The sequence below is a fragment of the Sulfurimonas sp. NW9 genome, from assembly GCF_051132275.1.
Lineage (GTDB): Bacteria > Campylobacterota > Campylobacteria > Campylobacterales > Sulfurimonadaceae > Sulfurimonas > Sulfurimonas hydrogeniphila.
Genome location: NZ_CP093236.1, coordinates 1,546,676 through 1,659,107, shown reverse-complemented (window position 1 = coordinate 1,659,107; position 112,432 = coordinate 1,546,676). Strand labels below are relative to the sequence as shown.

At 37.7% G+C, this 112,432-nt stretch carries 124 protein-coding genes, 2 tRNA genes and 5 pseudogenes (2 of these 131 cut by a window edge); 60 read left to right on the top strand and 71 right to left on the bottom strand.

What is annotated here, in order from left to right:
- Both thrC and MLC44_RS09395 read left to right on the top strand, forming a co-directional pair.
- Positions 1-351, top strand: a pseudogene (gene thrC / locus MLC44_RS09400) (threonine synthase); it begins 1,121 nt to the left of the window's first position.
- An 89-nt stretch (positions 352-440) separates the two neighbouring features.
- Complete coding sequence (locus MLC44_RS09395) at positions 441-851, top strand: hypothetical protein (protein WP_434657060.1); 411 nt, start codon at positions 441-443, stop codon at positions 849-851.
- Positions 852-863: 12 nt separating this feature from the next.
- On the opposite strand, the gene MLC44_RS09390 is transcribed toward MLC44_RS09395, so the two are convergent.
- Positions 864-1,622 carry a pyrroline-5-carboxylate reductase gene (locus MLC44_RS09390; RefSeq protein ID WP_434657058.1) on the bottom strand — a complete coding sequence of 253 codons (759 nt, stop codon included), beginning with the start codon at positions 1,620-1,622 and terminating at the stop codon, positions 864-866.
- 99 nt (positions 1,623-1,721) lie between these two features.
- Here MLC44_RS09390 and MLC44_RS09385 point away from each other — a divergent pair, with 99 nt between their 5' ends.
- The 5 genes from MLC44_RS09385 to MLC44_RS09365 all read left to right on the top strand — a co-directional run bounded on the left by MLC44_RS09385 (position 1,722) and on the right by MLC44_RS09365 (position 5,604).
- On the top strand, positions 1,722-2,954 hold the full coding sequence (locus MLC44_RS09385) for a glutamate-5-semialdehyde dehydrogenase (RefSeq protein WP_434657056.1): 1,233 nt from the start codon (positions 1,722-1,724) through the stop codon (positions 2,952-2,954).
- Complete coding sequence (locus MLC44_RS09380; protein WP_151899950.1) at positions 2,951-3,598, top strand: Crp/Fnr family transcriptional regulator; 648 nt, start codon at positions 2,951-2,953, stop codon at positions 3,596-3,598. Before MLC44_RS09385 ends, MLC44_RS09380 begins: the two co-directional genes overlap by 4 nt.
- 86 nt (positions 3,599-3,684) lie before the next feature.
- Positions 3,685-4,032 carry a hypothetical protein gene (locus MLC44_RS09375; protein WP_151899951.1) on the top strand — a complete coding sequence of 116 codons (348 nt, stop codon included), beginning with the start codon at positions 3,685-3,687 and terminating at the stop codon, positions 4,030-4,032.
- A gap of 8 nt (positions 4,033-4,040) precedes the next feature.
- Entirely contained in the window at positions 4,041-5,279 is a 1,239-nt protein-coding gene (locus MLC44_RS09370; protein WP_434636520.1) for a hypothetical protein, read from the top strand.
- A 22-nt stretch (positions 5,280-5,301) separates the two neighbouring features.
- Positions 5,302-5,604 carry a metal-sulfur cluster assembly factor gene (locus MLC44_RS09365; RefSeq protein WP_151899953.1) on the top strand — a complete coding sequence of 101 codons (303 nt, stop codon included), beginning with the start codon at positions 5,302-5,304 and terminating at the stop codon, positions 5,602-5,604.
- A gap of 10 nt (positions 5,605-5,614) precedes the next feature.
- Here MLC44_RS09365 and MLC44_RS09360 read toward each other — a convergent pair whose 3' ends face one another.
- The 4 genes from MLC44_RS09360 to ahbA are packed head-to-tail and all read right to left on the bottom strand — an operon-like array spanning position 5,615 to position 7,477.
- On the bottom strand, positions 5,615-5,908 hold the full coding sequence (locus tag MLC44_RS09360; RefSeq protein WP_151899954.1) for a hypothetical protein: 294 nt from the start codon (positions 5,906-5,908) through the stop codon (positions 5,615-5,617).
- Positions 5,905-6,039 (bottom strand): hypothetical protein, encoded by a 135-nt coding sequence (locus MLC44_RS09355; RefSeq protein ID WP_269138907.1) that lies wholly within the window; start codon positions 6,037-6,039, stop codon positions 5,905-5,907. Before MLC44_RS09355 ends, MLC44_RS09360 begins: the two co-directional genes overlap by 4 nt.
- A gap of 16 nt (positions 6,040-6,055) precedes the next feature.
- Complete coding sequence (locus tag MLC44_RS09350) at positions 6,056-6,460, bottom strand: hypothetical protein (protein WP_418640507.1); 405 nt, start codon at positions 6,458-6,460, stop codon at positions 6,056-6,058.
- A 12-nt stretch (positions 6,461-6,472) separates the two neighbouring features.
- Positions 6,473-7,477, bottom strand: coding sequence for a siroheme decarboxylase subunit alpha (gene ahbA, locus MLC44_RS09345; RefSeq protein WP_418640506.1), 1,005 nt, complete (start codon positions 7,475-7,477; stop codon positions 6,473-6,475).
- Positions 7,478-7,612: 135 nt separating this feature from the next.
- Here ahbA and MLC44_RS09340 point away from each other — a divergent pair, with 135 nt between their 5' ends.
- From MLC44_RS09340 to MLC44_RS09320, 5 genes are read left to right on the top strand one after another with little or no spacing between them, the layout of a single operon-like run.
- Positions 7,613-8,179 carry a precorrin-2 dehydrogenase/sirohydrochlorin ferrochelatase family protein gene (locus MLC44_RS09340; RefSeq protein ID WP_418640505.1) on the top strand — a complete coding sequence of 189 codons (567 nt, stop codon included), beginning with the start codon at positions 7,613-7,615 and terminating at the stop codon, positions 8,177-8,179.
- A complete protein-coding gene (locus tag MLC44_RS09335) occupies positions 8,179-8,556 on the top strand; it encodes a hypothetical protein (protein ID WP_151899957.1) in 378 nt (125 codons plus the stop codon). The genes MLC44_RS09340 and MLC44_RS09335 overlap by 1 nt, the downstream gene beginning before the upstream one ends.
- A 31-nt stretch (positions 8,557-8,587) precedes the next feature.
- Positions 8,588-9,790: a cytochrome-c peroxidase gene (locus tag MLC44_RS09330; RefSeq protein ID WP_434657054.1), complete on the top strand. Its 1,203-nt coding sequence runs from the start codon at positions 8,588-8,590 to the stop codon at positions 9,788-9,790.
- Positions 9,787-11,592, top strand: coding sequence for a multiheme c-type cytochrome (locus MLC44_RS09325; RefSeq protein WP_434636511.1), 1,806 nt, complete (start codon positions 9,787-9,789; stop codon positions 11,590-11,592). Before MLC44_RS09330 ends, MLC44_RS09325 begins: the two co-directional genes overlap by 4 nt.
- On the top strand, positions 11,585-11,968 hold the full coding sequence (locus MLC44_RS09320; RefSeq protein ID WP_151899960.1) for a thioredoxin family protein: 384 nt from the start codon (positions 11,585-11,587) through the stop codon (positions 11,966-11,968). The genes MLC44_RS09325 and MLC44_RS09320 overlap by 8 nt, the downstream gene beginning before the upstream one ends.
- Positions 11,969-11,988: 20 nt before the next feature.
- Here the strand turns inward: MLC44_RS09320 and MLC44_RS09315 are convergent, their stop codons facing one another.
- Both MLC44_RS09315 and MLC44_RS09310 read right to left on the bottom strand, forming a co-directional pair.
- Positions 11,989-12,882: a glycosyl transferase gene (locus tag MLC44_RS09315; protein ID WP_151899961.1), complete on the bottom strand. Its 894-nt coding sequence runs from the start codon at positions 12,880-12,882 to the stop codon at positions 11,989-11,991.
- Between the two features lie 55 nt (positions 12,883-12,937).
- Positions 12,938-13,285 carry a hypothetical protein gene (locus MLC44_RS09310; protein ID WP_434657051.1) on the bottom strand — a complete coding sequence of 116 codons (348 nt, stop codon included), beginning with the start codon at positions 13,283-13,285 and terminating at the stop codon, positions 12,938-12,940.
- A 65-nt stretch (positions 13,286-13,350) separates the two neighbouring features.
- Between MLC44_RS09310 and MLC44_RS09305 the strand changes: the two genes are divergently transcribed.
- Positions 13,351-13,545, top strand: coding sequence for a hypothetical protein (locus MLC44_RS09305; protein ID WP_151899963.1), 195 nt, complete (start codon positions 13,351-13,353; stop codon positions 13,543-13,545).
- Positions 13,546-13,558: 13 nt separating this feature from the next.
- Complete coding sequence (locus MLC44_RS09300; protein ID WP_151899964.1) at positions 13,559-14,038, top strand: tetratricopeptide repeat protein; 480 nt, start codon at positions 13,559-13,561, stop codon at positions 14,036-14,038.
- Here the strand turns inward: MLC44_RS09300 and cobA are convergent.
- The 12 genes from cobA to MLC44_RS09240 form a co-directional block, all read right to left on the bottom strand.
- A complete protein-coding gene (cobA, locus tag MLC44_RS09295; protein ID WP_151899965.1) occupies positions 14,035-14,769 on the bottom strand; it encodes a uroporphyrinogen-III C-methyltransferase in 735 nt (244 codons plus the stop codon). The two genes, MLC44_RS09300 and cobA, sit on opposite strands and share 4 nt — an antisense overlap.
- Positions 14,762-15,868 (bottom strand): cytochrome D1 domain-containing protein, encoded by a 1,107-nt coding sequence (locus tag MLC44_RS09290; protein ID WP_434657049.1) that lies wholly within the window; start codon positions 15,866-15,868, stop codon positions 14,762-14,764. Before MLC44_RS09290 ends, cobA begins: the two co-directional genes overlap by 8 nt.
- Positions 15,868-16,989 carry a radical SAM protein gene (locus MLC44_RS09285; RefSeq protein ID WP_418640500.1) on the bottom strand — a complete coding sequence of 374 codons (1,122 nt, stop codon included), beginning with the start codon at positions 16,987-16,989 and terminating at the stop codon, positions 15,868-15,870. The genes MLC44_RS09290 and MLC44_RS09285 overlap by 1 nt, the downstream gene beginning before the upstream one ends.
- The gene (locus MLC44_RS09280) at positions 16,989-17,297 is read right to left on the bottom strand and encodes a c-type cytochrome (protein WP_151899968.1); all 309 of its coding nucleotides are present in this window, start codon (positions 17,295-17,297) and stop codon (positions 16,989-16,991) included. Before MLC44_RS09280 ends, MLC44_RS09285 begins: the two co-directional genes overlap by 1 nt.
- Positions 17,298-17,504: 207 nt before the next feature.
- Positions 17,505-19,142, bottom strand: coding sequence for a cytochrome D1 domain-containing protein (locus tag MLC44_RS09275; RefSeq protein WP_346388979.1), 1,638 nt, complete (start codon positions 19,140-19,142; stop codon positions 17,505-17,507).
- 57 nt (positions 19,143-19,199) lie between these two features.
- Positions 19,200-19,352 carry a hypothetical protein gene (locus MLC44_RS09270; RefSeq protein WP_188110045.1) on the bottom strand — a complete coding sequence of 51 codons (153 nt, stop codon included), beginning with the start codon at positions 19,350-19,352 and terminating at the stop codon, positions 19,200-19,202.
- Positions 19,353-19,361: 9 nt separating this feature from the next.
- Entirely contained in the window at positions 19,362-20,810 is a 1,449-nt protein-coding gene (locus tag MLC44_RS09265; RefSeq protein ID WP_346388978.1) for a cbb3-type cytochrome c oxidase subunit I, read from the bottom strand.
- A complete protein-coding gene (locus tag MLC44_RS09260; protein WP_151899971.1) occupies positions 20,800-21,453 on the bottom strand; it encodes a c-type cytochrome in 654 nt (217 codons plus the stop codon). Before MLC44_RS09260 ends, MLC44_RS09265 begins: the two co-directional genes overlap by 11 nt.
- A 42-nt stretch (positions 21,454-21,495) precedes the next feature.
- On the bottom strand, positions 21,496-21,822 hold the full coding sequence (locus MLC44_RS09255; RefSeq protein ID WP_151899972.1) for a hypothetical protein: 327 nt from the start codon (positions 21,820-21,822) through the stop codon (positions 21,496-21,498).
- Between the two features lie 231 nt (positions 21,823-22,053).
- Complete coding sequence (locus tag MLC44_RS09250) at positions 22,054-22,350, bottom strand: hypothetical protein (RefSeq protein WP_434657046.1); 297 nt, start codon at positions 22,348-22,350, stop codon at positions 22,054-22,056.
- Positions 22,314-22,487 carry a hypothetical protein gene (locus MLC44_RS09245; protein WP_434657044.1) on the bottom strand — a complete coding sequence of 58 codons (174 nt, stop codon included), beginning with the start codon at positions 22,485-22,487 and terminating at the stop codon, positions 22,314-22,316. Before MLC44_RS09245 ends, MLC44_RS09250 begins: the two co-directional genes overlap by 37 nt.
- Before the next feature lie 47 nt (positions 22,488-22,534).
- Positions 22,535-23,032, bottom strand: a complete 498-nt coding sequence (locus MLC44_RS09240) for a response regulator (protein ID WP_434657042.1) — start codon at positions 23,030-23,032, stop codon at positions 22,535-22,537.
- A 108-nt stretch (positions 23,033-23,140) separates the two neighbouring features.
- On the opposite strand from MLC44_RS09240, the gene rsmH reads away from it, so the two are divergent.
- From rsmH to MLC44_RS09210, 6 genes are all read left to right on the top strand, one after another.
- Positions 23,141-24,067 (top strand): 16S rRNA (cytosine(1402)-N(4))-methyltransferase RsmH, encoded by a 927-nt coding sequence (rsmH, locus tag MLC44_RS09235; RefSeq protein WP_151899974.1) that lies wholly within the window; start codon positions 23,141-23,143, stop codon positions 24,065-24,067.
- Positions 24,064-24,342, top strand: coding sequence for a hypothetical protein (locus MLC44_RS09230; protein WP_151899975.1), 279 nt, complete (start codon positions 24,064-24,066; stop codon positions 24,340-24,342). The genes rsmH and MLC44_RS09230 overlap by 4 nt, the downstream gene beginning before the upstream one ends.
- 9 nt (positions 24,343-24,351) lie before the next feature.
- Positions 24,352-25,389: an efflux RND transporter permease subunit gene (locus MLC44_RS09225; RefSeq protein WP_434657039.1), complete on the top strand. Its 1,038-nt coding sequence runs from the start codon at positions 24,352-24,354 to the stop codon at positions 25,387-25,389.
- 82 nt (positions 25,390-25,471) lie between these two features.
- Positions 25,472-27,451 (top strand): efflux RND transporter permease subunit, encoded by a 1,980-nt coding sequence (locus tag MLC44_RS09220; RefSeq protein WP_434657036.1) that lies wholly within the window; start codon positions 25,472-25,474, stop codon positions 27,449-27,451.
- A gap of 2 nt (positions 27,452-27,453) precedes the next feature.
- Entirely contained in the window at positions 27,454-27,891 is a 438-nt protein-coding gene (locus MLC44_RS09215; protein ID WP_434657033.1) for a globin, read from the top strand.
- 64 nt (positions 27,892-27,955) lie between these two features.
- Positions 27,956-28,032, top strand: a tRNA-Ile gene (locus tag MLC44_RS09210).
- Between the two features lie 250 nt (positions 28,033-28,282).
- On the opposite strand, the gene MLC44_RS09205 is transcribed toward MLC44_RS09210, so the two are convergent.
- Genes MLC44_RS09205 through MLC44_RS09180 form a run of 6 tightly spaced genes read right to left on the bottom strand, consistent with a single transcriptional unit; the run spans position 28,283 to position 32,826 of the window.
- Positions 28,283-28,957: a HesA/MoeB/ThiF family protein gene (locus MLC44_RS09205; protein WP_151899978.1), complete on the bottom strand. Its 675-nt coding sequence runs from the start codon at positions 28,955-28,957 to the stop codon at positions 28,283-28,285.
- Positions 28,957-29,772: a carbon-nitrogen hydrolase family protein gene (locus tag MLC44_RS09200; protein WP_346388975.1), complete on the bottom strand. Its 816-nt coding sequence runs from the start codon at positions 29,770-29,772 to the stop codon at positions 28,957-28,959. Before MLC44_RS09200 ends, MLC44_RS09205 begins: the two co-directional genes overlap by 1 nt.
- The gene (gene xseB, locus MLC44_RS09195; RefSeq protein WP_151899980.1) at positions 29,769-29,957 is read right to left on the bottom strand and encodes an exodeoxyribonuclease VII small subunit; all 189 of its coding nucleotides are present in this window, start codon (positions 29,955-29,957) and stop codon (positions 29,769-29,771) included. The genes MLC44_RS09200 and xseB overlap by 4 nt, the downstream gene beginning before the upstream one ends.
- Positions 29,950-31,056, bottom strand: coding sequence for a homoserine O-acetyltransferase MetX (gene metX, locus MLC44_RS09190; protein ID WP_434657030.1), 1,107 nt, complete (start codon positions 31,054-31,056; stop codon positions 29,950-29,952). The genes xseB and metX overlap by 8 nt, the downstream gene beginning before the upstream one ends.
- 51 nt (positions 31,057-31,107) lie before the next feature.
- Positions 31,108-32,373: an O-acetylhomoserine aminocarboxypropyltransferase/cysteine synthase family protein gene (locus tag MLC44_RS09185; protein WP_434657028.1), complete on the bottom strand. Its 1,266-nt coding sequence runs from the start codon at positions 32,371-32,373 to the stop codon at positions 31,108-31,110.
- Between the two features lie 3 nt (positions 32,374-32,376).
- Positions 32,377-32,826, bottom strand: a complete 450-nt coding sequence (locus MLC44_RS09180) for a hypothetical protein (RefSeq protein WP_151899983.1) — start codon at positions 32,824-32,826, stop codon at positions 32,377-32,379.
- Between the two features lie 73 nt (positions 32,827-32,899).
- Here MLC44_RS09180 and MLC44_RS09175 point away from each other — a divergent pair, with 73 nt between their 5' ends.
- Entirely contained in the window at positions 32,900-33,610 is a 711-nt protein-coding gene (locus MLC44_RS09175; RefSeq protein WP_151899984.1) for a YebC/PmpR family DNA-binding transcriptional regulator, read from the top strand.
- Positions 33,611-33,622: 12 nt separating this feature from the next.
- Positions 33,623-34,201, top strand: coding sequence for a YigZ family protein (locus MLC44_RS09170; protein WP_418640495.1), 579 nt, complete (start codon positions 33,623-33,625; stop codon positions 34,199-34,201).
- Here the strand turns inward: MLC44_RS09170 and MLC44_RS09165 are convergent, their stop codons facing one another.
- The 19 genes and pseudogenes from MLC44_RS09165 to MLC44_RS09075 all read right to left on the bottom strand — a co-directional run bounded on the left by MLC44_RS09165 (position 34,202) and on the right by MLC44_RS09075 (position 51,723).
- A complete protein-coding gene (locus MLC44_RS09165; protein WP_151899986.1) occupies positions 34,202-35,449 on the bottom strand; it encodes a type II secretion system F family protein in 1,248 nt (415 codons plus the stop codon).
- On the bottom strand, positions 35,446-37,182 hold the full coding sequence (locus MLC44_RS09160; protein ID WP_346388972.1) for a GspE/PulE family protein: 1,737 nt from the start codon (positions 37,180-37,182) through the stop codon (positions 35,446-35,448). The genes MLC44_RS09165 and MLC44_RS09160 overlap by 4 nt, the downstream gene beginning before the upstream one ends.
- A gap of 8 nt (positions 37,183-37,190) precedes the next feature.
- Positions 37,191-37,736, bottom strand: a complete 546-nt coding sequence (locus tag MLC44_RS09155; RefSeq protein WP_151899988.1) for a hypothetical protein — start codon at positions 37,734-37,736, stop codon at positions 37,191-37,193.
- Entirely contained in the window at positions 37,733-38,557 is an 825-nt protein-coding gene (locus MLC44_RS09150) for a CDC27 family protein (RefSeq protein ID WP_434657024.1), read from the bottom strand. The genes MLC44_RS09155 and MLC44_RS09150 overlap by 4 nt, the downstream gene beginning before the upstream one ends.
- On the bottom strand, positions 38,550-39,356 hold the full coding sequence (locus MLC44_RS09145; protein WP_434657021.1) for an AAA family ATPase: 807 nt from the start codon (positions 39,354-39,356) through the stop codon (positions 38,550-38,552). Before MLC44_RS09145 ends, MLC44_RS09150 begins: the two co-directional genes overlap by 8 nt.
- Before the next feature lie 3 nt (positions 39,357-39,359).
- Complete coding sequence (gene mshL / locus MLC44_RS09140) at positions 39,360-41,000, bottom strand: pilus (MSHA type) biogenesis protein MshL (protein ID WP_346388969.1); 1,641 nt, start codon at positions 40,998-41,000, stop codon at positions 39,360-39,362.
- A gap of 9 nt (positions 41,001-41,009) precedes the next feature.
- Positions 41,010-41,456, bottom strand: a complete 447-nt coding sequence (locus MLC44_RS09135) for a hypothetical protein (protein WP_434657019.1) — start codon at positions 41,454-41,456, stop codon at positions 41,010-41,012.
- Positions 41,456-42,088: a hypothetical protein gene (locus tag MLC44_RS09130; RefSeq protein ID WP_151899993.1), complete on the bottom strand. Its 633-nt coding sequence runs from the start codon at positions 42,086-42,088 to the stop codon at positions 41,456-41,458. Before MLC44_RS09130 ends, MLC44_RS09135 begins: the two co-directional genes overlap by 1 nt.
- Positions 42,085-43,620: a hypothetical protein gene (locus MLC44_RS09125; protein WP_346388967.1), complete on the bottom strand. Its 1,536-nt coding sequence runs from the start codon at positions 43,618-43,620 to the stop codon at positions 42,085-42,087. The genes MLC44_RS09130 and MLC44_RS09125 overlap by 4 nt, the downstream gene beginning before the upstream one ends.
- An 11-nt stretch (positions 43,621-43,631) precedes the next feature.
- A complete protein-coding gene (locus MLC44_RS09120; RefSeq protein WP_434636489.1) occupies positions 43,632-44,924 on the bottom strand; it encodes a M99 family carboxypeptidase catalytic domain-containing protein in 1,293 nt (430 codons plus the stop codon).
- Entirely contained in the window at positions 44,925-45,917 is a 993-nt protein-coding gene (locus MLC44_RS09115) for a L,D-transpeptidase family protein (protein WP_151899996.1), read from the bottom strand.
- Positions 45,907-46,791, bottom strand: coding sequence for a GTPase Era (gene era, locus MLC44_RS09110; protein ID WP_434657017.1), 885 nt, complete (start codon positions 46,789-46,791; stop codon positions 45,907-45,909). The genes MLC44_RS09115 and era overlap by 11 nt, the downstream gene beginning before the upstream one ends.
- A 46-nt stretch (positions 46,792-46,837) precedes the next feature.
- Positions 46,838-48,167, bottom strand: a pseudogene (gene hslU / locus MLC44_RS09105) (HslU--HslV peptidase ATPase subunit).
- Positions 48,164-48,709 (bottom strand): ATP-dependent protease subunit HslV, encoded by a 546-nt coding sequence (hslV, locus tag MLC44_RS09100; protein ID WP_151899999.1) that lies wholly within the window; start codon positions 48,707-48,709, stop codon positions 48,164-48,166. Before hslV ends, hslU begins: the two are co-directional and overlap by 4 nt.
- 6 nt (positions 48,710-48,715) lie before the next feature.
- Positions 48,716-49,162, bottom strand: coding sequence for a 50S ribosomal protein L9 (gene rplI, locus MLC44_RS09095; RefSeq protein ID WP_346388963.1), 447 nt, complete (start codon positions 49,160-49,162; stop codon positions 48,716-48,718).
- Between the two features lie 20 nt (positions 49,163-49,182).
- Positions 49,183-49,920, bottom strand: coding sequence for a ferredoxin-thioredoxin reductase catalytic domain-containing protein (locus MLC44_RS09090; protein ID WP_151900001.1), 738 nt, complete (start codon positions 49,918-49,920; stop codon positions 49,183-49,185).
- 15 nt (positions 49,921-49,935) lie between these two features.
- Positions 49,936-51,159 (bottom strand): argininosuccinate synthase, encoded by a 1,224-nt coding sequence (locus MLC44_RS09085; protein ID WP_151900002.1) that lies wholly within the window; start codon positions 51,157-51,159, stop codon positions 49,936-49,938.
- A 163-nt stretch (positions 51,160-51,322) separates the two neighbouring features.
- A complete protein-coding gene (locus tag MLC44_RS09080; protein ID WP_434658875.1) occupies positions 51,323-51,592 on the bottom strand; it encodes a flagellar protein FlaG in 270 nt (89 codons plus the stop codon).
- Positions 51,517-51,723: a hypothetical protein gene (locus MLC44_RS09075; protein WP_434657015.1), complete on the bottom strand. Its 207-nt coding sequence runs from the start codon at positions 51,721-51,723 to the stop codon at positions 51,517-51,519. The genes MLC44_RS09080 and MLC44_RS09075 overlap by 76 nt, the downstream gene beginning before the upstream one ends.
- 121 nt (positions 51,724-51,844) lie before the next feature.
- On the opposite strand from MLC44_RS09075, the gene MLC44_RS09070 reads away from it, so the two are divergent.
- From MLC44_RS09070 to MLC44_RS09055, 4 genes are read left to right on the top strand one after another with little or no spacing between them, the layout of a single operon-like run.
- A complete protein-coding gene (locus MLC44_RS09070) occupies positions 51,845-53,050 on the top strand; it encodes an MFS transporter (RefSeq protein ID WP_151900004.1) in 1,206 nt (401 codons plus the stop codon).
- On the top strand, positions 53,047-53,295 hold the full coding sequence (locus tag MLC44_RS09065) for a hypothetical protein (RefSeq protein WP_418640489.1): 249 nt from the start codon (positions 53,047-53,049) through the stop codon (positions 53,293-53,295). Before MLC44_RS09070 ends, MLC44_RS09065 begins: the two co-directional genes overlap by 4 nt.
- The gene (locus MLC44_RS09060; protein ID WP_151900006.1) at positions 53,292-53,564 is read left to right on the top strand and encodes a hypothetical protein; all 273 of its coding nucleotides are present in this window, start codon (positions 53,292-53,294) and stop codon (positions 53,562-53,564) included. The genes MLC44_RS09065 and MLC44_RS09060 overlap by 4 nt, the downstream gene beginning before the upstream one ends.
- Positions 53,549-54,877, top strand: a complete 1,329-nt coding sequence (locus MLC44_RS09055; protein ID WP_346389038.1) for an MATE family efflux transporter — start codon at positions 53,549-53,551, stop codon at positions 54,875-54,877. Before MLC44_RS09060 ends, MLC44_RS09055 begins: the two co-directional genes overlap by 16 nt.
- A 340-nt stretch (positions 54,878-55,217) precedes the next feature.
- On the opposite strand, the gene MLC44_RS09050 is transcribed toward MLC44_RS09055, so the two are convergent.
- Together MLC44_RS09050 and MLC44_RS09045 are read right to left on the bottom strand one after the other, a co-directional pair.
- Positions 55,218-56,252: a coproporphyrinogen III oxidase gene (locus MLC44_RS09050; RefSeq protein WP_434657013.1), complete on the bottom strand. Its 1,035-nt coding sequence runs from the start codon at positions 56,250-56,252 to the stop codon at positions 55,218-55,220.
- A gap of 70 nt (positions 56,253-56,322) precedes the next feature.
- A complete protein-coding gene (locus MLC44_RS09045; RefSeq protein ID WP_346388958.1) occupies positions 56,323-56,568 on the bottom strand; it encodes a hypothetical protein in 246 nt (81 codons plus the stop codon).
- A 101-nt stretch (positions 56,569-56,669) separates the two neighbouring features.
- Between MLC44_RS09045 and ligA the strand changes: the two are divergent.
- The 3 genes and pseudogenes from ligA (at position 56,670) to MLC44_RS09030 (ending at position 60,189) form a co-directional block, all read left to right on the top strand.
- Positions 56,670-58,603 (top strand): annotated as a pseudogene (gene ligA / locus MLC44_RS09040) (NAD-dependent DNA ligase LigA).
- A gap of 13 nt (positions 58,604-58,616) precedes the next feature.
- A complete protein-coding gene (gene tlyA / locus MLC44_RS09035) occupies positions 58,617-59,333 on the top strand; it encodes a 23S rRNA (cytidine-2'-O)-methyltransferase TlyA (RefSeq protein WP_434658874.1) in 717 nt (238 codons plus the stop codon).
- A 34-nt stretch (positions 59,334-59,367) separates the two neighbouring features.
- On the top strand, positions 59,368-60,189 hold the full coding sequence (locus MLC44_RS09030; RefSeq protein ID WP_434636471.1) for a bifunctional riboflavin kinase/FAD synthetase: 822 nt from the start codon (positions 59,368-59,370) through the stop codon (positions 60,187-60,189).
- A 29-nt stretch (positions 60,190-60,218) separates the two neighbouring features.
- Here the strand turns inward: MLC44_RS09030 and MLC44_RS09025 are convergent, their stop codons facing one another.
- Entirely contained in the window at positions 60,219-60,659 is a 441-nt protein-coding gene (locus tag MLC44_RS09025) for an adenylyltransferase/cytidyltransferase family protein (RefSeq protein ID WP_151900013.1), read from the bottom strand.
- Positions 60,660-60,754: 95 nt separating this feature from the next.
- On the opposite strand from MLC44_RS09025, the gene MLC44_RS09020 reads away from it, so the two are divergent.
- From MLC44_RS09020 to MLC44_RS09005, 4 genes are all read left to right on the top strand, one after another.
- Entirely contained in the window at positions 60,755-61,249 is a 495-nt protein-coding gene (locus MLC44_RS09020; RefSeq protein ID WP_434657011.1) for a CDP-alcohol phosphatidyltransferase family protein, read from the top strand.
- A 180-nt stretch (positions 61,250-61,429) separates the two neighbouring features.
- The gene (locus tag MLC44_RS09015) at positions 61,430-61,558 is read left to right on the top strand and encodes a hypothetical protein (protein WP_434657009.1); all 129 of its coding nucleotides are present in this window, start codon (positions 61,430-61,432) and stop codon (positions 61,556-61,558) included.
- 41 nt (positions 61,559-61,599) lie between these two features.
- Positions 61,600-62,697, top strand: a complete 1,098-nt coding sequence (locus MLC44_RS09010; protein WP_434657007.1) for a PHP domain-containing protein — start codon at positions 61,600-61,602, stop codon at positions 62,695-62,697.
- Positions 62,698-62,701: 4 nt separating this feature from the next.
- Positions 62,702-63,706 (top strand): tRNA pseudouridine(13) synthase TruD, encoded by a 1,005-nt coding sequence (locus MLC44_RS09005; protein WP_434579978.1) that lies wholly within the window; start codon positions 62,702-62,704, stop codon positions 63,704-63,706.
- Here MLC44_RS09005 and MLC44_RS09000 read toward each other — a convergent pair.
- A complete protein-coding gene (locus MLC44_RS09000; protein ID WP_151900017.1) occupies positions 63,701-65,383 on the bottom strand; it encodes a bifunctional diguanylate cyclase/phosphodiesterase in 1,683 nt (560 codons plus the stop codon). The two genes, MLC44_RS09005 and MLC44_RS09000, sit on opposite strands and share 6 nt — an antisense overlap.
- Before the next feature lie 27 nt (positions 65,384-65,410).
- A complete protein-coding gene (locus MLC44_RS08995; RefSeq protein ID WP_346388952.1) occupies positions 65,411-66,304 on the bottom strand; it encodes a cation diffusion facilitator family transporter in 894 nt (297 codons plus the stop codon).
- Positions 66,305-66,365: 61 nt separating this feature from the next.
- Between MLC44_RS08995 and cmoB the strand changes: the two genes are divergently transcribed.
- Both cmoB and MLC44_RS08985 read left to right on the top strand, forming a co-directional pair.
- Positions 66,366-67,259: a tRNA 5-methoxyuridine(34)/uridine 5-oxyacetic acid(34) synthase CmoB gene (gene cmoB / locus MLC44_RS08990; RefSeq protein ID WP_418640481.1), complete on the top strand. Its 894-nt coding sequence runs from the start codon at positions 66,366-66,368 to the stop codon at positions 67,257-67,259.
- Entirely contained in the window at positions 67,259-67,750 is a 492-nt protein-coding gene (locus MLC44_RS08985) for a PaaI family thioesterase (protein ID WP_346388951.1), read from the top strand. Before cmoB ends, MLC44_RS08985 begins: the two co-directional genes overlap by 1 nt.
- A gap of 18 nt (positions 67,751-67,768) precedes the next feature.
- On the opposite strand, the gene MLC44_RS08980 is transcribed toward MLC44_RS08985, so the two are convergent.
- On the bottom strand, positions 67,769-68,368 hold the full coding sequence (locus MLC44_RS08980) for a class I SAM-dependent DNA methyltransferase (protein ID WP_346388950.1): 600 nt from the start codon (positions 68,366-68,368) through the stop codon (positions 67,769-67,771).
- Between the two features lie 9 nt (positions 68,369-68,377).
- Positions 68,378-68,971: an MBL fold metallo-hydrolase gene (locus MLC44_RS08975; protein WP_151900021.1), complete on the bottom strand. Its 594-nt coding sequence runs from the start codon at positions 68,969-68,971 to the stop codon at positions 68,378-68,380.
- A gap of 40 nt (positions 68,972-69,011) precedes the next feature.
- Here MLC44_RS08975 and MLC44_RS08970 point away from each other — a divergent pair, with 40 nt between their 5' ends.
- From MLC44_RS08970 to MLC44_RS08960, 3 genes are read left to right on the top strand one after another with little or no spacing between them, the layout of a single operon-like run.
- Entirely contained in the window at positions 69,012-69,827 is an 816-nt protein-coding gene (locus tag MLC44_RS08970) for a ferritin-like domain-containing protein (RefSeq protein WP_346388949.1), read from the top strand.
- Between the two features lie 34 nt (positions 69,828-69,861).
- The gene (locus MLC44_RS08965) at positions 69,862-70,140 is read left to right on the top strand and encodes a hypothetical protein (RefSeq protein ID WP_346388948.1); all 279 of its coding nucleotides are present in this window, start codon (positions 69,862-69,864) and stop codon (positions 70,138-70,140) included.
- A gap of 49 nt (positions 70,141-70,189) precedes the next feature.
- On the top strand, positions 70,190-71,203 hold the full coding sequence (locus tag MLC44_RS08960; protein ID WP_346388947.1) for a transporter: 1,014 nt from the start codon (positions 70,190-70,192) through the stop codon (positions 71,201-71,203).
- A 49-nt stretch (positions 71,204-71,252) separates the two neighbouring features.
- Here the strand turns inward: MLC44_RS08960 and MLC44_RS08955 are convergent, their stop codons facing one another.
- The gene (locus MLC44_RS08955) at positions 71,253-73,073 is read right to left on the bottom strand and encodes a nitrate- and nitrite sensing domain-containing protein (RefSeq protein ID WP_434657004.1); all 1,821 of its coding nucleotides are present in this window, start codon (positions 73,071-73,073) and stop codon (positions 71,253-71,255) included.
- A 232-nt stretch (positions 73,074-73,305) separates the two neighbouring features.
- On the opposite strand from MLC44_RS08955, the gene MLC44_RS08950 reads away from it, so the two are divergent.
- Genes MLC44_RS08950 through MLC44_RS08940 form a run of 3 tightly spaced genes read left to right on the top strand, consistent with a single transcriptional unit; the run spans position 73,306 to position 76,156 of the window.
- Positions 73,306-74,112, top strand: coding sequence for an NAD+ synthase (locus MLC44_RS08950; RefSeq protein WP_151900026.1), 807 nt, complete (start codon positions 73,306-73,308; stop codon positions 74,110-74,112).
- A 16-nt stretch (positions 74,113-74,128) separates the two neighbouring features.
- Positions 74,129-75,265 carry a DegT/DnrJ/EryC1/StrS family aminotransferase gene (locus MLC44_RS08945; protein WP_188110047.1) on the top strand — a complete coding sequence of 379 codons (1,137 nt, stop codon included), beginning with the start codon at positions 74,129-74,131 and terminating at the stop codon, positions 75,263-75,265.
- The gene (locus tag MLC44_RS08940; protein WP_418640477.1) at positions 75,266-76,156 is read left to right on the top strand and encodes a tetraacyldisaccharide 4'-kinase; all 891 of its coding nucleotides are present in this window, start codon (positions 75,266-75,268) and stop codon (positions 76,154-76,156) included.
- Here the strand turns inward: MLC44_RS08940 and MLC44_RS08935 are convergent.
- Together MLC44_RS08935 and MLC44_RS08930 are read right to left on the bottom strand one after the other, a co-directional pair.
- Entirely contained in the window at positions 76,140-77,426 is a 1,287-nt protein-coding gene (locus MLC44_RS08935) for an APC family permease (protein ID WP_434657002.1), read from the bottom strand. The genes MLC44_RS08940 and MLC44_RS08935 overlap by 17 nt on opposite strands.
- Position 77,427: 1 nt before the next feature.
- On the bottom strand, positions 77,428-77,973 hold the full coding sequence (locus MLC44_RS08930) for an HdeD family acid-resistance protein (RefSeq protein WP_151900029.1): 546 nt from the start codon (positions 77,971-77,973) through the stop codon (positions 77,428-77,430).
- 126 nt (positions 77,974-78,099) lie between these two features.
- On the opposite strand from MLC44_RS08930, the gene argB reads away from it, so the two are divergent.
- From argB to hemC, 9 genes are read left to right on the top strand one after another with little or no spacing between them, the layout of a single operon-like run.
- Complete coding sequence (gene argB / locus MLC44_RS08925; RefSeq protein ID WP_346388942.1) at positions 78,100-78,951, top strand: acetylglutamate kinase; 852 nt, start codon at positions 78,100-78,102, stop codon at positions 78,949-78,951.
- A 12-nt stretch (positions 78,952-78,963) separates the two neighbouring features.
- Positions 78,964-79,251, top strand: coding sequence for a DUF2018 family protein (locus tag MLC44_RS08920; RefSeq protein ID WP_151900031.1), 288 nt, complete (start codon positions 78,964-78,966; stop codon positions 79,249-79,251).
- A 3-nt stretch (positions 79,252-79,254) separates the two neighbouring features.
- Positions 79,255-79,671 carry a hypothetical protein gene (locus MLC44_RS08915; RefSeq protein WP_151900032.1) on the top strand — a complete coding sequence of 139 codons (417 nt, stop codon included), beginning with the start codon at positions 79,255-79,257 and terminating at the stop codon, positions 79,669-79,671.
- Positions 79,672-79,687: 16 nt separating this feature from the next.
- Positions 79,688-80,575: a polyprenyl synthetase family protein gene (locus tag MLC44_RS08910; RefSeq protein ID WP_346388941.1), complete on the top strand. Its 888-nt coding sequence runs from the start codon at positions 79,688-79,690 to the stop codon at positions 80,573-80,575.
- Positions 80,575-81,843, top strand: coding sequence for a glutamyl-tRNA reductase (gene hemA / locus MLC44_RS08905; protein ID WP_434657000.1), 1,269 nt, complete (start codon positions 80,575-80,577; stop codon positions 81,841-81,843). The genes MLC44_RS08910 and hemA overlap by 1 nt, the downstream gene beginning before the upstream one ends.
- Positions 81,844-81,857: 14 nt before the next feature.
- Positions 81,858-83,561: a proline--tRNA ligase gene (locus MLC44_RS08900; protein WP_434636446.1), complete on the top strand. Its 1,704-nt coding sequence runs from the start codon at positions 81,858-81,860 to the stop codon at positions 83,559-83,561.
- A complete protein-coding gene (locus MLC44_RS08895) occupies positions 83,562-83,993 on the top strand; it encodes an FxsA family protein (protein WP_151900036.1) in 432 nt (143 codons plus the stop codon).
- Positions 83,947-84,780 carry a DsbA family protein gene (locus tag MLC44_RS08890; protein WP_434656998.1) on the top strand — a complete coding sequence of 278 codons (834 nt, stop codon included), beginning with the start codon at positions 83,947-83,949 and terminating at the stop codon, positions 84,778-84,780. The genes MLC44_RS08895 and MLC44_RS08890 overlap by 47 nt, the downstream gene beginning before the upstream one ends.
- Positions 84,780-85,739, top strand: a complete 960-nt coding sequence (hemC, locus tag MLC44_RS08885; RefSeq protein ID WP_418640470.1) for a hydroxymethylbilane synthase — start codon at positions 84,780-84,782, stop codon at positions 85,737-85,739. The genes MLC44_RS08890 and hemC overlap by 1 nt, the downstream gene beginning before the upstream one ends.
- Here hemC and MLC44_RS08880 read toward each other — a convergent pair.
- The 13 genes and pseudogenes from MLC44_RS08880 to MLC44_RS08820 form a co-directional block, all read right to left on the bottom strand.
- The gene (locus MLC44_RS08880; protein ID WP_151900039.1) at positions 85,736-86,914 is read right to left on the bottom strand and encodes a glutathionylspermidine synthase family protein; all 1,179 of its coding nucleotides are present in this window, start codon (positions 86,912-86,914) and stop codon (positions 85,736-85,738) included. The genes hemC and MLC44_RS08880 overlap by 4 nt on opposite strands.
- A 3-nt stretch (positions 86,915-86,917) precedes the next feature.
- Positions 86,918-87,496, bottom strand: coding sequence for a hypothetical protein (locus MLC44_RS08875; protein ID WP_151900040.1), 579 nt, complete (start codon positions 87,494-87,496; stop codon positions 86,918-86,920).
- Between the two features lies 1 nt (position 87,497).
- Positions 87,498-87,944: a hypothetical protein gene (locus tag MLC44_RS08870; protein ID WP_151900041.1), complete on the bottom strand. Its 447-nt coding sequence runs from the start codon at positions 87,942-87,944 to the stop codon at positions 87,498-87,500.
- Complete coding sequence (locus MLC44_RS08865) at positions 87,941-88,414, bottom strand: Sua5/YciO/YrdC/YwlC family protein (RefSeq protein WP_151900042.1); 474 nt, start codon at positions 88,412-88,414, stop codon at positions 87,941-87,943. The genes MLC44_RS08870 and MLC44_RS08865 overlap by 4 nt, the downstream gene beginning before the upstream one ends.
- Positions 88,375-91,631: pseudogene (gene carB, locus MLC44_RS08860) on the bottom strand (carbamoyl-phosphate synthase large subunit). The gene MLC44_RS08865 and the pseudogene carB overlap by 40 nt, the downstream one beginning before the upstream one ends.
- A 69-nt stretch (positions 91,632-91,700) precedes the next feature.
- Positions 91,701-92,450, bottom strand: a complete 750-nt coding sequence (locus MLC44_RS08855) for a MipA/OmpV family protein (protein ID WP_434579959.1) — start codon at positions 92,448-92,450, stop codon at positions 91,701-91,703.
- On the bottom strand, positions 92,447-93,208 hold the full coding sequence (mreC, locus tag MLC44_RS08850; RefSeq protein ID WP_434579958.1) for a rod shape-determining protein MreC: 762 nt from the start codon (positions 93,206-93,208) through the stop codon (positions 92,447-92,449). Before mreC ends, MLC44_RS08855 begins: the two co-directional genes overlap by 4 nt.
- A complete protein-coding gene (locus tag MLC44_RS08845; RefSeq protein ID WP_151900046.1) occupies positions 93,201-94,238 on the bottom strand; it encodes a rod shape-determining protein in 1,038 nt (345 codons plus the stop codon). Before MLC44_RS08845 ends, mreC begins: the two co-directional genes overlap by 8 nt.
- Before the next feature lie 10 nt (positions 94,239-94,248).
- Positions 94,249-95,493, bottom strand: a complete 1,245-nt coding sequence (gene clpX, locus MLC44_RS08840; RefSeq protein WP_151900047.1) for an ATP-dependent Clp protease ATP-binding subunit ClpX — start codon at positions 95,491-95,493, stop codon at positions 94,249-94,251.
- Positions 95,490-96,274: pseudogene (lpxA, locus tag MLC44_RS08835) on the bottom strand (acyl-ACP--UDP-N-acetylglucosamine O-acyltransferase). The gene clpX and the pseudogene lpxA overlap by 4 nt, the downstream one beginning before the upstream one ends.
- 11 nt (positions 96,275-96,285) lie before the next feature.
- The gene (gene fabZ, locus MLC44_RS08830) at positions 96,286-96,735 is read right to left on the bottom strand and encodes a 3-hydroxyacyl-ACP dehydratase FabZ (RefSeq protein ID WP_151900049.1); all 450 of its coding nucleotides are present in this window, start codon (positions 96,733-96,735) and stop codon (positions 96,286-96,288) included.
- 50 nt (positions 96,736-96,785) lie between these two features.
- A complete protein-coding gene (locus tag MLC44_RS08825) occupies positions 96,786-97,871 on the bottom strand; it encodes an epoxyqueuosine reductase QueH (protein ID WP_151900050.1) in 1,086 nt (361 codons plus the stop codon).
- A gap of 145 nt (positions 97,872-98,016) precedes the next feature.
- Entirely contained in the window at positions 98,017-98,523 is a 507-nt protein-coding gene (locus MLC44_RS08820) for a peptidylprolyl isomerase (RefSeq protein ID WP_151900051.1), read from the bottom strand.
- Positions 98,524-98,646: 123 nt separating this feature from the next.
- Between MLC44_RS08820 and MLC44_RS08815 the strand changes: the two genes are divergently transcribed.
- The 10 genes from MLC44_RS08815 (at position 98,647) to MLC44_RS08770 (ending at position 109,402) form a co-directional block, all read left to right on the top strand.
- Positions 98,647-99,840 (top strand): sensor histidine kinase, encoded by a 1,194-nt coding sequence (locus MLC44_RS08815; protein WP_434656995.1) that lies wholly within the window; start codon positions 98,647-98,649, stop codon positions 99,838-99,840.
- Positions 99,840-100,493: a response regulator transcription factor gene (locus MLC44_RS08810; protein ID WP_151900053.1), complete on the top strand. Its 654-nt coding sequence runs from the start codon at positions 99,840-99,842 to the stop codon at positions 100,491-100,493. Before MLC44_RS08815 ends, MLC44_RS08810 begins: the two co-directional genes overlap by 1 nt.
- A 191-nt stretch (positions 100,494-100,684) precedes the next feature.
- Complete coding sequence (locus MLC44_RS08805) at positions 100,685-102,118, top strand: OprD family outer membrane porin (RefSeq protein ID WP_434656993.1); 1,434 nt, start codon at positions 100,685-100,687, stop codon at positions 102,116-102,118.
- Positions 102,119-102,132: 14 nt separating this feature from the next.
- Positions 102,133-102,456 carry a DUF485 domain-containing protein gene (locus tag MLC44_RS08800; RefSeq protein WP_151900055.1) on the top strand — a complete coding sequence of 108 codons (324 nt, stop codon included), beginning with the start codon at positions 102,133-102,135 and terminating at the stop codon, positions 102,454-102,456.
- Positions 102,449-104,116, top strand: a complete 1,668-nt coding sequence (locus MLC44_RS08795; protein WP_151900056.1) for a cation acetate symporter — start codon at positions 102,449-102,451, stop codon at positions 104,114-104,116. The genes MLC44_RS08800 and MLC44_RS08795 overlap by 8 nt, the downstream gene beginning before the upstream one ends.
- Positions 104,117-104,118: 2 nt before the next feature.
- Positions 104,119-105,933 carry a putative nucleotidyltransferase substrate binding domain-containing protein gene (locus MLC44_RS08790; protein ID WP_434656991.1) on the top strand — a complete coding sequence of 605 codons (1,815 nt, stop codon included), beginning with the start codon at positions 104,119-104,121 and terminating at the stop codon, positions 105,931-105,933.
- 11 nt (positions 105,934-105,944) lie between these two features.
- Positions 105,945-106,577, top strand: coding sequence for a 3'-5' exonuclease (locus MLC44_RS08785; RefSeq protein WP_151901497.1), 633 nt, complete (start codon positions 105,945-105,947; stop codon positions 106,575-106,577).
- A complete protein-coding gene (acs, locus tag MLC44_RS08780; protein ID WP_188110048.1) occupies positions 106,546-108,510 on the top strand; it encodes an acetate--CoA ligase in 1,965 nt (654 codons plus the stop codon). Before MLC44_RS08785 ends, acs begins: the two co-directional genes overlap by 32 nt.
- A gap of 75 nt (positions 108,511-108,585) precedes the next feature.
- Positions 108,586-109,269, top strand: coding sequence for an orotidine-5'-phosphate decarboxylase (gene pyrF / locus MLC44_RS08775; protein WP_434656988.1), 684 nt, complete (start codon positions 108,586-108,588; stop codon positions 109,267-109,269).
- 43 nt (positions 109,270-109,312) lie between these two features.
- Positions 109,313-109,402, top strand: a tRNA-Ser gene (locus MLC44_RS08770).
- 66 nt (positions 109,403-109,468) lie between these two features.
- Here the strand turns inward: MLC44_RS08770 and MLC44_RS08765 are convergent.
- From MLC44_RS08765 to MLC44_RS08750, 4 genes are all read right to left on the bottom strand, one after another.
- Positions 109,469-110,350: a tyrosine-type recombinase/integrase gene (locus MLC44_RS08765; RefSeq protein WP_434656986.1), complete on the bottom strand. Its 882-nt coding sequence runs from the start codon at positions 110,348-110,350 to the stop codon at positions 109,469-109,471.
- Entirely contained in the window at positions 110,347-110,562 is a 216-nt protein-coding gene (locus MLC44_RS08760; RefSeq protein ID WP_346389951.1) for a hypothetical protein, read from the bottom strand. The genes MLC44_RS08765 and MLC44_RS08760 overlap by 4 nt, the downstream gene beginning before the upstream one ends.
- Entirely contained in the window at positions 110,563-111,972 is a 1,410-nt protein-coding gene (locus MLC44_RS08755) for a rolling circle replication-associated protein (RefSeq protein ID WP_434656984.1), read from the bottom strand.
- A 64-nt stretch (positions 111,973-112,036) separates the two neighbouring features.
- Positions 112,037-112,432: the end of a type II secretion system protein GspD gene (locus MLC44_RS08750; protein WP_434656982.1), read on the bottom strand. 786 nt of this gene lie beyond the right edge of the window; only the last 396 of its 1,182 coding nucleotides appear in the window; the start codon falls outside the window, past its right edge; the stop codon is at positions 112,037-112,039.

The following is a 112,432-nucleotide window of genomic DNA, read 5'->3' as shown; positions in this document are numbered from 1 at the left end:
TTTTGTACAGGAGAAGAGGGTAAAAAATACATCAAAGAGACTTTTGAAAAATATAACTATTTGATGGATCCGCATACGGCTACATGTATGAAATCCTATGAAACATGTTCAAAACCTGAAATTAAGACTATTGCCTATTCGACGGCTGAGTGGACAAAATTTTCTCCGGTAATTGCAAATGCACTGACAGGAGAGATTGATATGAAAGATATTGATGCGTTAGAATCAATATCGAGAGTGGCAAATTTTGAAATTCCAAAGATGATACAAGAGTTGTTTACAAAACCGATAGTGCAAAAAACAGTGATAGAAAAAGAGGAAATAGAAGAAGAGATACTTAAATTTTTATAACATTTTCAAAAAGTGATAAATCATTATTATTAACAGTTTAAGTTGTCATTAACTATTAAAGATGTAAAATAACTTTAATAGGAAAAATTATGAATAAAACAACAACTGAGGATAAGTTAAAGCAGAAGCGGAATATGCTTTATTACAATCAGCTGATACTGAATGAAAGACGTGCAAAGTCTTTTCATGGAAGAAAAGCAAAAACAGCTAAAAAGCGTACAAGTTTTGGTTCTCAAAAAGTCGATTTTAAAGATTATCTGTTTATTCCCGAACAATGGGAATTCGTTGCATACATACTCTATTTTGTCGGTATCCCCTATACCGTTGGAGCTTTGTTTTTATTTTTATTTATAGCAAATGCAAATTGGGAAAGCTTTCAGTTACTGAATCTCAATGCATTTCCTGTAGTTTGGCTGATAGGGTATGAAATAGTCTCTGTCTGTCTGTTGATCTGGATTATGATTCTGTATTTAACCTATGAAGCAGAAGAGGGGTATTAAAGCAGCCCAGCCTTACAGCTTCACTGCTTTTTTATAGGCTTCTTCTATTGCTTGGATGCAGGCATTGCGAACATTTCCTTTTTCGAGTGCAGCATATCCTGCTGCTGTTGTTCCTCCCGGGCTCATGACACCGTCTTTAAGCAGTGCAGGGTGTATTTCCTGGATAAGCTCTCCAAAACCGTCAAACAAACCACGCATAATAGCCATGGCATCTTCGCGTTTGAGTCCCTGTTTGACTGCTCCGTCGCTTAAAGATTCTGCAATAAGTGCAAGATAAGCAGGACCGCTGCCGGCAAGAGCTGTTGCTATGTCTATCTCTTTCTCGTTTGCCAGCCATCTTGTTGATCCGATAGAATTAAAAAGCGTTTGTGCTTCTTCTTTATAGGCGGTATCTCCTGTAAGTGTTGTCATGGATTTTCCAACACTCGCCGCAAGGTTTGGCATAGCTCTTACAACTGCAGATGTGTTAAAATGATCTTTGAGTTTCTGAATGCCTGTTCCTGCCAAAACCGAATAGAGTACCTCTGCTCTGCCTTGCAGTTTTTTTGACACTTCTTCTACATTTGCCGGCTTTACACACAGGAGAATATTTTTATCTTCAATATTAAAATTATCAAGAAGAGATTTCTTTACATGTAAACCGAGTTTTTCTTCAAAACTGTCTAACTTTTTACGGTCTCTTCCAACTACTTCTATGTTGTAACTGTTTTTTAAACCTTTGGCAATGCTGAGTGCCATATTGCCATTTCCGATAAATGTAATTGTTTTCATACAAGTCCTAAATGTTTTATGGTAGTATAACATTATTAAAATTAGGGCACCTCTAAATTTTTTTAGAGGTGCCCTAAAGTCTAAAAAATGGGTGAGGATATGGAACAATTTTTAAAAGAAGCAAAGACTGCGAGTAGAGTATTTAACAGTTTGAGCGGACGTGATAAAAACAAAATACTACATGAAATGGCAAATGCTTTACGTGCCAATACTATGGATCTTATAGAAGCAAATGCTATTGATATGCTTGAAGGTGAGAAGAACAAATTAAGTTCTGCATTGATGGACAGACTTTTTTTGGATGAGGAGAGAATAGAGTCCATGGCAAAGGCTGTAGAAGAGATAGCTGCACTCAAAGAACCGGTAGGACGCGTACTTGACGGGTGGTTGACTGAAGATGGGCTGAAAATAGAAAAAGTGAGTATTCCTATTGGGGTTATCGGTATTATTTATGAATCACGCCCTAATGTTACGAGTGATACAGCTGCTCTTTGTTTTAAGAGCTCAAATGTTTGTGTCCTTAAAGGCGGCAAAGAAGCAGAACGCTCAAACAAAGCAATCGCAAAAGTTTTAAAAGCAGTCTTGGAAAATCATGATTTGCCGACATCTCTTATATCTTTGATTCCGGACAGTTCCCGTGAAGGTGTGGCCAAACTTATCAAAATGGATAAATATGTAGACCTGATTATTCCTCGCGGAGGAGCAGGGCTTATAAAATTTGTCAGTGAAAATGCAACGGTAAGTGTTGTCAAACATGACAAAGGGCAGTGTCATACCTATATAGACAAAGACGCAAATATTGAGAGTGCTGTAAAAATTGCATTGAATGCAAAAGTACAACGACCGGGTGTCTGTAATGCTATGGAGACACTGTTGGTAGACAAAACAATAGCAAAAGAGGTACTTCCTCTTTTAAAAGAGGCGTTTGACAATGCAAATACACAATTAAAGGGCTGTGTGCAAACTCAGGAAATAATCAGTGTTGCAGAGGCGACAGATGCCGATTATCATACTGAGTATTTGGCAAATATTTTAAATTTGAAGGTTGTTGAGGGTGTCAACGGGGCAATTGAGCATATAGTACGTTTCGGCTCAGGACACTCGGAAGCTATTGTTACTGAAAATATCACTACAGCAGAGAAATTTTTAAACAACATTGATGCAGCGGCAGTTTATGTCAATGCCTCTACCCGTTTTACAGACGGAGGCGCTTTTGGCTTTGGTGCAGAAGTGGGAATCAGTACAAACAAACTCCATGCAAGAGGGCCTATGGGAATAGAAGGGTTGACAACGTATAAATACAAAATTTACGGAAGCGGGCAGATAAGATGATGTTGACAATTGACGAATTAAAAAGTATTGTTTTTTTTGAAAATCTCAATGAAAAAGAGTTGAAACTGTTACTTTCAATCACAAGAAAGAGAAGTTTTTCTCAAGGTGAAATTCTTTTTTATGAAAAAGACAAAGCACAGCATCTTACGATGGTGCTTGAAGGTGTTGTGAAAATTTATAAAATAGATCCAAAAAACAATGAAATTATTCTGCATCGGTTTAGACCAAAAAGCATGGTGGCCGAAATGGCGGTTTTTGAAGGTATTCCGTATCCTGCTTCTGCTGCTTTTGAAAGTGACGGGAGTGTTTTAGAGATAGACTTTGAAAAATTCAAAGAGTATTTTCTTGGAAATCAAGATATCTCTTTGGCCCTTTTTAAATCACTGACCCAAAAAATCAAGCATCTTGACAATGTGATAGCCTTGAATGTTGTTCTGGACTCAACGGCAAGAGTTGCAAAATATATTTGTGAAAATGACGAGGCACTGAAGATGAAAAACAATCAGCTTGCACAATATCTGCACATGACTCCCGAGACACTCTCGAGAATACTGAAGAAATTTACAAAGTTAGGGTTTGTAAAAAAAGAGGCAAGTTCATACAAAATTACAAACAAAGAGGCATTAACCATCCTTTTTGAGTGATTTTTCTCTTTTTATTGATATTGGTCAACCTGTTATTACGCTTTCTTGATTACAATCATGAAATCTTATAAGTAAAAGGATTGATAATGTCACATATACCCAATGAAGCTGAAAAAATAGTTGTTGACGGTGCTACCGTTGATTTTTATAAATTGCAAAAAGATGGAGAAAGTACCTATTATTTTGATACATCAAAAGAGGGGCCGCCACACCCAATGGTAAATGCAATGGCAGGCTTGGCTCTTATAAAAGGAACTAATGACACTTTGGTGATGATAAACCATAAAGCACCGGGAGGACTTTTTGCAAAACTTGAAGATGATGTGAAGTATGATATACAAGAGCTGGATGACGGTTTGGTAAAAGTTGTTTTTTCATATAACAAAGATGCTGCAAGTGAATCTGATTTGACACAGACAAGTTGTGGCGGTTGAGTTGAGTAATGGTAAAAATATCGCAGGACTTTGCACCGCCGTTTAAACTAATAGCTCCTTTTTTCCTGATAGGGAGCCTGTTTTATTTTTTTGCATCAGTCTATCTTTTTTCATTTGATGCTGCAAATCTCTCTTTTGTCAACCCGGATATGATGGCATTTGTACATCTGTTTTTATTGGGTTTTGTCATGATGGTGATTTTTGGTGCAATGGCACAACTGGTTCCGGTTGTTCTTGAAGTCGGACACTTTGGTGTAGAACTTTTTTATGCAATTTGGCCGTTGCTGCTCACGGGTACACTGCTCATGGTGTTCGGATTTTTGTATTTTCCCGCGCTGCTGCCTTACGGCGGTGTGACTGTATTGATATCTATGCTGATATTTGTAGGCGAAATTTTTTTAACAATATTTAAAGTCAAAAAATTAACTTTGGTGATGAGCAGTCTGCTCATTTCAAACACTTTTTTGTTCTTCGGAATAATTTTTGGGCTTTTAATGGCACTCTCTTATGCCGGAACAATTTCTTTGGATATTGCATCCTTGCTGAAGGCCCATGTCTATGCGGTTTTAGGCGGTTACATTGCGATAACCATTATGGGACTCTCTATTGTGCTTGTTCCTATGTTTACGCTCTCACACAGCTTTTCTTTGAAACCGTTAAAGATTTCTTTGATTATGATGAGTATGGCTGTTGTGAGTGTTGTCATATCTTCATTTTTTAAGATAGATATACTGGCCTATACCGGCTATGCTTTGGCAGCTGTTTCGATGATCGTCTATTTCTATCTTATCTATATAATTTACAGTACAAGACCAAGAAAAGAGAACGATATCTATGCGGTCTCTTTGATGTTCTCTTATATTTCCATGTTGGTTTCCATTGTGATTGTCGTGTTTTATTTTCTGACACAAAAAGAGGAATTTTTACTGGCCTCTATGTGGCTGTTCTTTTTTGGATTTTTTGCTTTTTTGATTACAGGGCATATTTACAAAATAATTCCGTTTTTGGTCTGGTTTGAAAAGTTTTCACCATTGGTAGGGAAACAGAAGGTTCCGATGCTGGCAGATATGGTACCGTACAAAAGTTCGCAGGCTCAGTTTGTATTTTGTGCAGTCGGTGTTGTTTTGATTACCATCGCAATACTTACAAAAGGTGATGCATTGCTGCATGCCGGTGCTTCTTTTCTTTTTATAGGAACATTGGCATTTATCAGAAATGTATTTTATATGATAAATTTTAAAGCATAAAATTTTAGAAGAGGAGAATTACATGTATACAAAAGATGAATTATTTCAGGCAATTTCAACGGTTATAGATCCGGAAGTAGGTTTTAATCTTGTGGAAATGGGTCTTATCTATGATGCCAGTTGTGATGAAGAGGGGAATGCTAAAGTAGTCATGACGCTTTCAACAAAGGCCTGTCCTATGCATCAGATGATTTTGCAATGGGTAAAAGAAGCAGTAGAAAAACTGCCAAATGTAAAAAGTGCTGATGTAGAAGTTGTCTGGGAACCGCAGTGGAATATTTCCATGGCTGATGAAAATGTCAAAAAAGCACTGGGTGCTGCCTGATTGTATGAGCCTACTCTTGAGGCTCATGTTTTAAATAACTGTTTTTTATCAGTATCATTTCATATACCGAAACTTTTGGCATCGCTTCGTCTATAAGTCGGTCTGTATCTTTATATTTACCCTGCATTCTTTTTATATCATCATAGGCTTTCGGCTTGACTTCACTTGTTGCAACAGAAATAACAGCAGCCCATATAAGAATAATGGCAATCCATACTATTTTTTTAGCACCGGCATACACGCCTAAAAAATGAAAGATAATTGTCAGAACAATTCCAATACTCAACAAAAATGTCAAACTCATAAATGTATCCTTTCTCCTTCTGGGGTAATTGTAATATTTGCATCTTTAAACATCTGATCTCCAAAATCTTTGACACCCAGGGTTCCCAGCAGCATTAAAATGACAACTAAAAACAAAAAAATGACAGCCATACCATATCTTTTGAATCTACTTATCATTTTCAGTCTCATCTTTTGGGGCAATAGGTGAATAGTCTACGCATCTTGCCGTATGAAAATCTCTGATAAAATCAGGATTTTTGAAGTAATCACCATCAAGTCTCCATCCAAGCTTTTTTGAAATCAAAACAGATTGTGAAATGGTTCTTCTCATTTTGTTTTCACAGATAACAGTCTTGCCTTCATTAAAGATTTCTTTGACACCCTGCATTCTTTTGGTAGTTACAAAATAATGAATACCTATCATAATGGCAAATATGGCAAATATACCAGACATTCCTTTTTTAAAGGCACCTTTTGGCATAAAATCCCTTGTTGTGACAAAGGCGGTAATGGCCAAAAAAAATATTCCTATTACAATATATGCAATTTCCAGTTCAAAAAATCTTTCCATTATATTTCTCCTTTATGCAACTGTAGCATGTTTTTTTTCCCATTCGGCAAATTTGGGTGTGAAATACTCAATTCTTACCTTTTTAAACTCTTTTGATGAGTACAGAGGCATGTAGTCTTTTGATTCTATCTCCTGTGCCATCTCCGCAATCATGGCATTTGTCTCTTGGGTCGTTTTTCCGTGGACCATTGTAAAGAGATTATAGGGCCAGTTTTTGTATTTTGGACGCAGGTAGCAGTGACTTACGGCAGAAAAAGCCGCTGCCTTTGCACCTATGGCATCGCCGAGTGTTTCATCAATATCCCAGACAACCATGGCATTTGCATTAAAACCTGCTTTTCTGTGGTTTAAAATGGAAGCAAACCGTCTCATGACACCGGCTTTCTGCAACTCCTGCAGGGTATTGAAAAAGGTTTCGTAGTCTATATCAAGATCATTGATGATATCAGCAAATGGTTCGCTGACAAAGTCAATGTCATACTGTACTCTCTGAATAATTTTATGGTGTAAAGGTGTCAGTTCTATATCTTTATGGACAACTTTTTTTACCTCTTCTTTTTTTTCGTCTTTTCCTGTCGTATTGAGTTTGACATTGATCTTAAAAAGCTTCAGGGTAGGCAGAACAATATAATCATCTGCCTCTGTAAGGCTGGCAAGCGTTTGTATTGTTTTTTCTAAACCCAAAACAGAATCAGGTGCAACTGCCATGGTAAACCAGATGTTAAAATCATGGTTTCTTTCGTAGTTATGCGAAACACCGGGATGGGCATTGATAATCTTTACGGCACTGTTGATTTTTTCTTCGGGAATTTTAAACGCAACCAGAGATGATTTGTACCCCAGGCGTTTTGTGTCAAATATGGCGGAAGTCTGACGTATGATATTTGCTTTTTTTTCTGCTTGCAATATCTCTAAAACTTCATCTTCTCGCATACCCAACTCATCAGCAATCACCTCAAAAGGTTTTTGTACCAACGGAAACTTTTTCTGTATTCTTGAAAGTATCTCTTGTTTCATCTGTATTACTTTATATTAATTTTTAGCATAATGATTGTATCTATCTTTATCTAAATTTAAATTGATATTTGTCAAGAACTTTATGTCTGTATATGTTATGATTAGATTACAAAAACTTAAGTAAGGGTATTTGGAATGGCTTATTTTCCGGCATTTTTAAAATTAGACGGTAAAAAAATTCTTATAGTAGGTGGCGGAAATGTTGCGTATGAAAAGTTGGAACATCTTCTTGATTTTACAAAAGACATACATATCATTGCAAATGAATTTTCACAAGAGATGCTGCAACGTATACAGGAAGAAAATCTTGTGTATGAAAAGCGTAAGTACAGAAAAGGTGATATACGGGAGTTTGCTGTTGTAGTGGTTGCTGTGGACAGTATTGCACTGCAGGCGGAGATATTTGAGGAGTCCAAGCAGTACAATTGTTTGTGTAATGCTGTGGACTCAGTGGCCTATTGTGATTTTATTTTTCCTTCGTATGTAAAAAAAGAGGATCTGATTATTGCAATATCAACTTCAGGTGCTTCTCCTGCAATGGCAAAACATTTAAGAAAGTATCTGCAAAAGATGATTCCAGGTGGAATTTCGGAGTTTTTGCAGGAGATGAAAAAACTGCGTAAAAGTTTGCCCAAAGGAAAAGAGAGAATGAAAATGCTTGATGAAAAAGCAAAAAAATATATAGAAAATTGGAGTCAGTAATGAATGCTAAAAAAGGATTGTTTTTAGGGATGTTGTTTGCATTTTTTGCACTTGGGTTTATAGCGATACAAAAAGCTACCCCGGATACAAAGCCGCACAGAATTTACAAAGAGATTAAAGTCTACAGTCCGTATAAGTTTGAAAAAACAATCGGGGGTCTTGCCATTGTAGATACAAGAACAGGGACCAAAGAGAAACCGGATGCGGCAGATTCATTGTACCGTATGGATGAACTGGACCAGAAGTGGGGAAAAAAACATTTGAAAGTTATTGGAAATGATGTTGTCGTCCTTGGTGATGCAAATCAAACAGTGAGAAAAATCTATATAGAGACAAAAGAAGAAAGAGACTGGCTGAAAAAGTTTTTTGGTATCTAATCTTATATTCGTTTTATAAAGGGAGTGCATTATGCTACGTTTGACTTTCCTGGCAATTTTTATTATTGTTGTATGGATAGAACTGCTCCCTTATATAATCCCAAACAAACCAAAAGAAATTTACAGTGATGAAAAACTTCGGGAAATTGCCTTAAGCAGAGGCATGTCTCCTATACCAAAAGAGTATAGCGGCTTTTTAAAACTGCTTGATTCCAAAGAGAACCCGATAACAAAAGAGAAAGTTGCCTTGGGCAAAAGTTTGTATTTTGACAAAATACTTTCTCAGGACACATCAGTCAGTTGTGCTTCTTGTCATATGTTGGGTGAAAATCCGCACAATAAAAAGCAGTTTTTAGATGACCTGACTCATCCTCAGGCCAAAACTGACTGTATGGTATGCCATATAAAAGATCAAAGCGGCAGTGACAGACTTACAACTGCTATTGGTACAGAAGGAAAAACCGCTCCCAATCATTTAAATACCCCTACAATCCTAAATTCTGCTTTGGCAAAATACAGAATGTGGGACGGGTCTGCAACAACTTCAAAATCTGCTATTGCTCCGATGATACATGGCAAATATACAATGAATTTATCAACGCAAGAGGTCGAAGAAAGAGTCAAAAAAAACAATGCATATAAACAAAAGTTTGACAAAGTTTTTGAAGACGGAGTGACTTTTGAAAATGTGTGTAAGGCTTTGGATGTATATCAGAAAACGCTGCTTACCCGAAGTGCCTATGACAGATTTTTAGAGGGTGATGACTCTGCTATGAGTGAGGAGGCAAAAAGAGGTTTCAGAAATTTCATTCAGCTTGGATGTAAGGGATGCCATACCGGTATAACGGTCGGAGGACAGACAATTCAAAAGTTTCCGACACGCAATTATAATCATATCATAGATGTAACGGGAATTTTCAGCACAGAGTTTATCGGTCGTGATGTAGCTGCTTTTGATTTCAATATCAAACCCTACAGCAGATATCCATTTGAAAATAAAGGCGGCTTTTTGGGAAAAAACAATGAACAGCTTTTTCGGGTACCTGTTTTAAGAAATGTAACGAAAACATCTCCCTATTTTCATAACGGAGCCGTATTTGATTTACGGGAAGCTGTCCGTATTATGGGGAAATATCAGTTAAGCATGGAGTTAACAGAGATACAGATAGATGAAATCGTAGCATTTTTAAAGTCACTTGAAGGTGATGTTGTCGAGTATAAGGAACTGCAATGAAAATTTTATATATAAACCTTGATATTCTCTTTATGTTTGTCAGTGGAATTTTGCTGATGAACTATTTTTCGCTGCAATGGTCCTATTTTCGAGTGATAGAATTTCTTCACATTTTTGGTTCTGTAGTCCTTACACTGTTTTTTGTGCTTCCTTTTTTATATAAGCATATTTATGAGAGTATGATAATTATGAAACACAAAAGCAAAAGCGGATTGGCATTTGCTTTTGTGTTTGTGTTTTTGCTCGTCAGCGGAACGTACCTGTTCTTGATAGGCAACAGAGGCGGTGATATCTATGGTATTATCTCATACTATATACATCTTTATGGCTCTTTTGTCTTGCTGTTCTTTTTTGCACTGCATCTGAGAAAGTTTTTTGCAGTAAAAAAAATGACAGCTGTTCTTCCTCTCTTGCTGATATTCTTTCCAAACTATGCCTATTCAAGTTCAGAGAAACTGACAAATATCATCTTTACAGACGGTGCAAAACATCACCACAGCATAGACTGGACAAACTCCGTTACATGTAAGGCCTGCCATCCGGCTGTCTTTCAACAATGGGCGGATTCAAACCACAGGCATCTTGCCGATTCCAATCCATACTATATGGTGCTTGAAAATTTAGCCGAAATGGACAGAGGCAAAGAGTTCAGACAATGGTGTATGGGTTGCCACAATCCGAGTGCCGTGAGTATGCATCAGGAAAGAACTACACATTTTATGCAAGACAATATTATGCCGGAACCGCTTTTTACCAAGGGATCAAAAAATCTGATAAATGAATTTGAAAAACATCCAAACAGACTTGAACAGGGTGTCTCCTGTATTGCATGCCACCGTATAACAGATGCAAAGCCGACGGGAAACAGTTCCTACAGTCTCAATCTTACAAAAAGAAAAAAATATCTGTATGAAGATGCGCATGCAGATATGAAAGTCTGGATCAGTCAGAAGCTTATCAATGCAAAGCCAAAGGTTCATAAACAGGAGTATATGAAACCTTTATACAAAAAAAGCGAGTATTGTGCCTCTTGTCATAATGAGTTTCTGCCGCATAGCGGGAAAAAAGTTGTCTCAACGTACGAACAGTGGAAAAAATCACCTTATAACAATCCGAAGAAGCCAAAGGAGCACAAAGAGTGTATCGACTGTCATATGACCTATTTGAAAAACGGAAAATTCTCTCCGCTTGAAGGCAGGTCAACTCTCGGGGGAAAACATAAAAAGGATATCAAAGTACACTATTTTGCAGGCGGAAACCATTTCCTTGCCGGCTTGAAAAACAAAGAGAATGAGTCACAGTCCATACAGCTTTTAAAAACATCGGCAAAACTGGATGTGAAACTTGACAAAGGGGTTTTGTCTGTAGGTGTAAAAAATGTGGGGGCTGGACACAAACTCCCGACAGGCGCGGCAGATTTTCGGGAACTCTGGCTTGATATAACAGTAAAAGACAAAAGCGGAAAAATTGTTTTTAGCAGTGGAAAACTGAATAAAGAGGGAGAGATTCAAAAAGGTTCTGTCATTTTCAACAAAGTATTTGGAGACAAAGAGGGCAAACCGGTAGGATTGTTTTTTTGGCGATATGAAAAACTGCTCAAAGATACAAGAATCCCTGCAGGCAAACGGGTTGTAGAAAAATTTTCATTGCAAAAAGAGCTGCAGTATCCTTTACATGTAAACATAAAGCTTAACTTTAGAATTTATCCGCAATGGGTGACAAATATTGTCAAAGCGGCATACCCGCAACTTCCGGATCCGCCGGTAATTACAATAGCAGATCTGGAAAAAGATTTTGATTAGACTTCTTGTATTGCTTTGTTTCTTTTTCATGGAGGGAGAATCATTTATACTTGAAAACTCTTACAGCAATGCCCATCAAAAAGCTGTTCAGGAAAATAAAATACTGATGGTCTATCTGACAAAAAAACACTCTGCTGCTTGCAATAAAGAGCTTTTTAAAATTATCAACAGCAAAAAAGTTTCATCGCTTATTGAAAAATATGCAGTTTTTGTTATAGTCTATCAAAAACAAAAAGAGAGTTTTCCTATAGAAATGCTCTATACTGTGCAATATCCAACGCTCTTTTTTCTTGACGAAAATGAGCTCTTTCGCTGCAAGGCATTGCGAGGACATATGAAACCCAGTGATATAGCGAGGTGTTTAAAGCAAAAGTAGATGTTTACTCCTTGATGTTTTTATTGCAAAGCTTCAAAAGCATCATCAATTGTTTTGTATTGTTGGGCTATAAAAAGATAGACTGCGGCATTGAGTTTTGCCAGTTTTAAATATTCATCTGAAGGGTTGTTAAGTTGTTCGAGTGAGTCTGCAAGAGTGATCTGGTCCCAGGATTTTTTATAATGTATGCCGTAGTATTGCGGGTCTATAATGATCTCTTTGACTTCATCTGTTTCAATCATCCAAAGGCGTCCTTTGCTGAAAAGTTCCGGTGTTCCTTCATTCCCCTGAATTAAGGCAAAACGTTCATATCTGTCTGCAAAAATTTCAACATATTTCTTGACATAAGGTTTGTGAAAGACGCCTGTAATGGCATATTTGCTGTTTGCAGCTTTTGGAAGTTTCTCTATTGTATTGAACCCGCTTCTGAGTCCCAGTTTGTTTCTGATATCTGTCAGCTTATGGAGTTTGTTGCAATACTCTTTTCTGTCAAAATATTTAATATTTGGATGAAGATCTATCTCCTGGCATATATTTTTAGTGGTGATACCATCTTTTGCCGGCTGTTTTTCATCCCCCATAATGACAAGTTTCAATGCTGTCTTTTCTAACATTTGCGCAACCAGAGGAAATATATACGGATTTTTTGCTTTACCGTCAAAAGGGTATCCCAATTCTATTGAATCCGGAATATTCTCTTTGCGGGTATATTCGTCACATGCGCTTAAAGCTCCTCGGAACTCCTCTGTCGTTTCAGGCTTGAGTCTCCATCCAAGCAGGAATGCGGCAATTTGTTCGCTTGGAACACTCTGGTTCAAAACCTGTTCCATCATATCTTTGCTTTCTTCAAAGCTTAAATCTCTGTTGCCTTTTGGACCGGTGCCTACCGCATGTATATATTTAAAAAAATCCATTCAATACCTTTTGTTTTTTTCTTGCATCAAGTGTATCAAAAGTATATAAATATAACTACTCTTCTGTCGCTTCAACCTCTTTTTTTATAGCTTCTTGCAAATCAGCGTCTTTTGGTGAGATATTAAAATAATTTTTTGCAAAAGTAATGGTAACTGCTTTCATTTTACCATTTTCTTCTTTTTCTCCGATAAGCATATTTTCTTTAAACTCAGTGATTCTCCAACCGTTTTTTTCACCGGCTTCGCGAATGAGAGTATGGACTTTTTTGAGTGGAATCTCATGTTTGAAGTGTATGAAATCAGCTGTTTTTACATCTTCGGATGATATTTTTGCTGTTGAGCAGGCATTGAAAAGCAGAGTGCTTAAAAGTATCGAAATCGTCGAAATTATGATTTTTTTCATAGTAACCCCTTTGTTATATGATATAATAATAATTATAAAGAAAAATTTAATTTCGAGGAATTTTGATGACACTTCACGATGTTATGATTATTTTGGTGCTGACTTTCCCAATGTTTATTTTTACAATCTATCCGGCAATCCGACTCAGTGATTATCTGGAGGCACATCACGGGATACAAGAGTCTCAAAAACGCTCTGTAATGTTAGCGGTAACATTTTTGGGTGCCCTGTTTCTCTCCTCTTTATTGTATTATATATGACAAAAGGAATTGTATGAAAAAATTACTTTCTATACTGTTGCTGAGTGCATTGTTATACGGGTCAGATGCTGCTTTTGAAGCCTTTCATGCCGGAAATTATAAAAAAGCATTTTCATTGTTAGACACAGAAGCGAAGCAGGGGAGTATCAATGCAACCTATAATTTGTCGCTGATGTATTACAACGGGTATGGAGTAGAACAAAATATCTCTAAAGCAGCCGAACTGTTAGAACGTGCGGCAAAAGCGGGGCATAAAAAAGCGCTGCAAAATGTAGGCCGTATTTATATGCAGACAATGAATTTTGACAAAGCCGCAGAGTGGCTGAAAAAAAATGCAAAAGAAGGTGATACCAAAGCCTGTTATCTGTTAAGTGAAATCTATGTTACACAAAACAAATTCAAAGAGGCAAAGAAATGGGCCCAAAAGGCTATAGACGCAGGAAATCCCGAAGCTGCACTCTTGTATAAAGAGTATAAGTTACAAAACTATTAGTGATGAAACCAGTCAAGCTGTTTTCTGAGTGTAACAACTTTTCCGACTATAATGAGTGCGGGAGTTGGTACACCTTCTGCTTTTTGCACAATATCACCGAGTGTTCCGACAACAACACTCTGGTCTTTTGTCGTACCGCGTGAAATGACAGCGCAGGGATAATCTTCAGGCTTGCCTACTTCTATCAGTTTTGATGAAATTTTAGAAAGATTATGCAGTCCCATTAAAAATACGATGGTGTCATCTGTTTTGAAATTTTCCCAGGCAATCTGGGACTCTTTTTTGTTTGGGGATTCATGCCCTGTAACTACTCGAAAACTCACGGCAATGCCACGGTGAGTGACCGGAATGCCGGCATAGGCAGGAACGCTGACTGCAGAGGTGATGCCGGGAATAATTTCGAATTTTACACCTCTTTCATGCAAATATGCTCCCTCTTCTCCGCCGCGTCCAAAGACAAAAGGATCTCCGCCTTTTAAGCGGACAACTACATTGTGCTTGAGCGAGTTTTGGTAAATAACTTCATTTATCTCTTCTTGAGGAAGTGTATGCCTGCCGTCTTCTTTGCCGACATAGACAAATTCACATCCGTCTTTTGTCATTTCTAATATTTCCGGATTTGCCAAACGGTCATATATGATGACATCGGCCTCACCGATAACTCTGTGTGCTTTCATTGTTAACAGCTCAATATCTCCGGGTCCGGCACCGGTTAAATAAACTCTACTCATTGTTTTTTTCCTCATAAATAAAAATACCTGAAGGCTTCTTGATGGTAAAAATTTCGCGTTTTAACCACCATCCTTTTGTATTTATTACAGCGATTTTGTTAGCATCATTGACAGAAACATACAGATAAGGTTTTTCCCGGGACCATCTTACATGTAACACCTTGCCGTCAAACTGAAATCGCTTAATGACTTTGAGTGTTTTTGTATCTATGATTTGAATGACCGGAAACTTTTTACCGCTGAAGGTCACAGCCAAATATTTTTTATCCGGTGAAAGGGCAGTAAAAACAGGCATTCCTTCAGTTTTAATAGCTGTAATAAATTTAAATTTTGGAGTAAAGACAAAAACTTTGTTGTCTCCCACCGCAGGAATGAAGATTTTAGAATGGCTCACTGACCAGAAACCGAAATGCGGTACTTTTAAAACCGGTTCTCTTTCTCCCAACTGTAATGGAATTTTTTTAAATTTCATAGTATCCAAGTTGAGTTCGCCTATCCATGGACTGTTGAAAAAGCCGTTGACATATTTATTGCCATCAAGTAAAGCGTCAAAAGGCATAATTCCCACATCTTTAAACTCTTTGTAGAGAACAAAATGCGGTTTGCCTTTGCCTTTGTTTGTGTCTTTGTAGACGGCAATCGTGTCTTTGTCCATCTCTGAAAAAACAAGATAGTTTTTATAGATTTTTATACCAACATTGCGTGAACCGGTTTTGAGCTTTTGTATGGGCTGCAGATTACGGGATAAAATATCTACACTTTTGTCATCATAGTTGGCAACGGCGACATAGTTTTTGTTAATGACAAACCCTATGGCACTTTTGCTTGTTTTATATTCGGAAAGTTTTTTTTCGCTGACAGGATTAAATCTTATAATATAGCCGTCGCGGGAGATAAGATAGCCGTCCTTGCCATAAAACTTCATAACACCATGATTCATATTGTGCATATGCTCCATATGGTTTCTTGGGAGCCCGTCTTCTATGACTGCTACCGAATTACTCTCTCTCTCAACAACAAAGACTTTTTCATGTGCACTTGCATTTACATGTAAAGACAAGGCTGTTAATACAACTGCTAAAATTTTTCTTATTTTCATTATACTGTCTCTCTTTCTTCTTGGGTTAAATAACAGGATGGATCTTCACTCCACAGGTCACCTGTTATTGCATACGCACGTGCGCGACTGCCGCCGTTACATATATCTATCTGCTTACATGTACTGCAAATACCGCTGATTTGTTTTCTTGGATGAATTCTCAGCTCATCCAATAATGCTCCGTTTTGCCAGATATCACCAAAGTCCTGATGAATAATATTACCGACAATGAGAGGAAAAAACGGGTCAGGACGCACATCGCCTTCGCTGTTTATGTTGAGGAGTTTTCGACCTGCGGAGTTGCCGCCCCATTTTACAAGTCTTTGTCTCATTTTATCTTTAAGTTCCGGATACTTTTGTGCAAACTTATTGAGAAATGCAACCGCATCCATCTCCATATTTCCGGTCACTATTTCTATGTCACGTCCGGTTTCATAATACTCAAATGCTTTGCCCAGTATAAAATCAACCGCTTTTCTTCTCTGCTCTTTTGTAAGATCCATTTTTAGATTGTCGAGTCCCCGACCGGAGTAAACTAAATGGGAAATATATATTTTTGGAATATTGTGTTTTTCGACCAAATCAAAAATATATTCCAAAGAATTGATGGTGTCTTTTGTCATAGTGAATCGAATACCGACTTTTGCGCCTGTTTCATTGGCAAGCAAAACAGATTTTAATGTTTCTTTAAAAGCCCCTTTTAGCCCTCTGAAGTAATCATGTGTGGCTTCATCACCGTCTATACTCACACCGACATAGTTAAAGGTATCGGTAATTCTTTTTATATTGCCCTTTGTAAAATAGAGCCCGTTGCTTGAGAGGTAGGTAATGATACCGTTTTCTTTGCAAAAATCGGCGATTTCAAAGAGGTCCTTTCTTGTTAAGGGCTCACCGCCTGAAAAGATGATAAATTTTACACCATTGGCTTTCATCTCCAGGATGGTTTTTTTAATCTGCCCAGTTGTGAGGGTATCTACTTCATCCAAGGTTGATTTTGAGTAACAGTGCAGACAGGAGAGATTACAGCGGTTGGTAAAGTTCCAAATGGCGATACTGCCGTCTAAAATCCTCTCTTTTTTTTCTTCGACAACGGAGGCGATAAGATTTGACAATCGAAACATTATTTTTTACCTTTATAAGAGAGAATATAGTCACTGATGGCATCGAGCTCTTGTGCATTGAGATGAAGCTGTGTCATAACAGTTCTTTTGTAGCCAAAAGCTTTGTACATTGATTTTGGAGAAGCGATATAGGCTTCTATTTCAGATTTTGTTCTTTTTGCGGCAATTTGGGAAAACGGAGGACCAAAGGCCATTGCTGTTTGATGATGGCATCCCCAACAGTAAGTTTGAAAGACTTTTTTACCATCTGGCTTTTGTGCAAAAGCCACAGAGCAAAAAAGTAAAAAAAGAATAATCAGTTTTTTCACTCCATCTCCCTTTTTTAAGAACTGTATATTGCTTATATTGTAGCGAAAATTTACTTGAAATTTTGCTTATAAATCCCAAAAAACAGGGAAAAATTAAATAAAAAGCTTAGATATATAATTATAAAAAAATATTATGAAAAAAAAGATGATTTATATCAAGTAATGAGAGGATTTCTCCCAAAAAAGGGAGAAATATAAAAGTAGAGTCTACGCGCCAGGAATAGACTGTCTGTGTTCGATAGAATATGTAAACGTCGGTGTTGTCAAACCTTCTATATATTTAACAAATTTACCGGTTTTCGCTTCATAAATACCGATACGACCGGCATTCCACTCTGAAACCATTGTCCAATGACCATGATTAGCAGGTTCAGCATGTAAAATACGAGGAATAATTACTTTGCCTTTTTTATCTTTAACAGTAGGGACTTTCCAACTGTAAAGTGTTTTATGCGTTACAGGATCTGTAATAGTTCCTTTTTTTGTACCGACTGTCAAAATTCTATCAGTCTCTAATGTTTGTTTGTTGATAAGGTAGATTTTATTCCAGTTATCTGGACCGCCGAGTACACAATCAGACCAGATAAACGGTGTATGCTCACTTGTACCGACAAATAGACCGCCGCCTGCAGTTCTTACATGTGCAACAACATCCCAGTTGCTGTCCCAAATAACTACATCACCGACATTCATACTGTTTGTCGCATAGAGTTGACCGTATCTGTCATTATACCATGATGAACCCTGACCTGGATGCGGCTTGCTTCCCGGACCTGTGTATACTTTGGCAACCAAAGATTTTGTTTTAAAGTCAACTACACCCATTACATCACTTCCTTGAGAAGCTTGCATTAGGTAACGGCCTATTTCTTTTCCTTCATTTTCAAAACCGTCATGCAGGATTTTACCGATATTTGGAATATCTCCGACAATTGGGAAGTTTGGTTTAGAATAATCTATAATATAGACATGCCCTGCATCTTTGAGTGCAAATGCAATATATGGACCGTATGGAGTATCATAGATACCTGCTACACGAGATGAACCGATATCTCCGTCCATATTAATTACAGATGAAGTTGGGTAAACTTTTAACGGCTCAAGTGTCATTGCATCCATTAAAATTGCACCGCCCGGAACATAGTTTCCTGCCATGAGGTATTTTCCATCAGGTGAAACTGCTAAACCACGAGAATCGGAACCGACTTGTACCTGTGCAATTTTTTGCTGACCTTTTGATGCAAGGTCAAACATAGTGACTAAACCCGAACGAGAGATTGAGTATGCATAACGAGGTTGACGTTTGTTTGTTACTGTTACGTGAACAGCGAAACCTGCAGGGTGACGTGAAAGTATTTTACCACTTGTGCCATCGATAAAAGTAACTCTTTCTGCATCACGTTCTGTAACAAAACAAATATCCGTAACATGTTTTACATCCACTGCATGCGGATATTTTTTTAATAGCTTTGCTCTATCATTAAGTTTTTTCCAGCCTTGTTTTACCGCATCGAGCGTAAGGACTTCTATTTTTTTACCTTTGAAATGCTGAAGATAATCCACCATTTTTTGTGCATCTGCTTGATTCATTTTATTTGCAAATGCAGGCATTGCAGTTCCGGGGCGACCATTTAAAATAACTTCAGCCAGATTGTATGCATTTTTCTTTTCTAATTTTGCAGGACGTAAATCTGCTCCGACGCCCCCTTCATGATTTGGACCGTGACAACCCTGACACTCTTTTTCGAACATTTTCTCAACATCCATATGCGAAGTACCCGCAAACAGACCTGAACTGACAACTGCAAACGCTGCAGCTGATATAACTAATTTACCTAATCTCATTTTATTTCTCCTTCTAAAATATGATTAGATATTGACTCAATAAAGAGTCAATACCGACTAGTTTTCATTTTCCAAACGTTTCTTCTCCTGAAAATAGATCCAAATCATTGGAAGTATTATTATAGTGTGCAGAAAAATTGTTAAGGTCAAAGGACCTTGGTTAAGCCAACCGAAAAAACTCGGGTTGACATCTGTAAATGGTTCAAACATTGTATCTCCTTATCTTTCGTGTACTGGATTTTTACCAGTTGTAAGTAAATCTTTTGCCAAGAATATGAAACCTGTGAATGTAACTACACCCATAATGAGTCTCCAATCCATTGCTTGAGAAAACCACATTCCGCTTTGACCGTCAAAATATCCTGCCCAGGTAGCACCCATTTGTGCACGAGAAACAAGAACCTGTACATATCCTGCAATCGTAAGTGCTACGGTCATGCCGACTACCCCACTAACTATCAGGCTAACAGCCCATAGAGATGCTTTGGTATGTTTCATAACTTTTATACCGTTTGTACCCTGTACCGCAATATACATCATACCGACAAGGATAGTCGCATAGGCTCCAAAGAAGGCCAGGTGACCGTGTGCCGAAGTAAACTGCGTACCGTGAGTATATAGGTTTACCTGTGGCAGTGTATGGAAGAATCCCCAAATACCGGCACCAAGGAAGTTACCAAAGGCATTAAGGACAAACCATGTGAATGCCGGACGATTGGTAATAACAGATTTTACATGATCTTCATCTGTATGTTCATTTGCCATTTCTGCACCTTGCGTTTTACCCCAGTCATATAGAACGTGAATAAACATAGCTACAAGCGGTAACGGTTCAAGTGCACTGAATAATGCTCCGATTTCCCACCAGTACTCAGGTGTTCCAATCCAGAAGTAGTGGTGTCCAAGTCCAAGAATACCTGAACCGAAAAGCATTGCAACTTCTATCCATAACCACATTTCAACAACTTTACGGTGCGCACCAATCATAGTAATAAGACCGTAAGCCGCAATCGCGCCAACGAAAACTTCCCAGGTAGCCTCAACCCATAAGTGGATTACCCACCACCACCAGTACTGATCAACTGAAATATTGTCCGTAAAGAACATACCGGCCAAATAAAGACCTGCAAAGGCAATCATATCTGCCATAAGAACGGTGACAATTCCTGTCTGTTCCCCTTTCATTCCTGTTAAGAAAAGATTTCCGACAAATCCAAGAGCTACAACGACAATGCCCCAGTCAGCCCAACGAGGTGCTTCAATATATTCACGACCCTCTGTAATAAACCAGATTGTTGTTGCATCTGCAGGACCTACCTGAATGAACAGGTATACAAGTACAACGACAACGATTGCTGCTGCAAAAATCCAAAACAAAAGCTTTCCGATTTTGATACCGACTGTTTCAATTCCTGTCTCATCCGGCAGTAACCAGTAAACAGAACCAAACATTGCAAAGACCATCCAAACAACGAGTGCATTAATATGTATAATTCTGGCAATTGAAAAGTCCAGAACGCCATATAAAAAACCAGGCATTACATACTGAATCGCTGCCACTAACCCGAAAAGTAATTGGGCGCCAAAGAGAATAGCTGCAAATGTAAAGTACCATGTTGCCAACTGTTTTGATTCACTTCCGACACCTGTTAAATATTTACTTGCCATGAACTGCTCCTTTTATTTTTCCAAAGTTTCTTGGGAAGCCATTTGTGTCAATAGATGACATATGTTTCAAGAAAGCAACTAAACCTTTAGCCTCTTTTGCTGTGATACCTAAGTCCGGCATCATACGGGCATGTGTAGGATACTGGTCCGGATGCATAAGGAATTCAGCCATCGCCTCTTCTTTTGTGTTTTTCCCCGTTAAAGCCTGCATCGCACCATCTGGTCCCCATGCAGGGTCCAACCATGCTTTTGTTAAATCTGGTGCGTAATAAGCTCCGTTTCCTAAAAGAGTATGGCAATCCATACAGTTTTTGGCCTGTGAGCCCAACTTGCCTAAGTGAAGTAAAGCCCCGGCTTCTTCTTCAGAATAGTCATCTCTACCAAAGAACTTTTCTTTTTCCCCAATCACAGGAATTTCATGACCACGTTTTGCGCTCATTTCATACGTGATTTTGTAATTTATAACGGTAGGTCCTGGAACCCTCTTCGTCACCTTGTTTTGTAGATCCTGATCATTTCCCATTGCAATCTGAGCTGACGTATCAAACGTTAGCCAAATTAAAAGAACTGATGCAAAACCTGTAACCCACGTTGCTGTTCTTCGCCAGAAACGATTGTCACTCCATACAGATTTATTAGCCACTGTATCCTCCTATAAATTTATTGTCAAAATATATATTAACAATCAGTGTTCATTTTCTTCATGAACCTGATTTTGCATATAATAAACAGCAAATGGAAGTAAAAACAATCCAATTGCTGCGACAACTAAAGCTTTTGCAGTAAATTCCCCGACATGCATTAAACTTCCCATTAAATACAAACAATAGGCAGTCAATACCCAAAACATGTATGCAAAAAGCATACTCCACGGTTTTAGTAGTTTAACTTTTACTGCAGTATATATACCAACATAAAATCCTCCAAAAACTAACACAAGTGCTGACGATACAAATATAGTTAGAAAATCATCCAACGCAATTTCCGGTCTGATTATAGATGGATCGATCATTTTACACTCCTTAAACTCTGTTAATATTTTAGAATCATATGTATTCTAGTCTTTTCTGATACCAATAATATTGATATAAATCAATTTTATTGACTAACATAATGATTTTATCTTATTTTTATAATTAGTGTTACATTAGGTGAATGAATTTTGTTATTTATTTAAGGAATTATTTATATGTGTAGATTGGTAATAGTTTTTCTTATATGTAAGTTGCTTAGGCTTATCCCGTTACTTACATGTAAGAAAATAATTCTCAATGCTTTGGATAAGTTCTTGAACTCTTTTCTTATATAAAGTAAGATCGCTACTTTCATTTTTGGCTATTTTGTTTTTAATATCGTTTGCACAGGCAGTTAAAGCATCCGCCCCAATATTTGCAGAGACACCGATGATGTCAAGTAACAGACTGTCAGCCTGATCTGTTTTATTGTTTTTGAATAAAATTTCCAACTCCTCTGCTGAGTTGCTGTAGGCGACAAGAAACTCTTTTAAAATATCATGGTAAAAACCACTGTCATTCCGCATACCTGCAATCCTCTGTGTGTATCTAAAGTTGGTAAATCCGAAGGATTCTCTTCAGCAGAAGAGATTCTGCTTGAGTAATGATACAAAATATCATACAAAGCACCGACCTGCAAAGGCTTTTCAAGATGTTCATCCATACCGGCTTCTTTCATTTTTCTAATGTCATCACTTGCCGTATCTCCACTCAGTGCAATGACGGGGATATGATTGTTTGCGGATCATGTCTGATAGCTCTGGTGGCTTCAAATCCGTCAACTCTCGGCATATGCGCGTCCATGAGTATAATAAGAAAATTTTTGTCCGTTTTGAGGATGTCAAGCGCTTCCTGTCCGTCATTTGCCACTACAACTTCTATACCGCTGTCTCCAAGGACTCCAAGGATTACTTTTTGGTTGATGAGATTGTCTTCGGCCAAAAGAATTCTTTCCCCGGCAAATATTTTAAAATCTTCTTTTGTTATCTTTGCATGCCTTGGCACAGAATGTTGTATTTTTTTTTCTTGAATCTTTTTTTGTGGTGTTGCAGTACTTTGCCCACTTTGCTCTGCTTTGAGTGCTTCTTCTTTTTTAGCCGCTTTTGTATCAGTTTCTGCTTTGTTTTTTTGTTTTATTCCAAGATAAATGAGTATGAGCAGAAATATAGCTGCCAGAGCAAGTAACTCATTTTGATACTGTAAAACCATAAGAAGACCCTTTTTTTGTTCTTGGAGTAAATCATACAGTATAAAAAATTAAACCTAAATCAAATTTGCTGTATAATCACTAATAAATTTCTATTGACAGGGTGTCTTTTGCAAAATATTCCACATGTTCCGGTTTTATATAAAGAGGTTGTCGAAGCTTTTAAAGATTTACAAGAGGGTATAGTGATAGACTGTACCATGGGGTACGGCGGACACTCCTGTATGATACTTGAAGCCAATCCAAATATAAAACTCATAGCAATTGATCAGGATCAGACCGCTATAGACTTTTCAACAAAACGTCTTGAACAATACGGTAAGAGAGTAAGTATAAGAAAAGGCCGTTTTTCAAATGTGATGCAGGAAATTTTGCAAGAGGTTGATCCCGGCGAAATTAAAGGCATTCTTGCAGACATAGGGGTGTCTTCTTTGCAGCTTGACCAAAAAGAGAGGGGCTTTTCGTACGAGAGTGAGACACTTGACATGCGTATGGACAAAGAAGCACCACTGAGTGCTTTACATGTAGTGAATGAATATGCTAAAAGCGAACTTGAAAAAATACTTTTAGAATACGGAGAACTCAGAAACTATAAAAAAATTGCAGATGCTATTGTACAAAACCGTCCTTTTGTTTCTGCAAAAGAGTTAAGTGAAGCCGTCAAACCACATATGCCAAGAGGCAAGAAAATTCATCCTGCAACACTTTTGATGCAGGCAATCCGCATAGAAGTAAATGATGAACTCGGTGAACTCAGATCACTGCTCAAGAGCATAGAAGAAGCAAAACTGCCGGATGCAAAAGTAGCAATAATATCTTTTCACTCTCTTGAAGACAGGATTGTTAAAAGAGAGTTTTCCAAATGGTCCAAATCATGCATATGTCCTCCTGAGGCATTTCGCTGTACATGCGGAAACAATAATCAGTTAGGAAAGATTTTAACGAAAAAACCGATTACGGCTACAGATGAAGAACTCAAAGAAAATGTCAGGAGCCGCAGCGCAAAAATGCGTCTGTTCCAAATGGGTGAAAAATGAGCGAAAAGAACGAACTTTTAGATGAACTTGATAATCTGGTCATATCAAAACAAAAGTTAGGTCTGAACTATTTTTTATATATGTTGCTGGTGTTGACATTTATAGCCATGTTTGCATTTCCTAAAATTTACATTACAGAGCAAATTTACTTTAAAAGCAGAGATATTGCAAAACTCAAAGTAGAGTATGATACGCTCAAAGAAGAAAACAAACTCATCCGTGCTTCTGTTGAGTCGATAAAATTTAAAAATCAAATACTAGATACTCTCTTTTAAGGAACAGCAGTGATTCGTAAGTTTATAGAATTTGCTATAGAAAAACCACTTTTAAATCATATACTATTACTCTTTATTTTTATGCTCTCCATTTTTGCGTATATCAATATACCCAAAGAGATTTTCCCTCCGATGAATATGGATAAAATAACCATAAAAGGCGGTTATGCCGGAACATCGGCTGATATTTTGGACAAAATGGTTGTGCAGAGTATTGAAAATGATTTGCAGAATATTGATGCACTTGAAGATATAAAAAGCAGTATCAAAAACGGTTCATTCAGTATCAGTGCAGACATTAAGAACGGTTCGGACAATATTACAGTACTCAATGATGTCAAAGATGTGGTGAGCAGTGTAAAAAAAGATTTGCCGGCGGATATGAATGAGCCTGTTGCCAAAATCAAAACACATGCATTTCCCCTTGTTCTTATAGCTCTCTCCGGTGATGTTCCTAAAGAAACACTGCTAAAACATGCAGATGAACTTAAAACAGAATTAAGCAAGTTTAAAGATTTGAGCGACATTACAATTCGTGGTGATGCCGATGAAGAGTTGGATATACAGCTTAATCCGCAAAAAATAAGAGCCTACGGACTCTCCTCAACACTGGTTATCGCACAACTCTCCAAAATAAGTTCGATTTTTCCCATAGGCACTATCAAACAAAAAGCAAATCATCTTTATATTTCTACATACAACGGTGAAAAGACACAAAAGGCGGTTGAAAATACACTGATTGATGTTGGTGGAAAAAGAGTTAAAATCGGCGATATTGCAGAGGTTTCTTTCAAGTTGAGTGATGAGGTGGAACTCTCCCACTATAATGGGGTACGAAATATTTCAATAAATGTCACAAAGAGCAAAAACGGCAATGCCATTGCTTTGGTAAAAGAGATACGAGAACTTTTAAAAAAACAAGAAGCAAAACATCCTGATTTGGATTACAACATCTACACAGATACTTCTGTATGGATTAAAAACCGCCTCAATACCGTCTTTTCAAATATAATGTTTGGTTTGATGCTTGTTTTTTGGCAATGCTGATTTTTATCAACAGAGGCATAGCCTTTGTTGTTGCACTCGGTATTCCTGTAAGTTTTATGATAGGGCTTATCGTGACAGAATATTGGGAGACAGTCTTAATATGCTCTCTCTTCTGGGAGCACTGATTGCGCTTGGAATGCTCGTTGATGAGGCAATAGTTGTAGCCGAGAACATCTACAGACACCTTGAAGAGGGGATGGATAGAAAAGAAGCGGTCATAACAGGTGCGGCAGAGATGTTTCCTGCCGTACTTACGGCAACGCTTACAACAGTTTTCGCATTTTTACCTATGCTCTTGATGACAGGTGAAATGGGAATGTTTATTAAGATAATTCCTATAATGATAACGGTCCTTTTACTCTCTTCACTCTTTGAAGCTTTTTATTTTCTTCCTTTGCATGCACATGACTTTTTGAAAGTCTCCAAAGAAGGGAGTTTTACAAAACGATTTTGGCAGAAAATGCATGACTGGTACAGTACAGCCCTGCATTTTCTTTTTAGAAGAAAGTTTCTCTCTTTGAGTGTTATTGTTGTGAGCATTGTTTTACTTGAATTTGTAATGATTAAAAATGCAAAATTTCAGCTTTTTCCGGATTTTGACAATACTCAAATATATGTCTACGGAAAGGTCAATATTAACAATGAACTCAAAGATACGGAAAAAATTGTAACAAAACTGGAGAATATCATCCTTAAAAACATAAATAATGAAGATGTCTCCTCTGTAACTTCTGTTATCGGTTTTAAAATGGATGCCAAAAACAGAGCCGAACTCGGTGAAAATATGTTTCATATATTTATAGATTTACATGAGCGCGCGCCTGAGAATTTTTTTGATACATACATCAGTCCTTATCTCTCTATAGAATACAACCCTGGAGTACAAACACGTAAAAAAGATGCAAAAGAGATAGCAAAAGAGATTAAAAAAGTATTGAAAAATCAAAAATCAGCTTTTGAAGAACTTGTTGTGAAAGTTCCTGGTGCAGGAGTGATAGCACATGATGTCGAAATTGGTTTGAGTACAAAAAATGCCCAAAGTGTTGTACCCTATCTGAAAATTCTTGAAAAAGAACTCGCAGGTATCAAGGGTGTTTACAATATAGCAGATGATGCAACGCTCGGTGAGAAAGAATTAAAGTTACATGTAAACAGATATGGTCAGGAACTGGGCTTTACCGAACAGGATGTTTCAAATGAACTGCGGGCATATTATCTTAAAGGGGAATACGGGAAACTTTTTAATGACCAGGGCTTGGTGCGTATACGACTTGACAGCAATGTAAATAAAGAGATACGTTCCATACATACAATTGAGTTGCAGGTTCCGGGATCAGACAAATATGTTGCCTTAAAAGAGATATGTGATTTTGAGTATATACAAAGCTTTGTAACGCTTAAAAAAGAAAACGGCAAAAGAGTACGCAGTGTTTATGCTTCTACAGACAAAAAAATTATAACATCATCCGAACTCATGAAAAAACTTCAACCGACACTGCAAAAGTTTAAAAAAGAGGGCATTGCTGTAGATATCAAAGGAGAAGAAAAAGAGAATAACAAAAACAAAAGAGAGATGATGCAGTCGGCGCTTATAGCAATATTTTTAATTTTTATTACTTTGGTGTGGCTCTTTGATTCTATAAGAAAATCTTTAATTGTTATCAGTACAATTCCTCTTGTACTTCTGGGTGTTTATGTGGGACACTGGATAATGGGGCTAAACCTGACTATGCCGGGACTCATAGGTATAGTAGGGCTTGCAGGTGTTGTTGTCAATGACGGGCTTATCATGGTAGATTTTATAAAAAATGCCAAAAATACAGAAGATCTGATGAAAAGAGCGCAAACACGACTCAGACCGATTCTTTTGACATCGCTGACAACTGTACTGGGGCTTTTAACACTTATATTTTTTGCATCAGGTCAGGCAAAAATACTCCAACCGATGGCAATATCTTTGGGGTATGGTATCGCATGGGCGACAGTGTTAAATCTGTTGTATGTCCCCTTGCTTTATGCTGTTGTATATAAAATCAAACCACCTCAAACAAACAAAGGATAAAAATGAATTTAGAAATAAGTCAGGCGCAGTTTGGTGTAAGACCACCGGTGACAAAACCAATACCGGAGTTTTTGCTGGAAGTAGGGGAGGAAGGCATCAGGGAACTGATTTCCAAACACTATGATGCAATAAAACAGAGTGATATTTCTCATCTTTTTCCTCAGGATAATGCAGAATTTGAAAAAGCAAAAGTGAATTCGGCAGACTTTTTCATTCAAATATGTGGAGGACCGAAGTATTTTAATCAAAACAGAGGGGCACCGCAAATGGTAGGTCGTCACGCACCGTTTCGCATTGATGCAAAAGCACGTCAAACATGGCTGGAACTCTATAAGCCGCTCATTGAAGAGCTAAAAGAAAAAGGGGTGACAGAAACATCACTGTACTCATTTTGGAGATATTTGGATATATTTTCCATCTGGATGATAAATACGCAGTAGTAACCGCATAATAAGGATTATATAAGGAAGCTCCTTGTATAATTCCGACCTACCAACAATAAGTGGGTTCTTAGCTCAGTTGGTTAGAGCTCTCGGCTCATAACCGAGCGGTCGAGTGTTCGAGTCACTCAGAACCCACCACTTATAAACCCCCTAAACAACGAACTTTAAATTTGAATTGGTGTATTGTTCTTTCAACAAAATTTTTCAACACTCTTGGAACTATTTTTTTATGCTCTGCCAATTTTTATTTTTTGGTTGAAATAGATTAGCAGGTTATCAGTTAACCCTACCTTTCAACTTACTTTTAAAAAATTGCACTTGATATTAGAATTGGCGGGTTAAAATAAGGGGCAAACATAACATTTTTCGTTCCCTCTTTTGTTTGTAACTAATCCGCTGTTGGCAATCCGAATTTCTGAGTAATCAATTCTCCTTCTTCATTAAAAAAAAGATAATAAAGTAAATCTTTCTTTACATGTAAACCCGCCAAGAATCTCAAAGCAAGGTTTGCCTGCAGAGATGCTATGTGCATCACAATCGGTGCTGCAATACCTGCGGGTGTTTTTTGTACAATTTTAAAGGCGTCATTAAAAGATGATTTGTCAAAAAAACAGACCTGTCCGTGAAATGCTTCTACACTTCCATAAATCCAGGGTGTATTGACTTTTTTTGCATACGTGTTAATATCCCCGCGTGTAGGAAGATTATCTGTGGCATCTAAAATGAGATCCACTGTAATGTTTTTTTTGCTCCACTCTTCAAAATTACACTCATGGGAAACAGCTTTTGTGAAGGGACATCGCTGTTGTATAATTTCAGCATTTATTTTTGCCTTGTTCTTCCCTTCATCTCCTAGTTTAAAAGCGATTTGTCTATGAATGTTATGCAGACTGACTTCATCAAAATCTATAATGTGGATTTCTCCGATTCCTGTTGATCCTAAAGCAAAGGCAAGCGAAGAACCAAGCCCTCCTGCTCCAACAATTGCTATTTTTTTTGTTTGAAGATTTTTTTGTGTCTCTTCTCCCCAAAGTTGCACCTGTCTGTGAAAATACTCCATCATTATAAATCCTTTTTTGTAAGTTTTAATGCTCTCTTGCTGATAGCTTCTTTAAATCCCCATGTGCGACGAGAGCGCACTACCTCTGTATGACTCATATCAACTATCATTAACTCTTCAGTATTTCCCAAATGGTTTAAAACTTCCGCATTCGGGGATGCCAATATAGAATCACCGTAAAATTTCCATACAAACTCTTTGTCCTGATACTCACCGATTCTGTTGGCTCTGAGTATATACATATTGTGTGTAAATGCTCTTGTGAGTATTAATGCTTTCCATCTCTCATAAGAGTCAAAAGTTGAAACGCTCGGTACGAGTAAACAGTCTATGTTTTTATTTCTAAGTTTAGCAAAAAATTCATCAAAATGAAGTTCAAATCCGTTCATTACCGCAAATTTGAAGCCGTCAATTTTAAAAACCATAGGGGAGAGCAGTGGTGCAAGTGCATTTGCAAAGAATTTTTCTTCATTCCAGTGGGCATAGTTAATAAGGATTTGCTGATTGTAGTAAGAGGCAGATGTTGGAGAAAACTTTGCAATGCATTTGTAAATTTTATCTTTTTTGACAATAACCAAGGGAGCGATTATTGTTATACTGTATGTTAAAGAGAGTTCTTTGAGGATTTTAATCTGATGGAGTGCCTGCTCTTTTATCATAGAGACAGACATCTGTTCGAGTTCTTTGAAAAAAGGATTGAGAACGTATTCACCAAGAAGTAGGACTTTGACGCCTTTTTTACTGGCTACCCGAATATAGTTATAAAGTTTTGTAGAACTCATTCCCTGTGCATTGAGCTGTAAAACTGCCGCTCTCATTGCGTAGTTTTTAAATTTTGAATTTTGATTTGAGCTTCTTCAAGCATTTTTTGTGCTTCGGCCAACTCTTTCATGCCTTTTTCATAGGCTTTTACACTCTCTTCAAGTGTAATCTCGGGGCTCATAAGTGTTTCCAAAATTTCTTTGGCATTTTGGAGTTTTTTTTCAAATTTTTCTTTAGCCATTGAGTGCATCCTTTACATTGTTTTCAAATTTATCAAGCTCTACCAAAAATGCGTCATGACCATAGTTGCTGTCAATATCTATATAATCATGATTTCTGTTTCCTATTTTTTTGAGTATCTTTGCCATTTCTTGCATTTCAGTGTTTTTAAACAGCAGATCATTTTTAAAACTTATCAGATACAGAGCAGAGGTTATTCTTTTAAGTGCTTCATCCAGCGAGTCAAATCCTCGAGACAGGTCATATATGTTAATGGCTTTTGTGATATAAAGATAAGACAAGGGATCAAACCATTTTGTAAAATTGTACCCGTTGTATTCCAGATAAGACTCTACCTGAAACTTTCCAAAAAGCTCATACAGCCCATCTGTGAGTTTATACTCTCTGCCAAATTTTTCACGCATTGATTCTGGAGACAAAAAGCTGATATGTCCCGCCATACGACCGACTGCCATCCCTGAGAGTCCCTGTTCTTTGAGAAGATTCGGATCATAATATCCCTGTTTGAAATCAGGATCATTGAGAATGGATTCCTGCGCAACTTTGTTAAAAGCTATTGCCCATGGCTGTGTTGCATGTGTTGTTGCCATTGCAATAATTTTGTTGGCAAAGTTTGGATAGTGTATGGCAAACTGCAGTGCCTGCATACCGCCCATGGAACCGCCGATTATTGCATGTACTCTGTGAATATCGAGCCTGTCAAACAAAATACGCTGTGCTTTTACCATGTCTTTTATGCTGACAACCGGAAATTTGTAACGGTAGGGTTCGTGATGGGGGTACTGCATGCTCATAGGACCTGTGGAACCAAAACAGCTGCCTATGACATTTGAGCATATTACAAAATATCTGTCAGTATCAATGGCTTTTCCCGGACCGATAAAGCCATCCCACCAGCCGGGTTTTGCATCATCTTCATACAGTCCTGCAGCATGATGTGAACCGGTAAGTGCGTGACAGACAACCACTACATTGCTCTTCTCTTCATTAAGTGTGCCATAGGTTTCATAAATAATATCATACGGTTCTAAAATACGCCCGCTTTCAAGATAAAGCGGGTTTGTAAAATGTTCTGTATGCGTTTGCAGGTTTAAAGACAAGGTGATTGCTCTCCGAAAATTAGTAACAGTATTTTAGCAAAAGAGTCTTAATTATGCTTCAAGTGCCTCTTTCATATCTTCAATTAAATCTTTTGGACTCTCCAAACCACAGGAAATTCTAATCAGACCTTCAGGAACACCACAGGCAAGCAGTTCTTCATGTGAGAGTTGCTGGTGTGTTGTCGAAGCAGGGTGCGTAATAATCGATTTTGAATCACCGATATTGACAACAAGTGAATAGAGTTTTGTGGCATTGACAATTTTTGTTGCTTCATCAAAATTTTCAACCTCAAAACTGAGCAGTCCACTGCACAAACCGTCTTGAAAGTATTTTTGGGCATTCTTATAGTTAGGATTACTTTTTAAGCCAGGGTAGTTTACTTTTTTTACTTTAGGATGTGATTCTAAAAATTCTGCCAGTAAAAGTGCATTTTTTGAATGTTCTCTCATGCGTAAGGGGAGTGTTTCCATTCCTTGAATAAAGAGCCATGAATTAAACGGAGAGACAACAGCACCCAAATCACGCAAAAGGGAAAGACGGGCGCGAAGTGTGTAGGGAGGAAGCCCGACATCTGTGTAGACAAGTCCGTGGTACGAGGCATCAGGTTCATTAAAATGAGCATATCTCGGATTGTCTTTGAGTTTTTCTGCAAGATTCTTTCTCTCAACCATGATTCCGCCTATGGCAAGCCCCTGACCTGTAGTATATTTACTGGCACTGTGTACAGTAATATCTGCTCCAAACTCAAAAGGACGGCACAAAGCAGGGGTTGCAACTGTATTGTCAACAACAGTTAAAATATTATATTTGTCTGCAATGGAGGTAATTGCCTCTATATCCGCAACATCAATACTCGGATTAGTCAATGATTCAAAAAAGATTATTTTTGTATTTTCATCAATAAGTGCTTCTATCTCTTTGGGTTGATGCACATCAAAAAATCTGGCTTCTATGCCAAAACGTTTGAGTGTATGCGTGCTGAGCGTCAAGCTTCCTCCATAAAGCTGCTTGGCGCAAATAATGTTGTCTCCTGCCTGGGCTGCATTGGCAATTGCAAAAAAGATTGCACTCATACCGCTTGCTGTAGCAATGGCTGCTTCACCCTCTTCAAGTGCTGCAAAACGTTTTTCAAAAACATCCGTTGTAGGATTGTTAAGACGTGTGTATATGTTGCCGAGTTCTTTTAATGAAAAAAGATTCGCAGCATGTTCTACATCACGAAACTCATAGGCAGTTGTCTGATAAATCGGAACCGCCATAGTCCCTTGCGTATCTTTTTCATATCCGGCATGGAGTGCTAATGTTTGTATATCCACAGGTTATCCTTTGTCATTGAGTGTTTCATCTTTAATTTTTTGTAAAAATTCTAAAATATTTTCCTGGTAGGCCAAAGTGTCCGTATCATAAGTATACTGGAGTAGTCTGCGAAGTGAATCGATATCTATTTTATGTGCGTATCTGGGAATTATTTTCAACTCTTTTTGTATGTTTAAAACAAGTGCGTCAATATTTAAACCATTGTTGTCTTGTACTTTTTTGACAAGTTCTTTTGTTGAAAGCATCAGAAGATTTGCTCTGTCAGTATCTTCTTTGTAGAGATCCAGTCCAATATTTTTTATAAGGATATAGCTTTCCACTGTTGCTTCTTTATTGGCTGCAATTATCAGGGCAAAAATTTTTGCACGAAATTCCAATGAACCGTGATGATGTACAAAGAGTTCGCGAAAAGCACTGAAAAAATGATGTTTTAATCTAAAACTGAGCCTCATTAATCTTCCTTGTGTCGTATTATACACCTAAAATGGTATAATTTCAAAAATAATCGGAATAAGGAATTTTTTTATGGGTAGAGCATTTGAATATAGAAAAGCATCAAAATTAAAAAGATGGGGAGCAATGTCCAAATTGTTCCCAAAACTTGGTAAAGTTATCACAATGGCGGCAAAAGAGGGTGGATGTGATCCTGATATGAATGCTAAGCTTAGAACTGCAATTTTAAATGCAAAAGCTGAAAATATGCCAAAAGACAATATTGATGCGGCTATAAAAAGGGCGACTGCCAAAGACAGTGCTGATATGAAAGAGGTAAATTTTGAGGGAAAAGCGCCTCACGGTGTACTGCTTTTTATTGAGTGTGCAACTGATAACAACACAAGAACAGTAGCAAATGTCAAAAGTATTTTAAATAAGAACGGTGGAGAAATGCTTACAAACGGTTCTTTGGAATTTATGTTTTCGAGAAAAGCTCTTTTTGAATTTCCACTTTCAGAAGATATGGATATAGAAGAACTGGAACTTGAACTTATAGATGCAGGGCTTGAAGAGATAGAAACAGAAGACGGAGTTGTTTTAGTGACAGCTGACTATACAAGTTTTGGTACGATGAATGAAGCACTGGAAAAAATGGGTGTAGAAATTACAAAAGCAACACTTGAGCGAATTGCAAATACTCCGATACAAATCAGCGAAGAAGAGCAGGCTGATGTAGATAAAATTTTAGAAAGACTCGAAGATGATGAAGATGTTCAAAAAGTTTATACCAATTTAGCGTAAAATATACTTTACATGTACTCTATAAAAGAAGAGTATGCAAATACTCTTGAAGTGAAGCAGTCAAAGTTTATTGCTTACCTGGTGCCATACGACAAATATGAAACGCTGCTTCATAAACTAAAAGAAGAACATCCTAAAGCACGGCATTTTGTAACGGCATACAGATACCTGAATAAGTATGATCAAACAGTTGAACACTCAAGTGATGACGGTGAACCTTCCGGAACATCGGGAAAACCCTCTCTGATGGTTTTGCAAGGACAGAAACTTATCAATACTGCCGTAATTGTCGTACGCTATTTTGGCGGTACAAAGTTAGGAACTGGCGGATTGGTCAGAGCATACAGTGATGCTGTGAATTTAGTAATTGAAAAAGCAGAGCTGTATGAGTATAAAAAAGAATTGACGCAAAAAATTGTTTTTGATTACAGTGATGTGCGCTTTATAGAGTATGAGTGCAAAGAGTTTGCTGTCACTGTTTCTCAAAAAGAGTTTGATGAAAAAGTCTCTTATACAGTTACAGCCAGTGAAGAAAATATGAAAAATTTTCTTTCTAAAACTGCCAGAGTAGCAACTGTTAGTACGGTGTAGCTATCTTCTTCCCTGCACCGCATTGCCCATATCCCACATTGGCAAGAAAATACCAAGTGCCAGTAATATAACCATAGAAGCTATAATAAGCAGCATAATTGGTTCAATGGCTTCACTTAAACCGTCTATAATGGCATCAAATCGCATCTTATAATATTCTGCAACTTTTTTAATCATCGTATCAAGGGTACCACTGTCTTCTCCGGCACGAATCATCTGAATAATCATATTTTCAAAAAGTCCTGTTTCCTCAAGTCCTTTATTCAGTGTTCCTCCTTTTTCTACAGTGCTGATGACTGATTGGAGTTTTCTTTTGAGAGGAAGATTGTCTACCATTGCTGTGGCGGTGTCAAGAGCTTCAGCTATTGGAATTCCGGCACGGATAAGTTCAGAAAATACAAGGGTAAATCTACTTAAAGTTGCAAATTTAATAATATTTTTTATGAGATAAACTCTCAGTAAAAATTTATGCCAACCGTATCTTATATGTTCATAATTGTTGATAAGATATTTGAATATTAAAAATGCTACAGCCAATCCGGCTAAAACATAGGGACCGAAGTTATTGAAAATATATTCAAGTTTTAAAAGAATAACTGTCGGCAGAGGCAGTTCGGCATGAAGTTCTTCAAATATAGCTTTAAACTGAGGGACAACGTAGGATATTAAAACTGTAAACGCTATAGCCATGGCAATCATGACATTTCGCGGGTATGCCATCGCTTTTTTAAACTTTACAACATTGGCCCGTATCTCTTCAAGCATATTTGCCAAAGAGTATAAGGCTTCATCCAGATTACCTGTCTTTTCTCCGAGTTCGACCATCGCAATTGTAAGATTTCCAAGTTCATACCGGAAGTTCTGCATGGCAGATGAAATGGAGTGTCCTGCATTGATATCTTCTGCAATTTTTGAAAAAACACTCTTGAGGGCTTCGTCTGTTGTTGCATTTGCTATCTCTGTCAGAGAATCATGGATGGAAATACCGGCATTTGTCATAACAGCCAGTTGCCGGATAGCAGCAATAAGAGCATCAGGTTTGATTTTTCTTTTTTTTATATTTGATAAAAAATTTGTTTTAAATCTTTTAAGTTGTACTTCAAGAGGCTCCTGCGCTTCTGAAACCTTGATGATGATACCGGAAAATTTCAGTTTGGCATAACTGTTTGCTTCTTTTTTGTTTTCAGCATAGAGTCCAATCTCCTCTTTTCTTCCTTTTGTTAAAACAGTGGCTATAAAATACTTCATCCCTTGGCTACCTTTAATATCTCTTCTATGCTGGTTATTCCGTCAATTGCTTTTTGGATGCCATTTTGAAAGAGTCCGACAAATCCCTCTTTTTTTGCCTGTTCAAGCATCTGTTCTTTTGATGCACCTTTGGCAATCAAAGAAGAGAGTTCTTCTGAAATATTAAGTACTTCACAAATCATTTCTCTTCCCATATAGCCTGTATCTGAACACTCTTTACACCCTCTGCCTTTGTAAAAGATTGTCCCTTCAGGCACAACCCCGTCTATCTCTTCCAAAACGGATGCTGAAAGTGTGTCTTCTACTTTGCAGTGTCTGCATATCTTTCGTACAAGTCTTTGTGCCTGAATGGCTACAAGTGCACCACTGATGAGGTAGTGTTCTATTCCCATGTCGGCCATTCTGGGTATTGCACTGATTGCATCATTTGTATGAAGCGTAGATATAACCATATGACCGGTAAGTGCTGCTTTTATGGCAATTTCGAGAGTCTCCTGGTCTCGAATTTCACCAATCATAATTTTATCCGGATCTTGTCTTAAAATTGACCTGAGCGCATCAGCAAAACTCAAACCTACTTTTGCATTTACCTGTACCTGTTGAATAAGATTCATTCTGTACTCTACGGGGTCTTCAACAGTAATAACTTTGTCTTCAACATTTCTCAGCTCATTTAATGCACCATATAAAGTAGTTGTTTTACCACTTCCTGTAGGTCCTGTAACCAGAATAATTCCATAAGGAGTTTTGAGACCCTTGAGCAGTTTTTGATAGCTGTTGGCGTCCATCCCGGCATCTTCCAGTTTTACAAGCGCTTTTTGTTTGTCTAAAACACGCATAACAATTGATTCGCCATAAAGAATGGGCAGTGTTGATATACGAAAATCATACTCTTTTGCCCCTACAGAAGTTGAAAATCTGCCGTCTTGCGGCTTTCTTTTTTCAGCTATATCCAAATTTGCAAGCAGTTTGAGTCTTGATGCCAGAGGCGGATAGATGTCTTTTTCGAAAATAAACATTTCTGTGAGTTTTCCGTCAACACGTCCACGAACCACACAGTTTTTTTCAGTAGGTTCGATGTGGACATCACTTGCCCGTGCATTAATACATGTTTTTAAAACAACATCTATGAGTTGTAAAATAGAGGAGGCCTCTTGTTGCTCCTCAATAGAACTGATGGAATTTAGTTCATCACGTATTTTTTTGACCAGATCTTTAATACTGTCTTTGAGACTGATCTTATAGAGATAGGATACAATTTGTTTTTTTGTTGCCAAAGCAATTTTAAGAACTTTTCTTGGAAAGAGTCTTTGGACAGCTTCTTGTGCATCCATGTTTAAAGGATCGCTAAAAGCGACAGTAACACTCAGATCATCCTGTGAAACAGGAATAGCATTATGTTTTTCAAGTTGGTTCAGAGGCGCTTTTTCAATGAGATTGTAATCCATATCAATCGAATCAAGATCAACAAAAAGAAGATTCAGCTCTTTTGCAAGCCTTTGCAGGACTGCTTTTTCTTCTATATAATCATAATTGTCTATAATGGAGAGGTCATAAACACCTTCTCTTATCTGTTGCACAATAAATCTTACAAGACGATCCATAGTCATGAATCCGGAAAGTGTGATATCTCTGAGAATTAAATTTTCACTAATTCCTTTTGCCAGAAGCCTGTCAACCTGGCTTTTCATAATTGAGCCGTTGGCAAGTAAATCAGTAGTTATTCTATCCACAATAACTCCTACCAGTATATGTGACGTTTTAAAATTATTGTATCATAATATTCTTCAATAATCATCTTGCTTATTCTGTCATCTTTTGAAATATAGAGTTTATAGCTTAGTTTTTTATCTGTCGGATCATTGAACAGATAAAAGGTTCTGGGTTTGTGTTTTCCAAGTTTTACATATAAATCAAAGACTTTTGACAATATATAATCTGTTGATGGCAAAACATATTGAGATAATTCATATCCGTCGATAAGGGCATGGTACAAAAGTTTCTTTTGCATCAAAATAACTGCAAAATAGGCTGAGTTTGCACGAGCTTCTTTTGAAAACTTCAGCATTGTTATTGGTATTGACAATCTGTCTATATAGTCTGAATGTAAACAGCCAAATGCATATAAACTGACAAACTCTTCATCTTTTTTATATCTTTGAAAATTGTTAAAACCTATGGTGCAGACCTCTTCATATTTTTTATTTTGATATAGAGTAAATAAATTTTGTTTTATATTATAGGCATAAAGGTTACATGTAACCATGATTAGCAGTAGTAATTTCATCTGAATTTTCCTGATTTGATTTCATTTAAGAGAATTTCGGCATTACTTGAGTGTGAAACTTTTATATATTCCTGCAGTGTATGGATTGCTTTGTTTTTTTGGTGAAGCTGCATAAGAGATTTTGCAAAAACAATCCAGCTTGCCTCAATATTGGAATTGATCTGATTTGTAATCAGTGCATAATTATATGCCTGTTTGTAGTTTCCAAGTTCATAATATTTTTTTGCGACAAAAAGACTCAAAGCAGGGTTCTTGTTCTTTTTAAAACGCTTGATAATTTCAAAAATATCATTTTGGGTCTCTTTTCTTTGGATAGTGATACTGATTTTTTTCTCTTTTTTTATTGAAGGCGATTTGACTGAGATATCTTGAACAGCCTCTGTAACTTTTCTTTCTTTGAAATGCTTGTGCTTTGTTTGTTTATATCTGTATTGTGGTTGTCTTACTTCATGTTGAATGTTTTTCATAAAATTCATTGATGGCTTGAGTGTTTGGAAAGAGGTTTCTTTTGTTTTGTCTGTGACAACTGTTTTAGGTTGTGCTGTTACTGGTTTTGGCTGTACAGCCATTGGTGCAGGTTGTTTTTTTATCGGCTTGACTTTTACTGCTGACGGTTGGTTTTTTGGCGGAAGAATTGATTTTTGAACTGTTTTTTTTGCTGTTACAGGCTTTTTTTGTGATTCAGCTTTACTGTTGGCTGTATAAAAGTAGTAAACAGCAGGAACAATCGCGAACAAAACAATACTGACAATGAAGTAAGGTAAAAATGATTTTATTTTATAGATTTTCCAACGTTTCTCCAAATCACGAATATTAAGCATTGATAAGTCCTGTGTGTATGGCAGCCATTTCAATAAATTTGTTGGGAATATGTGTAGTACTTAATGAATAATGACTGTTTTGTTCATAAGTATGATAAATGTCAAAAAGAGTATAAAGCAGTTTATTGGTATCTCTGTAATTCCCCTGTGTAAGTTTGTAGATATTATTTACTGTTTTAGTGTGAAACATATTTGCTGTATCAAAACAGTTTGCTTTCATAAGTTTTTTTTGTATATAAATCTTGAGTTCTGCTTTTGATGCATTTTCAAGTTTAAAAGTTTCCCAGATTCTTGTTTGAAAATGCTCTTTTGCGATGAGATCTTCTTTTTCTGTTTTGTGCAGGGTTATAACAAATTTAATACATCTTGTATCTGATAAAAGTCTTATTTTTTCCATTAAAACTTCAGAATAGAGCTGTGCTTCATCAAGTAAAACAATTGGTACCTTCTCAACAGCTCTCTCTTTTACAATTTTCATAAACTGCGTTAAGTTTAAGGTGTCATTATATTGGATGTTGAAAATATCCTGAGCGAGGACTTTATAAAATTCTGTTTCATCTAAAATAGGTGTTTCATAAAGATAGATATCGCACTCTTGCACTAAATCATCATAGAGTTTGCTCAGGAACATACTTTTTCCGGTTCCCGGTTTTCCAAAAAGAAGTACCATCTTTAATGGTTTGGATATAGAGTCTTTTAAGGATTTATAGATTGTGGAGACTCTGTCTAGTTGTATATAGTCCTTGGCATTGACTGTATCTAAGAAAACATTTTTTGAATTTGCAAAGATACTCTCCATATGTTATTTACCTTCTTCCTTGTCATCAGTCTGATTCAGTTTTATCTCTTTTTTCTTTTTTGAGGCCATTTCCAGTGTAAGTAATTCGTCGCTCAGTCCCTCATAACCTAAATCACTTAAAGAGATTGAATCTTTTTCTTTATGGATAATATGCGGTTCAATAATTATGACAAGTTCTTCAACTGTTTTTACCATTTCTTCATGTTTAAATAAATTACCAAGGAACGGAATACTGCCTAAGATTGGAACCTGATTTGAATTATTTGTGTTTTTGGAATTTATAAGTCCGCCCAAAATAATTCTGTTGCCGTCTTTGACAGTTACAACAGAAGAGAGTTGACGGCGGTTTAAATCCGGCGGCATATCTCTTCCTGTATTTGGTGTTTGGGAGATATCTGTTGTTGTTTCTGAGAGAGAGGGGTTTATTCTCAGAGTGATTGTTTTGTCATCAGAAATTTCCGGAGTAATTGTTAAAAGAACGCCGGCAAAGACAGAATTGACCAAATCGGTTTGGGTTGTAGCAGCGACTCCGCCGCCTGTTCCCTGTTGGTTGGTTGATGAGAGGATTTTATAAAAATACTCTGTCCCTGCTGTAATAAGTGCCGGTTGGTTGTTTAAAGTAAGAACTTTCGGATTCGATATGGAAGTAACATCTCCCTGTGTTTTTAAAAATTTGATAACCTCTGTCAGTTGTCCGCCGGCACTCATAGTAAAAAGTTGTGATGCACCCGCGCCTGTAGCAGCGGTATCTGTGATAATTCCATTGGCAGGTATTGTTGTACCGATATTGTTATAGTTTGCTGTACTTGCAGAGAGTTTGACATTTTGCAGAGCATACAGCTGTTTCCAGTCTATACCTGTTGTTTTTCCCTTGCTCATGGTAACGGAGAGCAGTTGTACATCAATCAGTACCTGGAGTTTTACCTTGTCTTGTAGTTTTTTTAGATAATTTTCAAAACGTTTGAGCTGTTTATCTGTAGCTGTTACAGTTATCAGACCTGCATTTTTGTTTATAATTGGAGGCGTTGCTTTGTAGATGTCATTTGGACGGTTGAGAATACTCTGAAACTCTGTATCAAGTTGCTCCCAAAATTTAACTTCATCAGAACTTTCGATTTTTACACCTGTATCTGATGTAGAATTGCCTCCGCCGGTTCCTGAGTTTCCACCGGCACCTCTTTGAGAATTGGAAGATCTGCCGCCGCCACCGCCAGCTCCTCCTCCCTGTTGTTGTGCATTTGAGGAAGAACTGAGCGTGACATCTGTACTGCCTGTGCTTTTTCTTTGTGAAAGAATATAGTCTATGTTGAAAACTTTTGTTGTTAAATAGGATATTTTTAAAAGGTTGTTTTCAAGAGTATAGGAAAGGTTATGCTGTGTCAATATAATATCTAACACTTCATCAATCGTTAAATTCTTTAAGTTTGTTTTATTCAGTTTGGTTTTCAGGAATTGTTCGGCATGAGGATCAGTTACTATGATACTGAAACCACATTCATCACTCAATTGTTCTACAAAGTCAATGATTTTGGTATTTTTTGCAGAACTGATACTAAAAAGCTCATAAGAACAATCTGCAAAGCTGGTTGTTGAAAGCATCGCGGTCATTATTGTTGCATAAACCGATGTTTGTATAAATTTCATTTGAGATCCCTACTTATTATAGATTTTTATTTTTTTACTTTTACTTTTTGTTGAAAGCAGAAGTTTTTTATTTTTTCGAACTAATAGAACAGAATTTCTACCGACTTTAATCAATTTATAACCATAAATATATTTACCCTGTTTATACCATTTTCCATTAATCATTGCTGATTTGTTTAAGATGGCATCAAGCCTGAAATGCACAGTGCTGTGTTGCGTGACTTTTTTGTAGTTTGCATGCGCACCAAATACTGTTTTTTTGGTTGTTTTGTTTTTTTTGGAATCATTTTTCTTGTGTAAAAAAATAAAAGGATCTTTTATCCTTGCAATCTCTTTTTCAGAAACTCCGATTCTTGGTGGTTTAATGGCTTTAATCTGCTCATCAACCCATGCCAGATTGTTGGAAAAAAGTTGCGAAGTCAGAAGGAGCATTAAAATCAAGTAGAATTTTTTCATTAGTATGTAATCCCCCATACAGATATATTTAAATCAGAAATCAACGCCTGATCAGCTTTTATATCAAAGTTGTGGATATCAACGACCAGTTCACTCTGTTCTAATGAATTGATAAACTTCAAGGTGTTTTTATAATTCGCAGTTGATTCAATTGTAATATCGAGTATGTGTCCAAAAGAACTCTCATTTTTTGCATATTTGTTTGTCAGGGTAAGCAGTTTGACATTATATCTTTGTGCATTAGTCGCTATGGAATCAAGATATTCACCCCATGCCCGTTCATCATATATTAAAGATGAAATAGTCTCAATTTTACTTTTTATATAAGAGTTGGTATCTTTTATGACAATTATCTCATTGTTTATGTTCCTGATTTCTTTTTCAAGCTGTAGAATTTTTGATTCTGGATTATGCTGCAGAAATGTTTTATCGGCATTTATCTTTGTCTGGAGATTTTGCACACTGGCTCTTGTCTGTGTGAATTTGTCAAAGGAACTGTCCCAGAACAGAAGGTATGCAAAGGTAAAAATGATACCGACAACCATCAGGTAAGTCATATAGATGTCTTTTTGGGTTTTGTTTTTAAAAGCTGCATCTATTCTATGGAGATAGTCTTCAAGATTTATTTTCATAATATACGCACCTTTAATTCACTGAAGTATTTATTTGTTTTTTCATCAAAGACAATCTCTTCAAGGATAAACTTGTATTTTCCTTCATAAATCTTAGTGAGATATTCAACAAGTTGTGTAATCTTTCTGTCATTATTGGCAACTAAATAAAAAGTCAGTGTTTTTGTTTTATTATCTTCTGCATATTTTGCTTCTTCAATTTTTACACCATACTTGTTTAAGTTTTTAGTGAACATTGTCAAAAGTTTTGCTTTCATGGGATAATCAACTTTTACTTCATGAATTTTCATAAGAGTGTTTTTTTTCTCAGAGTATTCTGTTTTTTCTTTGGCTAGCAATTTCAATGATTTTTCTTTGTCTGCTTTCCTGTTTTTAATAGTGGCTTCTCTGGTTATTTTGATATTATGAATCTCTTTATATTTTTGTTTGAGCAGATCTTCTTGCAGAGTCTGTGCATACGTAAGTATCCAGTATGTTATAGGGTACGCAAACGCAAGAGCAAAGGAAGCAAATATTAAAATTATAAGTTTGCCGCTTTCTCGTTTGATGAATTTCGGTGGTCGTCTGTAATCAGTAAAATTACATTCATATATTTCATCTTTGGGCAGTGTTGTATAAATATGCATAAGGGCATGAAGCTGATCAACATATTCATCTTCGGTCTCAAAACCGTAATCAAATTCAAATTCACTTGACTTTATGTTTAACTCAACTTCCAGCATTTCATAAAGTTTTGTTACAGTGGGAAGCTGTGCTCCTATATATACATGCTCAAATTTTTCAATATCAAATGCTCTTTTTGCATAGGTGAGAATATCATTGATATTTGCAAACAATTCTTTATAAAGACGAATAAAAAATTCTTTGTAATCGCTTGTAGTTTCTTTAAGATTTTCTTTTGAAAAAAAGTATATAAATTCGTTATATTCAATTCTCTCACCATACAGTTCACAAAAACGCTCATGCATTTCTACAAGAGAATATTTTAAAGATTTGGTATAAACAAATTCCTTGTTGCCGTAAATAGTCAAAAAAGCATCATTTTCCTGAATATAGATAAAACAGTGTACACCGTTACTGTCGATGAGTTCTTTTGTATAAAGTGATTTGATTAAAAGAGGCGAAGGAATGATGACATCAATATATTTTACTTTTTCAATAATTTTTATAAAAGTATTGGTTATGTCCAAAGGGTCTACGATAAAGACATGAAAATATCTGTTTTCTTCATCTAATGTGTCAAATGATTCTATGTACCGAATTTTATACTCAACTGCCTGATCAAGGGCCAGTTCATCATATGCTTTGTTACTGATAGCATCAAACAAATCTTCCTCAGGAATATTTTTACTGATTGCAATCTGGGCTGTTATGAATTCTTTTGTACTGATATATGAAATTACAAACTGATCTTTTGAAAATTTTGGACTTGTTGTTTCTGTGATGAAACTCGATATTCCACTAAAGTATGTCTCTTTGTATGGATTAATTGATAATACACTTGAAAAAGAGTGCTGTGTTGATGTATTCATTAACTATAATCCTATTTAAAATGAACCAATAACATGGAACAAAATTCATCATTTTTGTAAAACTCAATCCTGTATGTTTTGTTATTGTTATCAACTGAATAGTGTTTGTTTAACTCTTTTAAAGATATATTTATCTGACTTTCATCTACTCTGTCTTTTTTATAATAACCTATAACATTCACACGGTGTTTTTTACTCTTGACGATTTTAAAATCGTCACTTACATAAAATTCTGAAGCTTTTGGCAAAGAAACTTCGTTATTGTCTATAACAATTGTGTATTTTTCGGGACAATAATCCGACATTTTAAAATATTGGGGTTTGAGTGTAGTTACTAACTTATTCCCGATATATATCAAATATCTGCCTTGTTTTCTTTTTACTTCTCCCAACGGATGGGAGAAATAAAACTCATTACTTTTTGATTTTATCGGAATATAGCTTAAAGAGTTTTTTATATCATTCAAATTTAACAAAATATTGTGATTTATTACTAATGTTCCATAGTTTTTTATTATATTCGTGATTTGTGCTGCATTTAATTCAAAGTCGCGTTTGTAGGCGATTCCCATTATTTTCATATATTCTTCTATTGCCAGGAGTTGATAAAAGACTTTTTGAGACAAGCTGGAGAGATTTTTACTTGTCTCAATGGCAAATGCCGGCTTGTCATTTGTAACAGCAAAGTAGGTAAGAGAAAGCTGCATTGCCTCATCTTCATACTTTGTATTGGTGTTTTTTACATTGAAACTGTGATGCTTTTTCAGGAGTTTTTTATTGATATTGTTTTTGACTGTTTCTGCAATAGTGTTTAAGTCGCCAAAAAGCTGTTTTTGTTGGAGTCGGCACTGGTCAATAACACAGGTCTGTCCCCAGGCATTCGGATTAAATATACTGCCTTGGTTCTGCTTACGGTAAAAACCATGTCCGTCGTGTAAATTTAAGACTAAAGAAACTTTTTTTGAAAGTATTATTTTTTTGACTTCTTGGATGATTTTTCTGTCTTTGTCATCTTTTTTGATATGTGAAAACTTACGATTCATATCACCATGAATGCCACGTTTGTTAGCCATAATACTTTCTTTGTTCAAGTTTGGAATAATCCATAAATTCTTCGATGTTACAGTGTAGTGTGTGGCCAAGATTGAAGCTGCAAAATATCCGCCGGGTTCATTACCGTGAATTCCGCCTATAACTAAAAGAGTGGTGTTTGAGTCACTGTTTTCTTTTTTGATAAGCTGAATATTTGCATTGAGAACAGATGAAAAAAGAAGTGCCAGGCATATATTGAAAATCAGAGACATTTATTTCTCTGTTATAATGCTGAATTGATTGTTTTGTAAGCGTACAATTAATATCTTTTTTCCATGAAAAGAGAAACTGTCCGATTTGTACTCTTCGTTAAAGGTTATCTTATATAAGTTTTCAATATTGGGATATGCAATGATGTTTATATTGCGAAAGAGTATGATTTTATTTTCATTTTTGCTAAAAACTCTTTGCTTGTATTGCTTGAATTTTTCAAGATTCATACCGTCAAATCTTTTAAATTCCTGTGCATAGAAGTGAAGATAATCTTCCAGATTATTATAAAGCCAGGAATAGCGCCATGCGTACAGATTGGATAAAAGCAGTGCCAGGGTCTCTTTTGATACAGTATGGTTGCTGCCTGTATCTTCTTTTATAATCAATACTGTTTTTTTGATATCAATATTTTTATTAAGACATTCTATGCTTTTGTTATTGATGGCAATACACCCTTTTGTAAATTCGTCTCTTTCCTGATTGCTTGGCAGTCCGTGAATCCAGATACCCTGTCCAGTTTTTCCTTTGTATCTGTCATAGAGGTTCGGATAGGAAGTCACAAATGCCATTGGACCGTAAAAAGAGTCAACTTTTGATAGCTTTTTTACAATATCATAAACGCCAACAGGTGTTTTAAGGTCGCCTTCTCTGGTTTTGTCTCCTTTGAATTTTCCCGTAAAAGCACTGTACTCTTTTCGCAGCCTGTATGTGTTGTTGCTGTCTCTGGAGTAAATTAACAGTTCTGATTTTGATTTGTCACACAGTAAAATATTTGTATAGGATTCAATATAGCCAAATTGGGTGTCTTTGTTTTTGAGAAACTCCTGCCAATAATTTTTATCACTAAGGCTTTTATCCAACTCTTTTTGAATATTTTTAATGCCATGCAGTCGATAGTTTGTTAAAATGTCATTGTTTGAAGCAAACACAGCAGTTGAAAAACAAAGTGTACAGATAATACTTATAACAAAAAAGTAAAACCTATTGCCCATGGTCATATCCTATCTCTTTGAGGAAATTTTTGTCTTTTGTCCACCCTTTTTTGACTGTTACCTGAAGGTTCAAATAGGCTTTTTTCCCACTGAGTCTTTCGATTTTTTCTCGGGCAGATTTGCCTATTCGTTTGACGGAGTCACCGCCTTTTCCGATAATGATTCCTTTTTGCGACTCTTTTTCTATAATTATTGTGGCATAAATTCTGTCAATTCCTGTTTCTTCTTCGATAGAGTCAATAATGACATCCGATTCATAAGGGACTTCATCACTGATGTTTTCAAAAATAGCTTCACGGATAAATCCTGCATAAATGTCACGAACAAGTTCACTTGTCAAATCCTCAGGATCATACAGATAAGGAGATTCCGGTAAGTTTTTTGCAATAGTGTCCAATAGGTCTTTATGACCTACCTTACGGGGAATTGCTACAGGAATAAGCGCTTCAAAGTGATCAGCATATTTATTGTAGGCACTAATCGATTTAAAAAGTTTTTCTTGCGAAACCTGATCTATTTTGCTTAAAACAATAATATGCTTCACCCGTCCGTTGTTAATTTTTAAAAATCTTTCATAATGTTCGGTAGAATCAGTCACCGGTGCAAGGTAGACGATTAAATCACAATCACCCATTGCTTTAAGGGCTTCATCAAGCATAAACTGATTGAGCATTTTTTCTTTTTCATGCAAACCGGGCGTGTCGACAAAAATAATCTGTGCATTTTCATGCATAACAATTGCATTTGAACGCTTTCTTGTTGCATTGGCTTTTTGACTTACCATTGCAATTTTTTCGCCCAAAAGGGAATTCATTAGGGTGCTTTTACCTGCATTCGGACGTCCAATCAAGGAAACGAAACCAGCTTTAGTCATTTTTACAAACCTTACTTATTTTTACAGACACAAGTGTCTGAACTTATTATAATATATATCTTGATAAGTCTTCATCTTCTACGGCGTTATCGAGTTTTTCATGCACAAGCTTTGCTGTGACGACAAACTCTTTTCCTTTATACTCATCTGCATTGAAACTGATATCTTCAAGTATTCTCTCTAACACAGTATGCAGACGTCTTGCACCGATATCTTCAGCCGTTTCATTGGCACGGTGTGCAAGTTTTGCAATGGCTCTTACCGCTTCATCTTCAAATATCAACTCCATACCTTCAACGCCCAAGAGAGCCTGGTACTGTTTAAGCAGAGAGTTTTGTGTTCTTGTTAAAATTTGATAGAGTGTTTCTTCTGTCAATGCTTCGAGTTCAACACGAAGCGGAAATCTTCCTTGCAGTTCCGGAATCAAATCACTTGGTTTGCTGACATGAAAAGCACCGGCTGCAATAAAGAGAATATGATCGGTATTGATTGTTCCGTATTTTGTTGAAACACTGCTTCCCTCTACGATAGGCAAGAGGTCTCTCTGGACTCCTTCTTTTGAGGGGTCATTCCGTCCCTGACTTTTTTCACTGAGTGCAATTTTGTCTATTTCATCAAGAAAAATAATCCCTCCGTTTTCCGCCCGTCTCAATGCTTCTGCATTTACTCTTGTCATATCAAGAAGTTTATTGGTTGCTTCCTGACGAAGAAGCATCTTGGCATCTTTAACCGTTACCTCTTTTTTGTTGTCTTCTTTGTTAATTGTGGCAAAGACTTTGGAGAAAACTCTCTTGCACTTTGGCCATTTCCGGCGGTAAATTTGTGTCATTAAATTCGATATTGAGTTTTTCTATTTCAAGTTCTATGACTTTATCATCCATTTCACCGGATTCTATACGCTTTTCCATAGCTTCTAAGAGGCGTTGATAATCATCTTTTTTGCTTTCACTTGCACCGGCAGGAAGGGGAGGGAGCAGTTTTTCTGTGATTTTATTGATAATGTAGTTTTCTATTTTTTCTTTGTTTGCTTCTTCCTGTTCCGCTTTGACAATGCTGATGGAATTTACAACCAGATCACGAATCATAGACTCTACGTCACGACCGACAAACCCCACTTCTGTATATTTGCTTGCTTCAACTTTTATAAACGGTACTTTCATCATTTTAGCCAGACGGCGTGATATTTCCGTCTTTCCGACACCGGTTGAACCAATCATTAAAATATTTTTCGGAGTAATTTCATTCTTGAGTTCATCATCAAGCTGCATACGTCTGTAGCGTGTTCGCAAAGCAAGTGCAATGGTTTTTTTCGCATCTTTTTGAGCAATGACATAATTGTCCAGATATTCTACAATTTCTTTTGGTGTTAAATTCACTGCGCTTCTCCATCGAGTATGAGTGTTTTAATATTATGATTTGTATATATACAAAGATCTGCCGCTACATGTAAAGACTCTTTGACAAGTTCCTCTTCGTCCAATGAAGCGTGCTTTTTTAATGCGCGTGCAGCTGAAATGGCAAAATTGCCTCCGCTTCCTATAGAAGCGATTTGTCCGTCTTCCGGCTCAACCACATCGCCGTTTCCCGTCAAAATAAATATATGTTCATTGTTCAAAACAATCATCATAGCCTCAAGACGACGCAGCACTTTGTCTTTTCTCCAAGCCTTAGAAAACTCAACAACAGATTTGAGCAAATCTCCTTTTTTATTTTCTAAAAATTCTTCAAACATATCAAACAGATTAAAAGCATCAGCAGTACTTCCGGCAAACCCTGCCAGAATTTTACCGTGATGCAGCCTGCGGATTTTTGTTGCATTGCCCTTTAAAACGCTGTCTCCAAAGGTCACTTGACCATCACCGCCGATAACGGCTTTTTTTTGACCTTTGTAGGCCAGTATGGTAGTAGCATCAAACATTAATTCTTACTCTCCCTGAACATCTACATGGAGTTTTGCATGAATTCCGTGACCGAGTTTCAAATCCAAATCATGTTCCCCGATTGTTTTAATCGCTGTTTTGTCTGTAATGGCTTTTTTATCTATCTCTATGTCATGTTGTTCTTTGAGTGCATTTGCGACTTCTTCTTTGGTTATAGCTCCAAACAGGTGCCCGTTGTTGCCAACTTTTTTTGTAATGACAACTTCGAGTTTATCAAGTTTTTCTGCAATTTTTTTGAGTCTTGCTATTTCAGCTTTTTCTTCTTCTTCTTTTCTTTTGATTTCTGCCTCATGTTCAGCAATAATCTCAGGTGTTGCAGGTTTGGCAAAACCTTTTTTAATTAAAAAGTTTTGACCATAACCTGGTTTGACCTCTTTGACTTCACCGGCTTTACCCAAACTTTTTACATCTTTAATTAATAATACTTTCATAGATTATTCCTAGTTTTATTTTATCTTTCTATTTCACCTGGATAGGCAACAATACCATTTGTCAAGTTTCCGATTTTTGTATAACCGTTGTCTGTAAGAATTCTTGCAACATGAGCAGAACGGCTTCCTACATGACAGTAGAGTATGATATTTTCATTTTTACCGTAGTTTGTTTCTTCCCATGTTTGAAAAAATGAACTTGTCGGTACCAGTTTGTCTGCACCTTTAATGTGCCCCATCTGCCATTCCATATATTCGCGTACATCTACAAGCTTAAAATCAACCATTTTCAGTTCACGTGCTTCTAAAAGGGATACAAGTTCATCACCGTCAAGTTCGTCTTTGTTCACAAGTATTTCGCACTCCTCTTTTGTCAGTCCTCTGGAATGGCTGTGTGCGGCCTCTTCCATACCGAGTTCAATACGCTTTTTCTCGGCAAATTCAGGAGTACAGAAAATTCCACAGTGACAGACGCCACCCTCCGGAATTTCTTTTTCAATGGCAGGTTTACAAGGACAGATTCTGTCATCAACCGATTTTGGCTTTCCGTCAACTTCTTCAACCATAAAACAGGGACAAAATCTTTTTTTGTACATCATCTTGTTTCGTGCAAGGCCCATCTGTACGCCTTCGTTCACTTCTTCTTGCGGGTTGTATACCCAACCGAACTGTGCATTGACCTTGTCTGTAAATTTGATTGTTTTTTCAAGTTCCGCCTGAAATTCCGGTGAATTCATATCAATTTTTATTATACTCATATCTCGTTCCTCTAGTTATTTTTTAAATTTGTTTCTTGCTTTACCTTCAATGATAAAACGCAATGCATTGAGTTTTATAAAACCTTCTGCATCTTTTTGGTTGTAAACTTCATCTTCTTCAAAAGTAGAATATTCAGGATTAAAAAGCGAAACATCAGAACTTCTTCCCACAACGGTTACATTTCCTTTGTAAAGCTTTAATCGTACTGTTCCTTCCACCCATTTTTGTGTTTGATCAATTGCTGCCTGCAGCATTTCACGCTCAGGAGCAAACCAAAAACCGTTATATATAAGTTTTGCATAACGAGGCATCATCTCATCTTTAAGGTGCGCTGCTTCACGGTCAAGTGTGATGGATTCTATTGCCCGGTGTGCTTTGAGCATAATCGTTCCGCCCGGAGTTTCATAACATCCGCGGGCTTTCATGCCGACAAAACGGTTTTCAACGATGTCAACACGACCGATTCCGTGCTTGTTGCCATATTCGTTTAGTGTCTGCAGCATTGTGGCAGGTGAAAGTTTTTCTCCGTTGAGTGCAATCGGATCACCGTTTTTGTATTCGATCTCTATGTATTCGGGAGTATCCGGTGCTTTTTCTGGTGAAGTTGTCCACAGCCACATCGACTCTTCCGGCTCTGCTGCAGGGTCTTCCAAAATACCGCCTTCATAAGAGATATGCAAAAGGTTGGCATCCATAGAATAAGGGGATTTTTTTCCTTTTTTCTCAATCTGAATTCCATGCTGTGCCGCATAGGCCAAAAGTTTTTCACGAGAATTTAAATCCCATTCACGCCAAGGAGCGATAATGGTAAGTGTAGAGTCCTGTCCAAGGTATCCCATTTCAAAGCGAACCTGGTCATTGCCTTTTCCTGTTGCCCCATGCGCTACACCGTCAGCACCGGTGATTTTTGCAATTTCTGCCTGACGTTTTGCTATTAAAGGGCGTGCAATGGATGTCCCTAAAAGATATTCCCCTTCATAAATAGCATTGGCACGAAACATCGGGAAAACAAAATCTCTTACAAACTCTTCGCGTAAATCATCAATAAAAATATTCTCAGGTTTAATGCCAAGTTCAAGTGCTTTAACACGTGCAGGTTCAAGTTCTTCACCTTGTCCTAAATCTGCTGTAAAAGTAACAACTTCGCATTTGTATTCGTCTTGCAGCCATTTGAGTATAACACTGGTATCAAGTCCGCCAGAGTATGCCAAAACAACTTTTTTAACACTTTTTTTCATGTAAAAAACCTTTGATAATAAAATAATTACCGCGATTATAACGAAAAACAGGTGAGAAGTTGCTTATGAATTTTGTATTTGTTTTTTTTAGTAAAACTTGCCAAAGGTGTGTTTACATGTAAAGAGGGTTCAAGAGTAAATGCAGTACTTTGTGAAGTACACTTTACCCCTTAGAGTCAAATAGAATTCCGCTGACCTCTTGCATTTTTGGAAGAAAATCATGTGCCTGTTCTGCCGGAAATCTTCGAATAACGGTATTTGTTTTTGTATCTATCGCCGCTACATAAAAGATGTCATTTTTGTCTACTCCAAATTTTATACTTGTATTGAGCGGAGAAAGTGCATCATTGAGCTCCTTTACCAGATTTTCAACATCTTTTTGGGCGTTTGTATTTTTTGTATTGTCAGCTGCAGAATTTTGTGTTTCTTTAATAACATCAGCCTGCTTTGTTCTTGTCTGTGCTGTCTGCTGTACCTGCTGTGACTGATTTTGTGATCGTCCTGAATTTCTGCCGAACCTACCTGTGACTGCTGCTGTCTTGCAACATTTGCAATGCCATCCATGACATACTCCTTTGCGAAAAGTGTAATTAGTAATGACAAAATCGACAATGCCGTGAATAACTTTAGAAAATATTTTATTTTTTTGTGTTTATTCTAAAATATTTATGATAATCTTGCGTTTATGAAAGAATATATAAAATTACTCAAAGAAGAAAAAGTATTAAGACAGCTTTCGACAATTCAGCTGATTTCTTATTTTGGGGCCTGGTTTTCCAATGTAGCTATATATACTCTGCTCATTGAGTTACATGTATCCGCCTCTGTTGTCGGTTTTGTAGCAATGCTGAACTTTTTTGCCGGTGTTTTGCAGGCTCCGTTTTCGGGTCCTGTTATAGACAGGATGAATCCAAAAAAACTGATGCTGCTGCTTATCACGGTGGAAATAGTCGCTACTGTCTCTTTGATATTTGTGACACAGGTCTCGGACTTGTTACTTTTGTATGTATTGATATTTTTTAAAATGGCGGCAGCTTCATTTTATTTTACGACAGAGATGTCGCTTTTGCCAAAAATCCTGCATGGGAGCAAGCTGCAGCGCGCTAATGAACTGCATTCTATTATCTGGTCGTTTTCCTATACGCTGGGAATGGCGGTAAGCGGCTTTGTGGTTTATTGGTTTGGTATAAAAACGGCCTTTATGCTTGACGGATTGATGTTTTTTATAGCTTTTTGGCTGCTCTTTTATACAGAAATTAAAATAGAAATACTGAAAGTCGAAGAAAATATTTTTAAAATGATGCAGGAGACTTTTGTTTATCTCAAAAGAACACCAAAAGCTCTCCATCTGATGCTTATCCACTCTTTTGTCGGTCTTACCGCTTTTGATGCCCTGGTGGCCTTGATGGTTGATGAGTATTATGCCTCTTTTATTGCGGCTTCACTGGCTCTTGGGCTACTGCATTCTGCCCGTGCCGTAGGTCTTGTCATCGGTCCGGTATATATCGGAAAATGGATTAACAACACAAGGCTTGTCTATGTATTTATAGCCCAGGGGACAGCTGTCTGGATATGGGCATTTGCAATGCATAATTTTTATCTTTCTTTGGCAGCGAGCGTGCTTGTCGGTTTCTTTACAACGACTTTATGGTCTTACAGTTATACACTTTTGCAAAAAAACATAGAAAAAAAATACTATGGACGGATTGTTGCCTATAATGACATGCTGTTTTTGTCTTCGGCAGCTTTTACTTCGTATATGATTGGCTTTTTGGCAGCACATTCATTTTCTTTAGAGGCAATTACGGCTATAATTGGCAGCGGTTTTTTTGTAGGCGCGCTTTACTATAAATATGTACTCAAAAGTCAAAAAATAGAAGAGATTTCATGATGAGTTTTGCAATACTTGGCGGACTGCTGTTAAACATTGGTGCCTATCTTACCTATAAAGGAAAGATTTATCAGGCAGTGATTGTCTATCTTTTTGCAGATATCTGCTGGATAATAATGGCAGTGCAAAAAGAGGATGTGATTGGTGCGGGTTTTATTGTAACAGGCACAATATTCGGATTTTTGGCATATTTGAAAATGAAAAACGGTGCAATGAAAAAAAGTTTAGACAAGGGAGAGGAATGATTTACAAATCAAAAGAGGGTGACATCAGTTTGGAGAATTTGACACGTCTGTATGGTGCGGTTGTCATTGATATGCAGGGTGAAATTGCCGAGATGAGTCTGGAATGGTTTGATCTGTACGGTGAGAAAGTCAAGTTGATACATTATGTGCTTGTGTTTGATTATACACCGCCGGGTGAAAATGTCAGAGATACAAAAGTTTTGGAATTTTCTACAAAAGAGGCACTGATAGAAACGATGCAAGAGGTAGCACAATTTTTTCAAAAATAATTTCAAAAGATACCAAAAAAGTTCTCTCTCTTGCCTTTCCTGCAGCGCTCAAGCATCTTGTAGATATTTTGCAGGTGCTTATAGATATGCTGATGGTGGGAACGGTAAGTGTTGCCGCACTTGCGGCTGTCGGTATGAGTATGCAGTTTATGATGATTATCAATGTGTTGATGACGCTGTATGTCATAGGCGGCAATGCGCTTATCTCGCGATTTATCGGGCAGGGCAGAAAAAACAGAGCTTCGGCACTTCTCTTTTCACTTGTTATTCTTGCCGTGATTTTGGCTTTTTTTGTAACGATTGGCGGCTATTTCGGCAGCACACATTTTTACAGCTGGATGGGTGCGACACCTGCAGTGGTAGAGCAGGGCAGTATCTATTTTAAAGTCTTATCACTCGGTATTGTCGTGATATTTTTGGATAATCTGCTTTACAATGCCCTGAGTGCCGCAGGAGATACAAAAAGCTCTTTTTACATCAAACTCTCTTCTGCCGCTATGAATGCTTTTATGAATTATGTGCTGATATTCGGTCATTTCGGCTTTGAAGCAAGAGGTATTGAAGGTGCTGCCATTGCAACGGTCATCTCCTATATATTTAATGTTGTTGCCTACTATATACTTATAAAAAAGATGAATTCGAGTCTTGATTTTGTGCCGATTATTCGCACGCAGGATATAAAAAGAGTCCTGAAAGTCGGTTGGAGTGCAGCACTTGACCGTGGTATATCGAGTATGAGTTTTTTGGTTTTTGTCTCCATCATCACTGCTTACGGAACGGCAGAACTTGCAGGCTATCAGGTCGGACTCCGTGTTGAGGGCATTGCCTTTATGCCAGGTTTTGGTTTTGCCATCGCCGCAATGGCGCTGGTAGGACAAAATATAGGAAAAAAAGATTTTGACAAAGCCTATAATATGGGGATAATTTCCGGACGGATTGCCTATGTGTTTATGGGAAGTGTCGGGTTGATTATGATACTCTTTCCGGAGTTTCTTGTGAGTTTTTTTACAAAAGACGCTCTGACGATTGCAGTTGCCTCAAAGTACCTTATACTGGTAGGTTTGGCGCAGATTCCACTTGCAATTATGTTTGTCTATTCTGCAGCACTTCGAGGAGCCGGTGCCACAAAAACCACCCTGAAAGTCAATGTCTCTTCTTTGTGGCTTTTCCGTGTGATTCCTTCGTATACAGCCTATCATATGGGCTATGGAGTTGTTGTGATTTTTGCAATTATGAATATAGAAACTTTGATAAAAGGCATTATCTATTGGTATCTGTATTCTAAAAGAGAGTGGCTCTATACCAAAGTATAAATTTATTTGGGATGTGTTGTTTGTAACTATTTCACCAGGGGGAGCTTCAATGCCATAAAGTTTAGCGGCTTTTTCGGAACCCGTACTTCAGTGCGGATCGAGAGTGGCAGGAAAGTAGTAACAGTCGGCACTAAAGTACCGATTCCAAGAGGTTGTTGTATTGCGGAACCTATCCTTTATGATGGGCTGAGAGTGGCAGGAAAGTAGCAACAGTCGGTACTACAGAAAAAATTTAGTTTTTTTCTGCAGTGCGGGCTTTGTATCTTTGAAGACTAAAGACTAGGTTAAAACCCAGGTTCCAAAAAAATATCAAATTTTTTTTTAACTTAATGGCAATACATTAGTTTTGATGGTTCCCAACAGTATTTGGGATTGTGTTTCCGCTGGCTTGCATGCTGAGTGCCTGTGGGTATTTTTTGTAATGTGTGCGTACTGTTTTGGCGAGTTTTTCTTTGGTGCGTGTGTCGATGACTCCGTTGTCAGCTATGGTGTCTGCAATGTTTTGTACCAGTTCATCCTGGGGGTTTTGCATTTTGCTTTTCCAAGAAAGTAAAAGTGCTTTGTTTACATGTAAAGGCAAGGAGCCCATTATGCCGATATCGTTTTGATTGTGAATGAGCAGTCCTGAGGTAGTGCCTCTGTCAAGTGTCAAAACCTGGAAAAGATAGAGTGTGTGGTAGTCAAGCTGCTGTTGGAGTGCCTCTTTTGAGATTTCTGTTCTTGTCTGCAAAGCATTTGTTATAATGTGGATGTAGGTGTCTATAATGCCCTCTCCAAAGTTTTTTGCAAAATCGGCATCGGCCTGTTTGTTGTCTGTTTTGTAGTTTTCAAGGTAAAAATGAGAGATGCCGCGTGTACGCTGCAGGGCGGGAATTGTAAAATATTTGTCGCCCTGTTCTGCGCCTGTTGTATAGTTTTTGCTTCCTAGGTTTTGCAAGGCTTTGTCAAATGCAGTTTTATCTTCTTCATAGGCAACAGCAGGATTCAAATCAGCCATAATTCGCCAATAGGAGGGTGCATTACGCAACTGTGTCAGACTGATGTGAATATGCACAGAGGGGACATGCGGATTGGCAGGATGGATAATGGTTGAAATGGCGGTGGCACTTTTGAGTTTTTTTTCAGGTTTGTCATCATAATGTACCTGTGAGATATTCACGCTTGCGGTATTGAACAGTTTTTTGTCTCTTGCTTCAAATCTGTTTCCGCCCCCGTGAAGTCCGGCATCTCTGAGCCAGGTAACTTCTTTGAATTTTTTATCGGCTCCAAACTTTTTTGAAAGAGTATCGAGTTTGTCAACAAATCTTTTTTGTAAAGCAGTGACGAGTGTGTATGCTTGCTGTGCTTCTTTTGAGTCTGCTAAAATCAGTGTCATATTTATTATCCATAATTTTTTCCTAATTTTAGCAGGTTAAGACTAAATAAAAGTCTACAGAGCAAAATATTTACCTTCTCCCTCCGCCTTTTCCGTGAGAACCCTGGTACATATTTTGAGAACCTGAACCGCTTCCCTGATTTTGGGAACCTTTTTTGTATTGATATTTATTTTGCTTTTTCTCTCCTGAACCGCTGCCGTTATATTGTTGAGTTCGCTCTTGCATCTGTTGCATTTGTGCCTCATGTTGGGCAAAACTTTCATCTGCATAACTTATGCCTGCTAATAATAGTGACAGAATGAGTATCTTTTTCATCTTACGCTCCTTATGTTTTATAAGAGGAGTATAGCAGTTTTGTATTAGCGGATTGTTAGCGGTTAGATGTTTTTTTAGCAAGTTTAAGATAATATTTCAGTATGAATAAACAAGAGTATAAACAGGCAGTAGAAAAATTAAATTTGTGGGCATATCATTATTATGTTTTGGATGATCCGATTATGACGGATGAGGTGTATGACAGACTTTACAAGAAGGTGGAGGAGTATGAAGCGGCACACCCTGAAGATGTTTTAAAAAATTCGCCTACGCAAAGAGTCGGAGATGTCGTCAGCGAGGGCTTTGTAAAAGCGCGTCATCTCTCGCGTATGTGGTCTTTGGAAGATATTTTCAATGCCGAAGAGTTGAAAAAATGGCTGGAAAAAACCTACCGGCTTGACAAAAATGTGACCTTTTACTGTGAGCCAAAGTATGACGGTGCTTCGCTCAACCTTATCTATGAAAACGGTGAACTGCAAAAGGGCATCACCAGAGGTGACGGAACAGTGGGTGAACTGATTACGCAAAATGTCAAAACGATTCGCACGGTTCCTTTGAGCATAGAGCATAAAGAGCTGATTGAAATTCGCGGAGAAGTAGTCATTTTAAGGACGAGTTTGAAAAAATCAACAAAGAGCGTCTCAAACAGGGAGAACCGCCTTTTGCCAACCCGCGTAATGCTGCAGCAGGGAGTCTCCGCCAGCTTGATCCGAATATTACCGCAAAAAGAAATCTTGTCTTTTTGCCCTACGGTGTCGGTGTAAACACTCTGCCGCATAAACTTTTGAGCGATAAAATGTCCTATATCTACAAACTCGGTTTTCGCGAACCGCCGCTTCGTGCCGTAACAAAAGGCTATGACGAGATAGAGGCAATGTATGAACGTATGAAAGAGGAGCGTGAGAGTTACCCTATGATGCTTGATGGGATGGTTGTCAAGGTCAATGAAATCGCAGCGCAGATAGATATGGGATATACGGTAAAAGTACCGCGTTGGGCAGTGGCCTATAAATTTCCGGCAGTCGAGAAGATAACACGCGTAAAAGACATCATTTTGCAGGTCGGGCGTACGGGTGTGATAACGCCTGTGGCTATTGTAGAGCCGACAGAAATAGAGGGGGCAGTTGTTGAGCGTGCGACGCTGCATAATTTTGATGAGATAGAGCGTATGGACATCCGTATAGGGGACAAGGTGATTATTTTGCGAAGCGGGGATGTGATTCCAAAAATCGTCAAAGTATTGACACAGGAACGCAGGGGAGATGAAAAGAAAGTTCTCCGTCCTACACGCTGCCCTGTTTGCGGGAGCGAACTCTTGCAAGAAGATGTGCTTATAAAATGTCAAAATCTCAAATGTGAGGCACGGGTTGTCAACTCCATTATCTATTTTGCTTCCAAGCAGTGCCTCAATATTGATGGACTCGGCAGTAAAATAGTTGAGCAGCTTTTTAATGCGGGACTTGTCAAAAGCGTACTTGATTTATTTGCTTTGAGTGAAGAAAAACTCTTAAAGCTTGAAGGCTTTAAAGAGAAAAAAGCAAGAAACCTGCTCAATGCCATAGAGAATGCAAAAGGCTGTGAACTGTGGCGTTTTATCAATGCGCTCGGAATCGAGCATATCGGCGAAGTGGCTTCAAAAATGATAGCCGAAGCTTTCGGGCTGGCATATTTACATGTAACGCAGGAACAGCTTGTAGGCATTGACGGCATAGGGGAAGAGATGGCACAGAGCTATTTGGAATTTATGCGTGTGAATGAAGATACTGTGCTTAAGCTTCAAGAGATTTTACAGCCGGTGCCGCCGAAAAAAAGAGAAGAAGCAGAAGAAAATCCTTTTAAAGGAAAAACGGTGGTACTCACGGGAACTATGAGCGAGCCAAGACCTGTTATAAAAGAGAAGCTTGAAGCACTCGGCGCAAAAGTTTCAGGCAGTGTAAGCAAAAAAACCGACTATCTTATTTATGGCGAAGATGCAGGCAGCAAGTATGACAAGGCGGTTAGTCTGGGGTCAAAACACTTACGGAAGAGGAAATGAGAGAGATGCTCCCATGAGACTGGATAACTGTTTGGTAGCAAACGGCCTGAGTGAAAGCCGTAACAAAGCGCAGGCTATGATTAAAAACGGACTGGTTCTTGTGAACAGCAAAACTGTCAAAAAACCGGCCTTTGGAGTAGAAGAAGATGACAGGGTGGAAGTGGTGCAGCATAAAAGATATGTTTCCCGTGCTGCTTTGAAGCTTGAATATTTTTTGGATGAACTGGATTTACATGTAAGCAATAAAAGAGCTTTGGATATCGGTTCTTCCACGGGCGGATTTACCCAGGTTTTGCTTGAGAGAGGTGTGCGGGAAGTCAGTTGTGTTGATGTGGGACGGGAACAGTTGCATCACTCTTTGCGTGAAGATAATCGTGTCAATACTTATGAAGGCTGTGATATCCGCCGGTTTGAGGCGGATGAACCGTTTGAACTGGTTGTCAGTGATGTTGCCTTCATCTCTTTGCTGTATATTTTGGATGCTGTTGACAGGCTTGCTTCGGGTGATATCATTTTGCTCTTTAAGCCGCAGTTTGAAGTAGGAAGAGAGGCAAAACGTGACAAAAACGGCGTTGTACAGGATGCAAAGGCAATAGAGAGGGCAATGCAAAGGTTTGAAGATGCCTGCCGTTTGAAAAACTGGCAGTTGGTGAAAAAATCTCCCTCAAAACTTGCGGGGAAAGAGGGAAACTTAGAGTATTGTTATCACTTTAAAAAAGATATATTATAATGCTGAAAGAGAAGAAAAAAATGAAGGTGCAAATATGAGAAAAAGCACATCAATCGCCATAGGCGGATTTGACGGAATGCACATCGGGCATCAGGCACTTTTTCGTGAGCTTGATGACAACGGTACTATTGTTGTGATTGAAACAGGATATGCCAACCTGACACCTGACGGATTTAGACAACGCTATACAAAGCATCGTATTGTCTATCTGAAGCTTGATGATATACGGCATTTGGACGGAGAGGGTTTTGTTGCTTTTTTACAAAAAAAGTTTCCAAAATTAAAAAAAATAGTTGTGGGATATGATTTTCATTTTGGCAAAGACAGAAAATATTCCTATGAAGATTTAAAACAATTATTTAAAGGAGATGTAGTTGTGGTAGACGAGGTCAAACATAACAACGATTCGGTACATTCGCATAAAATAAGGGCAAAACTCCAAATAGGCGACATAAAAGGTGCCAATGATTTTCTCGGACACAACTATATGATTACCGGTATAAGAGTTGACGGACAGGGTCTGGGCTCCCGGGAACTTGTTCCGACAATCAACCTGAGAGTGAAGGGTTTTTTACTGCCGAAGGAGGGAGTGTACGCAACGCTTACTCGCATTGACGATGAAGAACATTTTCATCCCTCGGTAAGTTTTATAGGACACCGTATAACAACGGACGGCAGTTTTGCGGTAGAGACACACATACTTGACGGTGTGGTTACATGTAAAGAAAAAGCTGAAATAAGTTTTGTTGATTTTATACGAAACAATGAGAAGTTTGACTCTTTAAATAACTTAAAAGAGGCAATTAAAAAAGATATAACGATTGCAAATCGGATGCTAAAAAGATTGGAATTGTAAGTATCAGTTTTATTGTAACTTTTATACTGTTACAGGATATGTGCCATATATTTTCCCTTGTGTAGTTGGGCAATAACATTTTGCTTGATTTTTGTAGAAGAAGTCTGTGGATTATAACTGACCTGTACTATTTTTCTGTCTTTTGATTTGAGGTAATCTTCTACTGCTATATTATGCGGTTGATCGCCCCAGTCTTCTCCAATGACAAAAATATCTGCATTTACTGCTTCACAGGCTGTGACATATTCAAGTTCGTGGTATGCTCTTACATCATCAACACATTTGAGTGCTTTGAGCATCTCCATACGTTGGGCCAAAGGAACAACAGGAACATTTGGTTTGTAAGAGTTTACAACCTGATCAGATGCAACACCGACTACAAGTGTATTCCCCAGTGTTTTACAGTATTCTAATAAGGCCAGATGCCCCACATGTAATAAATCAAAAGTTCCGACAGTATATATAATCATTATTTTGTTTCCTTTTGTAATATAATTAAGATATTTTAGATATAATACCATAAATATATTTAATATTCAGTAAAAATTTGATAAGGATTAAATTTATGACCAAACAACCAACGATTCTCTCTTATGTGAGAGATATTCCCAACCTTTTATCGCTTTCAGGATTAGCCTGTACACTTTTAGCCATCTATTTTAGTATCACCGGTCTTTATTATGCGGCTATGATTGGTATGGTTTGGGCTGTTGCATTTGACTGGGCGGATGGTTTGGTAGCCAGAAGGCTTAAAGGAAGAACTTCTACAGATGCGAAATTCGGAGGGCAGTTGGATGTTTTGATAGATATTGTAAGCTACGGTGTGACGCCTGCTGTATTGCTTTTGAGTTATGGACATTTTGAGCCTGTATACCTTATAGGCGCATTTATAATGATAAGTGCGGCTGCTGTACGACTCAGTTATTTCAGTACATACGGACTTGCCGGAGGAACAAAATATACAGGACTTGCATTGGATAACAACAGTCTTATTTTGGTTTTCATTTTTTTGTTTGAAGGTTTTTTTACGCATGAAGTTTTTCTGCCGTTTTATACATAAGCGGGGTAACTCTTGCGATACTGAATGTATCAGAAATTAAAACACCAAAACTTTCCGGAAATCCAAGAAATGTCTATCTGCTAGGTATGTATACGCTTGGAATATCAGCTGTATACGGATTTTTTCTGAGATAAGCAAGTACAGAATATGCCAAAATTATAAAAACAAACAGGAAAATCAATGAAGATAACACCAAATGTAGTGGTGGAAAATGAAAATACCGCTTACAAAATTACTCTTAAAAATACGAGTAATATTGAATCTGTAGAAGTCCTCTCCGAGGGGATTATTATCATAAAGACAAGATAGACTATACTGTACAAAACAATCATATTGTATTTGCATACACCATGAACTATCTTGGAGAGTTTATTGTAAAAGTCAATTTTACCTATAAAGAGTCTAAGTCCGTTTGTCTTTACTGCGTTGACAAAGAGATGATACAGTTAAGACCTTTCAAGGGTGATTTGCATATGCATTCTGTGTATTCTGATGGTAAAACAACACCTTTTGCAATGGCTTTGGCCTCTTTGCAGGCAGGGATGGATTTTGTGAGCATTACTGACCATGACAGCTACGAAGGCTCTCTTGAGGCGATAGAAAAAGTACAACAGAACAATATAGACATTTTGGTACTGCCCGGTGAGGAAGTGAGTGTCGGCGGGAAAAAAGATATGTCAATTGCCCAGGGAAACGGACATATATTATCTGTCAATGCAGACAAATCTATCCAAAAGCAAAGAGAAAAGAGCGAAATATATGAAAAAGAGCTTCAGGATATTGTCAAAAGACTGCAAAAAGAAGAGATAGATACAAAAATTGATCTTTTTCATTATGCAAAAAACATTTGGGTTATCGAAAAAATAAAAGAGGCACAGGGTGTATCCATACTGGCGCATCCAAACTGGGTATACAGAGACGGAAAGTACCATCTTCATCAGGCTTTTTACAAAGAGATGCTTAAAAGTTCGCATCTTGACGGTGTTGAGGTTTTTGGAGAGGAAAAAATCAAAGAGTATAACAACATGACACACCTGACTGCGCTTCAAATCAGAAACAAACACAAGTATCTGGCACCGTTTGCCAATTCGGATGCGCATGACAGCGATCATGAAGTGGGAGAGCGTTTTAGCATTGTATTTGCAAAAGAAAGGTCTGCTCAAAATATTACTCATGCAATCAAAAAAGGGCTTAGCTGTGCTGTTTATAAAAGAGAAAACAATGAACATCAGTTCATAGGAAAAGATGAACTGGCACAGTATGTTTATTTTTTAATCAAAGAGTATTATCCAAAGCATAACAGTTTAAAAAGCAGATTGGCAAAACTTTATATGGACCAATTGATAAATGGGACAAGTTTTCAAAAAAAAATTGATGCGGTACAGTTGAAATTAAAAAATCATGCAAATGCATTTTTTTTAGATACAATTAGCATAAAAAAGAAGTAGACATTTGAACAGAGAATATTTAGAAAACAAAGAGACCATACATTTTAAATTTGAACAAAACAAGGAAGACTTTACAGTAGATGAGATTCCTTTGGCATTTAAAGGCAATGGTAACTTTGTTGTATTACATGTAAAGAAAGTAGAACTCACAACCTGGGATATGATAGCCGCATTTGCCGAATTTCTCAACATACCTGCTGAAAAAATAGGCTATGCAGGACTTAAAGACAAACATGCAACAACGACACAGTATATTTCTGTCGAAGCGAAGTATGAAAAACAGCTCAAAAAATTTAGGCATCCTCAGATAAAAATACTCAATACGACAAGACATACCCACTCCATACGGATGGGTGATCTGGCCGGAAACCGTTTTAGCATCAATCTTTTTGGTGTTTCACAGATTGAAGCAGGACGTATTGAAAAGCTGGCTAGAAAAAGTGAAAAAAACGGCTTGCCCAACTATTTTGGATATCAAAGATTTGGACGGGATGAAGATTCAATAGAACAGGCCCGTGCGATGATAGCCGGAGATTTACATGTAAACGATGCAAAGCTGAAAAAGTTTCTTGTTTCTATTTATCAGAGTTTGTATTTCAATGACTGGTTGAAAGAGAGAGTTCTTTTGAGCAGAGAAAAAAACGGCGGAAAGTTTATGCTTTTAGAGGGGGATGTTTATCTTTCAGATGAAGAAAAACTTTTTACGCCGAAAAACACTCCTCAACAGGATTTCCAAGCAAAAAAAGTAGTACCGACAGGACTTTTGCCCGGACGGAATGTGTACCGTGCAAGAGGCGAGGCAAGAGCAATAGAAGCGAAATATGATGATGAGTTTTTATATGACAAAGGCATGCGTCGGGCGGCTTTGGTCTATCCGCAAGATATTACATGTAAGTATAAAAACCATTTTGATATTTTAAACATTGCTTTTACACTGCCAAAAGGTTCCTATGCCACAGTCTTTTTGGAAAATATCGCCAATAAAAACTTTAAAGCAAAAAGATTATAAGCCATCTATAAGAAGTTTTGTAGCAGTTTTGGCATCAACAGGTTTTGAATAGAAGTATCCTTGGATAGTATGAATACCAAGGTTGCTAAAGAAGTCAATTTGTTCTTTTGTCTCAACTCCTTCAACAACACATTTTAAGTTAAAGGTATCGGCAATTGATTTTATAATTCGAACAAGATCCTCATCCTTTTTATGTCCAGGAATTTTATCAACAAATGCTTTGTCGACTTTAATCTCATCAAGTGGCAATTTATGAATATATTGCAGTGATGAGTATCCAGTTCCAAAGTCATCTAGAGAGAGTTTAATACTTAGGTTTTTAAGTTCATCAATGGATTGGAGTTCTTGCATATTAAGGCTCATTAATTCATTTTCTGTTACCTCAATTGTGAGGTATTGTAGTAGGTCACTGTTTTCTTCAAGAAGTTTAAAAACTCTCATACTATTAAAATCTCCGGTAGTAAAATTTACCGATACTGAAACTTTTTTCCCCATATCGTGCCATTGTCTTAATTGATGCAGAGATTTTTTTAACATGATATAGTCGATATCATTAATGATATTGTTTTTAGTTGCAATACCTAAAAACAAACTTGGAGGTATAACTTTAGAATTACTTTGCATTCTTACAAGTGCTTCAAAACTGAGTATGGCTTTTGTTCTTGAATCTACTTTTGCTTGATAGTATGGAATGAAGCTTTCATTTTGAACAGATTTTTCTAATTCTTCAAGAACAAAATGTTGTTGTGCTATATTGTCTCCCATATCAGAGTTATAAAATAAAGCAGTTTCATTTTTCATATTTTTTGCTATTTGTAAAGCAGTATTTGCATCTGTTATCATATTTTGAGTACTATTTGCATCTTTGGGAAACTTTGAGATACCTATGGAAAAATTTATTTTCACCTGTATCCCAGAAACAGTAAATGGCTTCATAAATGTTAATTTTATACTTTGAAGTGCCTGAGTAATGTCATAAGAAGAGTCAAGCAATAAAACAAATTCATCTGCACTGTAGCGATATAACAAATCTTCAGAGAATAACCTTTTTAAAATTTCTGAACTTTTTTGTAAAATTAAATCACCATGGATATGTCCGTATGTATTATTGAACATTTTAAAATTGTCTATATCTAAAAAGAGAAGTGAAAATTTTTCTTTTTTTGCTATGAGCGTGTCTACATTTTCAAATAAAGATTTTTTATTGAGCAGGTTTGTGAGTTGATCGTGTGTTTCAAGGTGTTTAGCGTATTTATTACTTAAATCAAGTTTTTCTTTGGCTAGAATTTTATCTGTTACATCATAAACGATACCAATCATTTTGATTGGTTTGTTATTTTTGTCTTTTACAAGAAAAGCTTTTTCATGTACCCATACGACTTTACCATTTTTAAGTTTAATTTTGTGCTCGAGATTGTAGAAGTCTTTTTTCCCGCTTAAAACATCTTCAATCTCTTTAAAGACAATCGCCTTCGTTTCATCATCAATTACATTTAAAAATTTTTCAAAGGAGGGTTTATAATCATCAGCATCTTCACCGTATATTTCGATTTTTTGCCGGCTCCACAGGACATCATTTGTTTTTATGTCCCATTCCCAGTATCCGACATGTGCAACATCCATCGCTATTTCAAAAAGTTTTTTAAATTCGTTTTTATTTATATCTTGTATAGGCATGTGCAAATTATAACATATTTTTATTTATTACCATTCTTCCTCTTCTTCATTGATGTCAGAATCATCATATGGGTCCATATGAGTGAGGATATGGACTTTTTTATCTGGAAAAAGTCCTTTTATTTTTGCTTCAATCCTGTCTGATATGAGATGGGCATCGTAGAGTGATATGCTCACATTAAAGACAAGATGGTAAGAGATAAAGATATGTGAACCTGCTTCACGTGTCTGCAGGTAATGGTAGGCTGTAATCTCTTTTTCATTTTTGAGAATTTCTTCTATTTTTTCGATATCTTCTTTTGGCAGGGCAACATCAAGAAGCATCAAAACTCCTTCTTTTACTATAGGTATGGCAGAGTAAATCATGTAAAATGCAATGGCAATACCTAAAACAGGATCTATAAGATATTCTCCTGTATACTGGATGGCTACAAGTGCAAAAAGAACAGCACCGTTTGAAAATATGTCTGTTTTGTAGTGCAGCGCATCGGCTTTTATAACCATGTTTCCTGTTTTTTTTGCCACATATGATAAAAAGAGGACTAAAAAACCTGTGATGACAAAAGATGCCACCATTACAGTGATACTCTCATTCATGTGCTGCATTGCTTTTGGGTGCACTATTTTAGAAATTGCTTCATATAGAATAAAAAGTGCCGAGAGCGAAATTATTGTTCCTTCCATGACAGCCGCAAGCGGTTCAAGTTTTGCCCGTCCAAAGTGAAATTTGTCATCCGGGTGTTTTTCTGCATTGTGAAGCGCAAAATAGTTAAAGAGCGAAACCGTTAAATCGAGGAGAGAATCAATGGCAGATGCCAAAACGGCGATAGATCCGCTTAATATTCCGACAGTGAGTTTAAGCAGTATCAATACAGTAGCCACACTGCTTGAAACAACGGTCGCTTTCTTTTCTAATCGCATAAAAATCCTTAATTATTATTTAGATATAATTGTACTTAAACTTAACTATAAAAAGCATAAAATGAACTTAGAAGAATTAAGACAAGAGAGACAAAAATGGATGCAGTGGAAAAACATAGCACCCCTGAGAAAAGCGATTGAGAGCCTTGCGGCAGTTACATGCAATGCTACGTTTGGGGATGTGGTAAAAATCAGCGGTGTCTGTGATGAAAAAAAAGTGTATGAAACGGCAAAAATGCTGATGCCATGGCGCAAAGGACCCTTTCAAATCGGTGAAACATTTATAGACAGTGAGTGGAAAAGTAATATAAAATACAATCTGCTCAGACCCTATTTTGATTTAAAAAACAAAAGAGTTGCCGATATAGGCTGTAACAACGGGTACTATATGTTTCGGATGCAAGAAGACGAACCAAAACTTTTAGTCGGTTTTGATCCTTCACCGCTCTATAAAACACAGTTTGATTTCATCAATCATTTTGTAAAAAGTGACATAGTGTATGAACTTTTGGGTGTTGAACATCTGCCGATATATGACGAAAAATTTGATATGATTTTTTGTTTGGGTGTTTTGTACCACAGAAGTGATCCTGTTGCCATGCTAAAATCACTCTATAAGGGATTGGACAAAAAAGGCGAAGTGATTTTAGATACATTTTATATAGATGGCGATGAGGAGATGGCACTCTGTCCTGAGTTTTCTTACTCCAAAATACCCAACATCTATTTTGTACCGACGATAAAAGCATTGAAAAACTGGTGTCTGCGTGCCGGATTTGATGGATTTAAAGTATTACGTACTTCTGTTACAGATGCTGATGAACAGCGTAAAACAGAGTGGATAGAGGGGCAGTCACTGGAAGACTTCCTTGATCCGGATGATAACACAAAAACAGTAGAAGGCTATCCTGCGCCGCAAAGAGTCTATGTAAAACTGATAAAGGATAAAAAATAATGAAAAATGAACAACTTGATGATGAATTAGAACTTGAAGAGTATAGAAATACAGAAAATGAAGTGATGATTCAAACACATGAAAAGGTCAACCAAAATCTTTGTGGTGAAGTGATAAAGATGGAAGAGGGATATGTGGAATTGAGCCTTGAGACTATTCCTGATATGCTTGCTGATGAGGTCGGATTGATTCACGGCGGTTTTATTTTTGGTGCAGCTGATTATGCAGCTATGCTTGCAGTAAACGAGCGAAATGTTGTTTTGGTAGCAAGTGACTGCCAGTTTCTCTCTCCTGTAAAACTGCATGATGTTGTTGATGTTGTTGCAAAAGTAAGACATAAAGAAGGGCGTAAAAGAAATGTACATGTACAGGCTTTTGTTCTGGATATAAAAGTTTTTGAAGGAGAATTTAAAACTGTTATAACAGACAAGCATGTTTTAAAACTCAAACTGCTGGATGAGGAAGAGCAAAAGAGCGGAACACCAGAGTAAAAAGGTTCAGTCCACCTCTTACTCTTTGTTTGCTGTGAGTAAAAATATTCCAAAATCTTTATGGGGTTTTTTGATTGTATTTATGTTTTGTATTTTTACATCTGTAAATCCGTGTTTTTGGACGATGTCGCGCAGTGTTTGGGCATCGAATCCAAAATGGTGCACACCCGTATTGTCCGAGTGAAAGGTTCCGTCTTCCCTTTCCAAATCGGCAATGGCAATAAAACCGCCTTTTTTAATGTTTTTATAAATTGTTGCAAAAAAAGCATCCAAATCTTTTACATGATGCAGTGTCATTGAGCTGATAAGTCCGTCAAACTGCTGTTTGAGCGGTTCTTTGACAATATCTTGATGATAGGCTTTTATTGCCAGTTGCGGTGTGTTTTTTTCCTGAAGTTTTTCGAGCATTTTTGCCGAGGTGTCTACACCGTAAACCTGTTTTACTTTGGGAGCAATGCTAAATCCAAGCAGTCCTGTTCCCACGCCAAAGTCAAGTATCTCCATATGCTCACTCAGCGGTATCTCTTTTTCTATAGCATCAGCAATTGTTTTTGCGCCCTTCACACGTATGTCACCGCTGTCCCAGTTTTGTGCTTTTTCTTTAAAATGATCTTGCATTATTTTCCTTTAGAGTTGGTTGATCCAGTAGTCTGCATACTGCTGTTCCTGTTTGATCGAAGTATTGTCCCCGTGTCCCGGGTAGACAGTTTTGTCATAAGGAATCTGTTTGAATTTTTCTAAAGATTTTTTCATATCTTCAGGGCTGGAGTAAGGAAAATCCGTTCTGCCGATACTTCTTTGAAAAATAAAATCACCGCTGAACATTGCATGCCCGATTTCAATAGTGGAGCACCCCGGACAGTGTCCCGGAAAATGGGTAAATTTTACTTTTGTACCGTCAAAATCAAGCTCTTCGTCACCCTCAATGGCTACATCAGGAGTAGATGGCGGCAGATCCGGCATCCAGGTATTGTCTTGAAGCAGAGGAATGTCACCTTTTGGTGTGTAGAGTTTGACCCCCAGTTTCTCCTGAAGCTCTGCATTGCTCCACACATGGTCAAAATGGCCGTGTGTATTTAATATGGCTACAGGATTTGTGACATTGTTCAAGACCCATCCAGTGGCACCGACACCCGGGTCAATTATAAAATCTTTGCCATCAACTGTAGCAATATAACAATTTGTCTGATACGGTCCCATAGGCTGTTTTTTTATCTGCATTATAATCTCTTTTTTAGTGTTATTATAGCATCATATCGGTATGAATTTTTATAAAGAATTAGAGTTAATTTTACAGACAAAATCACCCAAAGAAAAAATCAGAAGATTTAATGATTTTTATGCGCATTACAAAGCAGGGAACGCCGTTTTTGAAACAGAGTACAAAGCAAAAGAGTTTTCAGAACCCTCATACAGTGTTACATGTAAGACAGTACCGCCTCAAGATGTTCCAAAAAGAACAAACCTCACAACAAAAGAGGGACAGGTGAATTTGCTGCATGCCATAGCACATATAGAATATTCTGCTATAGATCTGGCACTGGACGGGGCATACCGTTTTACAAATATGCCAAAAAAATATTATGATGACTGGCTGGAAGTTGCAGATGATGAGATACGCCATTTTTTACTGCTTGAAGAACTGTTGCATGAACTTGGGAGCAAGTATGGCGATGTGGAGGTGCATAATGCTCTTTTTGAAGCAAGTCAGCGAACACAGACTTTATTGGAGCGTATGGCAGTAGTTCCCCGTTATCTCGAAGCCAACGGCTTGGATGCTACACCGATGATACTGCAAAAAATCCAGAGAATGCCAAAAAATACTATGCTTGAAAAAATTACACATGCTTTACATGTAATCCTTGATGAAGAGGTTTCTCATGTGAAAAAGGGCGATGTCTGGTTTGAGTATGCCTGTGAAAAAGAGGGTGTAAACAAAGATGTCTATTTTGAAATTATAGACAAATATTATCCGCAAGGATTTTTGCGTCCTAAAAATTTAAATCTTGAGGCAAGAAAAGCAGCAGGCTTTACATGTAATGAACTTAATATTATGGCAAAAAAAGAGGTGTGCTGATTTTTTGATATGAATTATATGTTATAATTCAAAAATGATAATAAGAAAGATTCTCAGAAAATACTTTGCCGCTCTTTTTGTACTTGCGACACTTATGGCGGTTTTTCATCACCACAGTGACCTGGAAGTACATGAAGATTGTCAGATATGCAGTATCTCCTCCAATATCTTTGATGGTGATATTCAAAGAGAACCGGTCTATCTTCCTACACTTGGGCAGACACTCTGTTTTGTGCCTGTTTCTACTCTTTTTATATACATAAACGAAATTTACACTCCTCGTAATCCCAGAGCTCCCCCAAGTTATTCTTAATTTTCAAAAACAACTGTTTCAAATTTTTTAATTATTAATAAGGATACTTATGCAAAAAAAACTCTTCAGAAAATTACAAATACTATCGCTGGCAGCATCAGCTGCTATAACGCCTTTATGGGCATGCAACTCTTCGCATGTCTTGGGAATGGGTGGCTCGAGCGCCGCGTATACACTTTCTGCAAATACAATGCAAAAAGGAAACTACTACATTGGCGTAAATGCTGAGCGTGTCCAGAACAACACACTCTCTGATCAAACCATAATATCAGCGATGCAAAACGGTTCAAGTCATTTGCACAATATTGATGCAATAGATTCCTATTCTCTCTCACTCTCTTACGGGCTCACGGACAGATTGACACTCAGTATGCAACTTCCCTATGTTTCGCGTATAAATGTTCGTGCAGGTGAAGCAGATAATGGTTTATATGCAGTACATCCGCATGGAAATGCTCAGGGTATAGGCGATATTTCTACAATTTTACAGTATAAAGTGTATGACAAAGAGTTCAAAGTTGCTCTTTTAGCCGGAATAAAAGCACCAACAGGCAAAACTGATATAGCAGATGCAGGAGAAGTTCTTGAAGCGGATTTGCAGGCAGGAAGCGGCTCATGGGACTTTTTTACCGGAGTTGCTCTGACAAAAGATTTTGACACTTTCTCTTTGCATGCAAACATACTGTACAAAAAAAATACAAAGGGTGTTGATGAGAGTCAATTGGGGGATATTTTTACCTACAATGCAGCATTTTCATACAAACTTTTTGCGCACCAGCATAATCAGAAGTTTTGCAGAGCAGATGAAAAAGAAGATTTTGGCTATTCTGTATCACTTTTTGCTGAAATCAACGGAGAAAAAGCGTATAAAGATGATTTTGGCGGTGAGACCGCTTACAACACAGGACATCATGTTGTTTTTGCGACTGTAGGAACACAGGTCGCCATGCACAGCGGTTACTCGTTTTTTATAACATTTTCAAAACCGTTTTATCAGAATTTTAACGGAATACAAAATGATATAAACTACAAATCAAGTATAGGGTTTGGAAAAAGCTTTTAAAGCTTCTTCTAAACTTTTGTGTAAGAGTGCATATCATTGTAGCTATCTCTTACATGTAAAAACTCATCAAGATGTTCAAAGAAAATATCGACAAGTTCAGGGTCAAAATGTTTTCCTTTTCTTCTTGTATTAATTTGAAAATTCTTTCATCATCCCATGCTTTTTTATAGCAACGTTCACTGCCAAGAGCATCAAAAACATCCGCAAGCGCAGTAATGCGTCCGTAAATATGAATATTTTTTCCACGCAAACCTCTTGGATAGCCGCTGCCGTCATATTTTTCATGATGCTCATACGCAATGACTGCGGCAGTTTTCAAAAGCTCTCTTTGTGAGTTTTTAAAGAGCTGATAGCCTATTTCTGCATGGGTTTTCATCACTTTCCATTCTTCTTGTGTCAGCTTGCCTTTTTTGTTCAAGATATGATCAGGAATGGCAACTTTGCCTATATCATGCATCGGAGAAGCAATAGTGAGGTATTTTGTCTCTTTTTCCCCCAAGCCGTAATGTTTTGCCAAGATCTGAGAATATAAGGCTACCCGTTTGACGTGGAAACCTGTTTCCTGACTTCGTGTTTCACCAATTTCACCCATTTTGAGAATAATATCTTCTTGCGTCTCTTCTATCTCTTTGTGGAGTTGTAAAATCTGTGTGATGTCATTTCTGATGGCAATAAACTCTTCAATTTCTCCTCTTTCATTTAAGATAGGGCTGATGGTCACTTCGACTATGTAAGAACTTCCGTCTTTTTTTCTGTTTTTTATAACGCCGGACCAGGCTCTTTTTTCTAAAACAGTGTGCCACATATCCCGGAACAGTGATTTTGGCATATCTTTGTGACGGACAATATTGTGCGGTTTTCCTAAAAGTTCTTCTTTTGTATAGCCTGAAATTATGCAGAATTTATCATTTACATAGGTGATTCTTCCGCTTCTGTCGGTTTTGGAAACAATGCTGCTTCTGTCAACAGCATTTTTGTATTCACTTAACAGTTTTAAGTTTCTCAAAATACTGTTTTTAATTTTGACTCCAAGCAAAAGCATAATCAAAGTGATGAGGACCAGTAGAAAAATATTTATAATCAGTTCTATTTTGAGTCTTGAGGCATATTTGTTTATCAAACTGTTAATATTGGCAAATTCCAGTTTTTGGAGTCTGTTAAATGCTTCTATAATAGCTGTAGCTTTATCAAACCATTCGTTTGGATCCTGTGTGACAGAAATATTTTGATGTTTTGTATACTTTTTAAATACATTTTGCAGCCATTGATAATTTTTCCCCTGAGCAATTGTATGAAACTCTTTCATCATCTCATCAGAAGCATATGTTAAAAAGTTTTGCTGTGCCAGATCATACTCGCCTTTTGCATGCATAGCTGTAAATACAAGTTGGTAGTTTTGTTTTTTCTGGGCAAACAATCCGCTGAGGGAACCTCGCATCTTGCCGGCGGCTTCTTTCATAAAAAGCAGGTTTGTGTAGGCATGAAACATCTGTTCAATCTCTTTTTCTTTGATTGTTTTGGTGATCATGAGATGATTTTGCAACAGATGGTATATGATTTTTGTATACTCGTTAAAAGCATCTATAGTGCTAAGAGAGAGTGATTGGACTTTTTTTCGGAGTTTTGCAAGTGTCTTTTTGTCGGGAGAATAATCTTCATGCAAAAAGATGATTTTAGCATATATACTGTCTGTATTTTCTTGCTGTTTACGCAGTAGTGATTGAAATTTTGTTCCATGGGAGCCAAGATACCCGCTGCTGTAGCCTCTCTCTTTTTGAAGAGAGTTTATCAAAAGAGAAATATTTTGTATATGCAAAGCGTCTTTTTTAAGATGAGAAAGGCCTTGAAGATTGTTATAGCTGTGTATCATTAAGAGTACAAATCCAAAAAATATAATGATTAAAGGCAGTGATACCAATAATTTAAGTTTGGATATTATTGTTGTTGAATTTATTATAAAACCTTTAAAAATAAAATTAGATCTTAATTTTACAATAAATTTGTTACAAAAACGTTAAAATCACTTTTCTTAAAAAAACATTTGTTACAAATTTTAGATATAATATTTTTTGTTAATAAGTTGTAAAGGTTTAGTATATATTATGAGTAAATATTCGCAGATAACTGACTATTTGGTTCTTTTTTTGGAAAATGAAGTGAAAAAGACAGGTATAAAAAAAGCAGTGGTTGGTTTGAGTGGCGGACTGGATTCTGCTGTGGTCGCTGTTTTGGCGAAAAAAGCATTTGGAGATGACCTGTTATGTGTTAAAATGCCATCACAATATTCATCACAAAACTCACTTGATGATGCGGATGAATTGTGTCGCGATTTCAATATGCGTTGTGTTGTCTGTAGTATTGCTCCAATGTTGCAAGCGTATGAAGAGATGCACCCTGATATGGATAATCTCAGAAAAGGAAACTTTTCATCACGCATGCGAATGGCAACATTGTTTGATATTTCGGCAAAAGAGAATGCTTTGGTACTTGGTACAAGCAATAAAAGTGAATTAATGCTCGGGTATGGCACACTTTACGGCGACTTGGCGTCGGCAGTGAATCCCATAGGAGATTTGTACAAAAGCGAAGTTTTTGAATTAGCCGAGTACTTACATGTAAGTAAAAGTATCATTGAAAAGCCGCCTTCGGCTGATTTGTGGAGCGGTCAAAGTGATGAGGCTGATTTGGGCTATACATATGCCCAACTTGACGCAGCGATGAAACTCTATGTGGATGAGAGACTTTCGCGTGAAGAAGTCATACAAAAGGGTGTTGACGAACGGATGTTGGATATGATTATAAAAAGAATTTTTAGAAATCATTTCAAAAGAAAGATGCCTGTGATTGCAAAGTTGACTTCAAGAACATTGAATCATGACTTTAATTATCCGCGTGATATTACATTATAAAACCTAGGAGTAAAAAATGAAAAATGAAAAACTGAGTATCCCTTTTAGTAAGTATGAAAGTTCCCGCGAGGCACACTCTAATGTGAGTGATGTACTCGACGGAGAAGATTTATATCAGGTACCAAAACTTGAAGAAGAGTTTCGCGAGTATGTCGGATCAGAGTATGCGCTTGCTACATCGCACGGCACATCGGCGCTGCACCTTGCCATGCTTGCACTTGACCTAAAACGCGGGGACAAAGTAATCTGCAGTGTAAATGCGCATCCGAGTGTACCTGAGGTTGTCCGCCATTTTGATGCTGAGCCTGTTTTTATTGATATAGCCGAAGACTCTTATAATATTGATCTCAATAAGTTAGAAAATTATTTGGAAGAAAACAAATCCAAAAAGCTCAAAGCGGTTATTATAACGCATATTGGCGGTATGACTGTAGATTTGGACAGAGTCTATTCGATGGCTTCCATATATAATGTCAAAATTGTTGAAGATGCAAGCGATGCTCTTGGTGCTACATACAAGGGAGTGAAAATAGGTGCAACAGGTGCAGATATAGTCTGTTTTAACTTTTCTCCGCATTTAAAGAAAAATATCTGTAACGGCGGGATGCTTGTGACCAATGATGAAGATATTATGCAAAGAGCAAGGTTGCTGGCAAATCATGCAATGGTACGCAATGAAAATGCTTTGGAGTATATTTATGATGTTGTAGATATTGGGAATGATTATGCACTGAGCCATTTAAATGCAGCCTATATCAGAGCGCAGGTAAAAGAACAGGATGAAAACATCGCAAGACAAAAAGAGATTGCCAAAATGTACAGTGAAGGACTTGAAGGGGTAGATCACATTATTACTCCGGATATGGATAATGAAGAGAATCCTTTTTCTCTTTATATAGTAAAAATAGATAAAAACCGCGATTCTTTTGCTGTAGCACTCAAAGAAGAGGGAATCGGGGCAGGATTGCATTATATTCCGCTTCATCTTTTATCGTATTATAAAAGCAAATATGCCCTGCGTGTTAATGATTTTCCAAGAGCACTGCGTTCATTCCAACAGGTACTTTCTTTACCGATTTATGCAAGTATGACTGATGAAGATGTACAAACAGTTATAAGTAAAATCAAAAAAATAGCAAAAACGAGAGTGTAATTGAAAAAAACGCTCGTTTTTTGGGTTGAAGAGTATTTCTACAACCCAACTCCTTTGCAAAAACTTCTCTCCTATCTACTGCTTCCGCTGAGTTGGCTCTATTGTATTATTATGTATGTTCGATACAAATTACAGAGACCGGAGGATTTTGCTATGGAAATTGTCAGCGTTGGTAATCTGACTGTCGGCGGCAGTGGCAAAACTCCATTGGTAACAGCACTGGCAAAAGAGCACAAAAAACCTGCGATTATACTTCGTGGCTATGGACGAGCATCCAAAGGCTTGATTGTTGTCAAAAACGGCAATGAAATTTTATGTGATGTCAAAAGCAGCGGGGATGAAGCGATGATATATGCCAAAAAACTTCCAAATGCTACAGTCATAGTCAGTGAAGAGAGAAAAAGAGCCATACAAAAAGCAAAAGAGCTGGGTTGTGAGATAGTTTTTTTGGATGATGCCTACTCCAAACATGATATCAAAAAGCAAGATATACTCATAGATGTAAAATCAAAGAACAGTTTTTGTTTGCCTGCAGGTCCTTTTAGAGAGCGTCTGTGGCCGGGGAAAGAGGCTTTACATGTAGAAGAGGAGAAAGATTTTTTTCGTAAGGTAAAACTTGTGAACCCGACACAAAAAATGAGTCTTGTGACCGCTATAGCAAGGCCGCAACGACTTGATAAATATCTTCCTGCTGTTATTGCAAAGCATTATTTTGAAGACCATCACAGTTTTACAAAAGAAGAACTTGAAACAATTTTACAAAATGATGCAGCGACTTCTCTTTTGGTAACATTTAAAGATTATGTAAAAATTGAGCATTTCGGACTGCCCCTTTCACTTCTGGATCTGGAAGTAAAAGTAAAAGAAGGTGTCTTTAGTGCGTTTGTTTAGAAATGATTCTTTGTTTGAAGTATCGCAGTAGATACTCTGTCGTAAAAGCAAGTGCAAAGGTCACTATAAGATAGTATGCAATCTCAGGCATGGTTTTATAGGTAGAATAGAGAGTAATCCCCGCAACGCCAAACATGGAAAAAATTGCCAAAACAACAAGATATTTTTTTGCGCCACTCTTCTGCAGAAGATTCAAATGCGCAATATGTGTACTTCCCTGAACGATGAGCATGACTATAGCGGCAACAGTTGTGATTTGCGCCAGGTTGAAAAAGAGTATCATCGGTATAATCAGCAACGCGCTGATAATGAGTCCTTCAAAAGAGCGGTAGATATTATATTCGTATATTTCAGGAAGGTTTCCCTCTTTTGCCATTGTGTATCCTATGTCAGTTACGGCATAAAGTGTTGCATTAATAGCCGAGGCTGTTGCCAGGAGTGCTGTTGCGGCCATGATTTTAAATCCCCATTCACCAAAGATGGGCTTTGCCGCTTCAGCCAGAGCATAGTCTTTTGTCTGAATAATTTTATCAAGCGGCAGGTTTCCTAAAACAGCGATACTTGTAAGTATGTATAAAGCTGCCACAATGAGCAGGGCGACAAACATAGAACGCATCATGGTCACTTTCGGATTCTCCATATCCTCGACTGAGTTTGTAATCACACTAAAACCCTGGTAGGCAAAAAACGTAATTCCGATGGCAAAGACCATACCGCTTACAGGAGGCATGTCCGCTACACTTAAAAGCTGAGGCTGTATCGTAAAAAGTGCCGCAAAAGCAAAGGTAACAAGGACTCCGAGTTTGATAATGACAATGATGTTTTCCGCCTTCGCAACAAAAACGGCACCGATAAGATTGATAAGGGTAAAAAAGGCGATAATACCTATGGCAAATATATTGACCCAGGCTGTATCTCCGTGGAGCATAAAAGTTGCGCTGTAGGTTCCAAATGATTTGGCAACGGCTGCAATGGCAATGAGTTGGGAAAAATAGAACATGACACCCATGGAACCGGAGAAAATGTTTTCTCCAAAACCCTGGACCAGATACTCGACTATCCCGCCGCGTGACTGGTAGCGTACTGCCAACTTTGCCAGAGAGTAGCCGCTTAAAAGGGCTATAATCCCACCGAAAACAAAAGAGATCCAGACAATATTTCCAGCCATGGCCCCTGCCTGACCGATGACTATGAAAATTCCGGCACCGACCATGGAGCCTATACCTAAAAAGACGGCACTCCAGAGACCAAATGCTTTTGTCTTGTGCATTTTATCGGTTCATTTTTTTAAAAATCGACCCTGTGACAAGCAGGGCAAATCCGTCAAAAAAGAGACTGAAACCGACAAGCAAACCTATAAGGTAGGTGGAGGTAAAAGGCCATCCTGCTATAAATAAAATACCGATTAACATGGAAAAAAGGGCATTAATCATCCACCAGATCCAGCCGTTTGCAGGACGCATATTCATCGCAAGAGAGAAACTGGCAAAAGAATCCATAAAAAAGTATATAGCCAGAAGCAGACCGACTGTGCCAATTCCTGTCATTGGATAAAAAATCATTAAAGCACCAATCCCGATAAGCACAAAGCTTTTAAGCCAGCCCAGAACATCACTTTTGTCACTTATATAGGTAAAATACCCGGCCATAAAACCACCAAACATCATCAGCCATGCCACAAAGGTGACTGTTGCCAGGGTCATAAATACAGGGTATATAATACCCACTATTCCGAGAATAATAAAAATCACACCTGTAATTTTTGAATACTTACTAAATTTGTCAAACAGATTCTCATCTATAGGATACTTCCACATTTTTCTTCCTTTTCGAATATTTTGGAAAGATTGTAACATAGTTTTATCACAAGAAGAGTTACTTAAGTAGCATTAATAGAAGATTGGATAGAATAGCAAAATTATTTTGCATAAAGGATAGAAATATTGCAGGCAAAAGTTGAAACAGTAAAAACACTCCTTGATGCACTTCCGTTTATTCGCGAGTTTAGAAAAGAGATTGTCGTTATAAAATATGGCGGTTCGGCACAAACATCTCCCGAATTAAAAGAGAAGTTTGCAGAAGATATTTTGCTTATGTATTTGGTAGGTATCAAACCTGTAATTGTTCATGGCGGTGGAAAAAAGATTACCGATATGCTCGAAGCGCTTAAAATTGATACGCAGTTTATAGACGGACAGCGTGTCACGACAAAAGAGACCATGCGGATTGTAGAGATGATACTCAGTGGTGAGATTAACAAAGAGATAGTCTCTTTGCTGAACTCTCATGATGCAAAAGCAATAGGTATCAGCGGTAAGGATGCACACTTTATCCGTGCAAGGGCGAAAGATTTTTCCAAGTGGGGATTGACTGGAAATATTACAAATGTCAAAGCAGATGTTGTTTTAAATCTGATAAAAGAAGGCTTTATTCCTGTGATAGCCCCTATTGCCGCAGGTGAAGAGATGGGACATCCCGGGTATAATATTAATGCTGATCTGTGTGCATCATATGTTGCAAAAGCCATAGGTGCAAACAAAATAATATTTTTGACAGATACTCCGGGGGTCTTGAACAAAGAGAAAAAACTTCTTGCAACCTTGACAAAAGATGAAGTAAAAGTGCTCAAAGAAAACGAAACGATTCACGGCGGGATGGTACCAAAAGTTGATGCCTGTCTTGAAGCGATAGACGGTGGTGTGCATAAAGCACACATAATTGACGGGCGACTTGAACACTCTATGCTTTTAGAGTTGTTTACATCAGAGGGTGTAGGTACCCAAATAGTAAAATAAAAAGGATTAGGTATGAGTTACAGCGCGTTATTTGAAGATGAAGATGATATTTTCGGAGGTTCTCCGAGATCAAAGTTTATGGATGTTGTTTTTAATGCGAACAATGATATAGTAAGACAGGAACTTGAAAAGTTTGTTGAAAAAGTTGCTGCAATGGAGTTGATGCTCCAAGAAGAGGTCGGTGATGATATTGATACGGCAGTTGCCCGATATAAAGCAAGTCATCTGGATGAGGTTGCAACCAAAACGAAAAGTATTTACATAGAGCTTATGGGTGATATTCTTTCTCAAAGCGAATAAGAGTTGCAAAGTATTTTACAGTTTTTCTTGACAGCATTGTTTCTTTGTAGCACTGCTGTTTTTGCAAGTGACTTACGGGATGTGCAGGAAATTTCATTGAAAAAGGATGAGCCAAAGAAAATTCTTGTAAAATACGATAACAAAACAAGACTTTTTACATTTAGATGGACTTTGTACACTAATGAAGGTTTGGTGGTTTTGCGTTCTTATGATAAGCATGTAGCGCAAAATATACTGTACTTGAATCATAAAAATCAAAGTTTTCGGGTTAAACTAAAAACTCCTGGAGCAGATTTTTATAATATACCCTATATACTGGTTAAATTTAAAGAGTTTGATGTAAAAAAAAATATTGCAAAATTTGAGCTTTATCTCTCTGATGATAAAGAGCAAATACGATTAGAAACAGCAAAAAAATAAACAAAAGACGAGATAAATGCAAAGAGTAGAAGCACAAATAAAAAGATTGATACAAGAGTGTGATTATGATGAAGTGACCCGTCTGTTTGCCATGCTGCAGGGCGGAAAAAGACTTCGGGCAAAGCTTATTCTTAAAATTGCTCCAGAACATAAGGACGCTCCTCTTTTAGCCGCCATAGTGGAACTGATTCATGCTGCCTCACTTTTACATGATGATGTTATTGATGATGCGATGACAAGACGCGGAGCAGCATCGGTAAATGCAACAGACGGAAGCAAAACAGCTGTCATGCTTGGAGATATTTTATACTCAAAAGCATTTACGGAACTTGTTGCCTTTGACAAAGCGGTAGCACAGACAATTGCTTCATCGGTTACAGCACTCTCAAAGGGCGAAATGATGGATGTCAGAATGGCAGAAAGTTTTAACAGTGATGAAGAGCGTTACCTTGATATGCTCTATCTCAAAACTGCTACACTCATTGAAGCAGCTGCAAAAGCGAGTGCTCTGCTAGCGGGAAAAGATGCAGAGAAATATGCTCTTTACGGACGTAACTTAGGACTTTCATTTCAAATTATAGATGATATTCTTGATATTACAGCAGACGAAGCAACGCTTGGAAAACCTGCGATGAATGATTATGTAGAGGGGAAATGTACTTTGCCGTATATTTATCTTTATAATGCACTTGAAGCAAAAGATCAGGAAAAGCTTCTATCTCTGCATGCGAAAAAACCTACGGAAGAAGAACTCTTATGGATGAAAAAGAAAATGCAAGAACATAAAACGATAGAAAAATCTTTTGAACTGGCACAGAAACTCTCAAACGAGGCGAAGATTGCTTTGCACGAAGATAAAGATTTAGTTGCCATTTTAGATACAATGATACAAAGAAGTTATTGATGCATTATTTAATTGTAAGTCTCTCCCATAAAAACAGTAATTTGGAACTGAGAGAAAAATTCACCTATACGGATGAAGAGAAAGAGGCATGTCTGCAAAGACTGCTCAAGTCGCCTAATATCAGTGAAGCTGTCATGCTGGCTACATGTAACCGTATGGAGTTGTATGTATGCTGCAGTGACATTGAAGAAGCAACAGAACATATGATGAAGTTACTGGCATTTAAAGGTGGTTTGTCAGAAGAGGTTTTACGAAAAACTGCTGAGATAGTTGATGACAGCAGTGCTATTCATCATCTTTTTGCGGTTGCAAGTTCTATAGACTCTATGGTGGTCGGTGAGACACAGATTGCCGGACAGTTAAAAGATGCTTTTAAATTCTCTCATGAACGCGGTTATTCGGATAAGAAAATGTCACGAGCACTCTCTCATGCGTTTAAATGTGCTGCAAAGGTAAGAAATCTCACTGATATATCCTCAAAACCGGTTTCTGTGGCTTCTGTAGCAATAAAACAGATTAAAGAAAAGGTTCAAAATTTACGTGAAAAAAAAGCACTTGTGATTGGTGTAGGTGAAATGAGTGAAATCTGCGCAAAACACCTTGTCTCGGACGGGGTGGAAACTTTTATTGCAAACAGAACAAAGCAAAAAGCCCAGACTTTGGCACAAGAGTGCAATGCGGAAGTATATGAATTTGGAGACCTGGACAAAGCGGTTAACGAATTTGACATTATATTTACTGCTACAGGTTCTTCTTATCCTATAATTACCAACGAACTTATAGAAGATGTAGATTTTGAAAGATTCTGGTTTGACCTGGCTGTCCCAAGAGATATTGATATAAAAAACAGAGAAAATATTTTTCTTTTTGTTGTGGATGATATAAAAGATATTGTAGATGCAAACAAAGCACAAAGAGAACAGTATGTAAGACAGGCGCACGGAATTGTAGGACGAAGTGTTGTGGAATTTTATGAGTGGCTTGATACACTCAATGTGGAACCTATCATAAAAGAGATTTATAAAAAAGCCGAAAAAGCCGCACAGGAAGAGACAAAACGTGCAATTAAAAAAGGTTTTCTGCCTCAGGAATATGAAATGCAAGCACAAAAAATGGCGCATCAGGCAATCAAAAGATTTTTGCATGATATGACAAAAAGATGCGTGCAGCCTCGCATGAAGCCAAAAGTGATTCTGTCACCGGAGCAATGCAGTATATTCTTAATGATGAACATGACAATATTCCAGACCAATACAAACACCATTTAAAAAAGGATTAAAATTTGAGAAGAAGTAAAGCTTTTATACCGACAACCAAAGAGGCACCATCAGATGCTACACTTCCGAGTCATATATTTTTATCTCGTGCAGGATTTATTACACAGGTTGCTGCAGGGTTGTATAATTATCTGCCATTAGCAAAAAGAGTGATTAAAAAAATAGAAAATATCATTAATGAAGAGATGACAAAAGTAGGTGCCCAGGAAGTGGAACTCTCTTTTGTAACACCCGCAGAGTTGTGGCAGGAGAGTGGAAGAATAGAAAAGTTCGGTAAAGAACTGCTTCGTTTTCACGATAGAAAAAACAATCTTTTCGTACTTGGACCTACACATGAAGAGATGATGGTTGATGTTGTCCGGAACCGTGTGACATCTTATAAAAATCTGCCATTAAATCTGTATCAGATTAAGACAAAATTCCGTGATGAGGCCCGTCCTCGTTTCGGGCTTATGCGTGGCCGTGAGTTTATTATGCAGGATGCCTACTCTTTTCATGCTACAGCAGAGGATTTAGACAGAGAATTTGATGCAATGGAAGCAGCCTACAAAAAGATACTTTCTCGTATGGGACTGGATTTCAGAGTGGTAGAAGCCGACAGTGGTGCCATTGGTGGAAGCGGTTCCAAAGAGCTTATGGTTTTGGCAGAGAGTGGTGAAGACACAATTGCTGTTTGTTCAAAATGTGAATACGGTGCCAATATAGAAGCAGCTTCAAGAAGCAAACGCTCAAATATTCCTGAAGCTCCTGAAGCTTCTTTTAATAAGTTTAAAACACCAGAGATAAAAACAATAGATGAACTTGCAGAGTTTTTCAAAATTGACCCTTATTATACGGTTAAATGTGTTGCAAAAAAAGTTATATATGAAGATGCAAGTGAAATTGTTCTTTTCTTTGTACGCGGATGCGATAATCTTCAGGAAGTAAAAGCACTCAATGCAACAGAAGCCCTTGATATTGTGGATGTGACAGAAGAAGAACTCAAAGAGACAGGGCTGATTCCCGGTTTTATAGGGCCGCTTGATCAAGACAAGGCAAAACATGTCATTGACAGTGATTTAAAAGATGCCACAAATTTAATCTGTGGGGCAAATGAAGCAGATTATCACTTTATAGGGGTAGATTTGTCGGTGCTCAGTAATGCTGCTTATTTCGCAGATATAGCAGAAGTAAATGAGGGGGATATCTGCCCGTACTGTGACGGTGAACTCTCTTTTACAAAAGGTATAGAAGTAGGACATATTTTTAAACTCGGAACGACTTATTCTGAAGCTTTAAAAGCCGAGTTTTTAGATGAGAACGGAAAAGCACAGCCTTTTATTATGGGAACATACGGAATGGGTGTTTCACGCCTTGTAGCAGCAGTTGTAGAGCAGCATCATGATGAAAATGGCTGTATCTGGACAAAAGAGACAGCACCGTATATGGTAAATATTATGATAAGTAACATCAAAGATGAGGCGCAGGTGCAAGCAGGCGAACAACTTTATAAGCAGCTGCAGGATGCAAATGTAGAGGTAATGCTCGATGACAGAAAAGAACGTTTTGGATTTAAAATGAAAGATGCGGAACTTATCGGATTCCCGTATACGGTTGTTATCGGTAAAGAGTTGCAAAATGGACATGTGCAGATTTTTGACAGAGCAACAAAAGAAAAAAGAGATATCAAGAGTGAAGAGATATTTGATAAAATTATGGAACTGATTTAAATGATTTATTTTTTACTCTACCTTTTTTTGGAAGTGCTTGTCTCTGTGCAGATTTCTTCTGCTATAGGAGGGCTTGCCACTTTTTTTGAGATTCTTGTTACTGCATTTATAGGGATATCAATTTTAGTGAATTTCAGAAAAAGTTTGATTGAAAATATGACGGCAGTCTCTTATAACTGTATTGATCTCGAGCAGTTTCAAAAATTAAATCTTTTTACCCTGATTGGTGCTATACTGCTGATTATTCCTGGATTTTTAACAGACATATTAGGTATACTCATGCAGTTTGGTGTTTTTACGAGTATGATTGTTAACCGTTATAATGTAAAATCAGGAAAATGTAATTCTTCTTTTGAGGAACAAAATAATATAACAAAGGATTCAGATGTCATTGATGTTGAAATTATTGAGCACGACTCTGCTCTTAAGTAGTTTTCTCTATGCAAGTAACGCAAGTGAAAATATAGAATATTTTTTAGAAGACAAGTTTAGTGAAAATCCAAGACTCAAATCAGTAGATGTAAAAGTGGAGGATGTTACACCACTCAAACAACTTCCAAAATGGAATGCCTATATTGTTAATGTGAAAGCTGTTTTGAAAAACAAGCCAAAGCAGGTAATTCGCCAAAAAATGATTTGGTTTTCAAACGGAAAGATGATTACAAAAGATTTGACAGATATAAGTACAGGAGAAAGTCTTGTCGACAAGGTTAAACCAACAGTAAAAGCCAGACATTATGCAAAAGAAAATTTGATTTACGGCAATGCCAATGCGAAACACAAAATAGTCATTTTTTCAGACCCACTGTGTCCTTTTTGTAGAGGATTTGTACCAGGGGCGATTAAAGATATGAAAAAAGAGCCCCAAAAATTTGCTGTATATTACTATCATTTTCCACTCGAAAGAATTCATCCCGCTTCCGTAACACTGGTCAAAGCAGCAATTGCCGCAGAACATCAAGGTGTAAAAGATGTTGTATTAAAACTTTATAATGTTTCAATCAATCCAAGAGAAAAAAATGTCAAAAAAATTCTTGAAGCATTTAATAAAGCAGAAGGGACAAATATTACACCTGAAGATATTCAGAATTCCAGTGTAATCAAGCAGTTTAACCACGACAGACTTGTAGCCACTGATCTTATGGTTGGTGGAACACCGACGGTTTATCTTGACGGTTCTGTAGATAATACAAAGAAAAAATACCTAAAAGTGAAGTAATGCAAAAATTAACAATAGCAACACGCGTTTCAGACTTGGCACTTTGGCAGGCATATCATATCAAGGAAAGAGTTGAAGCAAGTTTTCCTGAAATAGAAGTAGTGCTTAATAAAATAGTAAGTAACGGCGATAAGGTTTTGGATAAACCTTTGGCTCTCATCGGCGGAAAAGGGCATTTCACCAAAGAGCTTGAAGATGAGATGCTCTCAGGCAATGCCGAGCTTGCTGTACACAGTTTAAAAGATGTACCGACATATATTCCCGATGGTTTGGAACTTGCAGCTGTGACGCAACGTCAAGACCAAAGTGATGTTTTTTTGTCACATACTTACAAAACACTTGAAGATTTGCCGGAGGGAGCAGTGGTTGGGACAACGAGTTTGCGCCGTAGAATGCAACTTTTGCAAAAAAGACCTGATTTAAAAGTCAGAGATTTGAGAGGGAATGTCAATACACGTTTGAGAAAGTTACAAGAAGGGCAGTATGATGCGATAATTTTGGCATGGATAGGACTCAACAGACTTGATTTGCTCAAAGATATTCCCTATACCCAAAAACTTTCTCTTGATATGATGATACCGCCGATGGGGCAGGCTGCCTTGGGTATTGAAATTGTAACCGGCAATGAACAGGTACGGATAATTGCACAAAGTCTCAATGATGAAGATACCTTTACATGTACACAGATTGAGAGAGATTTTATATCAAAAATCGGAGCGGGATGTTCGGCTCCTGTTGCCTGTAATGCTGTTATAGAAGATGATAATGTTGTTTTTAGAGTTATGCTTGGCTTTCCAAACGGAACACATATTATGCAGGAAAAAATCGTAAGAAGTATAGCGGAAAGTAAAAATTTAGGCAAAGAGCTTGCCCAAAAGATGATAGACAAAGGTGCACTGGAGTTATTAAAAGAAGCAGAAAAAACTGCTTTTAAAGATGAAATGCCACAAAGACTCTAAAGTATAACATGGCCTACAAATTTACTCATATTGTCTAAAATATCTCCGCCTTTTCTAAAACTCAGTCCACAGGCTTCATAGGCAAAGAAAACACCTGCCTGATATTTTTTTCCATGAACATCTTTTGGAAAATCTACATACTCCTGGTAGATTTTTTTATGATTCGCATAGGGACCTTCAGTCTGAATGCTGATACTTCCGTTTGCTTCGATAATCTTTGTATTGGCACCTTCGCGTCCAAAAACAGGTTTTTCAACTTGCTTGAGTCCTTGAAGCGGTTCAAAAGAGGTTTTAAGAAGGTAAGGCGAATCTGGAAACAGTTCACATAGAATTGCCATCATTCCTTTTGACTGGAAGAGTAAAGTATAGGCAGGGTTTAAAATAATGGCTTTTTGGTTTTGGATGATATTTGTGAGTGTGGTGGCGAGTTCCGGCTCATCAACTGCAATGTCTTCCCAAGGATAGAGTTTGAACCAGTACTCATAATTTATGTCATTACTGTCATAAATGCCATCTTCATCAAAGCGGACATTCTGCAAAAACTCAAACTTTGTAACAAATCCGGCATCTGTTGCCATCTGCTGGAGCAGTTTTGTGGTGGCTTCTTCTTCGTCATTGCCTTCAACAGAAGAAAAAAGTATTTTCCAGCCGTCATAGAATTCTTCAAATTTGTCTGTGTCATCAAAGAGTGTAACGAGTCTTTTAAAATTGTTACTGATGGCCTCATATACATTGTTAAACTGACGCTCTTCGTCCATATCATTGGATTTTAAAATTGCCCATTGTAAAAGTGCAGTCTCAAAAAGCGCCGTAGGGGTGTCGGCATTAAATTCTATAAGCTTAATATCCTGTCCGTCAATACCGCCGGCTAAATCAAAACGACTGTAAATATGCCAATGGACATCGTTTTCCCAGCTTTTTTTAATACTCTCTATAAGGTTGAAAGGAATGCCCAAATCAAAAAAGAGATCATTGCTGATGACATATTCGGCTGCTTCGACATACATGTCATAAAGAGTATTTGCTGCCTCATAATAGGCCTCTGCTTCTTCTTGGGTCACTTCTACAAGCTCATCGCTGACATACTTGCTGCCGTCAGAATCAGTATGCCAGGTAAAGCCTATCTCTTCTAAGGTTTCATCATCTATTGGACTCAGTTTTTGTGTAGTTATCATGTGTCAGCCTCCAAAAAATCCGCCACTGCTTCTGCTGTAGCTCGAGCTTCTTGAAGTGCCGCCAAAGAAGCTTTTTCTGCTGCTTGTTGATTTTCTTGCTGCCTTGCCTGCTGCCGAACGGCTGTAGGCACTTCTGTTGACACTGCTTGCATTTCTGGAAAACCTTTTGTTGTTCATCAGCGCATTGCCTATCATATTTCCGAGCAAACTTCCTGCCGCAACGGCTAAAATAGTACCGGCAAGTCCCATACCTGCACTGCCTGAATTATCTTGAAGTGTTTCGCTCGTACCATTTTGTACTTTTTGATACTCTTGTGCAGCCAAAGCTTTCATCTCTTCTTCGTTCATAAAACGCTCTGTTACTCTGCCAAATTCATCACGTTCTCTGATGATTGCACGTGAAGGGCCCTGTGTCGGCATCTCTTCGACAACTTTATACTTTCCGTTTGGCTGTTGTTCTATAACCAAAAATTTATTTTGTGCTTCTTGTTGTTTTTGCTCACATCCTGTAAGCGTACTCATCATTAAAACACCTGCAGTTCCTAATACAACACCGCTGGCAATTGAAGAAATATGTTTCATGCTAATATTGACCTCGAATTTTATTTTTATCTAGAATTATAACTTTTTTTAGTTCATAATCGTAAAATGTTACATTTTTTCTTCCATCATAGTAGAGATCACCATGATAGAAAAATTTATCCGTTTTGAGTGTAATGTTTTTTTTCATAAGCATCATTTCTCCAATGCTTTTTCCTATAGGAGGAATAAGCGTTGCAAAAGAGAGGACAAAGAGAGAACCTATAACAATCAGTGCTGTTTTTGTGCTGGCATAAACTACCAAATAGCCAAGAAGTATAGAAAAAAATAAAAACAAAAAGAAATTTTGATGATCTGCAAATAAAATATTGTAGTATACATGTACACCATAAAAATCGATATAATTCAGTTTCACGCCTAATATAATGAAAAAATCAAGTATGAATGTAAAAAACATACCGCTTAGCAGTGCCTGGAACAGTTTGCTCATCGTAACCTCTTTATTTTTTTATGGTTGATTTTATAGAGTTTTGAAGCCTGACCTTCAAAGAGTCCTTTCTTGTTTTCTATTATTATATCAGCTTTTTGCTCACAAAAAGTTCTTGAAAAGTTTTTACCGCTTTCATTGGCAGATGTGGAGTATGTCCATTCCTTTTGTCTCAAACAAGAAGAGTCTGCCACATCTTCTGCAACCCGAAAAGCATGGTTTTTTACTATAAAGGTTGTTTTTTTAAGGCGTCTGACTCTGTTTTTCTGAGTGTTTGGTACTCTTTTATGGTCTTTCTTCAGTGCTTGGAAGTTTTTATAAACAACAATGAAAGGTTTGGTATTTGGACGTGATTTTACTGCACACAGCTTAGGTGCATCCTGGGATAAAAAACCGACAGTAGTGTCGGTTTGTGAGAGAATAATATTTGTTTTTATACTAAAAAATCTTGCAGGGCTGTTGAGCTTGACCATTTTTCATCTTCCATTTCATCGAGTGCGAGTATCAGTGCTCTTGCTGCACTGAGCGTTGTAAAGTAAGGAATACTTCTTTTAAGCACTTCTTGGCGAATGACAACAGCATCTTTTTTTGATGTGTTGTTGTCAGATGTATTAATTGCCATTGCTATTTCATCATTTTTCATGCTGTCCTCAATATTTGGACGGCCTTCTGAAATTTTTAAAACCACTTCACATACTATACCCGCTTCTTCTATGGCCTTTTGTGTCCCTTTTGTTGCAACAAGTTTGAAGCCGTGTTCAACCAGACCTTTTGCTATTTCAGGAGCATGTTTTTTATCTGTATCAACAAAAGAGAGGAAACATGTTCCGCCTGTCGGAATATTATTTCCTGCACTGAGTTGTGCTTTTGCAAAACTTACCCCGAAGTTTTTACTGATACCCATTACTTCACCCGTAGATTTCATCTCAGGACTCAGTACCAAATCGGCACCGTAAAGTTTATGGAAAGGGAATACTGCTTCTTTGACAGATACATGCCCTTTGAGACGAGGACGAAGCAGACCGTTGTGCTCTTCAACTATTTCATATTTGTCATAGTAGGCTAATGAGCTTCTTAAGTCTTTGCCCATCATAACACGTGTGGCTACTTTTGCAAGAGGCATACCGGTTGCTTTTGAGACAAAAGGAACTGTACGTGAGGCACGAGGATTGACTTCAATAAGATAAATTTCATCCTGATAAATTGCATACTGTACATTCATCAGTCCGACAACGCCAAGGCCGAGTGCGATGACTTTTGTCTGCTGCTCAACTTTTTCTATCATATCCTGTGTCAAATTCATAGGAGGCAGTGAACATGCCGAATCTCCCGAGTGTATTCCTGCCTCTTCGATGTGCTGCATAACAGAACCGATGTAGACATCTTTGCCGTCACAGATACAATCCACATCAAGCTCAATTGCCTGATCCAAAAATTTGTCTACCAAGACAGGGGCTTCGTTGGAGACAGAAATGGCAAGATCCATGTATTGACGCAGCTCATCTTCGCTATATACGATACGCATGCCGCGTCCGCCGAGCACAAAGGAAGGACGAACAAGAACAGGATAGCCCAGTCTTTCGGCTATAATAAATGATTCTTCTTTTGTACGTGCCAAACCGTTTGCAGGCTGTTTAAGATTGTGCGCTTTTACAAAATCACTAAACTGCTCTCTGTCTTCTGCCAAATCAATGACGGATGATGGAGTTCCTGAAATTTTTGCACCGATTTTTGTTAAAGAATCAGCAAGTTTAAGTGGAGTCTGTCCACCGAAATGAACAATGATGCCATCAGGATTTTCATTTTCTATCACTTCTCTTACATGTTCAAAATCTATTGGCTCAAAATAAAGAACGTCAGATGTGTCATAGTCGGTAGAAACCGTTTCGGGGTTGCAGTTATACATAATAGTCTCTATGCCCATCTCTTTAAGTGCAAATGCCGCATGTACACAACAGTAGTCAAATTCAATCCCCTGTCCGATTCTGTTTGGTCCGCCGCCTAAAATAAGCACTTTTTGTTTGTCGCTTTGACGATTGGTAATATTTGGCAGTTTTGTAATGTTTGTTGTTGAGTAGAGGTAAGGAGTAAGTGCTTCAAACTCAGCGGCACAGGTGTCAACTTCATTATACTCCAAACTGATGCCAAGCTTTTTTCTTGCTTCATAAACCAGGTCTTCACTCACTGTTTCTTGAGAATTTTTTGCTATAAGCTGTGCAATTCTTTTGTCAGAAAAACCGTCAACTTTTACTTTTCGCATTAACTCCTCATCAAAAAGGATTTTATCGCTGACAGTTGCTTCTGTTTCCATCATCTCTTGTATTTGATATAAGAACCATGGATCAATCTGGCAGGTGTCAAACATTTCCTGTATACTCATGCCGCGACGAAAACCTTCGGCAACATAAAGAATTCTGTCAGCATTGGGACGACGGATTTCATGCTTGACAAACTCATCATCCGCCTCAATGTCATCAAAACCGCAAAGTCCTGTTTCAAGAGAGCAGAGTGCTTTTTGAACAGACTCTTTAAACGTACGGCCGATTGCCATGACTTCACCGACTGATTTCATAGATGTGCTGAGTGTACTTTGTGCTTCAGGAAATTTTTCAAATGTAAAACGCGGTATTTTTGTAACAACATAATCTATAACCGGTTCAAAAGCTGCAGGTGTTCCCGTGATGTCATTTTCAATTTCATCAAGGGTAAATCCGACTGCTAAAAGGGTGGCTACTTTGGCAATAGGATAGCCTGTTGCCTTACTTGCCAGTGCGGATGAACGCGATACACGCGGATTCATCTCAATTACAATCATGCGTCCTGTTTTCGGATCAATTGAAAACTGAACATTGGAACCGCCTGTGTCAACGCCGACTTCACGTAAAATTGCGAAAGAGGCATCTCTCATTCTTTGATACTCTTTGTCTGTCAATGTTAATGCAGGGGCAACCGTAATAGAGTCTCCCGTATGCACACCCATAGGGTCAAAGTTTTCAATGGAACATACGATGATGCAGTTGTCCGCTTTGTCGCGGATAACCTCCATTTCATACTCTTTCCAGCCGAGCATAGATTCCATAATCTCGATTTCATTGACAGGCGAAGCTGAAATGCCTTCCTGGGCAAGTTTTTTAAACTCTTCCATATTATACGCCACACCGGAACCGCCGCCTGCGAGTGTAAAGGATGCACGACTGATGACCGGAAAACCTATCTCTTTGACAACTTCTATGGCCTCTTCAACACTATAGGCATTTCTGCTTTTTGGCAAATCCATACCGATTTTTGTCATCGCTTCATTAAAAAGCTGTCTGTCTTCGCCTTTGTTGATCGCTTCGGGGTTTGCACCTAAAAACTCTACACCTTCAAGCATCCCTTTTCATACATGCTCATTGCAACATTGAGTGCAGTCTGTCCGCCCATAGTCGGCAAAACAGCATCTACTTTTTCATCTTTGATGATTTTTGCAATAACATCTTCTTTAATAGGTTCTATATATGTTCTGTCTGCAAACTCGGGATCTGTCATAATAGTAGCAGGATTTGAGTTGATGAGAACAACGCGGTAACCCAATTCTTTTAATGTTTTAACAGCCTGTGTTCCAGAGTAGTCAAATTCACAGGCCTGACCGATAATAATCGGGCCAGAACCTATAAGTAAAATAGTTTTTATGTCGGTGCGTTTTGGCATTTGTTCCCTCTTAAATATGGTTATATAAATTTAGAGATTATAGCCAAAAGGCACTTAATAGGAGTTTAGTCAGTAGGTAAAAGTGTAGATAAGCGAGGCAAGTCCAGAGTAAATAAATTTGTTGTTCACCAAAGGGCTGTTGTATGCACTGTTTGGAATTCTGTCTGCTCTTATGTTAAAAAGGGCTGAGAGTTTCTTGCTCAGAGGGTATTTAATATATGTTTGCACGGCAAATGAGAATCCTCCCTTTGGCATGTAAGCAGGACGCTGCAGTGTTGCTTCGGAATTTTTGACTCCGTAATAATAGTCAAGAAATTTTCTGGGTTGGTACAAGAGTACAGCACTTGGATAAAAAGTAAATTGACCTGCTGTGTACTTATCACCAATTTCTACACTGCCGACCCATGAGTTATATTTGTTGAGGATGTCTGCCAAAAGCATTACTTCAATATAGCTGGAATTTTTATAGCCGGCACTAAAAGCAATACCACCTTCCATTGTTGAGTCTTTGTCGCTCATTCCTTGCAAAGAGACTGAGTCTGATGCCTTGTAGCCAAGTGTTCTCGGCTGTACAGTAAAGGAAAATCCCCAGGAATATTCCGCTTTTTTGTCTCCTAAAAAGTAAAGACCGAATCTGCTCCATCTTGCATATACAACAGAGTTGTCAAAAAATATTACCGGTGAAGGCAAAACAAGGGCAGAAGCCTCTTTGTAAGGTTGACTCTGAAAGTACGGTCCGGCACCGATTGTAAGTTCTTGTTTGCTCTCTTGGGCTGTAAGATGTAAAAATAATAACACTGAGATTATGAAATATTTCATTTTAGATTCCTTATTATATGAAAATAACCCGGCTCATTCGCCTTGTAATATTGTTCAACAACAGCATTTTGATAGCCTTGTGATCTTGTAACAGAAAGAACCTTTCCTACTTTGAGACCTTTAAAAAAGATATTGTCCAGACCTGATGTGATCACTTCATCCCCGGGTTTGATACTGAACCAGGCCGGTATGAAATTGATAACTATATTTTTGGCATTGTTGCCATGTGCAATACCGGGTGCTTTTTCTTTCCCTACATAAACAGAGTAGGCACTCTTTATGTCAGAATTAAGCAGTGCCAGAGGTTTGTTGTTTTTTGCTATCACTATTCCTGCAACAAACTCTTTGTAGGTTAAGCCGTAAATTTTTGAGGCATTATACTCTGGAATATCCATCCATAATCTGTTGATATTTCCAAATTTTTCATACGATATTGCACGGACAAGCTCTACTTTGGGATCTGTTTTGAGTGAAGAGTTGTTTTCTTTGTACAAATCCTTGAGCTCAGAAGTAAGTTGCTGCAGGAGAAGATGATTATTTTCATATTTTTTCAGTCTGTTTTTCAGATTCTCTATTTCCTGTGCCTGAAATAAATATTTGTCTGTTTTGTTGTTAAAAAATTCTATACTGTCAAGATAATTTGATTTTATGGTGTTGAGTGCTGAAACAATGGGAGACTGAATAGGATTGTTGTAGTATAAAGCACCCACAAAGAGTGCTGTCAGGATAAAAAAATAGACAAACGATTTTTTATTCATTCTCAAAAAGTTCTTGCAGGAGGTCTATTTCTTCCAAGGCTCTTCCTGTTCCCCGTGCAACGGCTAAAAGAGGTTCATCTGCGACAAAAACAGGAATTCTGACGATATCTGAGAGGTATTTGTCCAGCTGACGGATTAAAGCACCGCCGCCCGTCAAAATTATACCGTGGTTTACAATATCACCGGCTAAATCAGGCGGCATTCTCTCTAAAACATCACGGAGGGCTTCGGCAACTTCTTTAAGCGGTTCTTTCATCGCTTCTCTGGCATCTTCGCTTGTCAGTTCCACTGAACTCAGCAGTCCTTCAACCTGATCGCGTCCGTTGACAACCATTGTAAGTTCCTGGTCAAGTTCTACAGCTGTTCCAATGTTTATTTTAATCTCTTCGGCAACTCTCTCTCCTATGAGGAGATTGTATTTTTTTCTCACATAGTTGACGATTCCCTGATCGATTTTATCTCCGGCTGTACGGATGGACTTTGAGAGTACCAAACCGCCCAAAGAGACAACACCTATTTCAGTTGTACCGCCACCAATGTCTACAACAAGATTCCCTTGTGGTTCCCGAATATCTATGCCGGCTCCGATAGCTGCTGCCATAGGCTCTTCTATGAGAAAAACTTCGCGTGCTCCGGCACTTAAAGCAGACTCGCGAACAGCCTTTCTTTCAACCTGTGTCAAGCCGTAAGGCACACAGATGATAATACGGGGAGATATTAAAGAACTTCTTCCGTGCGCTTTTTCAATGAACTTGCGAATCATCTTTTCAGTCATGTCAAAATCGGCAATAACACCGTCACGCATAGGACGGATGGCTTTGATATTTCCCGGAGTTTTTCCCACCATCTCTTTTGCTTCATGTCCGACAGCGAGTACACGCTGTTGTCCATATTTTTCGGTTTTGACAGCAACAACAGAAGGTTCATTAATGATAATCCCGCGCCCCTTTGCTATGACAATTGTATTGGCGGTTCCCAAGTCGATAGAAAGGTCATTTGAAAAAAGTCCGACTATTTTATTAAATATCATTTATTGTGCCTTATGCTGTTTTTTGTGTTGTTTTCTTAATATAAAGAGGTTGTTCGCCATTTTCAATGACTTCTTTTGTGATCATTACTTCATAACCGCTGTATTCAGGGAGTTCATACATGATATCTATCATACTCTCTTCTAAAATTGCGCGAAGTCCCCGTGCTCCTGTTTTTCTTTTGATGGCCTTTTTTGCTATGGCACGGAGTGCATCTTCTTCAAAGTTCAGTTCCACATCATCTATGGCAAAAAGTTTTTTGTACTGTCTTACAAGTGAGTTTTTCGGCTCTGTTAAAATGCGCACCATGTCATCTTCAGTGATTTCATTGAGTGATGCAATGATAGGCAGACGTCCGACAAGCTCAGGAATAAGTCCGTAATGAACCAGGTCATCCGGTTCAACCATGTCAAAAGTCGGTTTTTTCTCTTCTTTTGTTTTCTTTTCCTGGCCGAAACCAAGAACATTTTCACCCTGTTTGCGCTTTAAAATATCTTCAAGTCCGTCAAAGGCACCGCCACAGATAAATAAAATATTTGTAGTATCAATAGCTGTAAACTCCTGATTTGGATGTTTTCTTCCCCCTTTTGGCGGAATATTGACAGAAGAACCTTCGATGATTTTTAAAAGTGCCTGCTGGACACCTTCGCCTGAAACATCGCGGGTAATGGAGCGGTTTTCACTCATACGTGAAACTTTGTCAACTTCATCAAGAAAGATGATGCCTTTTTGCGCCCGTTCTACATCACCGTCAGCTGCCTGAATGAGCTTTGTCAAAATGTTTTCAACATCTTCACCGACATATCCGGCTTCTGTCAGACTTGTTGCATCCGCAATGGCGATAGGGACATTCAATACCCGTGCAATAGTTTGTGCCATAAGTGTCTTACCGCTTCCTGTAGGACCGATAAGCAGAATGTTTGACTTTGAAATTTCTGTATCATCTTCATCTGATTTGTGCATTTTAAATATACGCTTATAGTGATTATAAACAGCAACACTCAGGAGCTTTCTTGCTCTTTCCTGTCCTATAATATACTCACCCAAAAAAGCATCCAGTTCTTTTGGTGTCATAAGTTTGTGTACTGCATCAACAAGTTCGCTGTTGTTCTCTTTTGCAAGTTCTTTTTCATCACCAAACATTATTTTGTAAGCTGAAACAACACAGTTTTTACAAATGTAAACACCGTTGCCTGCTATAAGAGGGTTTTGTTCGCTTTCGCTTGCATCACAAAAGCTGCAATGTCTGTGTATCATACTTTTTTCCTTTCAAACGGAATTCCGCGTTTTGTTGTAATGACAAAGTTACATAAATCTTTACATAATGATTGTCTGAATTTTCCAGCAGTTCGCTTGCTGTATCTTTGAGTGGTCTGCCTGATTCAAAAAGTTCTCTGTAGGCTGATTTGAGGGCATTGATGTCATCTCTTGACAAATGTCTTCTGAGTCCCGTTAAATTAAGTCCTCTGAGCGAAGCACGGTTTCCCTCTGCCATACAAAAAGGAGGAATGTCCTGTGCCAAAGCTGATGCGCCTCCCACCATGGCATAATCGCCTACATGGACAAACTGGTGAATTGGTGTCATGCCGCCAATGACAACATAGTTGCCAAGTTCCACATGTCCTGCAAGTGTTGCCGCGTTTGCCAAGATACAGTGATTGCCGATGATGACATCATGTCCGAGGTGAACGTATCCCATAAAAAGGTTGTCGTTGCCTATGATGGTTTTTCCGCCGCCGCCTTTTGTCCCAGGGTTAAAAAGGGTAAATTCACGGATAGTATTGTTATCGCCGATGATAAGTTCAACATCTTCACCGTTGAATTTCAGGTCCTGCGGAATTGAACCGATGACTGCATGTGAAAAAATTTTGTTGTTTTTGCCGATAGTTGTTTTTCCGTAAATACAACTGTTTGCATCTATGCTTGTTCCATTGCCAATCGTTGCTTCACTTGAGATAAAGCAAAACGGTCCGATTGTAACATTTTCTCCGATTGTCGCGCCGTCTTCAATAACGGCAAGTTGAGATATTTGAGACAAAAATAAATCCTTTACTTGTCAACTATCATAGCTTTGAGTTCCGCTTCGCTTGCTAATTTGTCATCAACATATGCTTCACCTTTAAGCATCCAGATAGTACCTTTTTGTTTTATGACAGAAATTCTGTATTCGAGTTTGTCTCCCGGTTTTACAGGAGTTCTGAATTTTGCTTTGTCGATGCTCATGAAATAGACTACTTTGTTTGCAATCTCTTCCTCCGTCAAATCTCCCATACTTAAAAATGACAATATTCCGCCGGCTTGCGCCATGCCTTCTAAAATCATGACACCCGGATATATAGGATGGCCAGGAAAGTGTCCCTGAAAAACAGGCTCTGAAATAGAGACATTTTTGTAAGCAGTGACCGATTTTCCTTTTTCTAGCTGAGTAACTCTGTCAACCAACAAAAAAGGATAACGGTGAGGAAGAATTTTTTGTATTTCTGTAACATCCATAAGCATATTTATAAACCTTATAACAATATTTTTTTGATATTTTATCTAATTTATTGTTAAGAAAAGATAATAAGTTTTTCTTTGGTATCTTCATATACTTTTGCATTCAATTCAATGCTAAGCTTTGTCTCCGGTATATCCTTGACAACTATTATGGGAGTTATGTCATAATTTGAGCCCGATACAACAGCTCTGAGTCTCTGTTCTTTTTCAAAGTCCAAGGGGTTGTAAATAAGCTCTTTGACAGATTTATAAGTTGATTTGCCCAAGTCATTGTAGGTTTGCAAAGTGATAAATTTTATCTCTTCACGATTAAAATAATACACACCATTGTGTGAAAATTCTATGCGCCCCTGTGCTTTTTTTCTCGGCAGTGTGGAATAACTCATAGCATAAGCTTCTATGCTCTCTTTTTTTCCTGCTGTGAGCTTAAAGCCAAACTGTCTATAGTTGAGAAATTTTTGTTTAATTATTCTGTACTCTTTGCCTTCCTCTTCCAGTTCGTTTCTTTTGGTGTACATGTAAAGACGTTCTTCAATTGAGGCAGGAAGTGTCTGTCCTGAAATTGGTGAAAACATTTCATCCATCAGTCTGTTTTGCTGATCCCGCTGCATGGTAAGCCCGAAAATACAGCCGCAATAGTCCTGACGGTAGAGTTGTTCTTCTTTTGTGACACGGCTTTGATCCTGTGTCCCGCCGCCGCTTCTGTAGTCAACGGCTACAAACTCAACACCGTGACTTTTATAAAATTCATCACCGACACGTTTGAGCTGTTCCTGGGACTTGAGCGGACTTACCAACAGAGTGGTTGTTATTTTTTTTTCACCGAGTTCGAGGGCTTTTTTTGCACTTGTTGTGAAACGTTTGTCAAAACAGACTTCACAACGAGCCCCTTTTTCAGGTTCATTTTCCAGTCCACGAACTGCTTCAAGCCAGTTTTCATAGTCATATTCACCCTCAATCAATTCGATACCGAGTTTTTTGCAGGAGCGCTTGACATCAAGCAGGCGCAGCTGATATTCGGAATAGGGATGGATATTCGGGTCGTAAAAAAAGCCGGTCAGTTTTTCATCTGGAAAATCTTTTTGAAGTTTTTCCAGAAAGAAGTGTGAGTCAACACTGCAACAAATATGTACTAAGATGGTTTTTCCTTGAAAGATGTTTTAGGTTATGAGTATTTTTCAAAACGCGGACTTCAGTCCGGGCTGAGAATGGCAAGGCTGTTGCAACAGCCGGCACTGAAGTGCCGGTTCCGAGATTGAGGTTTTGACCTTGCCTGCGAAAAAATCAGTCTCTTTTTTCGTGAATCTCTATAGTTTTGATCTCATCCTGTCCTTCAATTGAATCTAAAACCGCAAAGCTTTCAGCATCATTCTCTTCAATACCGCCAAAAACTGTATGGACACCGTCAAGATGCGGGCAGGGAACAAAACAGATAAAGAACTGGCTGCCGCCTGTGTTTTGTCCTGCATGTGCCATAGAAAGTGTTCCTTTGACATGTTTATGTGTATTTTTATCGGTTTCGCATGCTATAGACCAGCCCGGACCACCTGTTCCTGTTCCCTGCGGACAACCGCCCTGTGCCATAAAACCGGGGATTACACGGTGGAAGCTGAGATTGTCATAAAATCCTGTTTGTGCCAAATGTGCAAAGTTTGCAACGGTATTTGGTGTTTCCTCCGGATAAAGTTTAATCCAGATATCGCCTTTGTTTGTTACGATTTTTGCATATTGCAGTTTTGATAATTCTTCTTCGCTTAAATTGTATTCTTTGAGTTGTGCTTTTCCAAACATATAAACCTCTTTATTTTATTTTTTGTTATTATAGTTAAATTTTTATAAATATGTCTTGTGCTTTTAAAATTAAGTTTGGAATTAAAAGCGGTATAATTTTATTGAGAAAAACAGGGATAAAAAATGCAAAAGAACAGATTTACATCTTTGACTATCAAGCAGGCCAATACCGTCACAACTGTTGTCATATTGGTTTTTGTCATTATATTTGCCTATTTGCTGATAAAAGAAAATTATCAGGATTATGAAAAAGCGCTTTACAAGCAGGAACACAGTGTGGCTGATTACGGAGATACACAAAAACAGCTCAAAAGGCTTCTGATAAAAAACACTTTGGCTATTGTGACACTCTCTTTTATACTTTTTGCAATCATGCTCGGGTTGTATAAGATATTTTATGCGTTGATTCAAAATGATATGCATGTATTTTTAAATTTTTTTAAAAATGCGGCACACAGGGAAGCATTGCTGAGTCCTGATGAGATTTTTTTTAAAGAATTTAAAGAGATGGTTCTGTATGCAAATGAAATGGTAAAGACAATAAATCAGCAAAAGCTATCATTAAAAGAGATCAATCTTATTCTTGAAAAAAAGGTACAAAAGAAAACATTGTATTTAGAACAGGCAAATGCAAAACTTTTACAAGAAAAAAAGTTTTCAGAAGAGATACTTGCCGCACAAAAAGAGTTTTTACGCTACACTGTGCATGAAACAAACACGCCTCTGAGTGTTATTTTGACGAGTATAGAACTGTATGAAATGAAAAATAAAAAGGACAGACAATTGTCCAAAATAGAAGCGGCTGCAAAAAATATATTTAATATATATGATGATTTGAGTTATTTGGTAAAAAAAGACCAGGTGCCGTATCCCAAAGTTTCAATTGAACTGGTTTCGTATCTCAGCATGCGGATAGAGTTTTTTAGAGATGTTGCACATTTGTCTAAAATTGATTTTAAATACAGCAGTGATTTGGACAAGGTTTATATTTATTTTAATGAAACAAAACTTCAGCGTATTGTAGACAATACTATTACAAATGCCATCAAATACACTTTGCCGGAGGAAACAGTCTTCTTACATGTAAAGCAAACAGGAGCAGATGTAATGTTTAGTGTATCAAGCAAGTCTAAAATTATAAAAGATCCGGAGAAAATTTTTGATGCATACTACAGGGAAAATGACAATGTCAAAGGATTTGGATTGGGACTGCAGTTGGTGAAAAATATTTGTGAAGAAGACAATGTGAGCATAGATATTGCATCAACTGACAAACTGACTACATTTGAATATAAATTTAAAATGATGGGTGAATAATGAAAATTCTTTTACTGGAAGACGAAATAATGCTAAACGAGTCTATACAGGAGTATCTGCAGGAGCAGGGACATCTTGTTGTAAGTTTTACAGACGGTCTTGAAGCATTTGAAAATCTTCAAAAAGACGACTATGATTTATTGATTTTGGATATCTCTGTACCAAATATAGACGGATTGACACTTTTGGAAAAGCTTCATGCCATCAAAATTCATACACCCAGCATTTATATCAGCGCTCTGGTAGATATAGAAGATATCTCCCGTGCCTATGATCTGGGATGCTATGATTACTTGAAAAAACCCTTTCACCTAAAAGAACTTGCTTTGAAAATTGACAGAATTTTAACAGACAAAGATATTCCTCTGGTTTTTCTCAGGCTTTCAAAAAACTATATGTATGATCAGGAAAACAATACGCTTTTGTTTCAGAACACTCCCCAGATTCTTACAAAAAAACAATCGCAAATTATAGATATTTTAGCCAGGAACAGAAGCAGAATAGTTGATTTTGAACAGTTTCGCATGTATGTATGGGATGAACAAATCGTAGATAATGCAACCATAAGAGCAGAGATTAACAGACTGAAAAAAAGTTTAAAAGAAGATATTATTGTTAATGTCAGAGGCATGGGATATATGATAGAAAAATGAGCAGGGTATTGTTTGTTACATATTGATACACGCCAGAGATTAAATTGCAATTTTTTGTTAAAAATATGAATTGCTACGTTAATGCTATGTTTTGGATTTATGATTATCTTAAGTGCCTGACAAGAATAAATGACATATTTAAATTATGTTATTTATTCTTGTCAGGCACTTATCTAAAAGTGGAGGGTTATATGAAAAAAATTGCATTAAGTATGTTTGTTACAGCATTGGTGACAAGTGTATATGCTGATTACGACGGTGTAAATATAAAGTTAAAGCACGGTGTTGAAGAGAAACAAGAGGTGGATGTTCTTTCTGATGACATAAAAGACATGTTTGCAAAAGGAAAAACAAGCGGTCAGATTAGAATGTTTTATGTGGACAGACAGTATCAGGGTGGTTCAGGGGCAGATACGCACAGAGATGCTGCTGTTTTAGGCGGTCATCTCAAGTTTGAAACAGCTACATTAAGCGGTATTCGGTTGGCTGCGGCTTTTTATACAGTACAGGATTTGGGTATACAGCAACACACTGCCCAGTCACCGGCACTTCTTGGAACCGGATACAAGTCATATTCAATTCTCGGTGAGGGGTATCTTGGATACAATTTCAGTGAATATGGGCTAAAAAGTGATGCCAAGCTTGGTTATCAGAGATATGACTCTTTAATGATGGGATCAGATGATGCAAGAACGCTTCCAAATACTTTCAGAGCATACAAGTTTGTAAGCAAGGATGTGAAAAATATTACTCTTCAGATGGCACATGTAGACAGAATCGCTTATGGAACATTCTCAAATATCTATTCTGCCGGCGGAATACTTGCCGCTACTTCAGGGTACACTTCAAGAGGGATCAATGCTTCAACAGGAGTACAAACCGGAGAGTATCTGAACTTGGGACTTGCAACAACCGGAAGAAAAACTGCCGGTGTTACAAATATTCAACTGAAATATACAGCGAAAAACTTTCATGTAGATGTCTCAAATGATTATGCATGGAATCTTTACAATACACTCTACGCTGACACAGGAGTCTCCTGGAACTGTCTGCTCAACAGCAATGTAAAACCGTTTGTAAAAGTGCAGATGATTAAACAAAACAGTGTTGGCGGAAAATATATGCAGTACTCTCCGCTGGGAGGGTCCGGTGAGGTAGATTCTTTTTACTGGGCGGGTAAAGTCGGGGCAAAATATGAAGGTTTTGCTGCATATATTGCCTACTCCCAAACATCTTCAAACAATGCAGGAGATGATTCTTACAAAAATGCGATACTTACACAGTTTGGCGGCATGCCGGCATATACTCAAGGTATGGTGACTCGTCATATGTTTTTAGCGGGAACAAAAGCAACAAAAGCTGCTGCTGTCTATAACTTCAAACAACATGGAGTCAACCTTTCAACTGCTGCCTATTATGTCGCTTTTGATACAGATGCAAACTCCGGATACGGTATAGCAAGAACAGCAACAGAAGCTGGGTTTGACATCAAATACTACCCAAAAGCAGTTGAAAAACTGCAGCTTCGTTTTCGCGGAAATTTTCCCAGAAAATTTGCGGAAGCAACTCCAGGAAGTGACACCGGTTGGAATGAGTACAGACTCATTGCAAACTATAATTTCTAATACAAGGAAAAATTATGACCAAAGAACAGATACAACAGATAAAAGCAGATCCTGATTACCAGAAACTTGTAAAGACAAGACAGGGTTTTGCTCTAAAATTAACAATAGCGATGCTTGTAGTCTATTTTGCATTTATACTTACAATAGCTTTTGATCCCTCGGCATTGGCAGTGCCCCTCTCTAGTGAGGCAGTGACAACCATAGGTATTCCTGTCGGTATGGCTGTAATCGTATTTGCTTTTATATTGACAGGCATATATACAAAAAGAGCAAACAGTGAGTTTGATGATCTGGCAAACAAAGTAAAAAACAAATTAAAGGAGCGCCTAGATGTTTAACAGAATATTTTTATTTTTAATTTTCGGCAGTATCGCGGCATTTGCCTCCGGAACTATCAACGGTGAAATTCAAAAACAGCCGCTGAATGTTCCGGCAATTGTTATGTTTGTTATTTTTGTCGGTGCAACTCTGGGCATAACATACTGGGCAGCCAAAAGAACAAAGTCTGCGAAAGATTTCTACACAGCAGGCGGTGGCATTACAGGGCTGCAAAACGGTATGGCCATTGCAGGAGACTATATGTCTGCGGCATCCTTTTTGGGAATTTCCGGACTTGTTTATCTCAAAGGGTATGACGGACTTATCTATTCGATCGGATTTTTGGTCGGCTGGCCGATTATTCTATTCATTATTGCAGAACCTTTGCGAAATTTAGGCAAATATACCTTTGCGGATGTTGCTTCTTACAGACTACGCCAAAAACCTATTCGTATATTGGCTGCATTTGGTTCTATTGCAACTGTTATTCTTTACCTTATCGCTCAAATGGTCGGTTCTGGAAAGTTAATACAGCTTTTATTTGGTCTGCAGTATGAAGTAGCGGTTATTCTGGTTGGTGTTTTAATGATTCTTTATGTAACATTTGGCGGTATGCTCGCAACAACCTGGGTGCAGATTATCAAAGCATTCTTACTGCTTTCAGGAGCTACTTTTATGGCTATTGCTGTAATGGCGCATTATGATTTCAGTTTTGGAGCATTGTTTGCCCATGCAACAGAATTAAAAGGTATAGAAATAATGTCTCCGGGCGGACTCGTTTCGGACCCTGTTTCTGCAATATCTTTAGCCGTCGCCTTGATGTTCGGTACAGCAGGTCTCCCTCATATCCTGATGAGATTTTTTACAGTAGGCAATGCAAAAGAAGCACGAAAGTCGGTATTTTATGCAACAGGTTTTATCGGTTATTTTTATATACTGACGTTCATCATCGGTTTTGGCGCAATTGTAATGGTGTATAAAAATCCTCAGTATTTGGATCTGGCAAAACAGGCCATAAGCGGCGGTTTCCCGATTCTTGGCGGAAACAATATGGCAGCCATACATTTGTCTCATGCTGTTGGCGGTGACTTCTTCCTTGGATTTATCTCTGCTGTGGCATTTGCAACAATTCTGGCCGTTGTTTCGGGTCTGACACTGGCAGGTGCTTCTGCAATTTCACATGACCTGTATGCTTCTGTGTACAAAAAAGGTGAAATTGACGGGCTTAAAGAGATGAAAGTTTCAAAAATTGCTACTGTTGTTTTGGGAATCGTAGCTATTATTATGGGAATAGCATTTGAAAAACAAAATATTGCTTTTGTTGTCGGGCTTGCGTTTGCAATAGCAGCCTCTGCCAACTTTCCTGTACTTTTACTCTCCATGTACTGGAAAAAACTTACAACGCGTGGTGCTGTCATCGGAGGAACCTTGGGACTGGCTACAGCTGTCATGCTTGTCATCCTTGGTCCGATTGTCTGGGTACAGATTTTTGGCAATGCCGAAGCGATTTTTCCGTATAAATACCCGGCACTCTTTTCTGTGAGTGTTGCCTTTGTCGGTATCTGGTTTTTCTCAGTAACGGACAAATCAGAGGCTGCAGCACAAGAGATGGAGGCTTTTGAAGCACAATACATCAGAAGTCAGACAGGTATTGGTGCCGAGGGTGCATCCGAGCATTAACTATGAGCATCTTAGACCAAAAAAAACTTATTGAGTCTATTCACCCTTTTGGCTTACTCAGTTCAGAGGAACTGAGTAAGCTGATGCAAAAAATCGACATTGCATATTACCCTAAAGATACGCTGCTCATCAGCAAAAATCTTCCATCTGTCGCTTTTTATATCATCATAAAAGGATATGTGTCCGAGTATATTGATGATACACTGCATACTGTTTACGGTGAAGGTGACAGCTTTGATGCGGATGCTTTGATTTACGGGACAACACAAAACAGGTTTGTTGTCAGTGAAGATTTGATTTGTTATGAGATTCAAAAAGAAGACTTTTTGGAATTGATACAAAACAAACGCATACAAGAGTATTTTTTACAAGATTTTATTACACGCCATCAACATTTAAAAGAATACTCACAGCAGAGTCAATTAACTCCTTTTTTGGTATCTCAGGTAAAAGATATTTATCTTCATGCTGTTTGTATTGTTGCACAAGACACAACAATAGCAGATGCTTTAAAAGAAATGAAAAATCTTAAGGCTACATGTATTCTCGTAAGGGATGAAAACAGCTGCGGTATAGTTACGGATACGGACTTGAGAGAGAAGGTTTTGATGGGTAAATATGATGTGAGTGATGCCATCGTGCATATAGCATCTAAAAATATTATTGCTATTGAGAAGAGTGACTTTTTATTTAATGCTTTGGTGCTTATGACACATAATGCGATTAAGCGCTTGGTTGTAAAAGAGGGTGATAAAATTGTCGGAATACTAGAGCAGTTGGATTTGTTGAGTTATTTTGCAAATCATTCTTACCTGATTTCTGTGCAAATAGACAAAGCAGAGAACATTGATGATTTAAAAGAGGTTCAAAACGGATTGAAAAATCTTGTAACAACACTTGATTCCAATGGTGTAAAAGTACGTTATATCAGCAAACTTGTTGCAACACTCAACCAAAAAATATATGCAAAAGTTTTTACGATGTATGTTGATGAATCTTTACAGGAAAAATGTGCTCTTATGATAATGGGTTCTGAGGGCAGAGAGGAGCAGATACTCAAAACCGATCAGGACAATGCTCTGATCATTGCCGATGATATGGATACAGAACTTTTTGGAGAGCCTATGCATAAACTCAACAGGGCGCTTTTAGAAATAGGGTTTGTAAAGTGTGAGGGCAATGTTATGGTCAGTAATGCGTACTGGCGTCGTAATTTAGGGGACTTTAAAAATGAAATAGATAACTGGATAGCAAGTTTTGAAGGAAACAGTTTACAAAACTTGAGTATATTTTTAGATGCAAAGTGTGTTGCGGGTGATTGTACTTTAGTGAATGCGGCAAAAGAACATTTGTTTGCGCGTTTTGAGAAGAGAGATGATGTTTTGGCACATCTTGCAAAAGCAACGCTTTTTTTTGAAACACCTATTTCTCTTTTTAGCGGTTTTAAGCTTGACAAAGAGCATGAAAACAAACTGGATTTGAAAAAAGGCGGTATATTTGCAATTGTTCACGGCATAAAATGTCTGGCACTGGAGAATAAAATCAAAAAAAACAATACAATCGAACGTATCAAAGAGTTGAACAACCGAGGTGTTTTTGATAAAGTTTTTGCGACAGAACTCATAGAAAGTTTTGATACTCTGTTGTCTGTGAGGCTCAAAACAATGCTGTATGCAAAGGATCAAAAAGATATCAATTATATAAATCCAAAAGGTTTGGACAAAACAAGCCGGGATTTGCTCAAAGACAGTTTTAAAGTGGTAGATAAACTGAAAAAGTTTATTAGTTTTCATTTTCATTTGGAAATGGTTTCGTAATGCTTTTTTCTATGTTTGAACAGATGAAAAAAAAGAGAAATCTGTCAAAACTCAAAGATAAATCTTTTTCTTCTCTTTTTGAACAAAGTGATGAAATTGTGGTTTTCGATACAGAAACCACGGGCCTCAATCCAAAAGAAGATGAAATACTTTCTATAGGTGCAGTTAAGATTAAAAATAATAAAATACTGACATCACAAACTTTTGAAGTTTATTTGAAAAACTTTGGAGCAATTGATGCAAAAAGTATAACAATACACGGAATCCGTCCATGTGACCTGGAGAATGCAAAAGAACCGCTGGAAGGAATTAAAGAGTTTTTGAATTATATCAAAGGTGCCACTTTAGTGGGGTACTATCTTGAGTTTGATGTTGCGATGATTAACAAATATATAAAGCCTGTGCTTGGAATCACTCTGCCAAACAAAATGGTTGAAGTTTCTGAAATATATTTTGATAAAACAATTGCAATGATACCGCAAGCTAATATTGATTTGCGTTTTGATACAATCTTGAAAAACTGTAATATCCCTCAAATGGGTGTGCATAATGCTGTAAATGATGCCATTATGACAGCAATGATTTACTTAAAACTAACACAGGAGAAAATAAATGTCAGAAATAGAAAAAAAACCGATTTTTAAACCAAACAAAGAGTTTGCAAAAACTGCCAGAATCAAAAACATGTGTGAATATCATGATTTGCAGGATGAAGCAATTGAAGATTATGAAGGATTTTGGGGCAGATTTGCCAAAGAAAAGCTGAGCTGGAAAGAGCCGTTTACAAAAGTGATGGATGAATCGAATTACCCTTTTGTCAAATGGTTTGAAGGCGGAAAGTTAAATGTTTCAGAACAATGTATTGACCGTCATTTAGACAAACGCAAGAATAAAGCGGCGATTATTTTTGAAGGAGATCGCGGCGATAAACAGATTATTACCTATTTGGAACTTTACTACAATGTAAACCGTTTTGCCAATCTGTTGAAAAATGAATTTGGTGTCAAAAAAGGGGACAGAGTTGTCATCTATATGCCGATGATTCCCGAAGCTGCCTATGCGATGCTTGCCTGTGCCAGAATCGGCGCCATTCACTCTATAGTATTTGGCGGATTTTCTGCAGAAGCACTCAAAGACAGAATTGAAGATGCGGATGCAAAAGTTGTGATCACTGCTGACGGAGCTTACAGAAAAGACAAGCCATATATGTTAAAACCGGTGGTGGATGCGGCTTTGGCAGAAGGTGGGCCGGTAAAAAAAGTGCTCGTGGTTGAGAGAAACAATGAAGATATACGATGGGTTGAAGGGCGTGACTACTCTTATAATGAATTGATCAAAATGCAGGACGTTACATGTAAAGCGGAAGTTATGGATAGTGAAGACCCGCTCTTTCTGCTCTATACATCAGGCTCAACAGGAAAACCAAAAGGTGTGCAGCATAATTCTGCGGGATATATACTGTGGGCGCAGATGACAATGGAATGGGTGTTTGATGTCAAAGAAAATGATACCTACTGGTGTACAGCAGATATCGGCTGGATTACCGGGCATACCTATATAGTTTACGGTCCGCTTGCAATGGGTGCGACAACGGTAATGTTTGAAGGTGTTCCGACCTATCCTGATGCGGGTCGTCCTTGGAAAATGGTAGAAGAGTATAAAATCAACCAGTTCTATACTGCGCCTACTGCGATTCGTGTATTGCATAAAATGGGTGAAGATGAACCGGCTAAGTATGATTTGAGTAGTTTAAAAGTACTTGGAACTGTTGGAGAGCCTATTGATCCTCCTGCGTGGAAATGGTATTATGAAGAGGTTGGCGGAAGTAAATGTGCTATCGTTGATACTTACTGGCAGACAGAAACAGGCGGGCATATAGTCTCTCCGCTTCCTGGGGCAACCCCTATCAAACCGGGATGCGCAACATTTCCTCTTCCTGGAATCATGGCAGAGATTCTGGACCCGGCAACCGGTGAGAAAGTTGAAGTCGGAGAGGGAGGTTATATGTGTGTCACACGTCCTTGGCCTTCGATGATTCGCGGTGTCTGGGGAGATGAAGAGAGATTTATAAAATCCTATTTTGGTGATGTGAAAAAAGACGGTAAACCTGTCTATTTTACAGGTGACGGTGCTGTGTATGATGAAGACGGTTATATCACGATTACGGGACGTACTGATGATGTCATTAATGTCAGCGGACACAGAATGGGAACTGCCGAAATTGAAGCAGCCATCAAAAAACATCAAAATGTTGCCGAGGTTGCCGTTGTCGGAAAACCGCATGAACTCAAAGGCGAGGGTATTTTTGCCTACATCGTTTTAAAAGATGACAAAGGCGTGGCTGATGAGGTTGAAGAAGCAAAAATTATTAATAACATCATCAAAAAAGAGATAGGAAACATCGCTATCTGTGATGATATGGTTTTTGCACCGGGACTTCCAAAAACAAGAAGCGGAAAGATTATGCGTCGTATTTTACGCTCTATCGCTAAAGGCGAGGCAATTACTCAGGATATTTCAACTCTGGAAGATCCAAGCATAGTTGCCAAAATTGAAGCAATGGTGAAGTCCAAATAATAGGACTTTTCTGGAACCCAGACTTCAGTCTGGGCTTTAGTTTTTCATGCTATAATTCCACAAAAAAGAGTTAGTATGGAATTATGTGTTGCCCTTGATTTACCTACGAAAGAAGAAAATCTCACTTTAATTGAAAAAATAAAAAACTATGATGTCTGGCTCAAAGTCGGACTGCGTACCTATATTCGCGACGGCGAAGCATTTTTGCAGGCTATTAAGCAAATCAACCCCGATTTTAAAATATTTTTAGATTTGAAACTTTATGATATTCCAAATACCATGGCAGATGCCGCCGAGTCAATTATGGGACTTGGTGTTGATATGTTTAATGTTCATGCAAGTGCAGGAAAACGTGCCATGAATACCGTGATGCAAAGACTGGAAAAGTATGAAAATCGTCCATTGGTCTTGGCTGTAACAGCTTTGACATCGTTTAGTGAAGAGGAATTTCAGGCAATATATGAAGCGGACATAGCAACAAAAGCAAATCAGTTTGCAAAAGATGCAATGGAAAGCGGACTTGACGGTGTTGTCTGTTCGGCGTATGAGAGCAAGGCTATTAAAGAGTTTACATGTAAAGAGTTTATGACACTCACTCCTGGTATTCGTCCTTTTGGTGAAGATGCAGGGGATCAAAAAAGAGTCGCCGATGTTGCCTATGCCAAAGAAGCACTTGTTGATTTTATAGTCGTCGGACGTCCGATTTATCAGGCAGAGAACCCTGCTGAGGTCGTTAAAAAAATATTAGCACAGATTTAAGCTAATTATTATGAAATAATGACTATAATCTCACTCTTCAAAAGGACGAGTGGGTGAGTGGCTGAAACCACATCCCTGCTAAGGATGCGTACTGGCAACGGTACCGAGAGTTCGAATCTCTCCTCGTCCACCAGAAACCCCTAAAATACGAGCTTTCAAGCACCTTTTTAAAAATCAGTTTTTTTCTTGTCCTACCCCGTCAGACATATATCTCAATACTTCTGTCAAATTTATCGTTAAATCTTTCAATATAATTTACATAAACATCATAAACCATCTGCGTGTTAGCATGGCCTAAGAGCTGGGCAAGTTGTACAGGTGTTACCAAATTATTGTAAAGCATATTTGTAGCATATGTATGACGTGCATTGTACGGACGGCGATATTCAATCCCTAATTCTTTTAAAGAAGGCTTCCAAAACTTTTCCTGGAATACATTTGTAGTATTGTAAGGCTTATTATATTGCGTAACAAAAAGATATTCATTGTCATGCTTATTGTAGAGTTCTAATATATAAGGCTTCAAGAGCTTTATAATCGGAATCTCTCTTATACTATAAGTAGTTTTTGGTGTACTCTCGCCGTATCGGGAACGTGTACGCTGAACTTTTATAGTCATATTTTTTAGATCTATATCACTTTTTTTAAGAGCAATAATCTCTCCTGAACGCATACCGGTATAAAATGCAAAGGCAAGATAAAACCTGTAATTTTCGTTTGGCGTATTATTCATAATCATTTTTACTTCATCAGCATTGAAAGGAACGATTCGAGGAGTAGAATATTTCGGTAACCTAACTAATGAAACAGGATTACGAGTAATTAACTCATCATATAAGGCTTCCTGGAGAATACCACGTAAAATAGACAAATATATACGTTTTGATTTACCGCCTATATCTGAAAGAGTAAGCAACCATTTTTTAATATTTGAAGGTTTAATATCCTGCACTTGCATATCTTGAAAAACAGGATTGATTCTGTCTTTTATGATATTTTTGTATTTATCAAAAGTAGAAAATTTTAAATCTTCTTTTTTGAATTCAAGATATAGAGATGAATAGTAATGAAATTTACTCATACAGCAAACAAACCGCCAAGATATTTATACTTATTTTCTAAAATTTCATAATTACCAGGAAGTAAAAAATCTAATTCTATTTCACAACCTGGACCACTTTTAAAACTTAAACTTTTTGAATCAAAATATATATACATAAAATCATCCCACCAATCCAATTTGATACAAACATTTTGAGAATAACAGATATATAAAGCTTCATTACGAGTCATTTAGAACACCTCACTTTCAATTTCTTCTTCTAATTCCTGGATGGCAGTGAGTTTCAGCCACTCACCCACATCATAGCCACGCTGTATAAGTAAGTTACGAGTATTAATGTAATGTTTATCGTCCACCATATCTATATCCAAGCTATGAAAATATTGATACAACTCATAATCTGTCATTTGGTACGGTTTCTTTTTTTGCACAATTAAAATATCAGTCAATGGAAGAGGCTCAATCCCGAGTTCTTTTAGTTTTTCATTACCGGCATTATGTTCTATTAACTTAAAGTTGTAAGTCATATACTCTTTACCGTCAATAACCACTTCAATAGCCTTAGGGGGAATATCTTTATACACAGGCTCAAAACCGCTGTCTAACTGTATCGTTTTACCATCCTCACTAAGTCTATCTTTCATGTCTATTTTTTCAGACCAATTCACAGGCTTAGGCACGTATAATGTACCGAATTCGTTTTCAATAAGTGCGATTTTATCGCTGTCTTTGTAATAATAGATATTTACTTCTTCACGCCTATAAGCCTCTGTAAGCTCTTTAAGTTCATATTTGCCCTGTAGCCGTCTATAAATTTCGAGATTGACAAAAGTACGTGATGTGTAGAATCTTGAAATACCATGATACAAGTACCATAGCGTCAAATTTGATATATTTTTATCTTCTCTTAAATCATCAAACGTCTTTAAAACATACTTCATTAAGTAGTGAACAGGCTTTCTAATATCTGTTTCAATTTGCCCCATGGGAACAGGGTACAAACGATTTAATGCTTTAACAACACGTTCCAATTTATCTTTAGGCACGAATAAAGACATGTGTACGTGTGGTGTACCGTCTTCATGCGGTTCCGTTACACGGAAGTAACAACGCTCTTTTTTATCTATTGATTTATAGCTCCTATCATCAAAAAAACGTTTTAATCTCTTTGACAATTCAGCAGAAGCATTACGAGGACTAAACTTATCAATAGGACTGAAATCCAAATCAGGCTCAATCATGGGTATCTTTTGGTTCACGTTGCAATTTAAAATTTTATAACCGTTTATTTTAGTAATATATTTACGACCACCGAACTGCTTATTAAAAATCATAGTTTTATCAATCTTAGATTTTGGGTATTTACGTTTCATCGGATGCCATACAGACGGGAGCGTAAGCGTAAACATTAAATTAACCAGCTCTTTTTCACGAGCATAATCGAACATATTCCAGGCTCTATGCTGTATTTCAGCTATATATCTGTCAGAGTTGTTATATGAGTTCTGAACAAAGTCTGCATAAGGCACAAATCTATCATTGTCAATCTTTACACCATTCGAATTCATAAATTCAAGATTATTATGTAATTTTTTTAACGCATATTCTCTTTGATAAGAGGTTAAACCGTAATTTTTCATTTTGTCACTTCCTTTTAAATTTTGTCCGATAACTTTTTATAGATAGCCAAGACGGCTCCGCCTTTTACTCCCGCCCTCGTACCTCGGGCGGAAGCAAAAGAGCGTTTGCCGTACTATCAAGCACTTCAATTGCAATAGTTAAATTTAGTTTGCGTTCTGATTTATATTTATATTTGAAAAGTTCTCCCAGGTATGGAAGATTGGAAACAAAAGGAACGCTGTAAGTAGTAGTATCATGTTTAATACGCTTAATACCACTTAACAAAAGAACGCTGCCAAAAGTTAAATCTGTACTAGAATTCAAACGTCGTTTATAAGTCTCGGGCGTATTAGTAGGCTCTGAACCGGTAATCAAATCTTCAATAATCAAATCCAAATTAAGAGATAAATAATCATCATATATATATGCTAAACCATTAATTTTTAAACCAACATCACGATATTCAATACTTGTTTGAAC

What these genes read in the sequence shown, in the direction of transcription:
- MLC44_RS08790 (WP_434656991.1), top strand. Translation starts at nt 104,119, where the DNA reads ATGAGCATCTTAGACCAAAAAAAACTTATTGAGTCTATTCACCCTTTT.
- clpX (WP_151900047.1), bottom strand. Translation starts at nt 95,493, where the DNA reads ATGATACACAGACATTGCAGCTTTTGTGATGCAAGCGAAAGCGAACAA.
- MLC44_RS08955 (WP_434657004.1), bottom strand. Translation starts at nt 73,073, where the DNA reads ATGATACACAGCTATAACAATCTTCAAGGCCTTTCTCATCTTAAAAAA.
- MLC44_RS09205 (WP_151899978.1), bottom strand. Translation starts at nt 28,957, where the DNA reads ATGATGGAGTATTTTCACAGACAGGTGCAACTTTGGGGAGAAGAGACA.
- MLC44_RS09180 (WP_151899983.1), bottom strand. Translation starts at nt 32,826, where the DNA reads ATGAGGCTCAGTTTTAGATTAAAACATCATTTTTTCAGTGCTTTTCGC.
- MLC44_RS08960 (WP_346388947.1), top strand. Translation starts at nt 70,190, where the DNA reads ATGCAAAAAAAACTCTTCAGAAAATTACAAATACTATCGCTGGCAGCA.
- MLC44_RS09270 (WP_188110045.1), bottom strand. Translation starts at nt 19,352, where the DNA reads ATGTTTGAACCATTTACAGATGTCAACCCGAGTTTTTTCGGTTGGCTT.
- MLC44_RS09010 (WP_434657007.1), top strand. Translation starts at nt 61,600, where the DNA reads ATGAACTATCTTGGAGAGTTTATTGTAAAAGTCAATTTTACCTATAAA.
- MLC44_RS09135 (WP_434657019.1), bottom strand. Translation starts at nt 41,456, where the DNA reads ATGAAAAAATTCTACTTGATTTTAATGCTCCTTCTGACTTCGCAACTT.
- MLC44_RS09365 (WP_151899953.1), top strand. Translation starts at nt 5,302, where the DNA reads ATGTATACAAAAGATGAATTATTTCAGGCAATTTCAACGGTTATAGAT.
- MLC44_RS09350 (WP_418640507.1), bottom strand. Translation starts at nt 6,460, where the DNA reads ATGGAAAGATTTTTTGAACTGGAAATTGCATATATTGTAATAGGAATA.
- MLC44_RS09175 (WP_151899984.1), top strand. Translation starts at nt 32,900, where the DNA reads ATGGGTAGAGCATTTGAATATAGAAAAGCATCAAAATTAAAAAGATGG.
- MLC44_RS08845 (WP_151900046.1), bottom strand. Translation starts at nt 94,238, where the DNA reads ATGATATTTAATAAAATAGTCGGACTTTTTTCAAATGACCTTTCTATC.
- MLC44_RS09395 (WP_434657060.1), top strand. Translation starts at nt 441, where the DNA reads ATGAATAAAACAACAACTGAGGATAAGTTAAAGCAGAAGCGGAATATG.
- MLC44_RS08795 (WP_151900056.1), top strand. Translation starts at nt 102,449, where the DNA reads ATGTTTAACAGAATATTTTTATTTTTAATTTTCGGCAGTATCGCGGCA.
- MLC44_RS09340 (WP_418640505.1), top strand. Translation starts at nt 7,613, where the DNA reads ATGGCTTATTTTCCGGCATTTTTAAAATTAGACGGTAAAAAAATTCTT.
- MLC44_RS08765 (WP_434656986.1), bottom strand. Translation starts at nt 110,350, where the DNA reads ATGAGTAAATTTCATTACTATTCATCTCTATATCTTGAATTCAAAAAA.
- MLC44_RS08805 (WP_434656993.1), top strand. Translation starts at nt 100,685, where the DNA reads ATGAAAAAAATTGCATTAAGTATGTTTGTTACAGCATTGGTGACAAGT.
- MLC44_RS09150 (WP_434657024.1), bottom strand. Translation starts at nt 38,557, where the DNA reads ATGCTTAATATTCGTGATTTGGAGAAACGTTGGAAAATCTATAAAATA.
- MLC44_RS09300 (WP_151899964.1), top strand. Translation starts at nt 13,559, where the DNA reads ATGAAAAAATTACTTTCTATACTGTTGCTGAGTGCATTGTTATACGGG.
- MLC44_RS08870 (WP_151900041.1), bottom strand. Translation starts at nt 87,944, where the DNA reads ATGAGCAAACTGTTCCAGGCACTGCTAAGCGGTATGTTTTTTACATTC.
- MLC44_RS09025 (WP_151900013.1), bottom strand. Translation starts at nt 60,659, where the DNA reads ATGATTATATATACTGTCGGAACTTTTGATTTATTACATGTGGGGCAT.
- MLC44_RS09155 (WP_151899988.1), bottom strand. Translation starts at nt 37,736, where the DNA reads ATGAAATTACTACTGCTAATCATGGTTACATGTAACCTTTATGCCTAT.
- MLC44_RS09285 (WP_418640500.1), bottom strand. Translation starts at nt 16,989, where the DNA reads ATGTTTCGATTGTCAAATCTTATCGCCTCCGTTGTCGAAGAAAAAAAA.
- MLC44_RS08875 (WP_151900040.1), bottom strand. Translation starts at nt 87,496, where the DNA reads ATGAAACATATTTCTTCAATTGCCAGCGGTGTTGTATTAGGAACTGCA.
- MLC44_RS09265 (WP_346388978.1), bottom strand. Translation starts at nt 20,810, where the DNA reads ATGGCAAGTAAATATTTAACAGGTGTCGGAAGTGAATCAAAACAGTTG.
- MLC44_RS09020 (WP_434657011.1), top strand. Translation starts at nt 60,755, where the DNA reads ATGACCAAACAACCAACGATTCTCTCTTATGTGAGAGATATTCCCAAC.
- MLC44_RS09370 (WP_434636520.1), top strand. Translation starts at nt 4,041, where the DNA reads ATGGTAAAAATATCGCAGGACTTTGCACCGCCGTTTAAACTAATAGCT.
- MLC44_RS09305 (WP_151899963.1), top strand. Translation starts at nt 13,351, where the DNA reads ATGACACTTCACGATGTTATGATTATTTTGGTGCTGACTTTCCCAATG.
- MLC44_RS09145 (WP_434657021.1), bottom strand. Translation starts at nt 39,356, where the DNA reads ATGGAGAGTATCTTTGCAAATTCAAAAAATGTTTTCTTAGATACAGTC.
- MLC44_RS09335 (WP_151899957.1), top strand. Translation starts at nt 8,179, where the DNA reads ATGAATGCTAAAAAAGGATTGTTTTTAGGGATGTTGTTTGCATTTTTT.
- MLC44_RS09170 (WP_418640495.1), top strand. Translation starts at nt 33,623, where the DNA reads ATGTACTCTATAAAAGAAGAGTATGCAAATACTCTTGAAGTGAAGCAG.
- MLC44_RS08950 (WP_151900026.1), top strand. Translation starts at nt 73,306, where the DNA reads ATGAGTAAATATTCGCAGATAACTGACTATTTGGTTCTTTTTTTGGAA.
- MLC44_RS08975 (WP_151900021.1), bottom strand. Translation starts at nt 68,971, where the DNA reads ATGCAGATAAAAAAACAGCCTATGGGACCGTATCAGACAAATTGTTAT.
- MLC44_RS08910 (WP_346388941.1), top strand. Translation starts at nt 79,688, where the DNA reads ATGCAAAGAGTAGAAGCACAAATAAAAAGATTGATACAAGAGTGTGAT.
- MLC44_RS09120 (WP_434636489.1), bottom strand. Translation starts at nt 44,924, where the DNA reads ATGTCTCTGATTTTCAATATATGCCTGGCACTTCTTTTTTCATCTGTT.
- MLC44_RS09275 (WP_346388979.1), bottom strand. Translation starts at nt 19,142, where the DNA reads ATGAGATTAGGTAAATTAGTTATATCAGCTGCAGCGTTTGCAGTTGTC.
- xseB (WP_151899980.1), bottom strand. Translation starts at nt 29,957, where the DNA reads ATGGCTAAAGAAAAATTTGAAAAAAAACTCCAAAATGCCAAAGAAATT.
- tlyA (WP_434658874.1), top strand. Translation starts at nt 58,617, where the DNA reads ATGAGACTGGATAACTGTTTGGTAGCAAACGGCCTGAGTGAAAGCCGT.
- MLC44_RS09360 (WP_151899954.1), bottom strand. Translation starts at nt 5,908, where the DNA reads ATGAGTTTGACATTTTTGTTGAGTATTGGAATTGTTCTGACAATTATC.
- MLC44_RS09245 (WP_434657044.1), bottom strand. Translation starts at nt 22,487, where the DNA reads ATGGATGAACATCTTGAAAAGCCTTTGCAGGTCGGTGCTTTGTATGAT.
- MLC44_RS08760 (WP_346389951.1), bottom strand. Translation starts at nt 110,562, where the DNA reads ATGACTCGTAATGAAGCTTTATATATCTGTTATTCTCAAAATGTTTGT.
- MLC44_RS09045 (WP_346388958.1), bottom strand. Translation starts at nt 56,568, where the DNA reads ATGAAAAAGATACTCATTCTGTCACTATTATTAGCAGGCATAAGTTAT.
- MLC44_RS09060 (WP_151900006.1), top strand. Translation starts at nt 53,292, where the DNA reads ATGATTTACAAATCAAAAGAGGGTGACATCAGTTTGGAGAATTTGACA.
- MLC44_RS09200 (WP_346388975.1), bottom strand. Translation starts at nt 29,772, where the DNA reads ATGAGAGCGGCAGTTTTACAGCTCAATGCACAGGGAATGAGTTCTACA.
- MLC44_RS09240 (WP_434657042.1), bottom strand. Translation starts at nt 23,032, where the DNA reads ATGGTTTTACAGTATCAAAATGAGTTACTTGCTCTGGCAGCTATATTT.
- MLC44_RS09085 (WP_151900002.1), bottom strand. Translation starts at nt 51,159, where the DNA reads ATGAAAAAAAGTGTTAAAAAAGTTGTTTTGGCATACTCTGGCGGACTT.
- MLC44_RS09230 (WP_151899975.1), top strand. Translation starts at nt 24,064, where the DNA reads ATGAGCGAAAAGAACGAACTTTTAGATGAACTTGATAATCTGGTCATA.
- MLC44_RS09130 (WP_151899993.1), bottom strand. Translation starts at nt 42,088, where the DNA reads ATGAAAATAAATCTTGAAGACTATCTCCATAGAATAGATGCAGCTTTT.
- MLC44_RS09000 (WP_151900017.1), bottom strand. Translation starts at nt 65,383, where the DNA reads ATGCCTATACAAGATATAAATAAAAACGAATTTAAAAAACTTTTTGAA.
- MLC44_RS09355 (WP_269138907.1), bottom strand. Translation starts at nt 6,039, where the DNA reads ATGGCTGTCATTTTTTTGTTTTTAGTTGTCATTTTAATGCTGCTGGGA.
- cmoB (WP_418640481.1), top strand. Translation starts at nt 66,366, where the DNA reads ATGAACTTAGAAGAATTAAGACAAGAGAGACAAAAATGGATGCAGTGG.
- hemC (WP_418640470.1), top strand. Translation starts at nt 84,780, where the DNA reads ATGCAAAAATTAACAATAGCAACACGCGTTTCAGACTTGGCACTTTGG.
- MLC44_RS09015 (WP_434657009.1), top strand. Translation starts at nt 61,430, where the DNA reads ATGAAGATAACACCAAATGTAGTGGTGGAAAATGAAAATACCGCTTAC.
- MLC44_RS09325 (WP_434636511.1), top strand. Translation starts at nt 9,787, where the DNA reads ATGAAAATTTTATATATAAACCTTGATATTCTCTTTATGTTTGTCAGT.
- ahbA (WP_418640506.1), bottom strand. Translation starts at nt 7,477, where the DNA reads ATGAAACAAGAGATACTTTCAAGAATACAGAAAAAGTTTCCGTTGGTA.
- cobA (WP_151899965.1), bottom strand. Translation starts at nt 14,769, where the DNA reads ATGAGTAGAGTTTATTTAACCGGTGCCGGACCCGGAGATATTGAGCTG.
- pyrF (WP_434656988.1), top strand. Translation starts at nt 108,586, where the DNA reads ATGGAATTATGTGTTGCCCTTGATTTACCTACGAAAGAAGAAAATCTC.
- MLC44_RS09115 (WP_151899996.1), bottom strand. Translation starts at nt 45,917, where the DNA reads ATGGGCAATAGGTTTTACTTTTTTGTTATAAGTATTATCTGTACACTT.
- MLC44_RS09310 (WP_434657051.1), bottom strand. Translation starts at nt 13,285, where the DNA reads ATGAAAAAAATCATAATTTCGACGATTTCGATACTTTTAAGCACTCTG.
- MLC44_RS09215 (WP_434657033.1), top strand. Translation starts at nt 27,454, where the DNA reads ATGAATTTAGAAATAAGTCAGGCGCAGTTTGGTGTAAGACCACCGGTG.
- MLC44_RS08935 (WP_434657002.1), bottom strand. Translation starts at nt 77,426, where the DNA reads ATGCACAAGACAAAAGCATTTGGTCTCTGGAGTGCCGTCTTTTTAGGT.
- MLC44_RS09250 (WP_434657046.1), bottom strand. Translation starts at nt 22,350, where the DNA reads ATGCGGAATGACAGTGGTTTTTACCATGATATTTTAAAAGAGTTTCTT.
- acs (WP_188110048.1), top strand. Translation starts at nt 106,546, where the DNA reads ATGTCAGAAATAGAAAAAAAACCGATTTTTAAACCAAACAAAGAGTTT.
- MLC44_RS08820 (WP_151900051.1), bottom strand. Translation starts at nt 98,523, where the DNA reads ATGTTTGGAAAAGCACAACTCAAAGAATACAATTTAAGCGAAGAAGAA.
- rplI (WP_346388963.1), bottom strand. Translation starts at nt 49,162, where the DNA reads ATGAAAGTATTATTAATTAAAGATGTAAAAAGTTTGGGTAAAGCCGGT.
- MLC44_RS08895 (WP_151900036.1), top strand. Translation starts at nt 83,562, where the DNA reads ATGATTTATTTTTTACTCTACCTTTTTTTGGAAGTGCTTGTCTCTGTG.
- MLC44_RS08815 (WP_434656995.1), top strand. Translation starts at nt 98,647, where the DNA reads ATGCAAAAGAACAGATTTACATCTTTGACTATCAAGCAGGCCAATACC.
- MLC44_RS09065 (WP_418640489.1), top strand. Translation starts at nt 53,047, where the DNA reads ATGATGAGTTTTGCAATACTTGGCGGACTGCTGTTAAACATTGGTGCC.
- MLC44_RS08945 (WP_188110047.1), top strand. Translation starts at nt 74,129, where the DNA reads ATGAAAAATGAAAAACTGAGTATCCCTTTTAGTAAGTATGAAAGTTCC.
- MLC44_RS09070 (WP_151900004.1), top strand. Translation starts at nt 51,845, where the DNA reads ATGAAAGAATATATAAAATTACTCAAAGAAGAAAAAGTATTAAGACAG.
- MLC44_RS08930 (WP_151900029.1), bottom strand. Translation starts at nt 77,973, where the DNA reads ATGTGGAAGTATCCTATAGATGAGAATCTGTTTGACAAATTTAGTAAG.
- MLC44_RS09030 (WP_434636471.1), top strand. Translation starts at nt 59,368, where the DNA reads ATGAGAAAAAGCACATCAATCGCCATAGGCGGATTTGACGGAATGCAC.
- MLC44_RS09290 (WP_434657049.1), bottom strand. Translation starts at nt 15,868, where the DNA reads ATGAAAATAAGAAAAATTTTAGCAGTTGTATTAACAGCCTTGTCTTTA.
- mshL (WP_346388969.1), bottom strand. Translation starts at nt 41,000, where the DNA reads ATGAAATTTATACAAACATCGGTTTATGCAACAATAATGACCGCGATG.
- MLC44_RS09090 (WP_151900001.1), bottom strand. Translation starts at nt 49,920, where the DNA reads ATGAGTATAATAAAAATTGATATGAATTCACCGGAATTTCAGGCGGAA.
- MLC44_RS09255 (WP_151899972.1), bottom strand. Translation starts at nt 21,822, where the DNA reads ATGATCGATCCATCTATAATCAGACCGGAAATTGCGTTGGATGATTTT.
- MLC44_RS09165 (WP_151899986.1), bottom strand. Translation starts at nt 35,449, where the DNA reads ATGAAGTATTTTATAGCCACTGTTTTAACAAAAGGAAGAAAAGAGGAG.
- MLC44_RS08995 (WP_346388952.1), bottom strand. Translation starts at nt 66,304, where the DNA reads ATGCGATTAGAAAAGAAAGCGACCGTTGTTTCAAGCAGTGTGGCTACT.
- MLC44_RS08865 (WP_151900042.1), bottom strand. Translation starts at nt 88,414, where the DNA reads ATGGTCAAGCTCAACAGCCCTGCAAGATTTTTTAGTATAAAAACAAAT.
- MLC44_RS08800 (WP_151900055.1), top strand. Translation starts at nt 102,133, where the DNA reads ATGACCAAAGAACAGATACAACAGATAAAAGCAGATCCTGATTACCAG.
- MLC44_RS08970 (WP_346388949.1), top strand. Translation starts at nt 69,012, where the DNA reads ATGAATTTTTATAAAGAATTAGAGTTAATTTTACAGACAAAATCACCC.
- MLC44_RS08890 (WP_434656998.1), top strand. Translation starts at nt 83,947, where the DNA reads ATGTCATTGATGTTGAAATTATTGAGCACGACTCTGCTCTTAAGTAGT.
- MLC44_RS09385 (WP_434657056.1), top strand. Translation starts at nt 1,722, where the DNA reads ATGGAACAATTTTTAAAAGAAGCAAAGACTGCGAGTAGAGTATTTAAC.
- MLC44_RS09380 (WP_151899950.1), top strand. Translation starts at nt 2,951, where the DNA reads ATGATGTTGACAATTGACGAATTAAAAAGTATTGTTTTTTTTGAAAAT.
- MLC44_RS08810 (WP_151900053.1), top strand. Translation starts at nt 99,840, where the DNA reads ATGAAAATTCTTTTACTGGAAGACGAAATAATGCTAAACGAGTCTATA.
- fabZ (WP_151900049.1), bottom strand. Translation starts at nt 96,735, where the DNA reads ATGCTTATGGATGTTACAGAAATACAAAAAATTCTTCCTCACCGTTAT.
- MLC44_RS09330 (WP_434657054.1), top strand. Translation starts at nt 8,588, where the DNA reads ATGCTACGTTTGACTTTCCTGGCAATTTTTATTATTGTTGTATGGATA.
- MLC44_RS08920 (WP_151900031.1), top strand. Translation starts at nt 78,964, where the DNA reads ATGAGTTACAGCGCGTTATTTGAAGATGAAGATGATATTTTCGGAGGT.
- MLC44_RS08880 (WP_151900039.1), bottom strand. Translation starts at nt 86,914, where the DNA reads ATGATAACTACACAAAAACTGAGTCCAATAGATGATGAAACCTTAGAA.
- MLC44_RS09390 (WP_434657058.1), bottom strand. Translation starts at nt 1,622, where the DNA reads ATGAAAACAATTACATTTATCGGAAATGGCAATATGGCACTCAGCATT.
- MLC44_RS09125 (WP_346388967.1), bottom strand. Translation starts at nt 43,620, where the DNA reads ATGAATACATCAACACAGCACTCTTTTTCAAGTGTATTATCAATTAAT.
- MLC44_RS08755 (WP_434656984.1), bottom strand. Translation starts at nt 111,972, where the DNA reads ATGAAAAATTACGGTTTAACCTCTTATCAAAGAGAATATGCGTTAAAA.
- MLC44_RS08785 (WP_151901497.1), top strand. Translation starts at nt 105,945, where the DNA reads ATGTTTGAACAGATGAAAAAAAAGAGAAATCTGTCAAAACTCAAAGAT.
- MLC44_RS09375 (WP_151899951.1), top strand. Translation starts at nt 3,685, where the DNA reads ATGTCACATATACCCAATGAAGCTGAAAAAATAGTTGTTGACGGTGCT.
- hemA (WP_434657000.1), top strand. Translation starts at nt 80,575, where the DNA reads ATGCATTATTTAATTGTAAGTCTCTCCCATAAAAACAGTAATTTGGAA.
- MLC44_RS09075 (WP_434657015.1), bottom strand. Translation starts at nt 51,723, where the DNA reads ATGGATGGCATTGCAAATGTTGCAAGACAGCAGCAGTCACAGGTAGGT.
- MLC44_RS08965 (WP_346388948.1), top strand. Translation starts at nt 69,862, where the DNA reads ATGATAATAAGAAAGATTCTCAGAAAATACTTTGCCGCTCTTTTTGTA.
- MLC44_RS08980 (WP_346388950.1), bottom strand. Translation starts at nt 68,368, where the DNA reads ATGCAAGATCATTTTAAAGAAAAAGCACAAAACTGGGACAGCGGTGAC.
- hslV (WP_151899999.1), bottom strand. Translation starts at nt 48,709, where the DNA reads ATGTTTGATGCTACTACCATACTGGCCTACAAAGGTCAAAAAAAAGCC.
- era (WP_434657017.1), bottom strand. Translation starts at nt 46,791, where the DNA reads ATGACTAAAGCTGGTTTCGTTTCCTTGATTGGACGTCCGAATGCAGGT.
- MLC44_RS08985 (WP_346388951.1), top strand. Translation starts at nt 67,259, where the DNA reads ATGAAAAATGAACAACTTGATGATGAATTAGAACTTGAAGAGTATAGA.
- MLC44_RS09315 (WP_151899961.1), bottom strand. Translation starts at nt 12,882, where the DNA reads ATGGATTTTTTTAAATATATACATGCGGTAGGCACCGGTCCAAAAGGC.
- MLC44_RS09050 (WP_434657013.1), bottom strand. Translation starts at nt 56,252, where the DNA reads ATGACACTGATTTTAGCAGACTCAAAAGAAGCACAGCAAGCATACACA.
- mreC (WP_434579958.1), bottom strand. Translation starts at nt 93,208, where the DNA reads ATGAATAAAAAATCGTTTGTCTATTTTTTTATCCTGACAGCACTCTTT.
- MLC44_RS08855 (WP_434579959.1), bottom strand. Translation starts at nt 92,450, where the DNA reads ATGAAATATTTCATAATCTCAGTGTTATTATTTTTACATCTTACAGCC.